At 67.3% G+C, this 110,495-nt stretch carries 114 protein-coding genes, 2 tRNA genes and 1 pseudogene; 59 read left to right on the forward strand and 58 right to left on the reverse strand.

What is annotated here, in order from left to right; all coding sequences use genetic code 11:
* On the reverse strand, positions 1–2,123 hold a 2,123-nt coding region (locus EKM57_RS07240), incomplete at its 3' end, for a pre-peptidase C-terminal domain-containing protein (RefSeq protein WP_206185337.1).
* A gap of 214 nt (positions 2,124–2,337) precedes the next feature.
* Here EKM57_RS07240 and EKM57_RS07245 point away from each other — a divergent pair.
* Entirely contained in the window at positions 2,338–2,586 is a 249-nt protein-coding gene (locus EKM57_RS07245) for a hypothetical protein (protein ID WP_129791837.1), read from the forward strand.
* Positions 2,587–2,646: 60 nt separating this feature from the next.
* On the opposite strand, the gene fdhD is transcribed toward EKM57_RS07245, so the two are convergent.
* Entirely contained in the window at positions 2,647–3,480 is an 834-nt protein-coding gene (fdhD, locus tag EKM57_RS07250; protein ID WP_243450933.1) for a formate dehydrogenase accessory sulfurtransferase FdhD, read from the reverse strand.
* A 20-nt stretch (positions 3,481–3,500) separates the two neighbouring features.
* On the opposite strand from fdhD, the gene EKM57_RS07255 reads away from it, so the two are divergent.
* A complete protein-coding gene (locus EKM57_RS07255; RefSeq protein WP_129791838.1) occupies positions 3,501–4,370 on the forward strand; it encodes a methylenetetrahydrofolate reductase in 870 nt (289 codons plus the stop codon).
* 253 nt (positions 4,371–4,623) lie between these two features.
* On the opposite strand, the gene EKM57_RS07260 is transcribed toward EKM57_RS07255, so the two are convergent.
* Positions 4,624–6,030 (reverse strand): aminomethyltransferase family protein, encoded by a 1,407-nt coding sequence (locus EKM57_RS07260; protein WP_129791839.1) that lies wholly within the window; start codon positions 6,028–6,030, stop codon positions 4,624–4,626.
* Between the two features lie 151 nt (positions 6,031–6,181).
* Between EKM57_RS07260 and purU the strand changes: the two genes are divergently transcribed.
* Positions 6,182–7,036: a formyltetrahydrofolate deformylase gene (gene purU, locus EKM57_RS07265; protein ID WP_129791840.1), complete on the forward strand. Its 855-nt coding sequence runs from the start codon at positions 6,182–6,184 to the stop codon at positions 7,034–7,036.
* Positions 7,037–7,092: 56 nt separating this feature from the next.
* Here the strand turns inward: purU and EKM57_RS07270 are convergent, their stop codons facing one another.
* Genes EKM57_RS07270 through ligK form a run of 3 tightly spaced genes read right to left on the reverse strand, consistent with a single transcriptional unit; the run spans position 7,093 to position 9,728 of the window.
* A complete protein-coding gene (locus tag EKM57_RS07270; protein ID WP_129791841.1) occupies positions 7,093–7,977 on the reverse strand; it encodes an amidohydrolase family protein in 885 nt (294 codons plus the stop codon).
* Positions 7,974–9,008, reverse strand: a complete 1,035-nt coding sequence (locus EKM57_RS07275; RefSeq protein ID WP_371414126.1) for a 4-oxalomesaconate tautomerase — start codon at positions 9,006–9,008, stop codon at positions 7,974–7,976. The genes EKM57_RS07270 and EKM57_RS07275 overlap by 4 nt, the downstream gene beginning before the upstream one ends.
* 45 nt (positions 9,009–9,053) lie before the next feature.
* Positions 9,054–9,728: a 4-carboxy-4-hydroxy-2-oxoadipate aldolase/oxaloacetate decarboxylase gene (gene ligK / locus EKM57_RS07280; protein WP_129791843.1), complete on the reverse strand. Its 675-nt coding sequence runs from the start codon at positions 9,726–9,728 to the stop codon at positions 9,054–9,056.
* A gap of 164 nt (positions 9,729–9,892) precedes the next feature.
* On the opposite strand from ligK, the gene EKM57_RS07285 reads away from it, so the two are divergent.
* From EKM57_RS07285 to EKM57_RS07325, 9 genes are all read left to right on the forward strand, one after another.
* Complete coding sequence (locus tag EKM57_RS07285; RefSeq protein WP_129791844.1) at positions 9,893–11,347, forward strand: aldehyde dehydrogenase family protein; 1,455 nt, start codon at positions 9,893–9,895, stop codon at positions 11,345–11,347.
* A 184-nt stretch (positions 11,348–11,531) separates the two neighbouring features.
* Positions 11,532–12,758, forward strand: coding sequence for a LysR family transcriptional regulator (locus tag EKM57_RS07290; protein ID WP_243450934.1), 1,227 nt, complete (start codon positions 11,532–11,534; stop codon positions 12,756–12,758).
* A 56-nt stretch (positions 12,759–12,814) separates the two neighbouring features.
* Complete coding sequence (locus EKM57_RS07295; RefSeq protein WP_129791845.1) at positions 12,815–13,702, forward strand: NAD(P)-dependent oxidoreductase; 888 nt, start codon at positions 12,815–12,817, stop codon at positions 13,700–13,702.
* Positions 13,699–14,718 carry an amidohydrolase family protein gene (locus EKM57_RS07300; protein ID WP_129791846.1) on the forward strand — a complete coding sequence of 340 codons (1,020 nt, stop codon included), beginning with the start codon at positions 13,699–13,701 and terminating at the stop codon, positions 14,716–14,718. The genes EKM57_RS07295 and EKM57_RS07300 overlap by 4 nt, the downstream gene beginning before the upstream one ends.
* Positions 14,718–15,122, forward strand: a complete 405-nt coding sequence (ligA, locus tag EKM57_RS07305; RefSeq protein ID WP_129791847.1) for a protocatechuate 4,5-dioxygenase subunit alpha — start codon at positions 14,718–14,720, stop codon at positions 15,120–15,122. The genes EKM57_RS07300 and ligA overlap by 1 nt, the downstream gene beginning before the upstream one ends.
* 1 nt (position 15,123) lies before the next feature.
* Positions 15,124–15,966, forward strand: a complete 843-nt coding sequence (locus EKM57_RS07310; RefSeq protein ID WP_129791848.1) for a class III extradiol dioxygenase subunit beta — start codon at positions 15,124–15,126, stop codon at positions 15,964–15,966.
* A 20-nt stretch (positions 15,967–15,986) separates the two neighbouring features.
* Positions 15,987–16,940, forward strand: coding sequence for a Gfo/Idh/MocA family oxidoreductase (locus tag EKM57_RS07315; RefSeq protein WP_129791849.1), 954 nt, complete (start codon positions 15,987–15,989; stop codon positions 16,938–16,940).
* A 93-nt stretch (positions 16,941–17,033) separates the two neighbouring features.
* On the forward strand, positions 17,034–18,341 hold the full coding sequence (locus EKM57_RS07320; RefSeq protein WP_243450935.1) for an MFS transporter: 1,308 nt from the start codon (positions 17,034–17,036) through the stop codon (positions 18,339–18,341).
* 100 nt (positions 18,342–18,441) lie between these two features.
* Complete coding sequence (locus EKM57_RS07325; RefSeq protein WP_129791850.1) at positions 18,442–19,551, forward strand: 5-methyltetrahydropteroyltriglutamate--homocysteine S-methyltransferase; 1,110 nt, start codon at positions 18,442–18,444, stop codon at positions 19,549–19,551.
* 66 nt (positions 19,552–19,617) lie between these two features.
* Here EKM57_RS07325 and EKM57_RS07330 read toward each other — a convergent pair whose 3' ends face one another.
* The 4 genes from EKM57_RS07330 to EKM57_RS07345 all read right to left on the reverse strand — a co-directional run bounded on the left by EKM57_RS07330 (position 19,618) and on the right by EKM57_RS07345 (position 23,743).
* Positions 19,618–20,082, reverse strand: coding sequence for a MarR family winged helix-turn-helix transcriptional regulator (locus EKM57_RS07330; protein ID WP_243450936.1), 465 nt, complete (start codon positions 20,080–20,082; stop codon positions 19,618–19,620).
* A 274-nt stretch (positions 20,083–20,356) separates the two neighbouring features.
* The gene (locus tag EKM57_RS07335) at positions 20,357–20,671 is read right to left on the reverse strand and encodes a DUF1244 domain-containing protein (protein ID WP_129791852.1); all 315 of its coding nucleotides are present in this window, start codon (positions 20,669–20,671) and stop codon (positions 20,357–20,359) included.
* The gene (locus tag EKM57_RS07340; RefSeq protein WP_129791853.1) at positions 20,668–22,293 is read right to left on the reverse strand and encodes an MFS transporter; all 1,626 of its coding nucleotides are present in this window, start codon (positions 22,291–22,293) and stop codon (positions 20,668–20,670) included. The genes EKM57_RS07335 and EKM57_RS07340 overlap by 4 nt, the downstream gene beginning before the upstream one ends.
* A gap of 4 nt (positions 22,294–22,297) precedes the next feature.
* Positions 22,298–23,743 (reverse strand): NAD-dependent succinate-semialdehyde dehydrogenase, encoded by a 1,446-nt coding sequence (locus tag EKM57_RS07345; protein WP_129791854.1) that lies wholly within the window; start codon positions 23,741–23,743, stop codon positions 22,298–22,300.
* Positions 23,744–23,903: 160 nt separating this feature from the next.
* Here EKM57_RS07345 and EKM57_RS07350 point away from each other — a divergent pair, with 160 nt between their 5' ends.
* On the forward strand, positions 23,904–24,821 hold the full coding sequence (locus tag EKM57_RS07350) for an SDR family NAD(P)-dependent oxidoreductase (RefSeq protein ID WP_129791855.1): 918 nt from the start codon (positions 23,904–23,906) through the stop codon (positions 24,819–24,821).
* A gap of 31 nt (positions 24,822–24,852) precedes the next feature.
* Here the strand turns inward: EKM57_RS07350 and EKM57_RS07355 are convergent, their stop codons facing one another.
* From EKM57_RS07355 to EKM57_RS07375, 5 genes are all read right to left on the reverse strand, one after another.
* Positions 24,853–25,617, reverse strand: coding sequence for a glutathione S-transferase family protein (locus EKM57_RS07355; RefSeq protein WP_129791856.1), 765 nt, complete (start codon positions 25,615–25,617; stop codon positions 24,853–24,855).
* Between the two features lie 7 nt (positions 25,618–25,624).
* Positions 25,625–26,458 (reverse strand): CmcJ/NvfI family oxidoreductase, encoded by an 834-nt coding sequence (locus EKM57_RS07360; RefSeq protein ID WP_129791857.1) that lies wholly within the window; start codon positions 26,456–26,458, stop codon positions 25,625–25,627.
* 128 nt (positions 26,459–26,586) lie between these two features.
* Complete coding sequence (locus EKM57_RS07365; RefSeq protein ID WP_129791858.1) at positions 26,587–27,339, reverse strand: SDR family NAD(P)-dependent oxidoreductase; 753 nt, start codon at positions 27,337–27,339, stop codon at positions 26,587–26,589.
* Positions 27,336–28,205, reverse strand: a complete 870-nt coding sequence (locus tag EKM57_RS07370; RefSeq protein WP_129791859.1) for an amidohydrolase family protein — start codon at positions 28,203–28,205, stop codon at positions 27,336–27,338. Before EKM57_RS07370 ends, EKM57_RS07365 begins: the two co-directional genes overlap by 4 nt.
* Positions 28,206–28,343: 138 nt before the next feature.
* On the reverse strand, positions 28,344–29,852 hold the full coding sequence (locus EKM57_RS07375; RefSeq protein WP_129791860.1) for an aldehyde dehydrogenase family protein: 1,509 nt from the start codon (positions 29,850–29,852) through the stop codon (positions 28,344–28,346).
* 120 nt (positions 29,853–29,972) lie between these two features.
* On the opposite strand from EKM57_RS07375, the gene EKM57_RS07380 reads away from it, so the two are divergent.
* Complete coding sequence (locus tag EKM57_RS07380; RefSeq protein WP_129791861.1) at positions 29,973–31,487, forward strand: AMP-binding protein; 1,515 nt, start codon at positions 29,973–29,975, stop codon at positions 31,485–31,487.
* Positions 31,480–32,496: an NAD(P)-dependent alcohol dehydrogenase gene (locus EKM57_RS07385; RefSeq protein ID WP_129791862.1), complete on the forward strand. Its 1,017-nt coding sequence runs from the start codon at positions 31,480–31,482 to the stop codon at positions 32,494–32,496. The genes EKM57_RS07380 and EKM57_RS07385 overlap by 8 nt, the downstream gene beginning before the upstream one ends.
* 138 nt (positions 32,497–32,634) lie before the next feature.
* On the opposite strand, the gene EKM57_RS07390 is transcribed toward EKM57_RS07385, so the two are convergent.
* From EKM57_RS07390 to EKM57_RS07405, 4 genes are all read right to left on the reverse strand, one after another.
* The gene (locus EKM57_RS07390; protein ID WP_129791863.1) at positions 32,635–33,300 is read right to left on the reverse strand and encodes an O-methyltransferase; all 666 of its coding nucleotides are present in this window, start codon (positions 33,298–33,300) and stop codon (positions 32,635–32,637) included.
* Between the two features lie 100 nt (positions 33,301–33,400).
* The gene (locus tag EKM57_RS07395) at positions 33,401–34,960 is read right to left on the reverse strand and encodes an AMP-binding protein (protein WP_129791864.1); all 1,560 of its coding nucleotides are present in this window, start codon (positions 34,958–34,960) and stop codon (positions 33,401–33,403) included.
* Positions 34,961–34,972: 12 nt separating this feature from the next.
* Entirely contained in the window at positions 34,973–35,743 is a 771-nt protein-coding gene (locus EKM57_RS07400; RefSeq protein ID WP_129791865.1) for a glutathione S-transferase family protein, read from the reverse strand.
* Positions 35,740–36,513 (reverse strand): glutathione S-transferase family protein, encoded by a 774-nt coding sequence (locus EKM57_RS07405; RefSeq protein WP_129791866.1) that lies wholly within the window; start codon positions 36,511–36,513, stop codon positions 35,740–35,742. Before EKM57_RS07405 ends, EKM57_RS07400 begins: the two co-directional genes overlap by 4 nt.
* Positions 36,514–36,694: 181 nt before the next feature.
* Here EKM57_RS07405 and EKM57_RS07410 point away from each other — a divergent pair, with 181 nt between their 5' ends.
* Positions 36,695–37,537: a p-hydroxycinnamoyl CoA hydratase/lyase gene (locus EKM57_RS07410; RefSeq protein ID WP_129791867.1), complete on the forward strand. Its 843-nt coding sequence runs from the start codon at positions 36,695–36,697 to the stop codon at positions 37,535–37,537.
* Positions 37,538–37,560: 23 nt separating this feature from the next.
* On the forward strand, positions 37,561–39,222 hold the full coding sequence (locus tag EKM57_RS07415) for a GMC family oxidoreductase (RefSeq protein WP_129791868.1): 1,662 nt from the start codon (positions 37,561–37,563) through the stop codon (positions 39,220–39,222).
* Positions 39,223–39,234: 12 nt separating this feature from the next.
* Here EKM57_RS07415 and EKM57_RS07420 read toward each other — a convergent pair whose 3' ends face one another.
* Positions 39,235–40,506: a multidrug effflux MFS transporter gene (locus EKM57_RS07420; protein WP_129791869.1), complete on the reverse strand. Its 1,272-nt coding sequence runs from the start codon at positions 40,504–40,506 to the stop codon at positions 39,235–39,237.
* Positions 40,507–40,561: 55 nt separating this feature from the next.
* A complete protein-coding gene (locus EKM57_RS07425) occupies positions 40,562–41,428 on the reverse strand; it encodes a bile acid:sodium symporter family protein (protein ID WP_206185338.1) in 867 nt (288 codons plus the stop codon).
* Positions 41,429–41,616: 188 nt separating this feature from the next.
* Here EKM57_RS07425 and EKM57_RS07430 point away from each other — a divergent pair, with 188 nt between their 5' ends.
* The 3 genes from EKM57_RS07430 (at position 41,617) to EKM57_RS07440 (ending at position 45,051) form a co-directional block, all read left to right on the forward strand.
* Positions 41,617–42,372 carry an NUDIX domain-containing protein gene (locus EKM57_RS07430; protein WP_129791871.1) on the forward strand — a complete coding sequence of 252 codons (756 nt, stop codon included), beginning with the start codon at positions 41,617–41,619 and terminating at the stop codon, positions 42,370–42,372.
* Between the two features lie 33 nt (positions 42,373–42,405).
* Positions 42,406–43,137: an extensin family protein gene (locus EKM57_RS07435; protein ID WP_129791872.1), complete on the forward strand. Its 732-nt coding sequence runs from the start codon at positions 42,406–42,408 to the stop codon at positions 43,135–43,137.
* 336 nt (positions 43,138–43,473) lie between these two features.
* Positions 43,474–45,051 carry a peptide chain release factor 3 gene (locus EKM57_RS07440; RefSeq protein ID WP_129792106.1) on the forward strand — a complete coding sequence of 526 codons (1,578 nt, stop codon included), beginning with the start codon at positions 43,474–43,476 and terminating at the stop codon, positions 45,049–45,051.
* A gap of 4 nt (positions 45,052–45,055) precedes the next feature.
* Here the strand turns inward: EKM57_RS07440 and EKM57_RS07445 are convergent, their stop codons facing one another.
* Positions 45,056–46,402: an MFS transporter gene (locus EKM57_RS07445; protein ID WP_129791873.1), complete on the reverse strand. Its 1,347-nt coding sequence runs from the start codon at positions 46,400–46,402 to the stop codon at positions 45,056–45,058.
* Positions 46,403–46,626: 224 nt separating this feature from the next.
* Between EKM57_RS07445 and EKM57_RS07450 the strand changes: the two genes are divergently transcribed.
* The 4 genes from EKM57_RS07450 (at position 46,627) to EKM57_RS07465 (ending at position 50,806) form a co-directional block, all read left to right on the forward strand.
* Positions 46,627–46,815 (forward strand): hypothetical protein, encoded by a 189-nt coding sequence (locus EKM57_RS07450; protein WP_129791874.1) that lies wholly within the window; start codon positions 46,627–46,629, stop codon positions 46,813–46,815.
* A 157-nt stretch (positions 46,816–46,972) separates the two neighbouring features.
* Positions 46,973–47,398, forward strand: a complete 426-nt coding sequence (locus EKM57_RS07455; RefSeq protein WP_129791875.1) for a hypothetical protein — start codon at positions 46,973–46,975, stop codon at positions 47,396–47,398.
* 61 nt (positions 47,399–47,459) lie between these two features.
* Positions 47,460–48,521 (forward strand): glycosyltransferase family 4 protein, encoded by a 1,062-nt coding sequence (locus EKM57_RS07460; RefSeq protein ID WP_129791876.1) that lies wholly within the window; start codon positions 47,460–47,462, stop codon positions 48,519–48,521.
* 149 nt (positions 48,522–48,670) lie between these two features.
* The gene (locus EKM57_RS07465; RefSeq protein ID WP_165357248.1) at positions 48,671–50,806 is read left to right on the forward strand and encodes an amylo-alpha-1,6-glucosidase; all 2,136 of its coding nucleotides are present in this window, start codon (positions 48,671–48,673) and stop codon (positions 50,804–50,806) included.
* Positions 50,807–50,860: 54 nt separating this feature from the next.
* Here the strand turns inward: EKM57_RS07465 and EKM57_RS07470 are convergent, their stop codons facing one another.
* Complete coding sequence (locus EKM57_RS07470) at positions 50,861–51,106, reverse strand: hypothetical protein (RefSeq protein ID WP_129791878.1); 246 nt, start codon at positions 51,104–51,106, stop codon at positions 50,861–50,863.
* Positions 51,103–51,486, reverse strand: a complete 384-nt coding sequence (locus EKM57_RS07475; RefSeq protein ID WP_129791879.1) for a hypothetical protein — start codon at positions 51,484–51,486, stop codon at positions 51,103–51,105. The genes EKM57_RS07470 and EKM57_RS07475 overlap by 4 nt, the downstream gene beginning before the upstream one ends.
* Positions 51,487–51,760: 274 nt before the next feature.
* Between EKM57_RS07475 and EKM57_RS07480 the strand changes: the two genes are divergently transcribed.
* The gene (locus EKM57_RS07480; protein WP_129791880.1) at positions 51,761–51,943 is read left to right on the forward strand and encodes a hypothetical protein; all 183 of its coding nucleotides are present in this window, start codon (positions 51,761–51,763) and stop codon (positions 51,941–51,943) included.
* Here the strand turns inward: EKM57_RS07480 and EKM57_RS07485 are convergent, their stop codons facing one another.
* The 7 genes from EKM57_RS07485 to recJ form a co-directional block, all read right to left on the reverse strand.
* Complete coding sequence (locus EKM57_RS07485) at positions 51,944–53,050, reverse strand: heavy metal-binding domain-containing protein (RefSeq protein ID WP_129791881.1); 1,107 nt, start codon at positions 53,048–53,050, stop codon at positions 51,944–51,946.
* Positions 53,047–54,021 (reverse strand): GlxA family transcriptional regulator, encoded by a 975-nt coding sequence (locus tag EKM57_RS07490; protein WP_129791882.1) that lies wholly within the window; start codon positions 54,019–54,021, stop codon positions 53,047–53,049. Before EKM57_RS07490 ends, EKM57_RS07485 begins: the two co-directional genes overlap by 4 nt.
* A 171-nt stretch (positions 54,022–54,192) precedes the next feature.
* Positions 54,193–54,987 carry a DUF899 domain-containing protein gene (locus EKM57_RS07495; protein WP_165357250.1) on the reverse strand — a complete coding sequence of 265 codons (795 nt, stop codon included), beginning with the start codon at positions 54,985–54,987 and terminating at the stop codon, positions 54,193–54,195.
* A gap of 270 nt (positions 54,988–55,257) precedes the next feature.
* A tRNA-Glu gene (locus tag EKM57_RS07500) sits at positions 55,258–55,333 on the reverse strand.
* A 47-nt stretch (positions 55,334–55,380) separates the two neighbouring features.
* A complete protein-coding gene (locus EKM57_RS07505; RefSeq protein ID WP_243450937.1) occupies positions 55,381–56,391 on the reverse strand; it encodes an SMP-30/gluconolactonase/LRE family protein in 1,011 nt (336 codons plus the stop codon).
* Complete coding sequence (locus EKM57_RS07510) at positions 56,388–58,679, reverse strand: glycoside hydrolase family 3 N-terminal domain-containing protein (RefSeq protein WP_129791883.1); 2,292 nt, start codon at positions 58,677–58,679, stop codon at positions 56,388–56,390. The genes EKM57_RS07505 and EKM57_RS07510 overlap by 4 nt, the downstream gene beginning before the upstream one ends.
* Before the next feature lie 288 nt (positions 58,680–58,967).
* Positions 58,968–60,737 (reverse strand): single-stranded-DNA-specific exonuclease RecJ, encoded by a 1,770-nt coding sequence (gene recJ / locus EKM57_RS07515; protein ID WP_129792109.1) that lies wholly within the window; start codon positions 60,735–60,737, stop codon positions 58,968–58,970.
* 137 nt (positions 60,738–60,874) lie between these two features.
* Here recJ and EKM57_RS07520 point away from each other — a divergent pair, with 137 nt between their 5' ends.
* A complete protein-coding gene (locus tag EKM57_RS07520; RefSeq protein WP_129791884.1) occupies positions 60,875–61,255 on the forward strand; it encodes a hypothetical protein in 381 nt (126 codons plus the stop codon).
* 7 nt (positions 61,256–61,262) lie between these two features.
* On the opposite strand, the gene glpX is transcribed toward EKM57_RS07520, so the two are convergent.
* Positions 61,263–62,252, reverse strand: a complete 990-nt coding sequence (gene glpX / locus EKM57_RS07525) for a class II fructose-bisphosphatase (protein ID WP_129791885.1) — start codon at positions 62,250–62,252, stop codon at positions 61,263–61,265.
* Positions 62,253–62,321: 69 nt separating this feature from the next.
* Between glpX and EKM57_RS07530 the strand changes: the two genes are divergently transcribed.
* The gene (locus EKM57_RS07530; RefSeq protein WP_206185339.1) at positions 62,322–62,702 is read left to right on the forward strand and encodes a hypothetical protein; all 381 of its coding nucleotides are present in this window, start codon (positions 62,322–62,324) and stop codon (positions 62,700–62,702) included.
* Here EKM57_RS07530 and EKM57_RS07535 read toward each other — a convergent pair.
* Positions 62,699–63,316: a winged helix-turn-helix transcriptional regulator gene (locus tag EKM57_RS07535; protein WP_371414127.1), complete on the reverse strand. Its 618-nt coding sequence runs from the start codon at positions 63,314–63,316 to the stop codon at positions 62,699–62,701. The two genes, EKM57_RS07530 and EKM57_RS07535, sit on opposite strands and share 4 nt — an antisense overlap.
* A gap of 148 nt (positions 63,317–63,464) precedes the next feature.
* Here EKM57_RS07535 and EKM57_RS07540 point away from each other — a divergent pair, with 148 nt between their 5' ends.
* The 8 genes and pseudogenes from EKM57_RS07540 to EKM57_RS07570 all read left to right on the forward strand — a co-directional run bounded on the left by EKM57_RS07540 (position 63,465) and on the right by EKM57_RS07570 (position 68,061).
* Positions 63,465–63,902 carry a VOC family protein gene (locus EKM57_RS07540; protein ID WP_129791888.1) on the forward strand — a complete coding sequence of 146 codons (438 nt, stop codon included), beginning with the start codon at positions 63,465–63,467 and terminating at the stop codon, positions 63,900–63,902.
* A 23-nt stretch (positions 63,903–63,925) separates the two neighbouring features.
* Positions 63,926–64,603 carry a glutathione S-transferase family protein gene (locus EKM57_RS07545; RefSeq protein ID WP_129791889.1) on the forward strand — a complete coding sequence of 226 codons (678 nt, stop codon included), beginning with the start codon at positions 63,926–63,928 and terminating at the stop codon, positions 64,601–64,603.
* 31 nt (positions 64,604–64,634) lie between these two features.
* A complete protein-coding gene (locus EKM57_RS07550; protein WP_129791890.1) occupies positions 64,635–65,069 on the forward strand; it encodes a DoxX family protein in 435 nt (144 codons plus the stop codon).
* Positions 65,070–65,122: 53 nt separating this feature from the next.
* Positions 65,123–65,419 (forward strand): annotated as a pseudogene (locus tag EKM57_RS22435) (DUF1428 domain-containing protein); the annotation flags it as partial.
* A gap of 69 nt (positions 65,420–65,488) precedes the next feature.
* Complete coding sequence (locus tag EKM57_RS22440; protein WP_243450956.1) at positions 65,489–65,884, forward strand: DUF1428 domain-containing protein; 396 nt, start codon at positions 65,489–65,491, stop codon at positions 65,882–65,884.
* Positions 65,885–65,950: 66 nt separating this feature from the next.
* Positions 65,951–66,790 (forward strand): VOC family protein, encoded by an 840-nt coding sequence (locus EKM57_RS07560; protein ID WP_129791892.1) that lies wholly within the window; start codon positions 65,951–65,953, stop codon positions 66,788–66,790.
* Between the two features lie 24 nt (positions 66,791–66,814).
* The gene (locus EKM57_RS07565) at positions 66,815–67,318 is read left to right on the forward strand and encodes a VOC family protein (RefSeq protein ID WP_129791893.1); all 504 of its coding nucleotides are present in this window, start codon (positions 66,815–66,817) and stop codon (positions 67,316–67,318) included.
* Between the two features lie 206 nt (positions 67,319–67,524).
* Entirely contained in the window at positions 67,525–68,061 is a 537-nt protein-coding gene (locus EKM57_RS07570; RefSeq protein WP_243450938.1) for a DUF4142 domain-containing protein, read from the forward strand.
* Positions 68,062–68,240: 179 nt separating this feature from the next.
* Here EKM57_RS07570 and EKM57_RS07575 read toward each other — a convergent pair whose 3' ends face one another.
* Together EKM57_RS07575 and EKM57_RS07580 are read right to left on the reverse strand one after the other, a co-directional pair.
* A complete protein-coding gene (locus EKM57_RS07575; RefSeq protein WP_129791894.1) occupies positions 68,241–68,807 on the reverse strand; it encodes a DUF2585 domain-containing protein in 567 nt (188 codons plus the stop codon).
* Positions 68,804–69,328, reverse strand: coding sequence for a DUF1697 domain-containing protein (locus EKM57_RS07580; protein WP_206185340.1), 525 nt, complete (start codon positions 69,326–69,328; stop codon positions 68,804–68,806). Before EKM57_RS07580 ends, EKM57_RS07575 begins: the two co-directional genes overlap by 4 nt.
* Before the next feature lie 259 nt (positions 69,329–69,587).
* Here EKM57_RS07580 and gmk point away from each other — a divergent pair, with 259 nt between their 5' ends.
* A complete protein-coding gene (gene gmk / locus EKM57_RS07585) occupies positions 69,588–70,220 on the forward strand; it encodes a guanylate kinase (protein ID WP_129791896.1) in 633 nt (210 codons plus the stop codon).
* Between the two features lie 118 nt (positions 70,221–70,338).
* Positions 70,339–70,920: a hypothetical protein gene (locus tag EKM57_RS07590; RefSeq protein WP_129791897.1), complete on the forward strand. Its 582-nt coding sequence runs from the start codon at positions 70,339–70,341 to the stop codon at positions 70,918–70,920.
* A 100-nt stretch (positions 70,921–71,020) separates the two neighbouring features.
* Here EKM57_RS07590 and EKM57_RS07595 read toward each other — a convergent pair whose 3' ends face one another.
* From EKM57_RS07595 to EKM57_RS07635, 9 genes are all read right to left on the reverse strand, one after another.
* Entirely contained in the window at positions 71,021–71,713 is a 693-nt protein-coding gene (locus EKM57_RS07595; protein ID WP_129791898.1) for an ATP12 family protein, read from the reverse strand.
* A complete protein-coding gene (locus tag EKM57_RS07600) occupies positions 71,710–71,940 on the reverse strand; it encodes a hypothetical protein (RefSeq protein ID WP_129791899.1) in 231 nt (76 codons plus the stop codon). Before EKM57_RS07600 ends, EKM57_RS07595 begins: the two co-directional genes overlap by 4 nt.
* The gene (locus EKM57_RS07605; RefSeq protein WP_129791900.1) at positions 71,937–72,596 is read right to left on the reverse strand and encodes an HAD-IA family hydrolase; all 660 of its coding nucleotides are present in this window, start codon (positions 72,594–72,596) and stop codon (positions 71,937–71,939) included. Before EKM57_RS07605 ends, EKM57_RS07600 begins: the two co-directional genes overlap by 4 nt.
* The gene (locus tag EKM57_RS07610; protein ID WP_129791901.1) at positions 72,593–73,210 is read right to left on the reverse strand and encodes an FMN-binding negative transcriptional regulator; all 618 of its coding nucleotides are present in this window, start codon (positions 73,208–73,210) and stop codon (positions 72,593–72,595) included. Before EKM57_RS07610 ends, EKM57_RS07605 begins: the two co-directional genes overlap by 4 nt.
* Positions 73,211–74,320, reverse strand: coding sequence for an RluA family pseudouridine synthase (locus EKM57_RS07615; RefSeq protein WP_129791902.1), 1,110 nt, complete (start codon positions 74,318–74,320; stop codon positions 73,211–73,213).
* Positions 74,317–74,694 (reverse strand): fluoride efflux transporter CrcB, encoded by a 378-nt coding sequence (gene crcB / locus EKM57_RS07620; protein WP_129791903.1) that lies wholly within the window; start codon positions 74,692–74,694, stop codon positions 74,317–74,319. Before crcB ends, EKM57_RS07615 begins: the two co-directional genes overlap by 4 nt.
* Before the next feature lie 74 nt (positions 74,695–74,768).
* A complete protein-coding gene (locus EKM57_RS07625) occupies positions 74,769–75,443 on the reverse strand; it encodes a hypothetical protein (protein WP_129791904.1) in 675 nt (224 codons plus the stop codon).
* A 63-nt stretch (positions 75,444–75,506) separates the two neighbouring features.
* Positions 75,507–75,896, reverse strand: coding sequence for a ribose-phosphate pyrophosphokinase (locus EKM57_RS07630; RefSeq protein WP_129791905.1), 390 nt, complete (start codon positions 75,894–75,896; stop codon positions 75,507–75,509).
* Positions 75,897–75,948: 52 nt separating this feature from the next.
* Complete coding sequence (locus tag EKM57_RS07635) at positions 75,949–76,470, reverse strand: hypothetical protein (RefSeq protein ID WP_129791906.1); 522 nt, start codon at positions 76,468–76,470, stop codon at positions 75,949–75,951.
* Positions 76,471–76,582: 112 nt separating this feature from the next.
* On the opposite strand from EKM57_RS07635, the gene rarD reads away from it, so the two are divergent.
* Together rarD and EKM57_RS07645 are read left to right on the forward strand one after the other, a co-directional pair.
* Entirely contained in the window at positions 76,583–77,494 is a 912-nt protein-coding gene (gene rarD / locus EKM57_RS07640) for an EamA family transporter RarD (protein WP_129791907.1), read from the forward strand.
* Between the two features lie 46 nt (positions 77,495–77,540).
* Entirely contained in the window at positions 77,541–78,137 is a 597-nt protein-coding gene (locus EKM57_RS07645; protein ID WP_129791908.1) for a YdeI family protein, read from the forward strand.
* Between the two features lie 61 nt (positions 78,138–78,198).
* Here EKM57_RS07645 and EKM57_RS07650 read toward each other — a convergent pair whose 3' ends face one another.
* From EKM57_RS07650 to EKM57_RS07660, 3 genes are all read right to left on the reverse strand, one after another.
* Positions 78,199–78,594 carry a hypothetical protein gene (locus tag EKM57_RS07650; protein WP_129791909.1) on the reverse strand — a complete coding sequence of 132 codons (396 nt, stop codon included), beginning with the start codon at positions 78,592–78,594 and terminating at the stop codon, positions 78,199–78,201.
* Position 78,595: 1 nt separating this feature from the next.
* Positions 78,596–78,982: a hypothetical protein gene (locus tag EKM57_RS07655; RefSeq protein WP_129791910.1), complete on the reverse strand. Its 387-nt coding sequence runs from the start codon at positions 78,980–78,982 to the stop codon at positions 78,596–78,598.
* Positions 78,983–79,049: 67 nt separating this feature from the next.
* Positions 79,050–80,723, reverse strand: a complete 1,674-nt coding sequence (locus EKM57_RS07660) for a class I adenylate-forming enzyme family protein (RefSeq protein ID WP_129791911.1) — start codon at positions 80,721–80,723, stop codon at positions 79,050–79,052.
* A 96-nt stretch (positions 80,724–80,819) separates the two neighbouring features.
* Between EKM57_RS07660 and lgt the strand changes: the two genes are divergently transcribed.
* The 6 genes from lgt (at position 80,820) to EKM57_RS07690 (ending at position 86,340) form a co-directional block, all read left to right on the forward strand.
* A complete protein-coding gene (gene lgt / locus EKM57_RS07665; RefSeq protein ID WP_129791912.1) occupies positions 80,820–81,677 on the forward strand; it encodes a prolipoprotein diacylglyceryl transferase in 858 nt (285 codons plus the stop codon).
* Positions 81,658–82,674, forward strand: a complete 1,017-nt coding sequence (locus EKM57_RS07670) for a class I SAM-dependent methyltransferase (RefSeq protein WP_243450939.1) — start codon at positions 81,658–81,660, stop codon at positions 82,672–82,674. The genes lgt and EKM57_RS07670 overlap by 20 nt, the downstream gene beginning before the upstream one ends.
* Positions 82,674–83,183, forward strand: a complete 510-nt coding sequence (locus EKM57_RS07675; protein WP_129791913.1) for a GNAT family N-acetyltransferase — start codon at positions 82,674–82,676, stop codon at positions 83,181–83,183. Before EKM57_RS07670 ends, EKM57_RS07675 begins: the two co-directional genes overlap by 1 nt.
* On the forward strand, positions 83,180–83,941 hold the full coding sequence (gene pgeF, locus EKM57_RS07680; protein ID WP_129791914.1) for a peptidoglycan editing factor PgeF: 762 nt from the start codon (positions 83,180–83,182) through the stop codon (positions 83,939–83,941). The genes EKM57_RS07675 and pgeF overlap by 4 nt, the downstream gene beginning before the upstream one ends.
* Positions 83,942–84,086: 145 nt before the next feature.
* On the forward strand, positions 84,087–85,388 hold the full coding sequence (locus tag EKM57_RS07685; protein ID WP_129791915.1) for a cystathionine gamma-synthase family protein: 1,302 nt from the start codon (positions 84,087–84,089) through the stop codon (positions 85,386–85,388).
* Between the two features lie 181 nt (positions 85,389–85,569).
* On the forward strand, positions 85,570–86,340 hold the full coding sequence (locus tag EKM57_RS07690) for a protein-L-isoaspartate(D-aspartate) O-methyltransferase (protein WP_129791916.1): 771 nt from the start codon (positions 85,570–85,572) through the stop codon (positions 86,338–86,340).
* A 94-nt stretch (positions 86,341–86,434) separates the two neighbouring features.
* On the opposite strand, the gene EKM57_RS07695 is transcribed toward EKM57_RS07690, so the two are convergent.
* Positions 86,435–87,835, reverse strand: a complete 1,401-nt coding sequence (locus EKM57_RS07695; RefSeq protein ID WP_129791917.1) for an APC family permease — start codon at positions 87,833–87,835, stop codon at positions 86,435–86,437.
* A gap of 79 nt (positions 87,836–87,914) precedes the next feature.
* Here EKM57_RS07695 and EKM57_RS07700 point away from each other — a divergent pair, with 79 nt between their 5' ends.
* Complete coding sequence (locus EKM57_RS07700) at positions 87,915–88,526, forward strand: cyclopropane-fatty-acyl-phospholipid synthase family protein (protein ID WP_243450940.1); 612 nt, start codon at positions 87,915–87,917, stop codon at positions 88,524–88,526.
* Between the two features lie 300 nt (positions 88,527–88,826).
* Here the strand turns inward: EKM57_RS07700 and EKM57_RS07705 are convergent, their stop codons facing one another.
* Entirely contained in the window at positions 88,827–89,141 is a 315-nt protein-coding gene (locus tag EKM57_RS07705; RefSeq protein ID WP_129791919.1) for a DUF1905 domain-containing protein, read from the reverse strand.
* A complete protein-coding gene (locus EKM57_RS07710) occupies positions 89,138–89,851 on the reverse strand; it encodes an HAD family phosphatase (protein WP_129791920.1) in 714 nt (237 codons plus the stop codon). Before EKM57_RS07710 ends, EKM57_RS07705 begins: the two co-directional genes overlap by 4 nt.
* A 285-nt stretch (positions 89,852–90,136) precedes the next feature.
* Here EKM57_RS07710 and EKM57_RS07715 point away from each other — a divergent pair, with 285 nt between their 5' ends.
* The 4 genes from EKM57_RS07715 to EKM57_RS07730 are packed head-to-tail and all read left to right on the forward strand — an operon-like array spanning position 90,137 to position 93,652.
* Positions 90,137–91,246, forward strand: a complete 1,110-nt coding sequence (locus tag EKM57_RS07715) for an ABC transporter permease (protein ID WP_129791921.1) — start codon at positions 90,137–90,139, stop codon at positions 91,244–91,246.
* Positions 91,243–92,040: an ABC transporter ATP-binding protein gene (locus EKM57_RS07720; protein ID WP_206185342.1), complete on the forward strand. Its 798-nt coding sequence runs from the start codon at positions 91,243–91,245 to the stop codon at positions 92,038–92,040. Before EKM57_RS07715 ends, EKM57_RS07720 begins: the two co-directional genes overlap by 4 nt.
* The gene (locus EKM57_RS07725) at positions 92,040–93,035 is read left to right on the forward strand and encodes an MlaD family protein (protein WP_129791922.1); all 996 of its coding nucleotides are present in this window, start codon (positions 92,040–92,042) and stop codon (positions 93,033–93,035) included. Before EKM57_RS07720 ends, EKM57_RS07725 begins: the two co-directional genes overlap by 1 nt.
* A gap of 2 nt (positions 93,036–93,037) precedes the next feature.
* Complete coding sequence (locus EKM57_RS07730) at positions 93,038–93,652, forward strand: ABC-type transport auxiliary lipoprotein family protein (RefSeq protein ID WP_129791923.1); 615 nt, start codon at positions 93,038–93,040, stop codon at positions 93,650–93,652.
* Positions 93,653–93,722: 70 nt separating this feature from the next.
* Here the strand turns inward: EKM57_RS07730 and pepN are convergent, their stop codons facing one another.
* On the reverse strand, positions 93,723–96,308 hold the full coding sequence (gene pepN, locus EKM57_RS07735) for an aminopeptidase N (protein WP_129791924.1): 2,586 nt from the start codon (positions 96,306–96,308) through the stop codon (positions 93,723–93,725).
* Positions 96,309–96,445: 137 nt separating this feature from the next.
* Here pepN and EKM57_RS07740 point away from each other — a divergent pair, with 137 nt between their 5' ends.
* Positions 96,446–96,916: a hypothetical protein gene (locus EKM57_RS07740; protein WP_129791925.1), complete on the forward strand. Its 471-nt coding sequence runs from the start codon at positions 96,446–96,448 to the stop codon at positions 96,914–96,916.
* Between the two features lie 118 nt (positions 96,917–97,034).
* Entirely contained in the window at positions 97,035–97,307 is a 273-nt protein-coding gene (locus tag EKM57_RS07745; RefSeq protein ID WP_129791926.1) for a GlsB/YeaQ/YmgE family stress response membrane protein, read from the forward strand.
* Between the two features lie 96 nt (positions 97,308–97,403).
* On the opposite strand, the gene EKM57_RS07750 is transcribed toward EKM57_RS07745, so the two are convergent.
* Together EKM57_RS07750 and EKM57_RS07755 are read right to left on the reverse strand one after the other, a co-directional pair.
* Positions 97,404–98,330: a DMT family transporter gene (locus EKM57_RS07750; RefSeq protein ID WP_129791927.1), complete on the reverse strand. Its 927-nt coding sequence runs from the start codon at positions 98,328–98,330 to the stop codon at positions 97,404–97,406.
* On the reverse strand, positions 98,327–99,331 hold the full coding sequence (locus EKM57_RS07755; protein WP_129791928.1) for a low specificity L-threonine aldolase: 1,005 nt from the start codon (positions 99,329–99,331) through the stop codon (positions 98,327–98,329). Before EKM57_RS07755 ends, EKM57_RS07750 begins: the two co-directional genes overlap by 4 nt.
* A gap of 123 nt (positions 99,332–99,454) precedes the next feature.
* On the opposite strand from EKM57_RS07755, the gene EKM57_RS07760 reads away from it, so the two are divergent.
* From EKM57_RS07760 to EKM57_RS21805, 3 genes are all read left to right on the forward strand, one after another.
* A complete protein-coding gene (locus EKM57_RS07760; RefSeq protein WP_129791929.1) occupies positions 99,455–99,886 on the forward strand; it encodes a PilZ domain-containing protein in 432 nt (143 codons plus the stop codon).
* Between the two features lie 8 nt (positions 99,887–99,894).
* A complete protein-coding gene (locus EKM57_RS07765; RefSeq protein WP_129791930.1) occupies positions 99,895–100,281 on the forward strand; it encodes a PilZ domain-containing protein in 387 nt (128 codons plus the stop codon).
* An 86-nt stretch (positions 100,282–100,367) separates the two neighbouring features.
* Complete coding sequence (locus tag EKM57_RS21805; RefSeq protein ID WP_165357260.1) at positions 100,368–100,535, forward strand: hypothetical protein; 168 nt, start codon at positions 100,368–100,370, stop codon at positions 100,533–100,535.
* 185 nt (positions 100,536–100,720) lie between these two features.
* On the opposite strand, the gene EKM57_RS07770 is transcribed toward EKM57_RS21805, so the two are convergent.
* Positions 100,721–100,795: transfer RNA gene (locus EKM57_RS07770), tRNA-Thr, on the reverse strand.
* Positions 100,796–100,920: 125 nt separating this feature from the next.
* On the opposite strand from EKM57_RS07770, the gene EKM57_RS21810 reads away from it, so the two are divergent.
* The gene (locus tag EKM57_RS21810) at positions 100,921–101,058 is read left to right on the forward strand and encodes a hypothetical protein (protein WP_165357262.1); all 138 of its coding nucleotides are present in this window, start codon (positions 100,921–100,923) and stop codon (positions 101,056–101,058) included.
* 19 nt (positions 101,059–101,077) lie between these two features.
* Here the strand turns inward: EKM57_RS21810 and EKM57_RS07775 are convergent, their stop codons facing one another.
* Complete coding sequence (locus EKM57_RS07775) at positions 101,078–102,871, reverse strand: aminopeptidase P family protein (protein WP_129791931.1); 1,794 nt, start codon at positions 102,869–102,871, stop codon at positions 101,078–101,080.
* 152 nt (positions 102,872–103,023) lie between these two features.
* On the opposite strand from EKM57_RS07775, the gene EKM57_RS07780 reads away from it, so the two are divergent.
* From EKM57_RS07780 to EKM57_RS07790, 3 genes are read left to right on the forward strand one after another with little or no spacing between them, the layout of a single operon-like run.
* Positions 103,024–105,123, forward strand: coding sequence for a S9 family peptidase (locus EKM57_RS07780; RefSeq protein ID WP_129792113.1), 2,100 nt, complete (start codon positions 103,024–103,026; stop codon positions 105,121–105,123).
* Positions 105,120–106,511 (forward strand): M1 family aminopeptidase, encoded by a 1,392-nt coding sequence (locus EKM57_RS07785; RefSeq protein ID WP_129791932.1) that lies wholly within the window; start codon positions 105,120–105,122, stop codon positions 106,509–106,511. Before EKM57_RS07780 ends, EKM57_RS07785 begins: the two co-directional genes overlap by 4 nt.
* Positions 106,508–106,912: a thioesterase family protein gene (locus tag EKM57_RS07790; protein ID WP_129791933.1), complete on the forward strand. Its 405-nt coding sequence runs from the start codon at positions 106,508–106,510 to the stop codon at positions 106,910–106,912. The genes EKM57_RS07785 and EKM57_RS07790 overlap by 4 nt, the downstream gene beginning before the upstream one ends.
* Positions 106,913–107,013: 101 nt before the next feature.
* Here the strand turns inward: EKM57_RS07790 and EKM57_RS07795 are convergent, their stop codons facing one another.
* The 3 genes from EKM57_RS07795 to EKM57_RS07805 form a co-directional block, all read right to left on the reverse strand.
* A complete protein-coding gene (locus EKM57_RS07795; RefSeq protein ID WP_243450941.1) occupies positions 107,014–107,742 on the reverse strand; it encodes an alpha/beta fold hydrolase in 729 nt (242 codons plus the stop codon).
* Complete coding sequence (gene serS / locus EKM57_RS07800) at positions 107,726–108,985, reverse strand: serine--tRNA ligase (RefSeq protein WP_129791934.1); 1,260 nt, start codon at positions 108,983–108,985, stop codon at positions 107,726–107,728. The genes EKM57_RS07795 and serS overlap by 17 nt, the downstream gene beginning before the upstream one ends.
* A gap of 65 nt (positions 108,986–109,050) precedes the next feature.
* A complete protein-coding gene (locus tag EKM57_RS07805; RefSeq protein WP_129791935.1) occupies positions 109,051–110,316 on the reverse strand; it encodes a hypothetical protein in 1,266 nt (421 codons plus the stop codon).
* Positions 110,317–110,495 lie beyond the last annotated feature (179 nt).

Here is a 110,495-nt window from a genome sequence, read left to right on the forward strand (position 1 = left end):
TCGTCGGCATTGCCGCCGTCGAGCGTATCGGCGAAGTTGCTGCCTTCCAGCTTCTCGATGCCGATATATTTGTCGCCGGCCGCATCGCCGACCGTTCCCTTCCTGCTGGCCAGCGAGGCATGGACCCCGGCGTCGGCGTCCATGTAGCTCGCCGTATCGAAGCCGGCGCCGCCGTTCAGCGTGTCGCCGCCTTCCCGGCCCATCAGCACGTCGTCGCCGCCATTGCCCGTGAGGACGTTGACGGTGCTGTTGCCGATGATGACGTCGTCGCCGCCGCCGCCGGTGGCATTCTCGATCACCACGTGCCGGGCGATCGTGTAGCCGCCGAAAACGTCTTCGACATAGGACATGACACCGCCGCCGGTCGGGCTGTAGTCGATGGTTGCGGCCAGCAGGTCGATCCGCGCGTTGCGGTTGCCCGAATAGCGAATCTCGTCGGTACCGCCGGTATCCCAGATCGTTTCGTAATAGACACCGGGATCGTTGGCATCGCCGAGCTCGTAGACGTCATTGCCCGTGGCGTGGGCATTGATGATCCCGTAGCGCTCCTGGAGCGCGGCGATGTCGAACGCGCTGAGCGTGCCCGACCAGCCGCTGTCGACGTTCGCCGCCGTGAGCGGCGTGGCGCCGTTGGGGCCCGTCGGCCAGGAGTCGTTGTAGGACATCACGGTGTAGACGCCCTGGTTGAGGTCGTAGACGCCGAAACTGGCCGAGCCGGTCACGCCCGCCAGAATCTCCGAGCCGCCACCCGTATCGTGCGGATGCGCCAGGCCGTGAGCATGGCCGAACTCGTGCAGGACGACTCCGAAATCGAAGCCGCCCTGGGTCAGGCCCTGCTGCTGGTCGAACAGCCATCCGCCATTGTCGACGTTGAACGCGCCGATGCCCTGCGCGTCGCCGTAGGTCGGATCCTGCGGATAGAAGTAGGCACCATATTGCTCGGACGTCGTGGTGATGAGACGGAAGTCGGCCTCGCTGGAGTCGGTCGTCTCTTCATAGGTGAAGCCGAGAATCTTGCTGTACTCGCTGAGCACGACCATGACCTGCTGCTTCTCCCAGGCATTCCAGCCGAAGGAAGGCAGTGGATCGACGCCATTGTCGGCGAGCTCGCCGAAGCTTTCTCCCTCGACGGCGAAATAGACATGAACGATTCCGTCGTCGCCCGGATCGATGTTCGCGGCATCGTCCCAGATGAGCGATTCCAGCGGGTCAAGCGTCGACAGGTCCATTTCCTGGGACGTGATCGAATAGCCGCCCGTATAAGGATAGTAAGACTGCACATCGAGATAATAGGTGCCGCTTTCTTCGGCGAAGAACGAGATGCGCGAGTTGATATCGGTCGGGAAGCCGATATCGTCATTCTGGGTGATCAGGCTGCCGTCGGAATTGTAGAGGAAGACCCAGGGGTCCAGCTCGCCCGGCGGAAGATCGGCATAATCCGACATATGGTCCGCGCCGCCCGCGACCTCGATCGTGTAGAACTTCCCGGCCTCGACCTCGAGCTTGTAGGTGTCGGTCTCGCCCGCGAAGAAGTAGACGAAGGGATCGGTGCCGTCGATGAAGCCGTAGGTGACACCGTTCAGGTTCAGGTCCACGGCCCCTTCGAACGTGTCGGGGACGATATCCTCTTCGGGCTGCGCCAGCAGATCGAGCGTATATTCCCCGGTGACGCCCAGGCCCGGAAAGGCCATGACCGCGGCATAATAGGTGCCGGTATATTCCGCCGTGAAGGTGAGGAGGGACATTCTGCCCGCGCCGCCGTCATCGTCTTCGGCAATCACCGAGAGCGTGTCGTCGGCGAGAAGGAGGAGCGTATCCTCGAGCGGCTCGCCGCCGCTGCCATAAGCCGACAGCATGTAGGTCTGCCCCTCGACCACCTCGAACGAATAGACGTCCTGCTCCTCGTCCGAACCGATATTCCCGGTGACGAGGATCTCCGGCGGGACGGAGACCGGCGACTGCGTCAGGCCGGCAAATTCCGCGCCGGCAAGAGAGCTGTCCAGATAACTTACCGGGGCGGCGAGCTTGGAACTGCTGCCCGAATGCATGTAAGCACAGTCGAAAATATCAAACTCTACCGCGACGATATTCTTTTCGGCGTTGATCAGATGAGCCGGTCTCATGATGATTGGAACTCCCCTGTTTGTATTGCCAGTGCCGGCAACAGATCATAGTTTGGGACGTTGGACAACTGCTTTGAAACCATCTTTCTTAACTCGTCGAAGTGCCGGACGGCCTGCACTTGCTGCGGCAGCGACGCTTGCCACACTTGCGGTTTCGGCTTGCTCCGCGGCCCCCGCGCAGCCCCAGCTTTCCAACCCTGCACAGGAGGCGCCGGTGGCCGGAGAACCAGGCGCAGACGGCGGCGAGACGGGAGTCGCCAACCTCCCTTATGCTCGCGGGCGCGTCTTTCATTCTCTCGACGAATATCTTGGGCATCTGGAGGCGAACGGCGCGATCGACCTTCCTTATTGGCGAGAGGTTCGGCCCGGCGTCTACGAATGGGTCGTCCGCATGACCGGAGCCGGCGAGCGCGAGACGGCCACGCGCCAGGAGCTGATGCGGCGCTACGGCTTCGGCCGCTGACGGCCCAAGCGCGGGCGGACCCCGTCAGTCTTGCGGCGGGAAGGCTGGCGCAGGCTTGCGTCAGGTGGCGAAAAGCCCGTGCGGATCGCTCATCGCCAGCAGCGAGTCGCTGCGCGCCAAGGCGGCCAGGGTAAGACCCGATTCGGCCGCGCGGGCGACCGCTAGGCTCGTTGGCGCGGAGATCGTGACCAGCATAGGGATCCCGGCAAGCGCCGCTTTCTCGACCAGTTCGTAGGAGCAGCGCGCGGTGAGCAGGGCGAAGCCAGCCGAGAGATCGCGCCCCTCACGCAGGCAATGCCCGATCAGCTTGTCGAAGGCATTGTGACGGCCGACATCCTCCCGCGCCGCAAGCACCGCACCGCCGGCATCGCACAAGGCGGCCGCGTGGACGGCGCCGGTGGCCTCGTTGAGCGGCTGATGCGCCCGAATGGCCTCCAGCGCGCGGAAGATGGCGGACGGCGCTACCCCGCGGTCGGGCGCAGGCACTTGCGGGAGCGGCCGGAGCGCCTGCTCGAGATTCTCGATCCCGCACAGTCCGCAGCTCGACTCGCCGACCCGGTGGCGGACCCGCTGCAGCACGCGCCCATGCCGTTCCGGCGCGAGCTCGATGCCGAGCAGCATTCCGTCGTCAGCCTCGCGCACATCGACTCCGACGACGTCCGCGGCGCTTTCGATCAGCCGCTCCGAACGGGCGAAACCATAAGCGAAATCCTCCAGATCGTGCGGTGTCGCCATCATCACCGCATAGCCGATGCCGAGAAAGCTCACCGCCACCGGAACCTCGGCGGGGACCTTGCGCTCCCCCACCGAGCGACTGCCGTCCGCACCGACCCGGCAGGCGCGGAGGGTGGTGACAAATTGTATGCGTTGCTGCATATTGTCCTTCATGATCATGAACGCATCGGCAGGATGAAATGGCGACAATAGCTCAGGATAGCGATGCCAAGGCGGCCTTGGCGAGGCTGCTCGACAATTATTCGGCGGAGATCACCACGCGGGATCACAAATCGCTCGACGCCGCCGGCGAGCTGCTCCGGCCGCAGACGCGAGTGTTCATCGCCTCCTTCCCGAAGGACACGGTCGAGGATTTCATCCGCGGCGCGGTGAAACTGCACCGCGCCGGCATGGTCGCCATTCCGCATATCGTCGCGCGCAACATTCCGAGCCGTGCCGTCCTCGACGACATGCTGGCCCGCCTCTCGGGGGAAGCCGGTGTCGACCGTGCCCATGTCGTCGGCGGCGACCGCGACAAGCCGGTGGGCGAATATGATGCGGCGCTTCAGCTGCTCGAGACCGGCTTGTTCGAGAAATACGGCATCAACCGCATTGCGCTCGCTTGCTATCCCGAAGGCCATCCGCGCATCCCCGACGACGTGCTCGAGAAGGCGCGCGCCGAGAAGATGGAGGTGGCCGCGCGAGCGGGGCTGTCGGTCTGGCTGGTCAGCCAGTTCGCCTTCGAGTCCGCGCCCATCGTCGCGCTGGCGCGCCGGATGCGCGGCCAGGGGATCGACGTCCCCTACCGGGTCGGGGTCGCAGGACCGGCCGATCGCTCGACCCTGCTCAAATATGCGATGCTGTGCGGCGTCGGCACGTCGCTTCGAGCGCTCAAGGAGCGTTCCGGCCTGGCCCGATCGATGGCGGCGGGAGAGACTCCCGAAGCCTTGCTCACCGACATCGCTTTGGCTCGCGAGGCAGAGCCCGCGCTCGGCATCGACGGCGTCCATTTCTTCACCTTCGGCTCGCTGATGAAGACGGCGAAATGGGTGGAGAGCATCCGCGGCTGAATCGCGCGAGCGGTCCGGGCGATCCGCTCTTCCGTGTCGCGCCGAAACGCCGACACGCAGAGGTGACCGGCGCGAGCAGAGCCATCGTCCAGGCCGGTCGGCTCACCCGGCACAAGGGGCCCGCTTTGCCCGCGCTGCGCCGCTTTGCGCCTTTGCAGGAAAGTCCCGCGCGCGTGATGCGCGCGGGACTTTCCTGGCCTTCGGCTCTGAGCGAATGGACGGCGGCGGGGGAGATCCCCGCCGCCTGCTCCGTTCAGGCGGTGCGCTCGGTGCGCCAGCCTTCTTGATAGGTTTCCCGGGCGACCTTGGAGTAAGGGACCGGGCTCACCACGGCACGCACCTCGATCTGCTTGTGCGGTTCGACCGTGGTCTTGCGCGTACCGCCATTTTCCTCGCCCCAGACGACCCGAAGCTCGGTGCCTTCCGGAATCTCATGGTCGATGGTCGCGAGGCTGAGCGCCGCCTTCTCGTTGTAGCTGTAGCCGGTGAACATCGACAGTCCGACGGTGGTGCCGCCGGCATCGACGACGCGATCGTAGTTGGACGAGGCGTAATTGGCGAGCGGCAGGTCGAAGAACTTGTAGTTTTCGCCGTCCGTGTCGAAGAGCGACGCGAAGATCTTCGCCATGTCCTCCGGATTCCAGGCCAGCGTCACCTTCCGGCGCTGGGCGGCGGGATCCAGCTGCTCGAGCGCCTCGCGTCCGTGGAAATCGTGGTCGAACTTCACGAACGGGCCGTAGCCCAGCTCCCACGGGTTCAGATAATAGTCCTCGATATTGTCGGAGACGAAGCTGCCGCCGATGGCCCCCGTCGCCTCGTAGCTGTCGGCGCCAAGCCATTGGCGATAGGATTGGAGCTTCTCGCCGGTATAGATTGCGGGCAGCGGCGAGGGAATCCAGCCGGATTCGAGGGTGTTGGACGGATAGGCACGGCTCCCGACCTGCACGAGGCCGAAATCCTTGCCGGCCTCGACGATCGCATTCCGGATCTCGTCCTGCTCCTCGTAGGGGCCCCAGATCTCGAGGCCGGGCGCGCCCGCCATGCCGTGACGCAGCGTGCGGACCTTGCGGCCGGCGATGTTCATCTCGCTCATGTTGAAGAATTTGAGCTGCTCGAGCGGCCCGCCGTGCAGCTTCTCGATGATCGACCAGGCGTTCGGCCCCTGGATCTGGAAGCGCCAGTGGGTGCGGTGGACCGGCTTGCCCATCGGCCGCGACGGCGAGCGGTCGTCCTTGATCACCTCGACATTGTAGCCACCGGTTTCGGCGTGGAACATCAGCCAGTTCGCGGCCGGCGCGCGGCCGACATAGAGCAGCCGCTCCTCGGCGAGGTAGAAGAGGATGCCGTCGCCGATCACGTGCCCATAAGGCGTCGTGGGCACATATTGCTTGGCCTTGTTGACGGTGAAGTTCTTGAAGGTGTTGATCGCGGTATCGGAGACCAGCTTCACCGCGTCGGGACCGTTGATGAACAGCTCGACCATGTGGTGCGACTGGTCGAACAGCACGGCGCTATGCTGCCAGGCCCATTGCTCCGAGCGCCAGTTGGAAAATTCGGGCGCGACAACGGGATAGACATAGGCACCGATCTGCGAATTTCGCAGCATGTGGACCGGATTTCCCGCGCCGTTGATCACTTCCTCCAGATTCTTCGCAGTCATGACGACTTCATCCTCTCACTTTCGAAATCGGTTGGCGATGAAGGGTTCCGGCGCCCCGCACCAGCCCTTCCAGGCCGATCGGCGGAATCGCGGAATCCCTTCGTAAAAAGCCTTCTGGCCCTCTTCGAAATAATATGCAACACAAACGAATATGACGACGAAAGCCTATATCCTCACCCTCTCGTGCGGCGACCGTTCCGGCCTGGTGGCGGCCGTCGCTGGCCTGCTGTTCGAAATGGGCGGCAACATCCTCGAAGCGCAGCAGTTCGACGATGTCGAAACGGGGCGATTCTTCATGCGCGTGCTGTTCGATCTGGACGGCGACGCGAGCGCCTTGCGCGACCGATTCGCGCCGCTGGCGGCCGAGCACGGAATGGAATGGCGGCTACGGCCGACGGACGAGCGCAAGAAGGTCATGATGCTCGTGTCGAAGTTCGATCACTGCCTCGGCGACCTGCTCTACCGGACCCGCATCGGGGAGATGAACATGGAGGTGGTCGGGATCATCTCGAACCACCCGCGCGAGGTGCTGCAGACCTCCATGATCGGCGACATCCCTTATCATCACCTGCCGATCACCAAGGAGACGAAGCCGCAGCAGGAAGCGCAGATCAAGGCGCTGATCGACGAAAGCGGCGCGGAGCTGGTCGTGCTCGCCCGCTACATGCAGATCCTGTCCGACGACCTTTCGGCCTTCCTGCACGGCCGCTGCGTGAACATCCATCACAGCTTCCTGCCGGGCTTCAAGGGCGCCAAGCCCTACCACCAGGCCCATGCGCGCGGCGTGAAGATGATCGGAGCGACCGCGCATTTCGTCACCGCCGACCTCGACGAGGGGCCGATCATCGCCCAGGACGTCGAGCATATCACCCATGCCGACACGCCCGACGACCTGGTCCGCAAGGGCCGCGACATCGAGCGCCGCGTCCTGGCGCGCGCGGTCCACTATCTTCTCGAGGACCGCGTGCTCCTCAACGGCGTGAAGACGGTGGTGTTCGCGGGCTGATCCTGCCCGGACGGCGCGAGTCGGAAGCCCAGCGTCTCCCGGGATGACGGCGGAAGTCAGGCCTCGTCCGGCCAGTAGAGCCGCATCGGATTGTCGACGAGGAGCTGGCGCTGCAGCGCCTCGCTCACCGCGATTCGCGGGATGACGTCGACCAGTCCGCCATCGTCAGGGATCCGGTGCTCCATGTTGGGGTGCGGCCAATCGGTGCCCCACAGCACGCGGTTCGGATAGTCCTCGACCAGCGGGCGCACCGCCACGACGAAATCGTCATAGGGCTCGCCCTGGGGCGAAAGGCGGTCGGGGCAGGTCGCCTTGAACCAGACGTCTTCGCGGCTGTCGAGGAGCCGGCGGAAGCCCTTCATGTCGGGCCCGTCGGGGCCCTGGCCGACGTCTGGGCGGCCCATATGGTCGATCACGACCGGGACGGGAATCGCCTCCAGGAAAGGGCGCAGCTCGTCGAGAATGTCCGCCTCGAAATAAACCACCACGTGCCAGCCGAGGCGACCGATCCGCCGCGCCACTTCGAGGAACCGGTCCTTGGGCGCGTCGTCCACGAGCCGCTTCAGGAAATTGAAGCGAACGCCGCGGATGCCGCCGGCGTGGAGCGAATCGAGCTCCGCGTCGGAGATTGCGGGATCGACCACGGCAATGCCCCGCGCTTTGCCTTGCGACCGCGCGATCGCGTTCAGCGTCGCGCGATTGTCGGTGCCGTGGCAGCTCGCCTGGACGATGACGTTGCGGCTGAAGCCGAGATGGTCGCGCAGGGCGAACAGCGTCTCCGGCCCTGCATCCTCCGGATGATATTTGGCCTTGGGGCTGAACGGGAACTCGGCCATCGGGCCGAAGACGTGGCAGTGGGCATCGACCGCTCCGGGCGGCGGCACATATCGCGGCTTGGAGGGGCGCTCCACCCAGCTGCGCACACGGGCCGCCTCGGTCATCCGAACACCCTTCCATCCATCAGCTTGCGCGCCGTCCGGAGCATTGCGGCGCTCTTCACCTGCCCCGATTCGTCGGTTTCGAGGACACAGGTCGTCTCTCCGGTCGGATGCTCGACCGACAGGATCTTGCGCCGCCCGTCCGGGACACGGGCGACCGCGGCGGCGGGCGATCCGGAAATCAGGCAGGCGGTCGCGACGCTGACAGCGCCGAGGACGCCGATCGAGGCATGGGCGCGGTGGGGGATGAAAGAGCGCACGGTGACCGCCCCGCCGGCCCTCGGCGGCGCCACAAGCATCATCTTGGGCACCGACTTCCCGGCCACGTCGCCAAGGTTCATCATCGGGCCGGCGGCGAGGCGAATCGCCTCGATCCGCGCCTTGAGCCGGTCGTCCGAGTCAAGCGTCTCGCGATCCTCATAGCCGGTCGCGCCGACATCCTCGGCGCGGAACACGACACAGGGCATGCCATTGTCGATCAGGGTGCAGGCGACGCCCTCTATCTCGTCGGCCGGGCGGCCGGTCGGAAGCAAGGCGCCGCAGGTCGACCCCGCCGTGTCGCGAAACTCGAGCGGCACCGGCGCGGCGGTGCCGGGCACGCCGTCGATCCGCGCCTCGCCCTCATAATCGACCCTGCCGCCGGGCGTCCTCACCGTCGCCACCGCGACCTGCCCTGTGTTGACCATATAGATGCCGACCCTCGTCTCGCCGTCCGCCGGCTCGACCAGCCCGCGCTCGATCGCGAACGGCCCGACACCGGCCAGGATGTTGCCGCAATTCTGCGCGTCGGTGACGATCGGCTGGTCGACGAAGACCTGGAGGAACAGATAGTCGACGTCGACGCCGTCGCGCTCGGACCGGGATACCACCGCCACCTTGGAGGTCAGCGGATCGGCGCCGCCCATGCCGTCGATCTGGCGCGGGTCGGGCGAACCCATCGCCCGGAGCAGGAACGAGTCGCGCTCCGCCTTGCCGGCGGGCAGGTCCTCCGCGAGGAAATAGCCGCCCTTCGACGTCCCGCCGCGCATCCACATGCAACGCACGCCTTCAGTCATGCCAGACCCCGGACATATTTGGCCTCACACATATTTGAGGCCGAGCGACTCCAGCTTGCCGCGCATGTCGTAAAGATCGAGCCCAAGCTCGCCCGCAGCGAGACGTCGGCGCTTCTCTTCCTCATTGGCCTCGCGGGCGCGAGCCTTCTCGAGCACGGCCTCGGCGTCGGCGCGGGGCACGATGCACACACCGTCATCGTCGGCGACGACCACATCGCCCGGATTGACGATCGCGCCGGCGCAGACGATCGGCACGTTGACCGATCCCAGGGTCGCCTTGATCGTGCCCTGGGCGGAGATCGCCTTCGACCAGACCGGGAAGCCCATCGCCTCGAGGTCGCGAACGTCGCGCACGCCGGCCTCGATCACCAGCCCGCGGCAGCCGCGCGCCATCGCCGAGGTCGCCAGCAGGTCTCCGAAATAGCCGTCGTCGCAGGGGCTGGTCGGTGCGAGCACCAGGACGTCGCCTTCCCGGAGCTGCTCGACGGCGACGTGGACCATCCAATTGTCGCCGGGAGGCGCCGAAATGGTGACCGCCGATCCGGCGATGCGGGCGCCGCCATATATGGGGCGCATATAGCTGCGCATGAGCCCGGTACGCCCCTGCGCTTCGTGCACCGTCGCGACGCCGCTGGCGCCCAGGCCGTCCACGACGTCGATGGGCGCACGCTCGATATTCTGGACTACGATCCCGGACATGCGTCCCTCCAATCCTTCGAGCCCCGCGCGGGCAAATTCGATCTGACCAGCGGCTATAAGGAGACGCTATTCGAGGTCGGCAGGTCTGGACTCGCAATGGCATCGCTTCCAGATGATGTTAGAGTCACTGACATCCTGGACCTCGGCTGGAGAGGAAGATCGGCATGAACGAGTATCTGAAGCATTATATCGACGGCCAGTGGACCGACAGCGAAGGCGACAGGCGACACGAAGTGATCAATCCGGCCACCGAGGAAGTCGCTTCGGTGGTCATGCTCGGCAGCCAGGCCGACGTCGACAAGGCCGTCGCGGCCGCGCGGCGCGCCTTCGAGACCTTCTCCCTGACCGGCAAGGCGGAACGGGCCGCCCTGCTCGCCCGGGTGATCGAGGAATATAAGAAGCGCATTCCGGACATCGCCCGGTCGATCTCCGAGGAGATGGGTGCGCCGATCTCGCTGTCGATGACCGCCCAGGCCGGATCTGGGCTGGGCCACCTGGCTTCGACCCTGGAGGCGCTCAACGTCTTCGCGTTCGAGGAATCGACGGGCAAGAACAAGGTCATCTACGAACCGATCGGCGTGGTCGCCCTGATCACGCCGTGGAACTGGCCGATGAACCAGATCGTGGCCAAGGTCGCCCCGGCGATCGCCGCCGGCAATACGGTGATCCTGAAGCCGTCCGAGCAGACGCCGGGTTCGGCGAAGGTCTTCGCCGAGGTGATGGACGCCGCCGGCGTTCCGCCGGGCGTGTTCAACCTCGTCCAGGGCGACGGCCCCGGCGTGGGCGAAGCGCTGGCCCGGCATCCCGAAATCGACATGATCAGCTTCACCGGCTCGACCCGCGCCGGTATCCTCGTCGCCAGGAACGCCGCGGAAACGGTGAAGCGAGTCCATCAGGAACTTGGCGGCAAGTCGCCCAACATCATCCTGCCGGGCACCCCGCTCGACGCGGCGCTCCCCGGCGGCGCCGGAGGCGTCCTCCTGAACTCCGGCCAGAGCTGCGTGGCCCCGACGCGCCTGCTCGTCCATCGCTCGCAATATGACGAGGCGCTGGAAAGGCTCGCCGAGATCTTCGGGTCCAAGGCGGTCGACGATCCAATGAAGGAAGGCAGCCATATCGGCCCGGTCGTCAACCAGAGCCAGTATGACAAGATCCAGGGGCTGATTCAGAAGGGCATCGACGAAGGCGCCCGGATCGTCGTCGGCGGCCTCGGCCGTCCCGAAGGCAAGGAGAAGGGCTATTATGTGAAGCCCACCGTGTTCGGCGACGTCTCCAACGACATGACCATCGCGCGCGAGGAGATTTTCGGTCCCGTGCTCGTCGTCATCCCCTACGACACGCTCGACGAGGCGGTGGAGATCGCCAACGACACGCCCTACGGGCTCGGCGCCTATATCGCCGGCGATCCCGCCATCGCGAAACAGATCGTTCGGAGAATCCGCGCAGGCAGCGTGTTCGTGAATTCCGGGGGGCTCGACTTCAACTCGCCGTTCGGCGGCTACAAGCAATCGGGCAATGGCCGCGAGTTCGGGAAGTTCGGGCTCGAGGAATTCTGCGAGATCAAGTCGGTCATCGGCGACGTCCCCGCCGACGCCCCTCCGGCAGAGGCTGCGGCCTAGGGCAGGCCAGGCCGGCCCCGCGCCGTTTCCCTGGGGCGTTTGCCGCGGTCCGCGGCATGGCGCCCCCAGCGTCCGTCATGTGCCGCGTCTCGGCGCCGGCTTCATTCGGCCGCGGCCGGCGGGTGGGACAGCGCCGCTCGGTCGCCGGCCGCGCGCCGGCATAAGTTTCTGCTATGGACGGGCCGTGACCCTGAGCCCCTACGACCTCAACCTGCGCCATCTTCGCGCCGCGGCGGCCATTCGCCGCTGCGGCAGCATCAGCAGAGCCGCGAACCAGGTGGCGCTGTCCCAGCCGGCATTGACTCAGGGCATTGCCAAGCTGGAGGCGCAGCTCGGCCTGAAGCTGTTCGACCGGGGTTCGGCCGGAATGATGCCGACCCCCGCCGGCACCCAGCTGGCCGACCGGATAGACATGACCGCAGCAGCGCTGAGCGCCGCCTTCGAGGCGATTCGGAGCGTCTCGCGAAGCGGATTTCGCGGCACGGAGAATCTGGTCACGATGAGCCAGGTGAGGGCTCTGCTCGCCCTCGCCGCCGCTGGCAGCTTCGTCGCGGCGGCGCAGGAAAGCGGGCTTACCCAGCCGTCGCTCCACCGGGCGGTTCGCGACGTCGAGAGGCTGAGCGGAGTCGTTCTCGTCGAACGCCGCGGCCGCGGGGTCCGGCTCACCGCCGCCGGGCAGCGCCTCGCCCGCGGCTTCAGCCTGGCCGTGAACGAGATACAGTCGGCGCTGGACGAGCTTCAGGCGCTCGCCGGCTTCGACACGGGCCGAGTCCGGATCGGCGCCATGCCGCTCGCTCGCGCGCGCACCGTTCCGCTCGCCATCGCCCGTTTCCTCCAGCGGCGCCCGTCGGTGCAGATCGAGGTGGTCGAAGGTCCGCATTCGGAGCTGATCGAGCGACTTCGCGACGGCAGGCTCGATTTCCTGATCGGCGCGCTTCGCCAGCCGGCGCCGGGGCCCGACGTCGAGCAGGAGCCATTGTTCGACGACCGGCTGGTGATCGTCGCCGGCCCCGATCACCCGCTGGCCACGACCGGCAAGCCGCCGATCGAGCGGATGATCGAATATCCCTGGGTGATTGCGCGGACCGGGACTCCCTTGCGGCTGCTCTGGCGCCGGCTGTTCGAGAGTCGCGGTCTTCCGCTGCCGCGGGCCCCGGTGGTGTGCGGCTCCGTGATCACGATCCGGGCGCTGCTCGGCGCGGGCGATTTCCTTACCTTGCTGTCGCCGCAGCAGATTCGCGAGGACCTCGCCGCCGGAACGCTCGTCGCGATGAGCGATTCGATCGAGGAGACGTGTCGGCCGATCGGCCTCACCACCCGTGCGGGATGGCGGCCCGCACCGGCCCAGGCGGAGTTCCTCGCCTTGCTGCGGGACATGACGGCCGAGTCGACACTTCGAGGAATCGAATAGCGGCTCTGCCATTCGGATTTGCCGCTCGGGCCGAGGGCCCTCTAGCCGTTCCGCTTATGCCGGACGGAGCCAAGAACCTCGCGCTGATCGGCTTCGGCGAGGCGGGAACGGCCTTCGCCGAAGCGCTCGACCGCGCGCTTCGCATCCGAGCCTTCGACATCAAGACGCTCGACCCGGCAGCGGCCGCGTCCAAGCGCGAGGCCTATCGGCGCCACGGCATCCTCGGCGCGGAAAGCCTCGCCGAAGCGCTGGCGGACGCGGAGATCGTCATCTCCGTCGTCACCGCCGATCAAGCGCTTGCGGCCGCCGCCGAGGCCGCGCGCACGATTCGGCCGGACGCCCTCTATTGCGATTTCAACAGCGTCGCGCCGGCCACCAAGCGCCGCGCTTCGGAGCTGATCGAGGCCGCGGGTGCGGTCTATGTGGATGTGGCGGTAATGGCTCCCGTCCTGCCCCGGCGCCTGGCCGTGCCCTTGCTCGTGAGCGCAACCGACGTGGAATCGGCGTGCGCCCGCCTCGCTAGCCTCGGCTTCGTGCCGCGCGGGGCGGGGGCCGAGATCGGCCGCGCCTCGACGATCAAGATGCTGAGGTCGGTGATGGTCAAGGGCCTGGAAGCTCTGACGGCCGAATGCTTCCTAGCCTGCGCCCGCGCCGGAGTCGTCAAGGAGGTCGCGGCCTCGCTCGACGGCAGCTGGAAGGAAGAGAGCTGGCTCGAGCGGGCCGACTATAATCTCGACCGGATGATGCTGCACGGCCTGCGCCGTGCCGCGGAGATGGAGGAGGTCGCGATCACCCTCGGCGATCTCGGACTTCCCGGCGAGATGGCCAAGGCGACCGCCGCGAGCCAGCGGCGCCTGGGCGCCGCGAATCTCGGCAGCGCTCCGGGATTCGATGCCAAGGCCGAGCGGATCCTCGGCGCGCTCGATCGCCAGGAGGCGGCATGATCATCGACTGTCACGGCCACTACACGACGGCGCCTAGCGCCCACAGCGACTGGCGCGAGGCACAGAAGGCGGCCTTCAAGGCCGGCGAAAGCCCGCCGCCTTATCCCGCTCTGTCCGACGACGAGATCAGGGAGACGCTGGAGAAGAACCAGATTCGGCTGCTGCGCGAGCGCGGCGCCGACATGACCATCTTCAGCCCGCGCGCTTCGGCGATGGCGCATCATGTCGGCGACGAGAAGGTTTCGGCCGCCTGGGCGCGGCACAATAACGACCTGATCAAGCGCTGCGTCGACCTCTATCCCGAGACGTTCATTGGGGTGTGCATGCTGCCCCAATCACCAGGCGTGCCGATCGAAAACAGCGTGGCCGAGCTCGAGCGCTGCGTCACCGAGCTGGGCTTCGTCGGCTGCAACCTCAATCCGGACCCGTCGGGCGGCCATTTCAGTGCTCCACCGCTGATCGACCGGTTCTGGTATCCCTTCTACGAGAAGATGGTCGAGCTGGACGTTCCGGCGATGATCCACGTTTCGGGCAGCTGCAATCCGGTCTTCCACGCCACCGGCGCCTATTACATCGCCGCCGACACGACCGCCTTCATGCAGTTCATCCAGGGGGATCTGTTCCGCGACTTTCCGGACCTCAGGTTCATCATCCCGCACGGCGGCGGCGCCGTCCCTTATCATTGGGGCCGCTATCGCGGGCTTGCCGACATGCTGAAGCAGCCGCCGCTGGACGGGCATGTCATGAAGAACGTCTATTTCGATACCTGCGTCTACCACCAGCCCGGCATCGACCTCCTCTTCGAAGTGATCGACCTCGACAATATACTGTTCGGGTCGGAGATGGTCGGCGCCGTCCGCGGCGTGGATCCGCAGACCGGGCACTATTTCGACGACACCAAGCGTTATGTCGACGCGCTCGACCTGACGCCGGAGCAACGCCATCAGGTGTACGAGGGCAACGCTCGACGCGTTTTCCCGCGCCTCGACGCCCAACTGAAGGAGAGGGGCCTGTGATGCCTCGCAACGTCCACGAATATCTCGCCGAGTTCGACGACATACCCGGCACCCGCGTCTTCACCGCCAAGCGCGCGCGCCAGGGCTATCACCTCAACCAGTTCGCGATGAGCCTGATGAAGGCCGAGAACCGGGAGCGGTTCAGGAAGGACGAGAAAGCCTATCTCGACGAATGGCCGATGACCGACGCCCAGAAGGAAGCCGTGCTGGCACGCGATTACAACCGGATGATCGACGAAGGCGGCAATATCTATTTCCTGTCCAAGCTGTTCTCGACCGACGGCAAGAGCTTCCAGTTCGCCGTCGGTTCGATGACCGGGATGTCCCAGGAGGATTATGCCGCGATGATGCTCGCCGGAGGCCGCTCGCCCGATGGGCTGAGGTCGATCAAGGAGGGCCGCTGAAATGGCGCGTATCACCGCGGGCGTCACCACCAGCCACATCCCGGCCGTCGGCGCCGCCATGGACCTGGGCAAGACGGACCAGGATTATTGGAAGCCGGTCTTCGCCGGTTATGAATGGACCCGCGAATGGGAGAAAGCCGAGAAGCCGGACGTCGTCGTCCTGGTCTATAACGACCATGCTTCCGCCTTCGACATGAAGATCATCCCGACCTTCGCGATCGGCGCCGCGGACGAGTTTCCGATCGCCGACGAAGGGTGGGGACCCCGGCCGGTGCCGGCGGTGAAGGGCCATCCGGACCTCGCCTGGCACATCGCCCAATGCTGCATCCTCGACGAATTCGACATGACCATCATCAACGAGATGGCGGTCGATCATGGGCTCAGCGTGCCGATGTCGCTGATGTTCGGCCAGGTCGAGCAATGGCCGGTCAAGGTCATCCCGCTGGCGGTCAACGTCGTCACCTATCCGCCGCCCACCGGCAATCGCTGCTGGATGCTGGGCGAGGCGATCGCCCGCGCCGTCGAGAGCTTCCCCGAGGACCTCAACGTGCAGATCTGGGGCACCGGCGGGATGAGCCACCAGCTGCAGGGACCGCGCGCCGGCCTGATCAACAAGTCGTTCGACACCGCGTTCCTGGACGACCTGACCGCCAATCCGGAGCGGCTGCGGAAGATGCCGCATATCGAATATCTGCGCGAGGCCGGCTCGGAAGGGATCGAGCTGGTGATGTGGCTGATCATGCGCGGCGCCCTAGGCGACAAGGTGAAGGAGCTTCACCGCCACTATCACGTGCCGGCCAGCAACACGGCCGTCGGCCATATCGTGCTCGAGCCGGCCACCTGACCAACTGCAAGGAGGATGGATTGAAGATCGCCCTAGCCGGCGCCGGAGCCTTCGGCGAAAAGCATCTCGACGGCCTGAAGAATATCGAGGGGGTCGAGGTCGTGTCCCTCGTCGGCCGAACGCTCGAGGCCACGCAGAAGGTCGCGGACAAGCACGGCATCGGCCACGCCACGACCGAGCTGGCCGACAGCCTCGCGCGCGACGACGTCGACGCCGTGATCCTGTGCACGCCGACCCAGATCCATGCCGAGCAGGCGATCCAGTGCCTCGAGGCCGGAAAGCATGTGCAGGTCGAGATCCCGCTGGCGGACAGCCTGGCCGACGCCGAGAAGGTGGTCGCCAAGCAGAAGGAGACCGGGCTGGTCGCGATGTGCGGCCACACGCGGAGATTCAATCCGTCGCACCAGTGGGTGCACAAGAAGATCCGCGCCGGCGAGCTCGCCATCCAGCAGATGGACGTGCAGACCTATTTCTTCCGGCGGAAGAACATTAACGCCAAGGGTGAGCCGCGCTCATGGACCGATCATCTGCTGTGGCACCATGCGGCGCATACCGTCGACCTGTTCCAGTACCAGGCCGGGGCGCCGATCGTGCAGGCCAATGCGATCGAGGGCCCGCACCATCCCGAGCTCGGAATCGCGATGGACATGTCGATCCAGCTCAAGGCCGCGAATGGCGCCATCTGCACCCTGTCGCTGAGCTTCAACAATGACGGGCCGCTCGGCACCTTCTTCCGCTATATCTGCGACAACGGCACCTATATCGCCCGCTACGACGATCTCGTCACGGGCAAGGAAGAACCGATCGACGTCAGCCAGGTCGACGTCTCGATGAACGGCATCGAGCTTCAGGACCGCGAGTTCATCGCCGCCATCCGGGAGGGGCGCGAGCCCAATGCGAGCGTCTCCCAGGTCCTGCCCTGCTACCAGGTGCTCGGGCGGCTCGAGGCGCAGCTGGAGGCGCAGCGCCGCTAGATCGCCACCCCGGCCTCGCGCGAGATTGCGGACAGACGGAGAAGCTCTATTGTCCGACGCGAACAGCACAGAACCGACCGGAGAACCCGCCTGATGGATCCGCGCGAAACGATCCTCGAACGGCCCATGGGCAGGTTGCAGATCGCCGCTGTCGGCGTGTGCATCGCCCTGAACGCGCTCGACGGCTTCGACGTCCTGTCGATCAGCTTCGCATCGCCGGGTATCGCGTCGGAATGGGGCATCGAGCGCGACGCGCTCGGCATCGTCCTGTCGATGGAGCTGATCGGAATGGCGGTCGGTTCCATCCTGCTCGGCAACGTCGCGGACCGGATCGGCCGGCGGCCGATGATCCTCGGCTGCCTGGTCGTGATGGCGGCGGGCATGGCGCTCGCCGCGACCGCCCAGAACGTCGTCATCCTGTCGGTTTACCGTCTCCTGACAGGGCTGGGCATCGGCGGCATGCTGGCCGCGATCAACGCGATGACGGCGGAATTTTCCAACCGCCGGCGACGCGCTCTGGCCGTGGCGATCATGGCGAGCGGCTATCCCATCGGGGCGGTGATCGGCGGATCGATCGCGTCGATGCTGCTCGCCTCCTTCGACTGGCGGTCGGTGTTCGTGTTCGGTGCGCTCGTCACCGCCTCCTTCATCCCGATCGTCTGGTTCCTGCTTCCGGAATCGATCGAGTTCCTGATCCACAAGCGGCCGGCCAACGCGCTCGCCACCGTCAACCGGACGATGGCCCGGATGGGGCATCCGCCGGTCGACCGCCTTCCGGATCCGGAGCCGCGCTCGACCAAGGCGTCGATGGCCAGGCTGTTCGCGCCCGGCCTCGCGCGACTGACCGTCCTGGTGTCGGTGGCTTACTTCCTGCACATCATGACCTTCTATTTCGTCCTGAAATGGATTCCGAAGATCGTCGTCGACATGGGCTTCGCACCGTCGGCGGCCGGCGGGGTCCTCGTCTGGGCGAATGTCGGCGGAGCTACGGGCGCCCTGCTTTTCGGCCTCCTCACCCAAAGGGTGGCGCTGCAGCCGCTGATCATCGCCTTCATGCTGATGTCGGCAGTCATGGTCACGATATTCGGGCATGTCGGCGCCGACCTCGGGCAGCTGGCGCTGGTCACCGGAATTGCCGGATTCTTCACCAATGCCGTCATCGTCGGCCTCTACGCCCTCTTCGCCCAGTCCTTCCCGACCGAACTGCGCGCCGGCGGCACCGGTTTCGCGGTTGGAACGGGCCGAGGCGGTTCGGTCGTGGGGCCGATCGTCGCCGGTTTCCTGTTCACCGCCAATTACGGCCTCCCGACCGTTGCAATGATCATGGCGCTCGGTTCGCTGTTTGCCGCGGTGGCGATTTTCGCCCTCCGGACGCCCCGACCGCAGCCCGCCGGATCGTAAGCGACGCATCGGAAAATTCTTGCCTCGCGCCGCCGGCAGGCTACCGGGTGGCGCAGCGCGCGGCCGCGCGCCAACCATCGCAGAACGGCAGGATTTACGAATGACCACGACACTCCCCTCGCGCGCCGATCATGTCGGCAGCTTCCTGCGTCCCGAGGCGCTTCTCGAGGCGCGCCGGCGCCGCAAGGCGGGAGAGATTGACGACGCCGCACTGCGCACGGTGGAAGACGAGGCGATTGCCGAAATCGTCCGCTTTCAGGAGGAGCTCGGCCTGAAGACGATCACCGACGGCGAATTTCGCCGGACCTACTTCCACACCGACTTCCTGCTCCAGCTCGACGGAATCGAGGAGAAAGGCGGCACCCAGGTCAAATTCCACCAACATGGCGGCAAGGAGCTGGATTATGCGCCCCCCGTCATGGCCGTGACCGGAAAGGTACGGCACGCCAGACCGATCCAGCTGGCGGACTTCGAGTATCTGAAATCCGTGGTGACGGAGACGCCCAAGGTCACCATCCCCTCGCCCACCATGCTCCATTTCCGCGCCGGTCGCGAAGGAATCAGCGAAGCAGTCTATCCCGACATGGCCGAATTCTTCGCCGATGTCGGCGCGGCCTATCGCGAGGAGGTCCGTCAGCTGGCCGATGCGGGCCTGCGCTACCTCCAGCTCGACGACACCAATCTCGCTTATCTGTGCGACGAGACGCAGCGGGAGAATGCCCGCAAGCGCGGCATGGATCCTGACGAGGCGCCCCGTCTCTATGCAGCCCTGATCAACAGCGCGATCGCCGACGCCCCCGAGGACATGATTACAGCGGTCCACCTGTGCCGCGGCAATTTCCGATCGAGCTGGGCCGCCGAAGGTGGGTACGAGCCCGTCGCCGAGGTGATGTTCAACGCGCTCGACGTCGATGCCTATCTGCTCGAATATGACGACCCCCGGTCAGGGGACTTCGCGCCGCTGCGCTTCGTCCCGAAGGGCAAGACGGTGGTGCTCGGCCTGGTCACCACGAAACTCGGGGAGCTCGAGTCCAAGGACGAAATCAAGCGGCGGATAGACGAGGCCGCACGGTTCATGCCCGTCGAGCAGATGGCGCTGAGCCCGCAATGCGGCTTCTCTTCGACCGTTCACGGCAACGACATCGCCGTCGAGCAGCAGGCGGCCAAGATGCGGCTGGTGATCGAGGTCGCGGAGGAAATCTGGGGCTGACCAACCGAGCGGCCGGCGGTGCGACGCCGCACCGCCGGCGGCGCAGCGGCGAGAGGCGCCTTCGACTCAGGTGTGGATGCGATCAAGCAGGGACATCAGCGTCTCCACTTCCTTCTTGGTGAAGCGGCTCTTCAACCAGCGCTCATGCTCCCAGATGCATCCGCGCGCGCGCAATAGCATCTTGTCTCCTTCGTCGGTCAGATAGAGCGTCTTGCGGCGCCGGTCCGGCGGCGACGGCCCGCGGCGCAGATAACCCCGCGCTTCCAGGCGGTTCACGATTCCCATCGTCGTCGCGCGATCCATGTGCAGGCGCTGTGCGAGGTCGGTCTGGGCAATGCCGGGATTGTCGCTCACCAGCCACAGGACGGACACCTGCTTCTGCGTCAGGTCGAGATCGGTGAAGGTCTCCATGAAGTGCCGGTACACGGCAACGTAGGCGAGGCGGATGTGGAACCCCAATATGTCCTTGATCTCGCCGACGTCGCTCAGGTCGACCGGTTCCACAGCGGGCTTCGCGCCGGATTGGATCAACGCAGTACCTCCCCCATTGTGACGCATCTCCCAGGTTCGAATTGTGCGTGTAGCGTAGCTTTCGCCGAAAGGAGAGATGCCTTCGCAGATTCCCCGAGGACGCGCGCTTTCGCCGGCCTGGATTGGCCGCCCCTGGTGGAGGCTGACCCCTTCGGCCTGGAAGTGGAAGGGAAATCCCGCCACATCTCGACGGCGCCTTTTACAGCGTGCCGCCCGATCCGCAATTCCCGCGACATGGCAAGGCGAGCGGGATCGCCCCGACGAGAGCGATGCTCTACGTGCCTTTGTTGCGGGCGACACTTTCCTCCATGAGCGCCAGCTGTTCGGGCGTCGCCGGCGGCTGGTTCGCCTTCCAGTCGGAATAGGGCATGCCGTAGACCATCTCGCGCGCCGTCTCGCGGTCGATCGGCTTGCCTTGTTCGGCGCTCGCCTCCGCAACCCAATCCGCGAGGCAGTTGCGACAAAAACCGGCGAGGCCCATCAGGTCGACATTCTGCGCATCCTTGCGGTGACGCAGGTGGGCGACAAGGCGGCGAAACGCCGCCGCTGCGACGCCATCGTCCATCTCGGGCAAGTCGTTGTTGGTCATAAAGGTTCTCCGGCGGCACGGGCCCGATCGATCAGGCGCGCCTCGTCTAGCGGCAGACGGCGAATCAGACCGATCAGCAGCACGATCAGGACCGGGCCCAGCCAATAAAGGCTGAGCATCGCCCAGGCCAGGTCGCCGCCGTTGAGGTCGCTCATCAGGCCGACCGCATAGGGGCCCAGACCGAGGCCGATAATGGTCACGGACAGGATGTAGAAGCTGATCACGATGCCGCGCATCCTCGGCAGCACCAGGTCCAGCAATGTGGCATAGATGGACGGCAGCCACATGGTGAGCGCGATCGCATAAGCGGCAAACCACAGATAGAAGCGGGTCAGATCGGGCGCGGTGAAGGTGAGGAAGGCGAAAACCGGCGAGACGACCAGCGACGCGAGAGTGACATAGATCCGTCCACCACGGATCCGCTTGTGGGCCCAGTCGGCCACAGGCCCGGCGATAAGCGGGCCGATGATTCCGATGACGGCGCTCATGACGCCGAAGACGAGGCCGACGCGGGTCGGGCTCTCGCCGAAATGCTGGATGAGATAGGCCGGAGTCCAGCCCATCACGCCATAATTGATGACCGTCTGCAGCGCGGCAATCGTGAGGGTGAGGAACGTCGCGGGCGATCGGGCGATCAGGACGAAGGCCGGGCGGTCGCCGAGCCGAAGCGACTGAAGCCAGTTCAGCATCACATAGGCGCCGAAGCCGACAATGAGCCATTGCAGCGCATTGCCGCCGATCGCGAAGCCGCCGAGCTGAAGCGGCTGGACCCCTGGCCGCAGGGAGTCGGTCCAGCGCGTCAGGCCGTACATGGCGGCGACGATGACGGCGAGGCCGCCGACGTTGAACGCATATTCCGCCGCGCTCGCGCGGCGCCGGGCGAAGGCCAGCCAGTTGGAGACGGGAAGGATGGCGGAGAGCGTGTTCCAGCTCGCGCGGAAGGGGTGCGGATCGACATGGGGCGCGAGGCCGTCGGCGGCGCCGCGGGGCGGCTCAGGAAGCCGCCACAAAAAGAAGCCGATCACCAACCCCGGCAGCGAGGCGGCGAGGAAGGCGGCCTGCCACCCCTTGATACCGAGCGGCGCGCCCTCTCCCTGCGGCCAGACCGCGTCCCAGGCATCGGCCGTCGTCCCGCCCAACACCAGCGCGCCGCCCAGGCCCAAAGCCACCGCAGCCGCGATCCACGAGGTGACCATGCCGCGCTTTTCCTTGGGGAAGGAATCGGCAAGGAGCGACATGCCGGCAGGTTGGACGCTCGCTTCGCCGACGCCGACGCCGAGGCGGGAAAGCGCAAGCACACCGAAGCTGTTGGCGAAACCGGCAAGCGCCGTCGCCGCCGACCAGCCGATGATCGAAAGGCTGAGCAACCGCGTGCGTATCCAGCCGTCGGCAAGGCGGCCCAGCGGCATCGAGAAGAGCGCATAGAAGAGGGCGAAAACGGTGCCGTAGAGCAGCCCCATCTCGGCATCGGCGATGCCGAGGTCGGCCTTGATGCGCGGCACCAGAATGGCGAGGATCTGGCGGTCGACCATGCTCATCGCCTGGGTGAGGGCGACCAGGATCAGGGCCGTCCAGGCAAGGCGACCACCCAACCTTGGCGCCCCGGCTTCCGGAATCGTCATTCCCTTATCCTTCGTGCACGGCCTTGAGCACGAGGCAGGCCATGAGACCCTCCGGCCCGTCCTCGTGCCCGTGGCCGGACCATTTGACACCGCCGAACGGCGAATCGGCACCGCCGATCATCACCGAATTGATCCCGACCATGCCCGATTCGATCTCGCGCGCGACGACCTTCTGGCGACGCGAATCCTTCGTCCAGGCATAAGCGGCGAGGCCGTAAGGAAGCCGGTTGGCTTCGGCGATCATCTCCTCCTCACTCCGAAAAGGATTCAGGATCGCGACCGGGCCGAACGGCTCTTCGTTCATGATCTCGGCGTCGGCCGGGACTTCGGAGAGGACCGAGGGGGCGTAGAAATAGCCCTGATTGCCGATCCGTTCGCCGCCTGCGTGGAGCTTGCCGCCTCTGGTCCTCGCATCTCCGATCAGCCGCTCCATCGCGTCGGGCCGGCGCGAATTGGCCATCGGGCCCATCTTCGTCTCGGGGTCCAGACCGTCGCCGACCTTCACCTTCTTCGCCCGCTCGGCGAAGCCGGAGACGAAGGCGTCGAAAACGTCCTCCTGCACGATGAAGCGTGTCGGCGAGACGCAGACCTGACCGGCATTGCGATATTTGGCCGCCACCATCACGTCGAGCACCCGGTCGACGTCCACGTCGTCGAACACCAGCACCGGGCCGTGGCCGCCCAGCTCCATCGTGGTGCGCTTCATGTCCTCGGATGCCAGCTTCATGAGATGCTTGCCGACGACCGTCGAGCCGGTGAAGCTCAGCTTGCGGATCACCGGCGAGCCGAGCAGATGGCGCGACACTTCGTCCGGCACGCCGAACACGGCCTGCGCCACCTCCTTGGGAAGGCCCGCATCGAGCAGCGCCTGGAGGACTCCGAGCGCGGAGGCCGGCGTCTCCTCGGCGGACTTGAGGATCACCGAACAGCCCGCGGCGATCGGAGCGCCGAGCTTGCGTCCGGGATTGCCGATCGGAAAATTCCACGGTGCGAAAGCGGCGACCGGCCCGACCGGCTCGTAGCTTACCGTCGAGCGCTGCCCGGCGGGTCGGACGAGCTGCCGCCCGTAGAGGCGCTGGCATTCGGCGGCGTAGAAATTGAACAGGCCGACATTCATCATCACCTCGACCCGCGCCTCGGCGAAGGTCTTGCCTTCCTCCATCGTGGCGATCCGAGCGAGATCGTCGGCGCGCTCGGCCATCAGGCGCGCCGCCCCCTGCAGCACGGCAGCGCGCTGCTGCGGCGTCGAATCCCGCCAGATCCTGAAACCCCGCGCGGCGGCATCGAGGGCCCGATCGAGATCCTCGGGCCCGGCGAGAGGAAGCTCGCCCAGCGAATCGCCGGTCGCCGGGTTGCGGACCGTGAAAGTGCGTCGGTCGCCGGCGGCGACGCGCTCGCCGTCGATGATCATGTACAGATTCGGATATTGGGTCGTCCCGGCCCCGGCCATACTCTACTCCTCTCACGCCGTTCGACACGGCCCTTGCTTCATGAAGCCAATTGTATTGAACGCTTACGAATAACAATGAGGGTTCGGCAACCGTCTTGGCGATTGCCGGCGTTTCCCGCCCCGTGAACCGGGAAACGGGCTGCTACAGGAGGGCGAGCGGATGCAGAATCTTCCCGGAAAGACGGCCTTCGTCACCGGCGGCGCCTCGGGCATCGGCCTGGGCATCGCCAAGGCGCTGAAGAAGGCCGGCATGAACGTCGTCATCGCCGACATACGCCAGGATCATCTCGACGGGGCCGTCGCCGAACTCGGCACGGACGCGGTGCTGGCGCTCCGGCTCGACGTCACCGACCGGGCGGCCTTCGCCGCGGCCGCCGACGCGGCCGAAGCGCGTTTCGGCAGGCTCCATCTGCTCGTCAACAACGCCGGCGTGGCGGTGGTGGGGCCGGTCGACCTGGCGAGCTTCGGCGACTGGGACTGGACGATGAGCGTCAATCTCGGCGGCGTCATCAACGGGATCGTGACGATCCTTCCGCGCATCCTCAGTCACCGCGACGGCGGGCATATCGTCAACACGGCGTCCATGTCCGGCCTGATGCCGCATCCCGGCGCCGTCATCTACACGACCAGCAAAGCGGCGGTGATCGGCCTGTCCGAATCGATGCGCGGGGAGCTGGAGCCCAGGGGCGTCATCGTCTCGGCCTTCTGTCCGGGGGCCGTCCAATCCAACATCGCCGAATCGGGCAAGACGAGGCCGCCCGAATATGCCGACACCGGCTATGCCGAGACGGACAGGAGGCGCCAGCAAGGCGGCGACTGGCTGCACCTGTTCATGACCAAGGAGGAAGTCGGCGAGCGGGTGCGCGAGGGCATCGAGAATGACGAGCTCTATATCCTCACCCATCACGAATTTTACGACGGCGTGAAGGACCGCGCCGAAGCGATGGTCGCCGCCGTGCCGGAGCGCGAAGAGAATCCGGAATATAAGGCGATGTTCGCCATGCTGTTCCGCAACCCGATCCACGCCCAGGAGCGGGACCGGCAGACCCTCAAGAAGGGGAAGAATGCCGAGCCGTGAAGGAGCTCGGCGGAAGGATGAACCCGTCCGTTCAGCGGGCGTGCCCCGACCAGGTGCGCAGCCCAGGCTCCGTATGGTCGGGCATGTTCAGCGCCTCCTGGACCGCCGGCCGCGCCGTGAGGCGTTCGCGCCAGTCGACCAGGCGGGGGCAGCGGCTGGCGATCTCCATCTCGGGGAACATCCGCTCCACCATCATCCCGCAATGGCTGTAGAAGTTGACGTCGGCGAGGGTGAACATGTCGCCGGCCAGCCACGCCGTCTCCCCGAGCTGCGCCTCGACCTTGTCGACAGCGACCTCGATCTTGCGGGTCGCGTTGGCGAGATCGGCCTCGCTGAAGCCGGAGCGGGCAGTCCGCCATTTCTCCCGCTGCTCGTGCAGCGGGATGCGCTCGAGCAACTTCTCGAACTCGCCCGATTCGATCTTGCGCGCGATGATTCCGATCAGGCGGTGCCAGCCATGCATCGAGACGAAGTTCATCACATGCTCGTCGACGAACTTGTTCCAGTAGCGCATCCGCGCGTTGCCGGCCGGCGTATTCGGCCGCAAGGGCGGCCGGTCGGGAAAGGCGTCTTCGAGATATTCGTTGATGACCGTCGTGTGGGTGACGATCGCCCCGTCATGATCGAGCACCGGCACCTGGCCCTCGGGATTGATCGCCAGGAACCAGGACTCGTGCTGCTCGAACTTGTGCAGGTTCACATAGACGCTCTCGAACTCGAGCCCTTTCTCGAACAGAGGGATCATCGACTTCAGCGAATTGGCGAGCGGCTCCGCGTGATAATATTTGAGGGCCATCGTGGGTCTATCTCCAGTAAGCGAAGGCGCGGATCTCGACAGAGGCACGCGGCACCGCGTCCTTGGGCGCGCCCGGATCGGCGAAGGCGACGTGCGGACAGCCGACGATTTCCGGATCGGCGGTATCGAATTGCTTGAAGATCAGCGCCTCGCCGGGCGTCATGTCGCGATAATAATACCAACGGTGGCGAGGGCTGGCGCGGAAGAGCGAGGATCCGAAGCGAAATTCCTCGATTCCCACTCCGTCGACCCGAGCCTCGCCGGTCACCCGCTCGGCTTCGGTGACCGACGGCGCCGCGCAGACGGCAAGCGGCATGTCCTGCGGTGGCGGCGTCAGCACGCGCCAGATATTGAGGCCGACATAGCGGCCGGCCAGCAAGGCACCGCGATCCGGATGGTCCGCCACGCTCCGGGCGGCGAAATCGTCGAAGCTCTCCCGCGACACGTCGACATGGACGAAGCCGGCGGGGAGCGAGTTGACGAAGGCCTCGCGCCGATCGTTCCTGACGAAGCGAAGGACGGTGCCGCGGGCGACGACATGGTCGGCGCCCGTGAGCTCACGGATCAGCACCTCGATCTCGCGCGGATAGATCGACTCCACCGTCGGGGTATCGGTGAAATCGCCGACCTCGCTACGGTGCGGCACGAGCGTGAAGCCCTCGCGCTCCAGGCTCGGCGCCGGATCGGCCTGGCGCGCATCCTCGATGCCGACGCAATGCTTCTCGAGCATGAGATTGTCTCGCGCGTGATCCTTCGCATAGAAATAGGGCATCGAATCCATCGGCCCGAGATAGTTGATCTCGGCCTCGACGGTTCGCGGCGGCCGCGCGATGTTCGCCATGATTCCTCTCCGAATCCGCCATAACTTGTATGTGGCACTTACGTGTCGCAACCTATCAGAATGGCAAGATCGGGCAAGACTTCGCTCGGGAGCGGCTAGCGGAGCCTGCCGTTCACCGGGGCCGGAATTCAGTCCAGCCGCAGTGTCCCGAGCATGCCGCCGTCCACCGCCCAGCTCTGCCCGGTGACGTGGCTCGCCGCATCCGAGAGGAGGAAGGCGGCGACTTCGGCGACCTCCTCGGCCGTGCCGACCCGCGCCTGCGGGACCCGTCCGGCAAGATGGCCCAGGGCGCCCGCCGCAAGCCCATCCAGCATGGGCGTTGCGATGAAGCCGGGGATGAGGCAGTTCACGCGGACATTGTAGGGCGCCGCCTCGATGGCTGCGGCACGGGCCAGGCCGAGCACCGCATGCTTGGACGCGACGTAAGCGGCGTTGTTGGCCATGCCGCGCTCGCTCGCCAGGCTGCCGGTGACGAGGATCGCGCCGCGGCGCCGCTCGATCATTCCGGGCAGGACTCGCTTGATCGCTCGAAACGGTCCGGTGAGGTTGACCGCGACCACCGACTCGAAATCCTCATCGGCATAATCGGCGATCGGTGAGAAGCGGCCGCCGTTGCCGGCATTGGCGAACAGCCCGTCGACCGGCCCGAAATCGGCCGCCGCCGAATCGAGCGCCGAAAGCAGGGCACCCTTGTCGGCCATGTCGGCCACCGCGAAGGCGGCGTGGCTTCCGATTTCCGCAACCGCCCGCCTCAGCTTTTCCTCGCTCCGGGGGATCAGGGTCACGCGCGCGCCGCGAGCGGCGAGCAGACCGGCCGTTGCGCGCCCGATCCCGGTCGAGCCGCCGGTGACGACGACGTGCCGACCGGAGAAGTCGGTCACACCCCGAGCTTCAGCAGCTTCGCCGCATTCTCCTTGAGGATCAGCGGCATCACCTCCTCGCGAAATCCGGCCTCGGCGGCATCGGCCAGCCATTTGTCCGGCGGGATCAACGGATAGTCCGACCCGAACAGCATCTTCTTGCGAAGCTGGGTGTTGGCATATTGCACCACCTGTTTCGGGAAATAGCGCGGCGACCAGCCCGACAGGTCGATGAAGACATTCTCCTTGTGGAGCGCCATCGACAGGCTCTCGTCGGTCCACGGCCAGCTTGGATGCGCCAGGATGATCTTCATGTCGGGGAAATCGACGGCGACATCGTCGACGAGCATCGGCTGGCCGTATTTGAGCCTTATCCCGCCCCCGCCCTTCATGCCGGTGCCCATGCCACTATGGCCGGTGTGGAAGATGGCCGGCAGACCATATTCCGCGATCACTTCGTAAAGCGGCCAGGCCATACGGTCGTAGGGGTGGAAATTCTGCATCGGCGGATGGAACTTGAAACCCTTGACGCCATGCTCTTCGACCAACCGCCGGGCCTCGAGCGCGCCCATCTTGCCCTTGTGCGGGTCGATGGATGCGAAGGCGATCATGATATCTTCATTCTCGCGCGCAGCCTCGGCAATCTCCTCGTTGGAGATGCGCTTGATGCCCGTGCCCGCTTCCATGTCGACGGTGAACATGACGAAGCCGATCTGGCGCTCGCGATAATGCGCGATCGTCTCGGCTATGGTGGGCCGCCGTCGCTCCGCCTTGAAATAGGTGCTCGCGGCGTCGAGGAACTTGCCCATGATAGGGTCCTCGGGATGATGGCAGGACACCTCGGCGTGGACGTGCACGTCGATCGCCTTGAGCTTCGATAGATCCATGAGGTCTCCCTATCAGTTCTCTCCCCAGAGAGAGAATGGGAAGAGGGGAGCGGCGTCCGCCGATCAGGCGATGCCCACTCCCCTTCTCCTTCGCCGCTTCGCGGCCCTTGCCTCGCCCCGAGGAGAGAGGAATTCCGCTTACAGCGCGATGATGACGCTCTTCAGCTCGGTATAGGCTTCGACGCCCTGCCGCGCCTGCTCACGGCCCAGGCCGGACTGCTTGAAGCCGCCGAACGGAAGCGCCGGATCGATCATCATGTGGCAATTGCCCCAGACGGTGCCAGCCTTCAGTTTGGCGCACAGGCGGTGCATCGCCGAGATGTCGCGGGTCCAGACGCTGGCGGCGAGACCGTAGCAGGTGTCGTTCGCCTCACGCGCCACCTCGTCCAGGTCGTCGAACCTCTGCGCGACCACGACGGGGCCGAAAATCTCCTCGCGCACGACGCTCATGTCCGGCTTCACGTCCACCATGATCGTCGGGTTGACGTAATAGCCCTGGTCGAACGGAACGTCGCCGCCGGTGACGATCGACGCGCCGGCCTGCTTGCCCTGGTCGATATAGTCGAGCACGCGGCGATGCTGTTCGTCCGAGACGAGCGGGCCCATCCGGCTTTCCGGGCTGAGCGAGGGGCCGACCGTCCAGCCCTTCGCCGCCTCGGCGACGCCTTCGATCAGCTTATCGAAGATGTCGCGATGGGCGTAGATGCGGGAGCCAGCCACGCAAACCTGGCCGGCGTTGAAGAAGATTGCGCCGGCGGCGCCGCCCGCGGTCGCCGCAACGTCGACGTCGGGGAGGACCACGACGGGCGATTTTCCGCCGAGCTCCAGCGTCACCCGCTTGAGCGAGTCGGTCGCATTCTTGTTGATGAGCTTGCCGATCTCCGTCGATCCCGTGAAGGCGACCTTGTCGACGTCGGGGTGGCGGACCAGCCGATCGCCGGCGGTATGGCCGTTGCCGGTAATGATGTTGACGACCCCGGCCGGGAAACCCGCTTCGTTGATCAAATCGGCGAGCCGCAGCGCCGTTACCGACGTCTGCTCGGCCGGCTTGAGGACCAGGGTGCAGCCTGCTGCGAGTGCGGGCGAGATCTTCAGCACCGCCATGAGCAACGGGAAGTTCCACGGCACGATCTGCGCGGCCACGCCGGCGGGCTCCCGCCGGACATAGGCATGGAAGGCACCGTTGGGCGCCGACATCGGCGCCATCGTCTCGCCGCCGAGCTTGGTGGTCCAGCCGGCCATGTAGCGCAGCATTCCGATGGCGGCCGGAATGTCGGCCTTCGCGGCGATGCTCTTCGGCTTGCCGTTGTCGATCGCCTCGAGTTCGGCGAATTCGTCGGCATGGCGCTCGATCAGGTCGGCAAGCTTGTGAATCATTCTCTCGCGGACGATCGGCGGCAGGTCCGTCCAGCGACCATCGTCGAACGCCTGGCGGGCGGCCGCCACGGCCCGGTCGACGTCGGCGTCGGACGCATCGACGAACCGGCCGACCTCCCGGCCCGTCGACGGATCGATGACGGGCAAGGTGGCGCCATGGGTCGATTCCACCCATTCACCGCCGATGAACAACCGGGGCTCGCGCGACAGCGCCTTGCGGGCCTCTTCGGAATAATTCTGATCGGAGCCGACGCGGGTCATCTCGTTCATATCACCTCTCCGGGAAGCTTGTCTGGATGCCGAATCCCTGTAGCACGGGCTTTGCGCAATACGAAGTGTTGCGTACAAATTCCGGCAGCGAATCGAACGGGTTCGCGCAAGGGGACGAGGATGATCGCGGCGACCATCGATCCGGTTTCGACCCACGCCCGCACGCAACCGGGCGCGCCGGCCTGCACCGACCTGGAGACCGGGCGATGCTGGACCTATAGCGAGCTCGACCGCGACGTCGGCCAGACCGCCGCCTGGCTCGCGCAGCGGCTCGGCCCGGCCAGCGGCGAGCGGGTCGCGACGATCGCGCGCAATTGCGCCGAGATGCTCATCCTGCAGCTCGCCTGCCTGCGTGCCGGCGCCATATTCGTACCGCTCAACTGGCGCCTGAGTCCTGCCGAACTCGGCCGGCTGGCCACCGATGCCGCCCCGGCCATGCTTTTCCACGATGCGGAGTTCGACCCGGTCGGGGCCGGAGAGCGCCACCCGATCTGCGCCCTTTCCGAACTGGTGCGCAGCGCCCCGCCGGCCCCGCCGCCGGACTCACGCCGCCCCTGGGAGGAGACGGCTACCCTGCTCTACACTTCGGGCACGAGCGGCCGGCCCAAGGGCGTGATCCTGACCGCGGCCAACGCCTTCTTCGGCTGCACGAACTTCATCCTGGGCAACGATGTCGGGCGGGGCAGCGTCTTCCTGTGCGACATGCCGCTCTTCCACGTCGCGGGCCTTTTCGCCGCCACCCTCACCCCGATCATGGCGGGCGGAAGCGTCCTCATCTCGCGCGGCTTCGATTCGTCGCGGACGCTCGCCCGCCTCGCGGACCGGACGCTCGGCGTGTCCCACTATTTCTGCGTGCCGCAAATGGCGCAGCGCCTCTGGCAGGAGCCGGGATTCGAGCCCGACATGCTGCGCGGCCTCTCACGCTTGGCCACTGGCGGCGCGCCCAACCCAGCGGCCCTGGTCGAGCGCTTCATCCTTTCGGGAATCGCCATGTCCAACGGCTTCGGCATGTCGGAGACCGGATCGAACTTCGGAGTCCCGGTCGACGATCCGGAGCTGCAAGTCGCCAAGGCGGGGACCTGCGGCCTGCCCTACATATCGGTCGAAGCACGGATCGTCGACGAGAAGGGCGACGACCTGACGCGAGGTGAGACCGGCGAGCTGTGGATTGCCGGCCCCAGCGTCACGCCCGGCTACTGGAACCGCCCCGAGGAGAATGAAAAGGCCTTTTGCGGGCGCTGGTTCCGGACCGGCGACGCCGCTTATCTCGACAAGGACGGTTATCTCTTCATTGTCGACCGGCGGAAGGACATGTTCATCTCCGGCGGCGAGAACGTCTATCCGGCCGAGATCGAGGCGGCGCTGGCGGAGATGGAGGCGATTGCCGAAGCGGCCGTCATCGGCGTACCGGACGAGCGCTGGGGCGAGGTCGGGCGCGCCTACGTCATTCCGCGCAACGGAGAGGCGCTCGAACCGGGCGCCGTCGCCGCTTACTGCCGCTCGCGGCTCGCGAAATACAAGGTGCCTGCCTCGATCGTCGTCACCGACAGCCTTCCGCGGACCGCCTCGGGCAAGGTGCAGAAGCACGTTCTGCGCGAGCGCGCGCTGGGCGAGATGGAAGGCCGACATGCGTAGCTACGTGCTTCGCGAAGGCAGCACCTCCCTCGAGGACCTGGCGATGGTCGAGCGCGACGTGCCGCGGCCCGCTCCGGCCGAGGTGCTGGTCCGAGTCCGCGCCTGCTCGCTGAACTTCCGCGACCAGTCGATCCTGGCCGGCAAATATTTCGGCGGTAAGGTCCCGCAGGATCAGGTGCCCCTGTCGGACGGGGCGGGCGAGGTGGTCGAGGTCGGCGAGGGAGTGACCCGCTTCGCTGCGGGCGACCGGGTCGCCTCGTCCTTCTTCCTCAACTGGACCGAAGGTCCGCCGCGGCCCGACGCCGGCCCGGCCCTCGGCGCACCGCCGGCGCCGGGAATGCTCGCCGAATATGTCGCCTTGCCCGAGCGCGCCGTCGTTCCGATCGCCGACAATCTGAGCTTCGAGGAGGCCGCCACCCTGCCCTGTGCCGGCGTGACGGCCTGGAATGGTCTCGTCCTCGGCGCGGCGCCGCTGCATCCCGGCCAGGACGTGCTGCTGCTCGGCACGGGCGGCGTGTCGATCCTGGCGCTGCAGATCGCCGTGGCGGGCGGCGCCAACATCGTCATCACCTCCTCCTCCGACGACAAGCTGGCGCGGGCCGAGCAACTCGGCGCGAAGCAGCTCGTCAACTATCGCCAGATCGAGGAATGGGGGAGGGAAGCCTATGGCCGGTTCGGCCGAGCCGGCGTCGGCAAGGTGATCGAGGTGGGCGGCTTCGGTACGCTGCCGCAATCGATGCAGGCGGTCGGCTGGGGCGGAGAGATCGCGATGATCGGCGTCATGACCCGCGGCGGCGACACCGCACCCCATCCGCTGATGGTCAAGGGCGCGAGCTTGCGCGGGATCATGGTCGGCAGTCGGGCGATGGCGATCGACCTCAATCGCGCGATCGAGGCGGCCGACATCCACCCTGTTATCGACAAGGTCTTCCCTTTCGAGGAAGCGGCCGAAGCCTATCGGTACCAGGCGTCGCCCCATCTGTTCGCCAAGGTGGTCATCGCGGTTTGAGGTGCTTCGATACGGCATTTCGCCAGGCTCAATGCCTACTCAGCATGAGCGGTTTACTCTCCGCTCATCCTGAGTAGCGCTGAGCCCTTCGACGCCGCCTGCGGCGACGCTCAGGGTCGAAGCCGCGTGTCGAGAGACCTACTCCACCACCGCGAACGCGAAGCCGTCCCAGCCCTTGGCGCCGACGGTCTGGATCGCGGTGGCGCTGAGCCGCGGCTCGCTCGCCAGCAGGTCGACGAAGCGGCGTATGCCCTGGACGCCGGGATTGACGCTGTCGCCGTCCACCACCTCGCCGTCGCGAACGACATTGTCGCCGATAATGGCCGTGCCGGGACGCGAAAGCCTCAGCGCCCAGGCGAGATAGACGTCCTGATTGGCCTTGTCGGCGTCGATGAAGACGAGGTCGAACGGCCCGTGGCCGCGGGCCTCCACCTTCGGCAGAAGGTCGAGCGCCGCGCCGGTCCGGACGTCCACCCGATCGTTCATTCCGAAGCGAACGAGATTGGATCGGGCGACCGCGGCATGGCGCGGCTCATATTCGAGCGTGACGACCCGCCCCTCGGGTCCCACCGCGCGCGCCAGCCATAGGGTCGAATAGCCGCCCAACGTGCCGATCTCGAGCACGCGGCGCGCCCCCATCGCCCGGGCGAGGAGATGGAGGAACTTGCCCTGGAGCGGCGACACGTCGATCTCGGGCAGGCCCGCCCGGGCATTGGCTTCGAGCAGCCGGTCATGATCGCCATCGCCGGCGAGCAGGCGCTCGGCGAACCAGGCGTCGACGCGGCTCCACTCTTCCGAATCCATGTATTGTCTCCTCCCGGCGAGTCCGCTTGAAATAGACGATCCTGTTGTCCTGCCGCCCCCAGTCGCGGGACCATCGTCGCCCGTTTAACGCTGCCGCCGATCAGTGCACCATCCGCTGCTGGTTGCCCCAATATTCCCTGCGCAGCGCCTTCTTGTCCATTTTCCCGGCGGCGGTGCGTGGAATCGAATCGGCGAACGAGACCGACTTGGGCGCCTTGACGCCGCCGAGCCGGGCCTTTGCATGGGCGATGATCGCCGGTTCGTCGATCCCATCGGCGACGACGACGGCATGGACCGCCTCGCCCCAATGCTCGTGCGGGACGCCGATCACCGCGCATTCGCGGACCGCGTCCAGCTCCATGATCGCCGCCTCGACCTCGGCCGAATAGACGTTGAAGCCGCCGGTCACGACCATGTCCTTCTTTCGGTCGACGATGAACAGATAGCCGTCCGCGCTGAAGCGGCCGACGTCGCCAGTATGGTGCCAGCCGAAGGTGCGGAACTCGGCGGTCGCCTCGGGAAGCTCGAAATAGCCCTTGCTGACCAGCGCGCCGCGGACGCAGATCTCGCCCGCCTCCCCCGGCGGCAGGATGTTGCCCTCGTCGTCCATCACGGCGACCCGGACCGAATAGCTCGGCTTGCCGCAGCTCGCGAGCAGCTCGGGCCGATCGCCCGCCGCGGCCTTCGCCACCGTCTCCGGCGGCAGCCAGCAGGTGATCATCGGCGATTCGACCTGACCATAGGCCTGGCACATGCACGGACCGAACGCCTCGACCGCCTGACGAAGCTTGTCCGGCGACACCGCCGATCCGACCAGGACGAAGATTTTCAGCGACGAAAGATCGAAGCGTTCGCGTCGGTCGTGGCCCAACAGGGCGTACAAGGCGGTCGGCGGCAGATACAGGTGGGTGACGCGGTGCCGCTCGATCGCCTCGAACACCGCCTGCGGATCGAAGCCGGGCAGGATGATCTGCGTGGCGCCGAACTGCATCGTGGCAAGCGCGACCGGTCCGGCGGCGTGGGTGAGCGGCGCGACGACGAGATTGACCGGGCGATCGGTACGACCGCCAATGGCGTTGCCGACCGTCTCGATCATCGTCCCCCAGCCGAGATTGGTGACCTCGACCCCCTTGGAAGGGCCGGTCGTGCCGCCGGTCGGGAAGATGCCGACGATCTCGTCCGGATTGCCGAAAGGATCGCTCGGGTCCTTCCAGCGCCCGCCGTCCACGCCGCCGATGAACGCTTCCATCGACGGATCGCCGTCATGCGCCTTGTCGAGGCAGACGAAGTGGCGAAGCGTCGGCACGCGCCGCTTCAGTTCGGCGACGTCGCCGGCAAGGCTGCTATGGTAGAACAGCCACTCGCAGCGGACGTAGGCGAGATAGGCGGCATTGGCATCGATGGCGTTGCGGGTGTTGAGCGGGATCCACTTGGCGTTGGCGCGCCACAGGCCGAGCAGGGCGAGCAGCACGTCGACATTGTTGGCCGAATAGAGCGCGACCGGCGCCTGGCCCGGAAAGCCGGCATCCTCCATCGCGACGGCGATCCGCTTCGTCAGCGCCTGCGCCTCTGCAAAGGTAAAAGCGCGAGCCGAATCCTGCATCGCGATCCGGGTCGGATCGACCGCGGCGCCGCGGTCGAAATAGTCGATGGCCCTCACTCCGGCACTCCCTCACCCCCAGCGGTTGATCTCCGGACCGGGCGCCCAGCTTTTCATCGGAACGCCGGTCGGTGACAAGGCCAGGGCCTGCCGCACCGAATCCCTGGCGGCGACTCGGCCTAGCCAGGCGCGGGTAATCGGCGCATCCGCGAACGCCTCGGGCACGAGATCGACCATGCCCGCCAGCCAGGCATAGGTTTCGAGATCCGCGATGGTGAAGGCGCCGAGGATCCAGTCGCCCTCGATCCTCTTCTCGAGCCGCTCGACCGCCAGCCGGATCTTGGCCCGGGAATCCTCGAGCTGCGCCTCGGGATATCGGCCTTCGCGCACGGCGCGCCAGCGTTCGGCCAGGTCGGCACTGGCGATGCGGCCGACCAGAGCCTCGAAGGCCTCGTCGCTCATCGCGCGAAGCTTTGGTGTCAGGTGCGCGCGGTTGCCGAGAAAGGCGGCCGCCGGCGCCACCCGCTCGATGATGAAGCGGCACCACATCTCCATTTCCCATCGGGCATGGGGGTCGGCAGGCTGGAGGCCGCCACCGCGCGATTCATCGAGATATTGGGCGAGGAAGACGGAATCGGCCATCGCCTCGCCCTCGACGACGAGGACCGGCCCCTCACCCTCGATGCTCATTTCGACCTCGCGGCCGACGACGGCGCGGCAATGCCGCTCTCCCTGCGTCAGATCCAGCGCAATGAGATCGGCCTCGGCGCCCGTCTCGAAAAGCGCGGCCAGCACGGTCAACGAAGGGCCGTTCGGTTCGCCGTGATACAATGCGGCGGTCATGGTTGTACCTCCCGCTCGAATATTTTCACCCGCTTCACCATCTCAGTGCGGCCGAGCGCCCAGGTCGCCTTCGTCGCCGGCCGTTCGTAGATCCGGCGCAGCCAGTCGATGATGCACGGCGTCGTCTCCTCGTTCGACAAATGCGGTTGCGACAAGGGCAGGGCGTAGGCGAGGTTGAAGCCGTTCACGTCGGCCAGCGAATATTGGTCGCTCGCCAGCCACTCGCGCCTGGACAAGGCTTCCTCGAGCATCGAGATTCCAACGCCGACGCGGCGCTGCGATTCGGCGATCTCCTCCTCGCAGAAGAGGTTGTAGATCGCCTTCCTCCATGCCGTCCGCCGCTCAGGCAGAGGGATCCGTTCGATCGCCGCCTCCAGCTCCTTCGGATCCCGATGGCGCACCGCGGGCCCGACGAAGACGCTCCACCCGATCATGCTGAAGGAAGGCGCGAGCCACTGGTCCATGAACTTCATCCACCAGCGCACCCGCCAGCGGTCGCGCGGGTCCGGCGGCATCAAGGCGGGCCCGTCGAACGCCGCGTCGACATATTCCATGATGGCCGTCGACTCGGTCAGCACCCTGTCGCCGTGCAGCATCGCCGGGATCGTGCCTTGCGGGTTGATCGCCAGATATTCCGGCTTGTGCTGATCGAAGTTCAGCATGTCGATGTAGCGGCTCTCAAAGGGCACGCCTTTCTCGGCGAGCGCCAGCATCGGCTTGCCGCTATTGGCATTGGGTTCCCAGTGGAACAGGGTGACTTTGTCGCTCATACCGGTGGCTGCGCCTCTCCCGATTTGCCGGGGTTCGATGCCGCGGCTTGTTATTCCCTTCGGCCGAACTAGGATGTAATACATACAAGTTTCGAGCTTGGGTCAATGCCGCGGCGGACCCGCCCGGAACGTGCGCAGGGCCCGTCCGAAATGGGCGGCCCGGACGGAGAGGGCCGGTGGCATGAGCGAAGGCGCGGACGTCGTCACCTGTCGGGTCGCGGAGCGGATCGCCTGGGTCAGCTTCAATCGGCCCGAGAAGCGCAACGCGATGAGCCCACAGCTCAACCGGCGAATGATGGACGCGCTCGAGGCGCTCGAATTTCGCGACGATGTCGGCGTGCTCGTGCTCAAGGGCGAAGGCGAGGCCTGGTCGGCGGGCATGGATCTCAAGGAATATTTCCGCGAGACCGAAGCCGAAGGCCTGGGGGCCATCCGCCGCTCGCAACGCGAATCCTACGGCTGGTTCCGGCGGCTTCGCTGGTACGAGAAGCCGACCATAGCGATGGTCAACGGCTGGTGTTTCGGCGGCGGGTTCGGGCCGCTCTTCGCCTGCGACCTCGCCATCGCCGCCGACGAGGCGAAATTCGGCCTGTCCGAGATCAATTGGGGCATTCTCCCGGGCGGCGGCGTCACCAAGGCGGTGGTCGATCTCCTGTCGATGCGGGACGCCATGTATCTCGCGCTCACCGGCACTCTGATCGACGGCAGGACTGCGGCGGCCTGGAAACTGGTCAACGAGAGCGTGCCGCTCCACCGGCTCGAATCGCGGGTGACCGAGCTCGCCCGGGTGCTGCTCGAGAAGAATCCGGTCACGGTCAAAACCGCCAAGGACGCCGTCCGGCGGGTCAAGGACATGACCTACGACAATGCCGAGGATTATCTGGTGCGCGCGCAGGAAGCGGCCAATTTCCTCGACGGAACCGAGGGCCGGAAGGAAGGCGTCCGCCAGTTCATCGACGAGAAGAGCTACAAGCCGGGACTGGCGGCCTACGACCCTGGAAAGCGAAATGGGGAGAAGAACTGATCCCCAGGGGACGGAGAGGATGAATGAGCCAGGAGATTGAAGCCGACTATATTGTCGTGGGCGCCGGCAGCGCGGGCTGCGTCCTCGCCAACCGGCTCTCGGCCGATCCGGCCAACCATGTGCTGCTGCTCGAAGCCGGCGGCGACGACCGGCCGCTGCACAATCTCAAGCAATTCTGGTCGAACCTGCTGATCCACACGCCGATCGGCTTCGGCAGGACGCTGAACGATCCCAAGGTCAACTGGATCTACGAGACCGAGCCCGATCCGGGCACCGGCGGGCGTCCGCACAAATGGCCGAAGGGCAAGGTGCTCGGCGGCTCCTCCTCGATCAACGGCATGCTCTACGTGCGGGGGCAGGCGGCGGACTATGACGGCTGGGCGCAGATGGGCTGCACCGGCTGGTCCTATGACGACGTGCTCCCCTATTTCCGGCGCGCGCAGAATCAGGAGCGCGGCGAGTGCGGCATCCACGGCGTCGGCGGCCCGCTCAACACCTGCGATTTCCCCGAGCAGAACGAGGTCAGCCAGGCGCTGCTCGACGCCTGCGTCGAGGCGGGCATCCCCTATGTGCCGGACGTCAATTCCGGCGACCAGGAAGGGGTGACCTGGTTCCAGCTCACCCAGCGCGGCGGCAAGCGCTGCTCGACCGCGGTCGGCTATCTCCACCCGGTCGAGGGGCGGGCGAATCTGCGCGTCGAGACCGAGGCGCAAACGACCCGGATCCTGTTCGAGGGCAAACGCGCGATCGGGATCGAATATGTCCAGGGCGGCGAGACCAGGGTCGCACGCGCCAATGCCGAGGTGATCCTCGCCGCCGGCGCGGTCGCCTCGCCGCAGCTCCTAGAAGTGTCGGGAATCGGCGGCGGGCCGGTCCTCCAGGCGATCGGCATCCCGGTCCTGCACGAGGTGCCGGGCGTCGGGGAGAATCTGCAGGACCATTATATGATCGGCTGCCAGTGGCAGGTGAAGCCCGAATATAAGACGGTCAACGAGCTGTCCCACGGACTCAACCTGGCGCGCGAGATCGTCAAATATGCGTTCGGCAGGAAAGGACTGCTCACCTATGCGGTCGCCCATGTCGTCGCGTTCACCCGGACCCGCGAAGGGCTCGAGCATCCCGACGTGCAGTTTCACCTGATGGCGGCCAGCATGGACCTGGAGGCGCTGGCGCGGACCCAGTCGCTGGTGCTCGAGAGAAGTCCGGGCGTCACCTGCACGCCCTGCCAGCTCAGGCCCGAATCCCGGGGCTCGATCCACGCGAAATCGGCCGATGCGCGCGTTTATCCGACGATCGTTCCCAACTATCTCGCCGACCCGCTCGACCAGGAATGCGCGATCGCACAGCTGAAGCTCGCGCGGCGGATCATCAACCAGCCGGCCATCGCGAAATATCTGGCCAGCACGGCCGACCATTTCGGCGACACGGACGAGTCGATGCTGGCTTATGCGCGCATGGCCGGCGGAACGCTCTACCACGCCGTCGGCACGTGCCGGATGGGCAGCGATCCGGCCGCGGTGGTGGATCCGGAACTGCGGGTGAAGGGGGTCGACGGGCTGCGCGTCGTCGACGCCTCGATCATGCCGAAGATCAGCTCGGGCAACACCAACGCGCCGACGATCATGATCGCCGAGAAGGCTTCGGACATGATCCTGGGCCGATCGTCGCTCAGGCAGGCGGCCTGAGCGCCGGGCGGGCTAGCCGCTTCCCGTCAAGCCGAGATGATCGTCGTCGACCGGTCGGCCGGCATAGGCCATCCGGACGGCGGCGAAGGCGAGGAGGAGGCAGAAGGTCATGACGGCGATGAGCGGCCGATCGCTGCCGTCGGCGAGCGCGCTGACGGCCGCGCTCGCAAGACCGCCCGCGGCATAGGCGGCCGTTCCCATCAGCGCGGACGCCGTTCCGGCGAGGCTGCCGTGCCGGTGGAGCGCAGTCACGGTCGCTGCGGGCATCATGATGCCGGTACCGACGAACATCAGGATCACCGCCGCAAGGAGCGGCACCGGTCCGCCCTGGCCGGCCGTGGTCGCCGTGAGCAATGCGAGTAGAGCAGCGGCATTGGCGGCCGCACCCCAGATGAGCAGGCGCCGCGCCCCGAACCGGTTCATCGCCATGGGCGCGAATTGGGCGGCGCCGGCCCAGAAGGCGGCGCTGGCCCCGAACAGCAGGCCATATTGCCAGCCTTCGAGCCCATAGAGACTCATGAACACGAAAGGCGAGCCGCCCAGATAGGCGAAGAAGGCGGCCTGGGAGAGAGCCAGCATCAGGACGAGGCCGAGAAAATGGCGGTCGCCCAGCAGCAGGCCGTAACCGAGCAGGATTCCGCGCGCGCCGCCTTGGCCCCGCCGGTGGGGCGGCCGCGTCTCCGGGAGGAGGGTGGCAAGCATCAGGATGCCGAGGGCGCCGGTCGTTGCCATGAACCAGAAGATGTAGCGCCACGAGAAGGCCGCGGTGAGGGCGCTGCCGGCCAGCGGCGCCAGCAACGGCGCGATCGACGTGACCAGCAGCATGAGCGCCATGATCCGCGCTGCCTCCGGACCGGTATGGAGATCGCGCACAATGGCGCGCGGGATGGCCATGGCGGCGCAGGCGCCCAGCCCCTGGACGAACCGCCAGGCGACAAGCGCCTCGAGCGTCGGAGCGAAGGCGACCGCGATCGAGGAGAGCACGAACAGCCCGAGTCCGAAATAGAGCGGCGGCTTGCGGCCGTAGCGGTCGGACAGCGGGCCGTAGATATTCTGCCCGACAGCCAGGGCGGCGAGCAGGCTCGTGAGGCTGAGCTGGATCGCGGCGGGATCGGTGCCGAGGTCGGCTGCCATTTCGGGAAATGCCGGCACGTACATGTTGAGCGCCAGCGGGCTCGACAGCGAGACCAGCCCGAGCACGAGCACCTGCCGCCCGAGCACGCGCCGCGACGCCGCGGCGGAAATGGCGTCCGCCGCCTCCTTCATGCCGTCCGTCTGCGCCATCGGCGCCGCTTTGGGTGATGGGCAACACCGAGGCAAGACCTGCTAACCGGATCCGCTAGGCGAGTGCCTCCTCCGCCTTCAGCCGGGCATTGAACCAGCGGATCAGGATCGTGCCGTTGATCAGCATGACGACGCCGTAGATGTTCTGCGACACGGCGAGCGGCAGGCTGCCGAGCACGGTCAGGGTGAGGAAGATCGCCAGCGAGGCATTCTGGACGCCCACCTCGATGGCGATGGTCATAGAATCCCGCCGGCTGGCGCCGATCGCGCGTCCGAGCAGCAGTCCGGCAATCGTCGCGACCACGTTGAGGGTCCAGAGGGCAGGGCCGGCGCCGACCAGTTGCGCGAGCACCAGATCGAGGCTGATCGCGACCGAGAAAGCGATCACGCCGACCATCACGATGAAGGAGGTCGGCCGAAGCCAGCGCTCCATCCGCGCCGCGAAGCCCGATGCGTAGCGTCGGACCACCATCCCGATCGAGACCGGAAGCACGGTGAGCAGGAAGAGCTGCGCGATGGTCTGGGGGACCGAGATGGTGGGAACGTCTCCGCCGCGCCCAAGAAAGAAAGGCAGCGCCCAGCTGAGCAGAAAGGGAATGCTGAACACGGTGACCAGGCTCGAAATGGCGGTGAGCACGACCGCCAAGGCGACATTTCCCCGGCCGACGAAGGTGAGCGCATTCGAGGTGGTTCCGGCCGGACAGATGGAGATGATGAACAGCCCGAGCGCGAGCTCCGGCGGGAGCTGGAAGAGGAAACCGATGGCGAGGCCGAGGACGGGGAGGAGCAGCAGCTGCCCGCCGAGGCCGGCGAAGACCTGCCGACCGCCGCGCAGGACCAATGCGAAATCCTGCAGCGCGAGGGTCAGGCCCATGCTGAACATGATCAGCATCAGCCCGCCCGGCACGAACTTCGTCTGCACGAAGGCAATTATTTCCGGCGACATGCAACTCCCCTCGACTCGGCGAACCCGGCCATGGACCCGGATCTCGCGTGCTGATCGGATGGCCCCGCCAAGCTGCCCGCCATCGCCCCCGCGGCGGTAGCATCCGGGGCGCCGGCGACAAACCGGGTTTCGCGCGCCCCGCCAAGGCCGTAGCGATCCAGACCATGCCCGACCTTCCCGAACCCATGCCGGCCGCCACGCTCGTGCTGATGCGCGAGGCAAGCGTCGGCCCTCCCGAGCTGCTGATGATGGAGCGGACCGGCCACATGGCGTTTGCCGCGGGCGCGCTGGTCTTTCCCGGCGGGCGCATCGATCCGGAGGACCATGACGCGGCGGGGCGGCTGCCCGGCTTCCCCGACGCCGCCGCGCGAATCGCCGCCGTGCGCGAAACGATCGAGGAGACCGGGATCGCCCCGGCGATCGTACCGGAGCCCGATCCCGCGCGCGTCCGGGCGCTTCGCGAAGGAATAAGGCGCGATCTTCCCCTCGATCGTCTCCTCGAGCAGCACGGACTGGCGCTGGAGCTCGGCGCACTGACGCCATTCGCGCGCTGGTGCCCGAATTTTCGCGAGACGCGCCGGTTCGACACCTATTTCTACCTGGCCGCGGCGCCGGCCGGCGCGCCCGAACCGAGCGCGAGCGCGCAGGAGGCGGTTCGGGTCTTCTGGGCAAGCGCGGCCGACATATTGCGGGAAATCGAAGCCGGGGCGGCGCATGCCATTTTCCCAACCCGGCGCAACCTCGAGCGGCTCGCCCGCTTCGGCTCGATCGACGAGGCGCGGGCCGACGCGGTGCGCCACCCCGTTCGTACGATCATCCCCTGGGTCGAGGAGCGGCACGGCCGGCCGCACGTCTGCATCCCCGAGGATGCGGGCTATCCCATCACCGCCGAGCCATTGGAGACGGCGAGGCGGAGCTAGGAGCCGTTTCGCCGCAATCAGCGTTGCGGCACCATGCGGCGATTCCGGCGGACCCTTTTCTATCTCCTCCTGACCGGCTTCCTCCTGCTCGGCGGCCTGCTCCTCTACGGCTATGCCCGCTCTCATCCCGAGGACCTGCCATGGACTCCGCTCGACCTGAGCCAGCCGGTCGGTAGCTTCACCGGCCGCAAGCTCGTCGGTCTCGTCGACGAGGGCGAACGCTGCCAAGCCTTGCTCGATCGCGCCGGAATCAACTTCCTCGCGCTGCCCGAGCGGCGCGGCGGCGCGCAATGCGGCTACAGCCACGCGGTTCGCTTCACCGGGGGCGGCGCGCAGCAGATCGACTATCATCCGGTCGGCCTGGGGACCAACTGCGCCGTCGCCGCCGCGCTCGCTTTGTGGGAATGGCACGTCGTCCAGCCCGCGGCGGCTGAGCATTTCGGACGCCCGGTCGAGACGATCGAGCATTTCGGAAGCTATAGCTGCCGCCGGCTCTACGGCCGCGACGAAGGGGACTGGAGCGAGCATGCGACCGCCAATGCGATCGACGTCGCCGGATTCACCCTGACGGACGGCACCCGGATCAGGGTCGCTGCGCACTGGGACGAAGGCGGGGCGCGCGGCGCGTTCCTGCGCGAAGTTCGCGGCGGCGCCTGCGACCTGTTCGCCACCGTCCTGTCGCCCGACTATAACCAGGCCCATCACGATCATCTGCATCTCGACCAGGCCGATCGCGGCCGGCTCGGCTGGCGGGCGTGCCGGTAATTGCCTCGCCGTTTCCCCTCGAGATCCGTGCGCGGGATCTGAACGAACCCGCGAGCCTGGCGCCGCGCTTCTCCGGCCCCTGTAAATCCGCGGCTTTCTTCCCTATGTGCAGCGCGAAGTTTCGAACTCGGCGCAGCATTGGCGGGCCGACGGTTCTCCCGAAATTCCCACGTCGTCGGCATCGCCTGGCGCTGCGGAATCCGGGCGTGCCACGGGACGAGACGAGCGACCGCGGCACAAGGGTGTCGGGCATTGGGAGGCAGCGTGACCGAAGCATTTCTTGGCGAACCGGCGGCCGCCGGCGGCGAAGCCGGCCCGTCGGGGCGGGACAGCGCCCTGCAGGACCTCGCGGCGCTCGAACGGCGCACCTTCGCCATCATCTCCCACCCCGACGCCGGCAAGACGACGCTCACCGAAAAATTGCTCTATTCGGCGGGCGCTATCCGCGAAGCCGGCGAGGTGCGGGCGCGCGGCGATCGCCGCCGGGCGCGCTCGGACTGGATGGCGATCGAGCAGCAGCGCGGAATTTCGGTGACCAGCTCCGTGATGACCTTCGAGCGCGGCGGCATCTTGTTCAACCTGCTCGACACGCCGGGCCACCAGGATTTCTCGGAGGACACCTATCGGACGCTGACCGCTGTCGATTCGGCCATCATGGTGATCGACGCCGCGAAGGGCATCGAGGCGCAGACCCGCAAGCTGTTCGAGGTCTGCCGCCTCAGGAACATTCCCATCCTCACCTTCGTCAACAAGGTGGACCGCGAGGGCCTGAGCCCCTTCGCCCTGCTCGACGAAATCGCCGAGACGCTGCAGCTCGACGTCAGTCCGCAGAACTGGCCGACCGGAATGGGCGGACTGTTCCACGGCCTCTATGATTTCGCCGCCGACCGGCTGCTCGCGCCGAACGGCGGCGAAGACGGAGCCGGCGAATGGATCGACTGCGACGGCCTCGACGATGCCAAGCTCGACGAATATCTTCCGGCCGACGCTGCGCAGTCGCTGCGGGACGAAGCGGGCCTGGCCCAGGCGGCTTATCCGGCGTTCGACCTTCAGGCCTTCCGCAACGGCGACCTGACGCCGGTCTATTTCGGCAGCGCGTTGCGCCGCTTCGGTGTCGAGCAGCTTCTCGACGGCCTCGCCGATCATGCGCCGCCACCGCAAGCCCAGCCGGCCCGGCCGGAGCCGGTGCGTCCCGACGAGCCGCGGGTCACCGGCTTCATCTTCAAGGTCCAGGCCAATATGGACCCTAACCACCGCGATCGCGTCGCCTTCATGCGACTCTGCTCGGGAACGCTCAAGCGGGGCATGAAGCTCAACGTGCCGCGGCTCGGCAAGCCGATCGCCATCCACAATCCGATCAGCTTCTTCGCCCGCGACCGCGAGCTCGCCACCCTCGCCCGCCCCGGCGACATTATCGGCATCCCGAACCATGGCACGCTGCGGGTCGGCGACACGCTCACCGAGAAAGGTGACGTCGCCTTCACCGGCCTTCCCGATTTCGCGCCGGAGATTTTACGCCGCGTGCGGCTCGACGACCCGCTCAAGGTCAAGCAGATGCGGCGCGGCCTGGCTGACCTGGCCGAGGAAGGCGTGATCCGGCTGTTCAAGCCGGCGATCGGATCGCAATGGATCGTCGGCGTCGTCGGCGCGCTCCAGCTCGACGTGCTCGCCACCCGGATCGAGCAGGAATATGGCGTGAAGCTCGGCTTCGAGGCGAGCCCGTTCGAGGTCGCGCGCTGGCCGGTCGCCAGCGACGCGGCCGATCTCAAGCGCCTGTCCGAGACCCATCGCGACCGGATGGCCGAGGATCAGGACCGCGCGCTCGTCCTCCTCATGCGCAATGACTGGGAACATGGCCGCTTCACGAAGGAGTGGCCGGGCATCACCTTCGCGGCGATCCGCGAGCGGCACTGATCGATCATTCCGCCTCGGGCCGTCCCGGCATCGGCATGAGCAGGCCGAACCCGGCGACGAGAAGCATCGCAGCGCCCGAGCCCGCCACGGCCGCCGCGATTCCGGCCGGCTCGGCGACATGTCCCCACAGCCAGCTCCCGAGCCCGATCCCGCCGAAGGTCACCGTGCTCACCGTCGCCGTGACCCGGCCGACGAGCGGCCGAGGCGCCCAGAGCTGGGCGGCGACGCTGAAGCCGGAAAGGGCCTGAACCCAGCCGGCGCCGCCGATCACCAGGACCACGAAGCTGACCGCCAGGCCCGGCGCCGCGGCGACGATCAAGCATGCCGCGCCGTAGACGAGCGCCGCGACGCGCACGAGCGTCTCGCCATTGAAACGGCGGCGCATCTCGTGGCTCACCGCGGCGCCGAGGACGGCGCCGAGGCCGAGCGCGCCGAGCAGCAGGCCGAACTGCTCCGGTCCGCCGCCGGCAAGGTCTCGAGCGATCAGCGGCATCAACGCCCAGGCGGCGCTTCCGGCGACGGTGAAGGTCAGCGCCCTGGCGACGATCGCCCGAAGCGGCGCGCTGTCCCGGACGCAGCGCAGACCCTCGGCAAGCGCGGCCGACAACGAAGCGCGCACCGGCGGATCGGGGCGGGGCGGACGCCAGCCGAGCAGGACCCCGACCGAGACGAGGCAGGCGGCGAGATTGCACAGGAAGGCAGCGGGAGCTCCGGCGGCGGCGACGATCGCGCCGCCGGCCGCGGGACCAAGCGTCCGCGCGACGTTGAAGCCCAGGATGCTGAGGCTTGCCGCCCCGGCCAATTCGGCGCGCGGGACCACAGTGCCGATGCTCGCCTGCGAAGCCGGTGTCGCGAAGGCCGTCGCGACGCCGAGCGCGAAGGTCCCGCCGATCAGGATCCAGGGCGTCGCCAACCCTTCGAAGGCGAGCCAGGCGAGCAAGGCCGAGACGGCCGCGGCGCTGCCATAGGCACCGAGCAGGAGGCGGCGGCGATCGATCAGATCAGCGAAGGCGCCGCCGACGAGCGACAGCAGCATCATCGGCAGCGCCATGGCGGTCCAGATCAGGGCCACCCGGTCGGCGCGGCCGTCGATGGCCGTCATCAGCCATTGCGTCCCGACCGCCAGCACCATGTTGCCGAAATTGGCGGCGAGACTCGCAATCCAGAGGGCTCGGAACAGCCCATGGGTGAGCGGGGAGAGGGTCGAGCCGGGGGAGCGCATCGGTGAGCGGCTAGGCCTGCGCCGCGGCGCAGATTGGCCGATTGCCGCGCCGGCCGAACCGCTCATCCCGCAGGCCCGCACCCCCAACGGCGGAACGCGGCTCGCCGACATGGCGGCCGGATCGGCCATTCAGCCGCCCGGCAACAGTCCCACCAAGATCCTTCGCCTGACGGCGTTCGACGCGATTCATGCGGCAGCTATAGAGACAAAGGCAGGGCGCGGCAGCGTGTCGTGGCCGGAAGCCTCGCGTCCGCCGGGCCGGAAGCGCTCCCGCATGAGTCCATCGCCTTCACACCTTTCGGGAACGCGCCTCCTCGTTCGCCGTTCGGAATCGCGGAACACAGGAGGAAGAGATGCGCATCACGTTCGTGGCGGCCCTCGCGGCCGGGCTTCTGGTCGGGGCCTGCGGCGGCGGCGGGCAGACGGAAGCGACCGAGGTGGAAGAGGCACTTGGCAATGAATTCCAGCCGGCGGCGCCCTCGCCCGGCGGCAACGCCGTGAACGGCGCGACTTCCGCGCCGGAGGGCGAGAACATTCTGTAACTCGCCTCGTCGGCGCGGCGCCGTCGCAGGACCATCGGGGCGTGGTAGTATATCCGCGCCGAGCACCCATATGAAAGTCATCACCTGGTCCTGACGCAAGCATCCTGTGACAGAGAGACGCTCGTCGTGCTCCCGCTTGCCAGACAGGTGATAGTCCATGATCCGTCGAACCGACTCCCACCCGCCGCGCGCCAGACGGCTCGTGCAGCGCAAGGACAGCGTTTCGGCGACGCGCGAATCGAAGCCTCCCGAGGCCGCCCGCCGGGCCGTCGTTGCCCCGCGAGCGCCCGGCCGCGCCACGCCGGAGCGGCCAATTTCGCCGCACTCCGACATGGCGGCTGAAGTTAGTGTTGCGGGCTGCAATGCCCGGGCCGCTGCCGATCGTTCCCGCGCGGCGACGATGGATACGGCCAACGGGCGACGGCGGCTCGAAGGCAGCGCCACCAGCTGGGCCGCGAGGGCAGGCCTTCTGCAGCGGGATGCGGACGGCTTCGAAGCCGTGAGGGCGATCGCCCGGGCCGAGTGGAAAGAGGGAGAGGAAGCCGCCCGACATGTCCGGCCGGACGACGATCTCGATCCCTGAGGTCCGATCCCGCCCGCAATCACCGACCTCAAGCTCAACGCCGCTCGAAGGAAACACATCCATGCGCATCGCCCAGATCGCCCCGCTCGCCGAAGCGGTGCCGCCGAAGCTCTACGGGGGGACCGAACGGGTCGTATGGTGGCTCACCGAGGCGCTGGTCGAGATGGGCCACGAGGTCACCCTTTTCGCGAGCGGCGACTCCGTCACGTCGGCGGATCTGGTCACCTGCTCGCCGGTCGGACTGCGGCTCTGCGGAGTGAACGACCACACTGCGTCAACCCTGGCCATGCTGGACAGGATATTCCGCGCAGCGGATCAGTTCGACATCATCCACTTCCACGTGGACCTGCTTCACTATCCGCTTTTCCGCGGGTTGGCCGGGAAGTGCCTGACGACGCTTCACGGCCGCCAGGACCTGCCCGACAATCTGCCTATCTTCGGTGCGTTTCCGGAAATGAAGCTGGTCTCCATTTCCGCCAACCAGCGCCTGCCCATCCCCCATGCGAATTTCGTCGGAACAGTCCATCACGGCCTTCCGCTTGACCTCATTCCCCAGTCCGACGGCGGCGACTATCTCGCGTTCATCGGGCGCATCTCACCGGAGAAGCGACCCGACCGGGCGATCGAGATAGCCCGTCGAGCCGGAATGAAGCTCAGGATCGCAGCGAAGATCGATCGAGTGGACGCGGCCTATTTCGCCGAGGTGATCGAGCCGCTCCTCGAAGATCCCCTCATCGAATTCATCGGCGAAGTGGGAGATGCGGACAAGGCCGAATTCCTCGGCGGCGCCCGCGCCTTGCTTTTTCCGATCGACTGGCCCGAGCCGTTCGGACTGGTAATGGTCGAGGCGATGGCGGCGGGAACGCCGGTCATCGCATGGCGGAACGGATCAACCACCGAAGTGGTCGAGCACGGGCGCAGCGGCTATCTGGTCGACAGCATCGAGGGGGCCGTGGCCGCCGTCCATGCCTCCGCGTCGCTGTCGCGCAGCGGGGTTCGAAAGGTCTTCGAGGAGCGGTTCACCGCCGCCCGCATGGCGGAGGATTATATGGAAATCTATCGTGGCCTCCAGTCCATGAAGGCGACACGCGCGTCGCCGCCGTTCGTGCTCGCAGCGGCCTGACCGTCATCGCCAGGATCACACCCGCCAAGCCCGAGGATCATCTTGCGCAGCTTCGAGTCCTTGAAGCCGACGCACGTCTCGCCGGCGTCCGTGCCTCCGGCGACCCGGACATCGGGAGCATCGCAGTCGCGAAGCCGGGCGATCACCACGTGGAAGCGACCAAGTCGCTGGTCGACCGAACGCTGCGGACGCTGAAGCATGGCGACCTTTTCGGGATCTTCGCCAAAGACGGCGATTGCCGAGGCGGAGAGGACGGTCCGGACGGCCTGTTCTTCAAGGATACGCGCTACCTCTCCAACCTCGAGCTGCGCATCGGTGGAAGCCCGCCGCTCCTGCTGAGCTCGGTCGTTCTCGATGACAATGCCGCACTGATCGTCGACCAGACCAATGCCGATCTCCATGACGCCGGAGGCGACCGATGGCTGGCGCGCGACAGTCTCTTCATCGGCCGGACGAAGTTCCTTCGTTCGACCACCGCCTACGAGCGGATCGTCGTCCGCCGGTTCGTTCCGTTGCCCCGGCCGGTACCGATCGAGATCATCTTCGCCGCCGACTTCGCCGACCTGTTCGAAGTCAGAGGTGAACCGCGCCCCCTCCGCGGCACGATGGAGGCAACGAAGATCGATGAGCGCAGCGTGCGCTTCGCCTATCGCGGGCTCGACGACGTTGCCCGCAGCACGACCCTTTATCTGGACCCCGCCCCGACCTTTCTGTCGGCCGAAATGGCCCGGTGGGAGGTGGACTTCGGCAACGCCGAGCGATGCACCATACTCATGAAGGCGGATTGCACGCTCGGCGAGGAGGGCGCGCCCGAACCGCCGCACCTGGTGACGGCGTACCGCCTGCTGCTCAAGGCAAACCGCAACCGCCCCGTTCGCCTGGACAGCGTGTCGACGTCGAACGAGCGCTTCAACGCCGTGCTCGACCGGTCGGCTTCGGATCTCCAGATGCTGCTGACCGACACCGCGACGGGCCTTTACCCCTATGCGGGCGTTCCCTGGTACAGCACGATCTTCGGACGTGACGGAATTATCACCGCGATGATGCTGCTCTGGATCGCGCCGGGCATCGCCAAAGGGGTCCTGCAGACGCTCGCATCAACTCAGGCCGCTTCGACCGACGAGGCCGCCGATGCGGAGCCCGGCAAGATCCTGCACGAGATGCGGAGCGGCGAGATGGCTCAGCTCGGGGAGGTGCCGTTCCTGCGCTACTATGGCACGATCGATGCCACACCCCTCTTCGTCATGCTGGCGGGTATGTATCTGCGCCAAACCGGGGATCTGGAAACGGTGCGCGCCATCTGGCCGAATATCGTCGCAGCGCTGGACTGGATCGACAGGCATGGCGATGGCGACGGCGACGGGTTCGTCGAATATCACCGGATGACCGAGCAGGGCCTGGCCAACCAGGGATGGAAGGACAGCTACGATTCGATTTTCCACGCCGACGGACGGTTGGCCGAAGGGCCCATCGCTTTGTGCGAGGTGCAGGCCTATGTCTTCGCGGCCAAGGTCGGCGCCGCCACCATGGCGCGCGCGATGGACGAACCGGAACATGCCTTGCGCCTCGAGCAGCAGGCGGAGGAACTGCGCCGCAAGTTTGAGGAGAGCTTCTGGGACGAGGCGCTGGGCAGCTACGTGCTGGCCCTGGACGGTGCGAAGCAGCCGTGCCGCGTTCTCGCTTCCAATGCCGGCCATGCCTTGTTCGGCGGCATCGCCGCCCCGGACCGCGCGGAGCGGGTGGCGAAGCTGCTGATGAGCCGCAGCTTCTACAATGGCTGGGGCATTCGCACGCTTGCCTCCGGCGAGGCGCGCTACAACCCGATGTCCTATCATAACGGCTCGGTCTGGCCGCACGACAATGCGCTGATCGCCATCGGCCTCGGCCGCTACGGGCACAAGGCAGCGGTCGCCCGGATATTCGAGGGCCTGACGAGCGCTGCCTTTTACGACGAGCTGCATCGTCTTCCCGAGCTCTTTTGCGGATTTTCGCGCCGGCCCAAGCGGGGCCCGACATCCTATCCCGTCGCCTGCTCTCCGCAAGCCTGGGCGGCGGCGGCGCCTTACGCGCTGGTGGCGGCGACGACCGGACTGCAGATCGATTTCGAGAGCGACCAGATCGCCGTGAGCGAGCCGATGCTGCCGGCCCTTCTCGACTCGCTTCATCTCAAGGACGTGGCCATGGCCGGCTTCACCGCCGACCTCCGCTTCACTCGGAAGGGCAACGGCGTCGCGACGAGCATCAAGCGGCGAGCCCGCCCGGCTGGGTTGGTTCGGGCACGCTAGAGCATCGAAAGCGAACTGGTCGAACCTGCCGCGGGTCCGACAGTTCGGCGATCGCTAGCGGCGGGCGTCCGCCGCTCGCCGCTGCTCCGAGTCCGCCATTCGCCGCATCGCCTCGTCCGCCCTGCCCGTGGCGCGCGCGTCAGCGGCCTCTACGGCGCGACTCTTCTCTTCGGCGTTCCTGAGTTCGATCCCGTTCGTGAAGCGCTCCACGGTGGCGGGCGACGGGTCCGGCTGCTCAGCCGGAGAGCAGGCGGCGAGCCCCAGTCCGCCGACGAGGACGATCTTCGAGGGCATCCTCATGAGGAAGTTGGCGCCGAGCCGCTCTTGAGGCGCCGGCCCGCCAAATTCTCGAGCATGTCGCCCCTCTGCGTCCAGGTGGCGGCACTATGCTCGAACTTGCGGCGGCCCTGCTCGGTATCGGTGCGGAGCGCTCGGGCAAGATCGCCTTCCGCCAGGAGCCGGCATCCGGCCACGGTGTTCTGCGTCTGCTTGTGCCCTGGCAGCGGCACCAGGCTAAGCTCGGACTTCGGCGGACCGGATCTCGGCCGAGCCGCTCCTCCCTCATTCTCCCACCGGTCTTCGGGCGAACGGCGAAGGGCGGGGGACGCGGTGGAGCCGGAACCCGGCAGGCGGACGCCCAGTCCGGGCGCCAGATCATGGATGGGAGGCTTTGTGGTCATGGGGTCGGCCTTTCCGGCAAGCAGGAGCGCTAGGCTCCCATCACGGGGGCGCTTGCGGAAACGAGCCGGGTGACCCTTTCCATATGGGGTGCCGGCGGGGATTTACGATGGGAGGGAGAGCGCAGTCCCCCCGACGCGGATGGGCGGTCCTCCCGGACAGCCCAGCACACCGTTTGCGGAGGAAGGATCGGGTCCGACAGGCCGCCCGAGGCGTTTTGTCTTGCAGGACTCGCCCGCAACGGTTGCGGGCCGGGGAAGAGGAGAGAAGTTCGAAATGGCTGAGAATCGTCGCAAGATCAGCACCGGCCCGAATGAGAGCCCGATCAACGAATCCATTGCGGGCACGGCGCCGGGCATCCCCGACGATGCACTGGCTCCCGGGGAGGAACTTCCCGAGCCGCCGAGTGACGAAGAAGTCGAACGGGCGAAAAAGGCGCTTGAGCGGAAGCGCGGCTGATCAGGCATAAAGAAGGCGCGCCGCGGCTCGCCCCATACCGACATGGTCGTGGGCGACGCCCGGGACCACTTCGAGCTCCCAGTTGAGCGCGTGTCCCAGGCGCTCCGCCTGCCGCCGCGCGACCTCGAAGAAGAACCGTCCGCGCGACAGGCGGTCGAGCCCCTGACTGTCGGCGAGCGGCGTGTGCAGGTGGATTCCGCCTCGCTCCGGATGATTGTCGAGCTCCCCGAGAAGGAGGGTGAGCTTGCGGGAGAAGGCGGCAGCGAGGGATGATTCGGTGAGGCCGGTGCCGGCGAGTCCGAACGGCTGCGGCACGCTGAAATCGGGCAGCGTGTAGAAGCCCGAATTGGCGGCGACGATCCGGTCGGCCCGCGAACTGGGCTGGAAGAGAGCGAAGCGATGGAGAATCTGGCCGCCGGCGGAATGGCCGAACAGATCGTAAAGCTGCCGGGATGAGCCCACCGCGCCGGCAAGGATGGCGAAGATCCGATCGAAGTCGTTGAACAGCCAGGTTTCGGGGCGGTCGTTGATGTCGAAACGGAAATCCTCGTCGCGCAGATGGATGTTCGTCGGCTGGCGACCGTCGGGACCGGTCGGCATGTTGCTGATCCGAAGGTTCTTGATGACGCCGCCCATATGGTAGGCCGCGAAATCATAGTCCGATTCCGAATAAGCCAAAGCGGCGACGAGGATGTTGTGCGCCTCGGCGGCCGCAATCCAGCTGTCCCGGTAATCGTCGCCGTTTCGCCCGGCGCCGGGGAGAACCAGCAATATCGGGGAATCGGGCGTAAGGGCGGCGGGCCGGTAATGATGGACGATGATGGCCTTGTCCTCACGTCCTCGCCCGCCCCGCACGCGAAAGGCGCCCGCGCCGGGGGCCAGGCTTTGCGGCTCGAACGGCAGGTCGTCCGGGTGCACGACGAGACGCATTCCGCAGGCCGGACAGGTTCCGGGGCCATCGAAGATCCGGCCGTCGGCGGCGCATCCGCAGGGCGGACAGACATATCGCGTCGAGGCGGGCGCCGCCAAGGCCCGGCCGCTTCCGGCGCAGGCGAAGACGGCGCCGCAGAGGCCGGCGTGGACGAAAGTCCGGCGGCTGATGCTCATGGTCTGTCTCCCGTGTAGCGGAATCGTTGCTGGTAATCGGTCGGGCACAGGCCGAAGCGCCGCTCGAACGCTCTTCGGAAGCCGTCGACGCTGCGAAACCCGTTGGCATGAGCGATCCGTTCCAACGCGCCGCCATGCTCGACAAGGGCCGCTCGCGCGGCATCGAGGCGGAGATTGCGGATGAACGTCGCCGGCGGGGTGCCGAACTCGCGCGAGAAGCGGCGGGTGAACTGGCGGACGCTGAGATTCGCACGTCCGGCCAGCGCCTCGACGGAAAGCCCCGCGCCGAGATTGCCCGCGGCCCAATGACACGCCTCGGCCAGGGCGCCGACGGCAGACGCCTGGAACTTCAGGGGATCGGAAAATTGAGCCTGCGAGCCGGTGCGCCTGAGGAAGACGACCAGCTGGCGCGCGGCTTCCATGGCGGCCCGAGCGCCGTGGTCGGCATGGATCAGGTCCAGCGCGAGATCGATCCCGGCAGTGACGCCCCCTGACGAATAGAAGCGCCCGTCCTTGAGGAAGAGGGACTCCGCGCTGATCGCGACATTGGGGTAGCGCCGCCTCAGGTCGGCGGCGTGCGCCCAATGGGTGGTCAGGCCACGCCCGTCGACCAGGCCCGATTGCGCGAGGACATAGGCCCCCGTGCAGACCGAGGCGATGCGTCCGAACCTCTGGTGATGCGCGCGGAGCCATTCGCCAAGCCGCGGTAGCGTGTCAGGATCGCGGACACCGGCACCGCCGGGAATGATGAGCAGGTCGGCGCCGTCGCATTCCGTCACATCGAGATCGACACCGAGCCGAAGGCCAGATTCGGCCCTGACCGCCTCCGTTCCGAGCGCGATGGTCGTAGGTCGGTAAAGCGACGCGCCATCCTCTCGGCGCACGGTCGAAAAAGCCTCGACCGGTCCTGCGACGTCGAGGGCGTTCACCCCTGGAAAGAGCAAGATGGCGATGGTCCTGATGCGGGTCATCTGCCTTACCTCCGGGCCGGAGCATAAAGGCATGCATCCATGACCTAAAGGACACGGAAACGACCGTTCAGGACATTGAACTCAACCGCCTTGCCAGCATCGAGACGATGCACAGCGGCTACCGCCCTCCCAATATGCCGCGTCGTTCGACTCGGTCGGATCGGCGCTGCCTCACAGGTTGGTGCTCGGTTGCCGGTTTCGGAAAGCCGCCTCTCCGGCGTCCGAGACTTCGACCCATTTCTCGTCGGGCGCCGCATCCGCCGCGTAGCTGTCGTGCCAGTTCCACCATTTGTAGGTCGGGGTCTGCGGATAGCCTTCGGGCGAGTCCTCCCAGACCTCCTGCCGGCCGAGCGGGGTGATATCGAGATAGTTCCAGGTGCCGCCCATCTGCTCGTCGCCCCTATTGTTGACGAAATAGGTGCGGAACACGCGGTCGCCGTCACGGTAGAATACGTTCGTGCCGTGCCATTCGCCCACGCCAAAGTCGGCGTCGAAGCGGTCGGTGAGCGTGAACCACGGAATTTTCCAGCCCATCCGCCTCTTGAGGCGCGCGATATCCTCCTGGGGCGCGCGTGAAACGAAGGCGAGACTGGTGTCGCGGGCATTCAGGTGCGCGACGTGAGCGACCTGATCGGCCACGATGGAGCAGCCGCGACAGGCATGGTCCGGCCAGCCGAACACGCCCGGCTCGAAGAAGGCGCGGTAGACGATGAGCTGGCGCCGCCCTTCGAAAAGGTCGAGCAGGCTGACCTTTCCCGCCGGACCTTCGAAGGCGTAGCCTGTGTCCACGGCCATCCACGGCATGCGCCGGCGCTCGGCGGCCAGAGCGTCGCGGGCGCGGGTCAGGGCCTTTTCCTTGACGAGCAACTGGGCGCGCGCCGCTTCCCATTCCTGAAGCGTCACCACCGGCGGCGTGCGCATCGCCGGCCGCTCGCCCATCCGCATGTTGTCCATTGATGTCGTCATAGCCTTGAATCCTCCTTGTCTGGACAAGATCCGGCGCCTCGAGGCCGAAGCGCGGGCTCGTCGCGGCTCATCCGTGTCGGCGACACGACCTTTGGCGCGGGAGATCGAAGGCCGAGAGTAACAAGTGTGGCGGGATTCGAATCGGACCGGGCGACCGCAGCCGCCCGCGGGTCCGGAGCCGGCGCGTCGCCACAGGCAGTGCGCTTGGGTGGATTGAGGTCGCTAGGCCACGGCCAAAGTCTCAACCTTGGATCGGGCGGCGCTCGACGATGGTGACCCCAACGGGACTCGAACCCGTGTTTTCGCCGTGAAAGGGCGACGTCCTAGACCGCTAGACGATGGGGCCGTGAAGCGAGGCCGCGACTTAAGGGCGAGGACCGGCGGGGTCAAGGATCACCAGCCGAACCCCCGGGTCCGGGTCGCCACCCGCGCGAGCATGTTGTCCGAGGCGAGAAACAGCGTACGGCCGTCCGCGTCACCGAACGTGCAATTGGCGACTGCCGTACCCGTGTCGATCCGTCCGAGCCGAGTGCCGTCCGGGGCGAAGACGATGACTCCGCCGGGGCCGGTGGCGAACAGATTGCCGTCGGCGTCGATCGCCATTCCGTCGGGAAGGCCGGGCCGCGCGTCGCCCACCTCCGCGGTCGCATCGGCGAAGATTCGGCGGCTCGCCGCATTACCCTGCGCGTCCAGCGTATAGGCGACCCAGATCGCCCGCTGCGGATCGGAATTGGCGACATAGAGGGTGTGCCCGTCGGGCGAAAGGAGAATACCGTTCGGGAAGGACAGGCTGTCGTCGATCAGCGTCACTCGGCCGTCGGGATCGAGGCGATAGACGCCGTTGTGCGGCTGCTCCTTCAGCGGCGACTGGTTCAGGCCTTCGAGACCGTAGGGCGGGTCGGTGAAGTAGACGGTGCCGTCTGCGGCGCGAACGAGGTCGTTGGGCGAGTTGAACCGCCGGCCCTGAAATCGCGTGGCGAGCATCCTTTTCTCGCGCGTCGCGAGATCAAGGCTGGCAATCGCCCTGTTGCCGTGATCGGCGAGCAGGATCGTGTCGCCCGGCCCGCGGATCAGGCCGTTGGCCCCGGGCTCGCGAAAGCCGCTCGTATCTCCGGCGAGGCCGGACGGCTCGAGGAAGATCGACACCCCATCTGCCGGAGACCAGCGGTGCATCCGGTTGCCGGGCACGTCGGTGAACAGCAGATAACCGCCAGCCTCCCCGATCCAGACCGGGCCCTCCGCCCAGATGAAACCTTCGGCGAGCTTCTCGATCGGCGCGTCGGGCGCGATCAGATCGTCGAGACGGGGCGACTCGCGGTGGACCGATCCGATCCGATCGGGCCCGGGCACGGCGCTCGCGCAGGACGCCAGCGTCATGGCCAGCATGAAGAGCATCGACCTCATCTTACCGTCTCCTCCCGAGTGACCGTCGCGAGGGCCGCAGCCGGGGCGTGCCCCTCGCCTTCCGCGGCGATCCGGAACGCACCGCGGGAACGTATGTCGGCGGACGACGAGCCCACCATCAGCTGAATCTCGCCGGGCTCGATCCGCCAGCGGCCGTCATCCCAGATCGCGAACTGTGCCGGCGTCAGGGTGAAGCTCACACGCTTTGCCTTGCCCGGCGCCAGCGCGATGCGGCGAAAGCCGCGCAGCTCCTGGACCGGCCGGGAAACGCTCGCGACGGGGTCGCGCGCGTAGAGCTGGACGACCTCGTCGCCCGCCACGCGTCCGGCGTTGCGTACCGTCACGCTTATCGTGACGCTCTCTCCCGGAGCGACGCTGGCGCGGTCGACGGCGAGCGAGCCATAGTCGAAACTTGTGTAGGAGAGGCCGTGTCCGAAGGGGAAGAGCGGCGTGACCGGCAGATCGTGGTACCGGACCGTATCGCGCGTGATGTCCGGATCGGCCGGGCGGCCGCTCGGCAGCCGGTTGTAGGTAAAGGGCAATGCGCCGCTGGCTCGGGGAAAGCTGACCGGCAGTCGCCCGCCGGGAGCGGCACGGCCGATCAGGACGTCCGCAATGGCGGGACCGGCCTCGACGCCGAGGAACCAGGTCTCGAGGATAGCCGGCGCCCGCGCCGCTAGCCGGTCGATGACCAGCGGCCGCCCGTTCATCAGCACGACCGCGACCGGCTTGCCGGTATCCAGCACCGCATCGGCCAGCGCCTGTTGCGCGCCGGGAAGCGACAGGTCGGAACGGCTGCGCGCCTCACCGCTCATGTCGAAATCCTCGCCCACGACGAGCAGGACGAGGTCGGCGCGGCGCGCCGCCTCTACCGCACGCGGGATGCCGGACCTGTCGTCGCTGTGCGGCGAGGCGCCGGGTTCATGGACCAGCTCGGCGCCCTCCGGCAGCCGCTCGCGAAGCGCCGCGAGCAGGGGCCGGACGTCCTCCTCGCGGCCGAGCGCCCGCCAGGAGCCGAGCTGCGAATCGGAATCGTCGGCGAGCGCCCCGATGACGGCGACGCGGCGCACCGTGCGGGCGATCGGCAGCACGCCGCCTTCATTCTTGAGCAGCACGATCGAGCGCAAGGCTGCCTCCCGCGCGGCGGCGCGATGTTCGGCGGACAGGGTCACGGCCGCCTCGCGAGCCGGATCAGCGCCGCGATAGGGATCATCGAACAAGCCGAGCCTTTCCTTGGCGGCGAGGACCCGGCGCACAGCGTGGTCGAGCAAGGGCAGCAGCGTCGGGTCTCGCTCGACCGCGGCGCGCAATTGCGTGAAGTAGAGCTCGCTGGACATGTCGATGTCGACGCCGGCAGCAAGCGCCAGCGCGGCCGCTTCTGCGCCATTGCCGGCGACCCCGTGGGGGATGAGCTCGGCAACGCCCATCCAGTCGCTGACGACGGGCCCCTGCCAGGTCCATTGGCCACGCAGGAGGCCGGTGAGCAACGGCCGGTTGGCATGCATCGGCAAGCCCGACACGGTATTGAAGGCAGCCATGAACGATCCCGCGCCGGCCGCGGCCGCTGCGTGGAAAGGCGGCAGATGGATTTCGTTCAACGTCCGCTCGCTGATTTCGGCACTGTCATAGTCGCGGCCACCGAGCGCCGCTCCATAAGCGGCGAAGTGCTTGGCGGTGGCCATGATAGTGCCCGGCATCGCCAGGTCGTCTCCCTGGTAGCCGCGCACCTGCGCGACGGCCATCGCGGAGCCGAGGTACGGATCCTCGCCCGAGCCCTCGACGATCCGGCCCCAGCGCGGATCGGGCGCTACGTCGACCATCGGCGAGAAGGTCCAGTGGACGCCGGCCGCCGAAGCCTCGACCGCGGCGACCCGGGCAGCGCGTTCGCTCACCGTCGGGTCGAAGGCCGCCGCCATGGCAAGCGGCACGGGGAAGATGGTGCGATAGCCGTGGATGATGTCGAGAGCGTAGAGCAGGGGAATGCCCAGCCGCGATTCCTCGACGGCGACACGCTGCAGCGCCCGTGTCGCATCGGCCCCGGCGACGTTGAGCAGCGAGCCGACCTGCCCGCGCCGGACGCGCTCGCGCAGCGCGTCGTCGATGCGCGAATTGACGGCTTTCTGCCGGCCGCCCGGAAGCTGGGTGAGCTGGCCGAGCTTTTCCTCGATCGTCATTCGCGCGAGGAGGCTTTCGATCCTGTGGGAGGCTGGGGGGTGCGGCTCCGCGGCAATCGAGGCCGCGGTGAGGCACAAGGCGATAGACAGCGCTGTCATCAGCTTGCCGACCATTCGTCCTCCCCTTCGCGATCCGACAGTCGAGAGATTCCGCCGCTCGGCGGCCGATCGATTCGCCCGCCCCTTGCGGAAGATCCGCCGGAGTTTCGTTTCGGTTCAGTATAATCACGCGCGAGACGCTGTCGACTGGCGGGAGAGTGGCCACGTCGACTGGCAAAAGATCGTCCGGATCACCGTCGAGGCAAGCAAGTCCGGAATGCGATCGGGAGCATTGCGGCCCTGTGTAGCTGGACCCCTCCGCCTTAGCCGGGAAACGGGGAGATCATCAGGGAAGCCACAATTCTAATCGGCCCAGGCGGCATCCTCCAGGTGGAGCTCGGCCGACGCGCGGCCGCCATATTCGTCGCGCTTCATCCGCCCTGCCAGCCACAGGCGGCGATGAGGCGGGGCGGCAAGCATGGCCTCCCCGAGTGCGCTTTCGGCCATTCGGAAGGCGATCGCCTTGACCCGCCGGCCGTCGTCGCCGGCGGCGACCAGCCGCAAGTGACCGTTGCCGACAATGTCGGCCTTCATGACGGCAAACGGACCCGCGGCGACGCGCGGCGCGGGCCATCCGGCACCATAGGGACCGCCGGCATCGAGCGCGTCGCACAGATCAGGGCAGACCCCGCCGGGCGCCAGGACCGCATCGAGGACCAAGGCGCGATCCTCGCGGCTGCGGGTCACGTCGGCGGCAAGGCGCTCCTCCAGAAAATCGGCGAGAGCCTCGATACCGCCTGCCGCGACCGTCAGGCCGGCCGCCATTGCATGGCCGCCGCCGGCAACGAGCAGTCCCCGATCCTTCGCCGCCAGCACGGCTGCGCCCAGATCGACCCCGCCGATCGAGCGCCCCGATCCCTTGCCGACTCCGTCGCCGTCGATCGCCACGACGATGGCCGGCTTGTGCCACTTCTCCTTCAGGCGGCTGGCGACGATGCCGATCACGCCGGGATGCCAGCCCGGAGCCGACACAAGCGTCACGGCGCGGTTAGCCTGTGCAGCGCCCAGGACCTCGGCGGCCTCGCACACCGCCAGCTCGATCGCCCGCCTTTCCTCGTTGAGCCGGTCGAGCTCCGCAGCGATCGACTCGGCCTGCACGGGATCGTCGGTCGTCAGCAGCCGAACGCCGAGATCGGACTTGCCGACCCGGCCGCCGGCATTGATCCGCGGCCCCAGCGCGAAGCCGAGGTCGGTCGCGGTCGGCGCCCGGCCGAGCCGCGCCGCGTCGGCCAGAGCGGCCAAGCCGGCATTGCCCCGTCGCGCCATCACCTTGAGACCCTGAGTAACGAATGCGCGATTGAGGCCCTTCAACTGCGCAACGTCGGCCACGGTGCCGAGCGCGACGAGGTCGAGCAGCTCGATGAGGCGCGGCTCCTCGCCCCCTCGGAAGAAGTTTCTGCCGCGAAGGGTGCGCAGCAGCGCGGCCCCGAGCAGGAAAGCCACGCCGACCGCGGCGAGATGGCCGTGCGCCGCCGCTTGCTCATCCTCGTCGAGGCGGTTCGGGTTGACGATGGCCAGGCCGGAGGGGAGGCGGCTCGAACATTTATGGTGGTCGACGACGATGACGTCGACGCCGGCGGCGCGCGCCATGTCGAGCGCTTCGAACGCTTGCGCGCCGCAATCGACCGTGACGATGAGTCGGGCGCCGCCGGCCGCGATCCGGACCAGAGCCTCGCCGGAGGGACCGTAGCCCTCCATCAACCGGTCCGGGATATAGGCCTGCGGAGCGCAGCCCAAGCCGCGCAGGAGCCGGATGAGCAGGGCGGCAGAGGTCGCACCGTCGACGTCATAATCGCCGAAGATCGTGACCGGCTCGCGCGCCTCCACGGCATCGGCAAGGCGCTCCGCCGCCTTGTCCATGTCGCGAAACAACGACGGGTCGGGCATGAAGGCGCGGAGGGTCGGCTGACGGTGCCGCTCCAGCTCGTCGCGCGAGACGCCGCGGCCGAGGAGCAGCTGGTCCACCAGGTCGTCGGGGGAGAATCCGAAATCGCCGTCCGCGGGCGCGGCCCGCCAGCGCCAGGGCTGGCCGAGGATCGAGCGCGACACGCCGCAGACGAAGGAGGGGCTCATCAGCATCGCGCCCACCCTAGGCGATAGGTGCGGCCGCGTGAATCCCCGACAGATCGGCGTTAACCAGCAGGCTTCGTTCTTCCTTCATCATCCTGCGTCAGAGGAAGGCTGCGGCACTTTGCCTCGGGAGATCCCCCATGCGACGGCTTGCCTCCTCGTTCCTTGCGACCCTCATTCTCGCGGCCGGGCCGCTGGCCGCCCAGCCGGCGCCGGAGCCCGCCCGGACCATCGCCTTCGAGCTTCGCGAAGGCGGCCGGCTGGTGGCGGCGCCGAGCATCACCGTCCAGATGGGTCGGCCTGCGGCGGTATCCGTGGGAGAATATTCGCTGCGGCTGCGGGTGACTCGCGCCACCGCAGGGCAAGGGCCCTACCTCGTGCGTTCGAGCCTTTACCGCTCCGACAGCGGCTGGACACTGGTCGCTACGCCTGCGGTCACCGTGCCGGAGGGCGAGCAGGCCCATCTGCGCTTTGCCGGAACCGACGGCAGCGACCTGTCGCTCGCAGTGCGGGTGCGCTGAACCCCGCTCAGTCGTGCAGGCCAGGCTCCCGGCGATGTTCGCCGCGCACCCAACGGACGGTGCCCGTCGCGGCGCGCATCACCACGCTTTCCGTCGTGATGGTGTTCTTCCTTCGCTTGACGCCTTCCAGCAGGGTGCCGTCGGTGACCCCCGTGGCGGCAAAGATGACGTCGCCCTGCGCGAGCTCCTCGAGCCGATAGATGCGGCCCAGGTCCGTCACGCCCCATTTCGCGGCCCGGGCGCGCTCGTCATCGTTGCGGAAGACGAGTCGGCCCTGGAACTGGCCGCCGACGCAGCGCAGGGCCGCCGCCGCCAGCACCCCCTCGGGCGCTCCGCCCTGCCCCATATAGACGTCGATCGTCGTGTCCGGATCGGTGACCGCGATCACGCCGGCGACATCGCCGTCGGGGATGAGATTGATGCCGCAGCCAAGGGCGCGCAGCTCCGAGATCAAGGCGGCGTGGCGCGGCCGATCGAGAACGCAGACGATGATCTCGGCGGGATCGACGCCCTTCGCCCGGGCGATCGCGCGAATATTGTCGGAGGGCGATCGATCCAGGTCGATGACATCCTCGGGATAGCCGGGGCCGATGGCGAGCTTCTCCATATAGACGTCGGGGGCATTCAACAGGCAGCCCTGCTCGGCGATGGCGAGAACCGCCATCGCATTGGCGCCGGCCTTGGCGGTGATCGTCGTGCCTTCGAGCGGATCGAGGGCGATGTCGATGCAGGGCGCGTCGGCCTGGCCACAGCGGGCGCCGACCTTCTCACCGATATAGAGCATCGGAGCCTCGTCCCGCTCGCCTTCGCCGATGACGATGGTGCCGTCGAGGTCGAGCTCATTCAGCGCGCTGCGCATCGCCTCGACGGCCGCCTGGTCGGCCGCCCGCTCGTCGCCGCGCCCGACCAGCTTGGATGCCGCGACCGCCGCGGCTTCCGTTACCCGCACCATTTCCAGCACGAGCAGTCGATCGAGGACGTGGCTTCCCTTCATCATGATTTCTGGCATCCTTTGCTTGGGCCGGTTACCGGGAGCGGATAAGCGAGCCGCATGACAAAGTCGAGAATGACGCCCTGGCTTGCTCTGCTCGTCCTCGCCTCTCCGGCAGGCGCGCAACCGGTCGACGTCGACGGTCTCGTCGCGGCCCAGCGGGAGACGCTCCGATCGGCTATGCGGCTCGATTGTCCCCCGGCCGGAGCGGACGAAGAGATTGTCGTGTGCGGTTCGCGTGACCCGGGCCGCGAACACCGGCTCCCGCTCCCCGTCGCACGCGAGCCACGCGCCGGCGACCGCGCCGCCGGAGAGCAGCGCGCCGCGCTCGACATCGACTCCAGCCGCTGCACGCCCGTGGGGCGGGCTCAGCAATGCAGTGGCGGGCTCGACGTCATCGGCATCGCCTTCACGATGGCCCGCGCCCTGGGACAGGCTCTCGCCGACGAGGATTAGCTCGCCGGCACCGGCGCCTTGGGGGGAAGCTCGAACAGATTCGCGAAGGCGGCCGCCACTTCGCGATCGCCGTCGACGGCCAGCGCTCCGTCCGCTTCGAGCGCTTCGAGAGGCACATCCCCGTAGACGAAGGCGGCGATCGCCGAAGCGGGACCGGTAAGGACCAGGTCCGAACCCTCCGGATCGCCGCGTGCGGTGTGGACCATTCCGCCGGCCACATCGGCAACGAACGTCTCGGCGCCGATGCGAAAGCCGACCCGCGCCGTCATCCCCTCGGCTTTGCCGGAATCGAACATGGTGCGGAAAGACAGCATCAGCGACGTCCCACTAAGCGGCAGTGTCGGATCGTGGGCGGGTGAGCGTGCCGCCCATTTTCCAAGCGCCTTGATGATCGGTTCGGCCTCATAGCCCCACTCGGTAAGTTCGTAGACTTGGGCGGAGGCAGGCGGAGGAAGCCGGCGACGGACGACGAGCCCGGAGGCCTCCAGCCCCTCGAGCCGCTGAGTGAGCACGTTTGCGCTCAAACCAGGCAGGTCGCTTCGAATGTCACCGAACCTCTTCGGACCAAGCATAAGCTCCCGCATCACCAGCAGGGCCCAGCGCTCGCCGACCAAATCGAGCGCATGGGCGGTCCCGCATGCGTCATCATACCGCCGGCGGGATGCAGGTCGAGGCGACTCAGTTATTTTTTGTAACTCCATAGTTGCATTTTATAACCGAACAGCGCATCAACGTCAAACCCCGATTCGCAAGGAGGACGAGATGTCCAAGATGATTTTCGTGAACCTGCCCGTTGCCGACCTCCCCGCCGCCAAGGCCTTCTACGAGGCAATCGGCGCGACGAACGAGCCGCGCTTCACCGACGAGACGGCGGCCTGCATGGTCTTTTCCGACACCATTTTCGTGATGCTTCTGACCCACGAGAAGTTCGCCCAGTTCACGCCCAAGACGATCGTCGACGCCCACCACAGCAGCGAAGTCCTGATCGCCATCTCCGCCGACAGCCGCGAAGGCGTGGACGAGATCACCGACAAGGCGCTCTCCGCCGGCGGCCGAGAGCCGCGCGACCGGCAAGATTATGGCTTCATGTACAGCCGCAGCTTCGAGGATCTCGACGGTCACATCTGGGAGCCGATGTGGATGGACGTCGAGGCGGCGATGGCCGAGGCGCCCCAGCCATCCGAGCCGGTCCAGGCCTGAGAACGAGCGGCAGGGAGAGAATCATGCCCGTCGATCCGAATGCGCCGGTGCGCATCAGCGCCTACAACTGGGTCCCGCCCTTCGCCCGCGGCCTCGTCCGCGACCTGCGCGTCCGCTGGGCGCTCGAGGAAGCCGGAATCCCCTATGCGGTCCGCAAGCTCGACGCGAGGGCCGAGCGACCGTCCGACTATTTCGCCGAGCAGCCGTTCGGCCAGGTGCCGAGCTATCGCGACGAGTCGATCAGCTTGTTCGAGTCGGGCGCCATCGTCATCCATATCGGCGAGACGTGCGACACCCTGCTGCCGTCCGATGCAAAGGGACGCGGCCGTGCCATTTCCTGGGCCATCGCCGCGCTCAACAGCATCGAACCGTCGGTGATGAACCTGGCGACCATCGACTTCTTCAATCCTGACGCAGCCTGGGCGCGTGAGAGCCGTCCCCGAGTGGCCGCAATGGTCGAAAGCCGCCTCGATCGGCTGGTCGACCATCTCGAAGACCGGGAGTGGCTGGAAGGCCGGTTCACGGCCGGCGACCTGTTGATGGTCACGGTCCTGCGTGCCCTCAAGCATACCGATCTGGTCGAGGCACGGCCGACGCTCGCCGCATACAAGAAGCGGGGCGAGGAGCGACCGGCCTTCGAGCGCGCGCTCGCCGCCCAACTCGCGGATTTCGAGGAAGGCGAAGCCGCGGCAGCGGCGTGACCGGCCCCAGCCTCTTTCAAGGAGACCTTCGATGAACACGGCCGCACTGGACTATCGGACAGGGACGGACGGGGCACGACCCTCGGTCGGCGGGGTTCGCGCAGGTTGGGCCTTGAGCGGGATCGTCATCCTGTTCCTCGCTCTCGACGGCGCGATGAAGCTGACGCAGCTTCCGATCGTCGCCGAGACGAGCGCGCAGCTTGGCTGGCCCAGCGACTCGCCTACCCTCTATCTGCTCGCTGGGCTGCTGCTCGGATCGACCCTGCTCTACGCGATTCCGCGAACGGCGATCCTCGGGGCCATCCTGCTGACCGCCTATCTCGGCGGTGCGGTCTCCACGCACGTCAGGATCGGCAATCCTCTCTTCAGCCACATTTTGTTCGGGGTGTATCTTGGCATCTTCGTCTGGGGCGGCCTGTGGCTCCGCGACGCCAAGGTGCGGGCCCTGTTGCCGCTGCGTGGATGAAGGCGGCCGAACCAGTCGATCGAAACAGGGAAGCCAAGGAAAGGAGAATGACCATGACCTATGTTGAAGGATTCGTCGCGGCAGTTCCGGCGAAGAACAAGGAAGCCTATCGCAAGCACGCCGCCGACGCGGCTACGCTGTTCAGGGAGTTCGGCGTGGTCCGGATGGTCGAGACCTGGGGCGACGACGTCCCCGACGGCAAGGTCACCGACTTCAAGGGCGCCGTCCAGGCGAAGGAAGACGAGGTCGTCGTCTTCTCCTGGTTCGAATATCCCTCGAAAGAAGCCCGCGACGCCGCCAATCAGAGGATCGCGAGCGACCCGCGCATGAAGGCAATGGGCGAGTCCATGCCGTTCGACGGGCAGCGCATGATCTATGGCGGCTTCGCCCCGATCGTGGAGGAGTCGACCGGCGGCCGAATGGGCTATGCCGACGGATATCTGCTCGCGGTGTCCGACTCCAACAAGGAGGCCTATCGGGAGATGGCACAGAAGGCCTCGGTCATATTCCTCGATCATGGCGCGACCCGGGTGATCGAGGCCTGGGGCAACGATGTCCCCGACGGCAAGGTCACCGACTTCAGGCGGGCCGTGAAGGCGGTGGACGGCGAGAGCATCGTCTTCTCCTGGGTCGAGTGGCCGTCGAAGGAGGCCCGCGCCAAGGGTTGGGAGAAGGTCATGGCGGACGAGCGGATGAAGTGCGATCCGAACAACATGCCGTTTGACGGTCAGCGCATGATCTATGGCGGCTTCGTGCCGATCGTCGACGAAGGCGCGCCCGTCCAGGCGAAAGCGGCCATGCCGCAGCCGGCCTGATCTCTCTCCCCCTGCCGGGGCCGCCACGAGGCGGCCCCGGTCCCTTCTCGACGAAAGGATTTGCGAATGTCCGACCTCACCAGCGCGCCTGCGGCGACGGCGACCCTTTCCGATACTCCCGCACCCGGCACAGGCAGATTCTTCTGGTACGAGCTGATGACCACGGATCAGGACGCGGCCGCGCGCTTCTATGGCGAGGTGGTCGGCTGGACCGCGGCCGACCAGGGTTCGGCCGATCCCAGCGGACAGCGCTATCTCGTCCTGTCCGCCGGCAAGCATGGGGTAGCCGGCCTTCTCCAGCTGAACCGGACGATGATCGAAGGCGGTGCGCGGCCGGGATGGATCGGCTACATCTACGTTCCCGACACCGACGAAGCGGCGAAGCGGATCCGGGAAGCAGGTGGCGCGGTCCACATGCCGCCGCAGGACATTCCAGGGATCGGCCGCTTCGCCATGGTGGCCGATCCGGGAGGCGCTCCCTTCTACGTGATGAAGCCCTTGCCTCGCGACGACGCGCCGCCACCCGCGGCGCCCAACACGCCCGGCCATGTGAGCTGGCACGAACTCTACGCCGCCGACGGCGAGGAAGCCGCCTTCAAATTCTATTCGGGCCAGTTCGGTTGGGAGACCGTGTCCGAGATGGATATGGGGCCGATGGGCAAATACCGGATCTTCGGCTTCGACGGCGTGCAGATGGGCGGCATGATGGACAAGCCCGAGCAGGTGCCGGTCCCGTCCTGGGCCTTCTATTTCGAGGTCGACGGCCTCGAGGCGGCGATTGCGCGGATCCAGGCGCAGGGCGGAAAGGTGACGATGGGCCCGCACCAGGTGCCCGGCGACAGCTGGATCGTCCAGGCCGTGGACCCGCAGGGGGCCAGCTTCGCGCTCGTCTCCGAACGGCGCTGAATACCCTCATCAGGAGAGAGCATCGTGCAGAAGATCACCCCTTGCCTCTGGTTCAACCACAATGCCGAGGAAGCCGCCAATTTCTACGTGACCCTGCTTCCCGACAGCCGCATCGACAAGATCGTCCACGCCCCCGCCGACACGCCGTCGGGCTCTGAAGGCTCGGTGCTCGTCGTCGAGTTCACCTTGTCAGGCCAGAATTATATCGGCCTCAACGGCGGCCCCAACTTCCCGTTCACGGAAGCCGTCTCTTTCATGATCCGCACCGAAGACCAGGCGGAGACGGACCGACTGTGGGAGGCGCACCTCGCCAATGGCGGCGAGGAGAGCGCCTGCGGCTGGCTCAAGGATCGCTGGGGCCTGTCCTGGCAGATCACGCCCAAGCGCCTGCTCGAACTGGTATCCGATCCCGACCCGGCCCGCGCCCGCCGGGCGACCCAGGCGATGATGAAGATGGTCAAGATCGACATCGCCGAAGTGGAGCGCGCCGCCGACGCAGCGGAGCCGGAGGCCGCGACCGGCTCCTGATTTGGCCCGCTTCCGCCGCCGTCTTCGGGCGCGGGCCGGACCGGCTCCGCGCCCGTCGCGGCTGCGCCCTGTCGTATGTGAGCGCGCCGGAGGCCGCCTGAAGAATCCCTCTAACTCACGTTAAATAAACGCTTCTTTCGCGCTCCGGGGCGGAACTCGGCGGTTCCGGGCCTGTTTCGCGGTCGTCGAAGAACAGGAGGGATCGAATGATGCGCAGCTACTTGATTGCACTCGCGGGGTCGGCGACCCTGATCGTCGGGTGCGCGCCAATGGACGATGGCGCAACCTCGGCCGCGGCCGCGGCCGCTGGAGACGCCACCCCCGAGGAGCGCACCGCTTATGTCGCCATGGCGGGTTCCAGTGATCTCTACGAGATCCAGTCGGGCCAGCTCGCCCAGCAAAAGGCCCAACGCGACGAACTGCGGCAGTTCGGACAGATGCTGGTACAGCATCACACCCAGACGACGCAGCAGGTGATGAGCGCAGCGCGAAGCGCCGGCATGAACCCGCCCCCGCCTTCGCTGACGCCGATGCACCGCCGAATGCTCGACGACCTCCAGCAGGCCTCGGGCGCCGCGTTCGACAACTTGTTCGTTCGTCAGCAGATCCAGGCCCACGAGATGGCTCTGGGCTTGCACCAGAATTACGCCCGCAATGGCGACGCTCCGCCGCTGCGGACGGCGGCGAATTCCGCAGTGCCCATAATCACGCAGCATCTCGAGCGTGCGAGGCAGCTCGACTGATGATGGACGACGACTCGCCCTCCGCCGAGGCCGAGCCGGGCACGCCCGGAACGGGAGAGAATCTCTGCCGCCATTGCAACGGCACCGGCAGGCTGGAGGGCGAGCCGTGCCCTCATTGCGGGGGCACCGGCAAAGTGACGGAAGGCATAGGGGGGGGCTAGGTCGTCGTTCCGAGTTCTTCAGCCGCCGGCCTGCCACGCAGCGACGGATTCGATCGGCGCCAGCAGCATCAGTACGTTGAGAGTCAGATTGTCGCGGATCACGATCAGCGCCAACAGCTCGAATCCGATCGCGAGCGCCACGGTAGCCCATAAGGGGAGTCGACGCGCGATGGCGAAGCCGACGATCATCCACAACATGTCGGCCAGGGAGTTGAGCACGCTGTCGCCGGTATAGCCCAGCGCCATCGTCGCCTCCCGGTACCGGTCGATCACCCGGTCGGTATTCTCCAATATCTCCCAGGCGGCCTCGATAGCCATTGCGGCGATCAGCCGGTCGCCGGGAGGATTGCGACGCAAGAACAGCCATCCAAGGCCGTAGAAGAGAAAGCCGTGAATGATGTGGCTTGGCGTGTACCAATCGATGAGATGCTGACTGTTGTGCGGTCCATGCACCTCCCCGACCCATAATCTTACCTCGCCGCAGGCGCAGATGAGCGGGCGGCCCATCCACAGCAGGATGGCGGCCGTGCCGCAGGCTATCGCGGCCGCGATGAACCAGTAGCGACGGGGAATGAGGGGCGTCATGCGCCCAGCATATCCAAGAGCTTCATCGCGGTGCGATAGTTTCGGGTGGTCGCCACGAACGGCTCGCCCGCGAAGGTCTTAGGCCAGACGAGCTTGGACGGGCCGATCCCGGCCGGGTAGTGGATCCACAATATGCCCGCCGCCCGGCGAACCCTTTCGCCCGCCGCGCCGGTCGCCTCCATCGCCCCCTCGATATTCTGGGGCGGCGCCGTCTTCCCCACCATGAGCAGCAGCCAGTTCGGCGCCTCGCGTGCCGCATCGGGGAAGGGATTGGCCGCGACGATACCCTGCCACTCGCCCGCGGTGCGGACGACCGTGGGAACCTTCATCGCGAACCGGCGCTCGATCGCAGCCTCGAGTTCGGCCGCTACCGCTTCGGGCCGCTCCCGGGCTGAGAAGACAATGTTGCCGCTCTGGATATAGGTGGCGATGTCGGCCAGCCCGAGCTCGGCGCAGAGCGCACGCAGATCGGCCATCGGCAGGCTACGGCCACCGACATTGATTCCCCGCAGCAGCGCCACCATCCGCTCCATCGCGCCTGTCTAGCAGGAAAGCGGCTCGCGTCTGCCCCGGACGCGCAGGCTTTCGCGGCCGTTTAAGGCGAAAGGCCGGCCGAGCCGCGCGCAATCCCTTGACGCCCGGCTTTCCGCTCCGCCACTAGGGCACTCCCCGTGGACGCGGGAGCCTGTTTGCGATCAGGGAGCGCGGCAAGAAATTGAAACCTGGACCGCTTTCCCACTGCCGTCGGGTTCCGCTCTTCCGGAACGTGGTCTAGCGCGCATGGAAGTCACAAGCGCCTTCAAACGGAGAGGCCTGCTCTTCGTCCTTTCCAGCCCGAGCGGTGCCGGCAAGTCGACCATCGCTCGCATGCTCCTCGCTACCGACGACGGCATCGCCATGTCGATCTCCGCCACCACCCGGCCGATTCGGCCCAGCGAGGAGGATGGACGCGACTATCATTTCGTCGACGACGCCACTTTCGACACGATGGTCGCAAAGGGGGACTTCCTGGAATGGGCCCACGTCTTCGGCCACCGCTACGGCACGCTGAAGAGCGAGGTGCTCAAGGTGATCGAATCGGGACGCGACGTCCTGCTCGACATAGACTGGCAGGGTACGCAGCAGCTCAAGCAGGTCGACCCCGACATCGTCAGAGTATTCATCCTGCCGCCATCCCTGGCAGAGCTGGAGCGCCGCCTGCGGGCCCGCGGAACCGACAGCGAGGAAGTGATCGGCCGCCGGATGGAACGCGCCGCCGCCGAGATGAGCCACTGGGCCGAATATGATTATGTGCTGATCAACAACAGTGCGGAAAAGTGCCGCGAGCTCGTCCACAACATTCTCAAGGCCGAGCGGCTCAAGGCGACCCGACGGGTGTTCCTCCACGACTTCGTCCGCGAGCTCATCGGCTGAAGCGCTTCGCCGCCGGAACAAAAGCGTTCCGTCTCGCTTAGGGCTCCCAGAAGGGGGTCGTGATCCGCTCCGGGCCGAGCCCGAGGCGGTCATGGTCTAGCGCAGAGGGAGGATCGACATGATACGGGTCATCTTCGGATCGGCGGTCGCTTCGGTCGCGATGTTCGTCATCAGTCTCATCTTCTTCGGCCCGCTTGGCCTCAGCAATCTCGGCACCCGCAACGTCGACGACGGGCAGGCCGCGGCAGTTCAGCAGGCGCTCGCCGCAAACCTGCCGCGCACCGGCACCTATTTCGTTCCGGAGCCCGGCGCATCGGCCGCCCAGACGGTCATGTACGGCCAAGGGCCGATTGCCACGATCCACTACAATACCGCCGGATTTCCGGCGACCGATCCGACGGCGCTGATCGGCGGGCTCGTCTTCAACTTCCTCGTCGCGCTGACGATCGGCGCCGCCCTGATCGGGATAGACCGCCGCGTTCCCGATTTCCCGTCACGGGCACGGGTGGCGGTCCTAATCGCCGTCGCCGCCGCGACCTTCACGCGACTTGGCGAGCCGATCTACAACCACCACGATTGGGGCCATTTCATCTACCTCTTCGTCGCCGACGCGCTCGCGCTCGGCGCCGCCGGCCTTATCCTCGCTTATTTCCTGCCGGTCTCCCGGGCTGGTCCGGAGGACGCGCCGACCGACGTCTGACGGCTGCCGAAATTGCACGCGCTCCATGGCCAGGCACGCCCGCCCGGCCTGAAGCCGCTCCAGGACCGGCTGAGCCGGAACGAAATGGCAGAGTCCCTTGCTATCCGTCCCGTCCCAGCAGGCAGAGGAAGCGGAAGCCCGCCTCGAAATCGTGCCGGCGGGCCGCAAGCGCCTTCGCCGCCTCGGCATCCTCGCCCCATTGCTCGGCCTGCCATTGCTCATCCAGAGTGGCGGCCGCCCAGGCGGTCTCTAGGTCGATTCCGCCTTCGGTAAGCGCCAGGGCCACGATGAGCGAGCCCGACACCGTCACCAAGGGGGAGAGGCCGGCCAGCTCGAATGCGTTCCGGGCCTGGACCGCCTGGGCCAGGCGATCGAGCGTTCCCGGCGGCTGCGGACGATGGATGATTCCCGTCGCGACTTCGAAATCTGCGTCGTACCGCCGCCGCGCCCAAGCCAGGATCGGGTCCCACTGCTCCGCCTGGCGCTCCGCCAGCCGCGGCGGAGCCTCCGCCCGATAGCAGAGCAAGTCGCTTTCGCCATAGACGGCGAGGCTGCGGGCGAATGCCGCCCGATCCAGGGCGATCCGGTCGATCGCGGCGTTGGCGAGGCCGGTCAGCGGCATGGAATGGGGATCGATCTTCTCGCCTTGGGCATTCCACTCGGCCGCCACCGCCTCGGCGAGCGCACCAGTCGGAAGCGCCAGCGCTTTTCGGCCCGGAGTCCGGATCGGCTTCCCGTCGAGCAGGACCGCACCGCCACGCTCGGTCTCGGCTTGCTTGTAAAAGCGCCTCACGGCGTCGGCGGCTCGCGCCAGCGGCGGGCCAGCCATTTCGGACCCCAGAAGCTGACCACCAGAAAGATCAAAGCGAGCGGGAATCCGACGATCGACCCCCCCTCGACGAAGATATCGCTTTGCCAGAGCACGAGCGACGCAAGGACGCCGACGGTGGCGCCGATCCGAAGCAGGTTCATCGCAATGAAGCGGTTGCGCCACATCGCCTCTTGATCTTGGGGAGTCATGCCATGGCCTTCATCAGTTCGAGTATCTCGAGGGGGTGCTCGGCAAGGTAGTGCGCGCCTGCCTCACGCAACGCCTCCGGGTCGTGATAGCCCCACGTGACGCCGATCGCCGTCACTCCGGCCGCCCGCGCCATCGCCATGTCGTAGCTCGTGTCGCCGATCATCAGGGTCGTCCCGGCCGACGCGCCGGCATCGGCGATCGCCTGTTCGATCATCGACGGATGCGGCTTGGAAGGGTGCCGGTCGGCAGTCTGGAGCGTGACGAAGCGACCAGCAAGCCCGTGATGATCGAGACACAAAGCAAGGCCCCGGTCGGACTTTCCGGTGGCGACGCCGAGCAGCCAACCCGCCGCCTCCAGCCGGGCGATCAACTCGTCGATCCCTTCATAGAGCGGCTCGTCGGCCAGGCCACGCGCGCGCATCCCCTGGAAGGCGAGCTTGTAGGCCTCGGCCAAAGCATGGTGGGATTCCGAGGCGGCGTCGGGCAGCATCGCCCGCATCGCCTCGACGAGGCTGAGCCCCACCACCGAGCGGGTCCGCTCGCGCGACGGTGCTTCGAGCCCGGCTGCGGCAAAGCACAGCTCCATTGCCATGCAGATATTGTGCTGGCTGTCGACTAGCGTCCCATCGCAGTCGAAGATGGCGAGGCGATTCATGCCCGGTCCCCGCCGCCGGGGGCCGGGATGGCTTTCTGAAGCATCAGCCGCGCCATTTCGGGGTCGAGCGCGGCAAGACCGTCGGCGGCCCCGAGCCGCTCCGCCTCGCTCTTGTTCTGGCCGAGCTTGAGGGTTCCGCGCAGATCCTCGATCTTCAACTCGAAGCCGATGATCGCCTTCAGCAGGCCCTCGAACCGGCCCGGCGACATCTTGGCGCGGGTCCAAGGCGGCTTTGGCGCGAGCCGCGCCTCTTGCTCGGCGCTGAGATCCTCAAGCTGCTGCGTCAGCTCCGCCTGGTCGAGCCGGCGTAGCGGACCTTCAGCTTCTACCGCGACATAGTTCCAGGTCGGGACCTGGTCCGCCGTCCCGTACCAGTCGGGGCTGATATAGGCTTCGGGCCCGACGCAGGAGGCGATCGCTCGCGCGCCGTCGAGTCGCGACGAGGCGCGATTCCCGCGCGCGACATGGAAGAGAATTCGGTCCGGCGAACGGACCACGACCGGCGCGTGGACAAGGATCGGACCATCGGCGCAGATCGTGCAAAAGGCGACCTCGCGCACGAGATCGAGCATCGAGTCCCGGTCCTTCCAGACAAAGGCGCGATTGGGATGCATTCAGTGTCCGCCCTCGTCGCGCCTCCGGCTTCGCCGCTCGCCGCGCCGCCCCTTGCGCCGAGCCTTCGCAGCGGCGCCGGCAGCGCGCCGCTTGCCCTCGGGCGTGTCCGAATATCTGACTTCGTCGAGCGGCAGGTCGCCGAGTGCCGGGTCGAAACCGAGCGAGGCCAGGCTCTCGCGGAAGTGGTCGGCGGGCTCCGCGGTGACGTCGATCCGGCCACCGTCGGGATGGTCGATCCTCAGCCGACGGGCGTGGAGGTGCATCTTGCGGCTGATGGATCCGGTCAGGAAGGCTTCCTGCCCGCCATATTTGCCGTCGCCGACGATCGGGTGGCCGATCGCGGCCATGTGGACGCGCAACTGGTGCGTGCGCCCGGTGTGCGGCTGCAACTCGATCCAGGCCGCGCGGTTGCCGGCGCGATCGATCACGCGGTACCGGGTTCGCGCGGGCTGGCCCGCTTCACCCTGGTCAACGTGCATCTTTTCGCCGCCGGTTCCCGGCTGCTTGGCAAGCGGAAGCTCGATCAGTCCGTCCTCGACCGATGGCACGCCGACCACCAAGGCCCAGTAGACCTTTCGGGCGGTGCGGCCGGAGAAGGCCTTGGAGAAGAAAGCGGCGGCGCGTGGCGTGCGGGCCACCAGCAGGACTCCCGAAGTGTCCTTGTCGAGCCGGTGGACGAGCTTGGGCCGCGGCCCTCCTTCCTCGGCGAGGCCATCGAGCAGCCGGTCGAGATGGAGCACGGTCTTCGTCCCGCCCTGGGTGGCGAGCCCCGGCGGCTTGTTCATGACGATGGCGGCCGGATCGCTATGGATCACCAGCGATCGCACGAAATCCACCTCGTCCGGGGTCAGCGTCTCCCGGACGGGGCGGCTGCGGCCCGTCTCGGCGGCCGGCTCGTCGATCGGCGGCACCCGGATCGTCTGGCCGGCTTCGATCCTGTCCCCGGGGGCGGCGCGACGGCCGTCCACCCGAAGCTGTCCGGTCCGGGCCCATCGGGCCACCATCCCGAAGCTCGCCTCCGGCAGGTTGCGGCGGAACCAGCGGTCGAGGCGGATCCCGTCATCCTCCTCTTCGACGGTGAAGGTACGGACCTGTTCCGAAGCGCTCATGCCGCCGCCCGGGCCAGCCAGAGGCCGGCAAAGAGCAAGGCCAGCGCGCCGGCGACAGAGACGAGGACGTAAGAGGCCGCCTGTCCGACGTCGCCCCGCTGGAGCATGTAAGCGGTCTCCGCGCTGAAGGCGGAGAAGGTGGTGAAGCCGCCGAGCAACCCGACGCCCAGGAATAGCCGCCACGGATCGGCCGTCCCGCCGCGATCGAGGAGAAAGCCGAGCAGCAACCCGGCGCACAGGCCGCCGGCCAGGTTCACCAGCAACGTACCCCACGGAAAGGCGGCCCCGAGCCGCCGCGCCGCGGCAAGCCCCACGCCGTAGCGCATGCCGGCACCGAGCGCGCCGCCCATCATGACGAGGAGGAGGTTGGGCATCGCCGCGGATGTAGCGAGCCGCACGGCGGGACGCCAGTGGCGCAGCCGGCCCCTTTCGTCAGAGGGGCCGCCGATCAGGCCCCTTTGTTGACGATCAGCGCAACGTCCGAACCGCGTTCGAGCGGAGTCACGATCAGGTAGAAGGCGCCGTCATTGCCGGCATCGACGCCGCCAAGGACGTGGTCGGCGCCGCGCACCTGATGCTCGGCCGAGAAGCCGGCCCGGGTGGCGAGGCCGCGATAATGATCGAGGACACGCGCATAAGGGTCGGACGTGCGGAAGGTGACGACGCGCATGTGGCAATTGCCCGAATCGCTACCGGCCGCCTCGGTCACGCGTCCGCCAGGATAAGGCGGGAAGGCCGCCGGCAGACGCTCGGCCCATTGCGGGCCATATTGGAACGGAACGCCGCAAGCGCTCGTCTCGACGCCCCCGGCCGATGCGGCGCGGGCGCGGTTGCCTCCGGCCATCGCACGACGCGCGCTTTCGGCCGCCGATCCTGCGGGATATTGCGCCTGGACCGGCCCCTCGGGCGGGCGGACCGTGTTGGGATGCGCCTGCTGCACCAGATTGGGGTCGACCAGGATCTGGTCCTCCAAGGCGCTGGTCAGCGCCGGATCGGCGCCGTTGGCGAGCAGGGCGTTGTCGAGCTCGGATAGGTTGTTGCCCTCGCCCCCGCCACAGGCGGCAAGCGCGAGCAGGCCGACCAGGGCGGCCGTGCGGGAAAGGCGGGAGAATCGGGTCTGCATGTCGCGGCTCCTCTTGGCCGCCTTCTAGCGCAAAAGCCCCCGCCGATGGGTGAGCAGACATGGTTAATCGGCGCCCGGCGGCGCCTGTGTGTCATAATCGGACTGCCAGAAGGCGAAGGTTTCCGCCTGCATCGCGGCGATGAAGCGGGCGGCTTCCGGCCCATCCCAGGGACCTTCATAACCGCGCTCACGGCCGCCTCCGGCGAGCCACCAGCCCTGGCCGGGCAGGCCGTCGCTCCGGCGCACGACCAGGACCGCCAGCTCCGGCTCGCCGCGTTCGGCGGCGACCCGGTCGATCTCGCCGAGAATGGCGCAGAGCTGGCGCATCTTCGGCCGCGAAAAGGCATAGCCGAGATGCTCGAGCAACTCGCCATAGCTCAGAGCCACGCCGGAACGGGCGGCGGCGACGAGATGCGCACGCACCTCATCGGGATCGGCGAGCGGTTCGGCCATGTCCCTCCCTCGCCGGCAGCGGATGCGCCTCGCCGCCGGAAGAAGGCTCGTATCAATTCGAACCGGAGAGGAGAAGTCGCCCTTCGGTGCCGCCGCCCGCGCCGGGCGCGATCCGGAGGGTGAAGCGATCGCCATCCTGGCGATCGGTGCCGGTGACGACGAAGCCGTTCCCTTCCGGCCGCGCCGTTTCGAGCGCGAATTCCTGCCCTCGCGCCGGATCGCGATACCAGCCGACGACCTGTCCAGGCGCGTCGCCCGTGGTGAAGCGCAGCTCGACCTCGCCGCCATCCTGGCCGCCCGGCCCTTCCCGTCCGCCCTGGACGTGCATGCCCGCGAAGGTGGATCCCGGATAGAGCAGGCTTCCTTCATCCATCTCGGCACGCGAACGGATGCCCTCGGGAATGCTGATCGACATGTTGAAGCCGGGCGCCTCCACGGTGAGTCGCCCCTCCTCGGCCCGCCCGGCCGCGCTGGCATTCTCCTCGACTGAGGGCGCGTCGTTGCCGATCCGCGCCTCGCAGGCGACCAGCAGGGTGGCGGCGGCCATGGCCGGAACCAGCTTCGAGAGGGTCATCCCTTGTCCTCCTCGCCTCGATCAGGAGGCAATGGTAACTGTATTATCTACGTAATACAATACGGGCCGGATCCGCTTGCCCGAGTCTATCGCCTCCCGTAGGGCGCGCGCCATGGCGCACGATTCAAGCCGCGAGCGCGCCGGGCTGCTGCTCGGTCTGGGCGCCTATCTTTCGTGGGGCGTGCTGCCGCTTTACTTCAAGGCGCTCGCCCACATTCCCGCCACCGAGATCATCGCCCACCGGATCATCTGGTCGGTGGTGCTCCTTGCCGTGATCGTCACCCTGTGGCGGCGATGGTCCGCCATCGCCGCTGCCTTCTCCGCGGGCCGGGTGGTGATCACCCTCATCGTCACGTCCCTGCTGATCGCGATTAACTGGCTGACCTATATCTACGCCGTGGTGAGCGGCCATCTGCTCGAGGGCAGCCTGGGCTATTATCTCAATCCGCTGGTGAACGTGCTGCTCGGCGTGGTGCTGCTCAAGGAGAAGCTCAGCCGCCCCCGCATCGCCGCCACCCTGCTCGCCGGCGCCGGAGTCGCGGTGCTTGCCATCGGAGCCGGATCGGGGCTGTGGATCAGCCTGACCCTAGCCGTCTCGTTCGGCCTCTACGGCTTCGTCCGAAAGGTGGCGCCGGTCGATTCCCTCGAGGGACTGTCGATCGAAACCGCGCTCCTGGCGCCGATCGCCCTGGGCTGGGTCCTATGGCTGCAGCAGGCCGGCAGCGGCGGCCTCGGCCAGTTCGGCTGGGGTACGGACGTCCTGCTCGCGCTCGGCGGCGCGGTCACCGCCATCCCGCTGCTGCTGTTCACCGGCGCGGCGCGGCGCCTGCCCTATTCAACCCTCGGCTTTCTCCAATATATCGCGCCGTCGCTCCAGTTCCTCCTTGCCGTCCTGGCGTTCGGAGAGCCGCTGACGACGGCGCACATGATCTGCTTCGGCGCAATCTGGACCGCGCTCGTCATCTTCACCCTCGACGGCTTGTGGTCGGCACGGTCGCGGGCCGGGCCGACAGCGCCGGCTTGAGGCCAGCCGCATACGGAGTCATGCTGCCGCCCTGGTGAGGTGCCGCATGAAGAGTGACCCGCGCGTCGACGCCTATATCGCCCGGCAGGCCGACTTCGCCCGCCCCATCCTCGAACATCTTCGCGAAGCGGTGCACGCGGCCTGCCCCGACTGCGAGGAGACACTGAAATGGGGGGCTCCCCATTTCACCTATCGCGGCGAGATGCTGGCTGGGATGGCTGCCTTCAAGCAGCATGCCACCTTCGGCTTCTGGCGCGGCGGGCTCGTGGTCGGCCAGGAAAAGGTGCAGATGAGCGGCATGGGGCAGTTCGGCAAGCTGACGGCGATCGCCGACCTGCCGGTCCGGTCCGAGCTCGAGGCCCTCGTCAGTAAGGCGATGAAGCTGAGCGACGAAGGCGTGAAGGCGCCCCGCCGCAAGCATGATAAGCCGCCGCTGACGATGCCGCCGGACATGCGCGCCGCGCTCGACGCCAATCCGGCCGCGGCCGCCACGTTCGACGGATTCCCGGCCGGCGCCCAGCGCGAATATGTCGAGTGGATCACCGAGGCCAAGCGCGACGAGACCCGGACCAAGCGACTAGCGCAGGCGGTCGAATGGTTGGCCGAGGGCAAGCGCCGGCACTGGAAGTACCAGAATTGCTGAGGGCTCAGCCTGACCGTTATCCCGGCGACAGCTGGATCCGAGCCGATTCGCGGCGGAGCCTTCAGCTTCCTTCGTTCGCGGCTGTGCCCGTCCCGTCGGCCGGGCGGCACTGAGGCAGGCCGAGCTCGCGCATCTCGCTGCACTGGCGGACCTGGGTGTCGCCGTTGGGCGCGATGAACAAGGCCCAGTGGCGGCCGTCGTTGCAAAGCGCCACCCACAAGGCCATGTTGCGATAATCTTCCTGGTAGCGCGTCGCCTCGACCCGCTGGCAACGCATGCCATTGTCCCGGATCGCCCGCATCACGCCGAGCCGCTGCATGTCCGGGTTCAGGGCCATCAGCTGGTCATGATGGGGATTGGCGATCTTGATGGCCGGTGCCTGTTCGGGCGGAGGCCCTTCGTCGCAGGCCGCCGCCGTCAAGACCAGCAAAGCGGCCGCCGCGCCCCGGAATCGCATCCTATTCGCCCTGCGCATTCTGCGCGGCGGAATCGTTGGTCTCGACCAGCCGTGCCTCGGCCGGATTGAGGACCGAAGCGGTGCCGTCATTGCCGATCACGATCGTCCATTCGACGCCGCCGAGGCAGCGGGCGGTCCAGACCGGAAAGCCCTGATGCTCGCCGGCGCGCGACGAGCTCTCGACATGCTGGCAGTCCTGCCCGGAATCGCGGATCGCCCGGACGAAGACGGCGTTCCGCGCCGCTTCGGGCATCTCCTCGAGCCGGTTCTGGACCGCCTCGGGGCCAGGCACCTCGACCTGCTGGTTCGCCGGCTGGGGAGCGCCGCCGTCGCATCCTGCCACCGCGGCCGCCACGGCGGCCGCCGTTCCGATCATGAGCTTGCGCATGTCTCGCTCCCTTGTTGGTTCGGCTGAACAATGACCGAGCGCGCCCTGAGTTGCAGGGCAGGCCGTTCTAGGCCGCGTCGGCGATCTTGCGATAGCGGTCCCTGAGCTCGACCTTGTCGATCTTGCCGGTACCGAGCTTGGGCAGCGGCTCCTCCCGGATCCAGACATAAGCGGGCAGCTTGAACTGGGCGAGTTGCCCGGCCAGGAACTCCAGCAGCGCGTCGCGGGTGAGCCCGCCCGTTTCGGCATAGACCACCGCCGCCGGCACCTCACCGAGCCGCTCGTCGGGAACGCCGAAGACGGCAGCCTCGGATACCGCCGGATGCGTGTAGATCGCCGCCTCGACCTCCTGGGCGCTGATATTCTCGCCGCCCCGAATGACGATGTCCTTCTTGCGATCGACGATGAACAGATAGCCGTCTTCGTCGAGATAGCCGACGTCGCCGGTGCGGACATAGCCGTCTGCGGTGAAGGCCGCGCGGGTCGCCTCCTCGTCGCGCCAGTAGCCGCGTATGTTCGCGGCCGACCGAATCGCGACCTCGCCCCGTTCGCCCGGCGGCAGGTGGACATCGCCCTCACCGAGGATCGCCAATTCGACGAGCGGCCGCTGCGCGCGCCCGGTCGAAGCGGGCTTGTCGTGATAATTTGCCCAGAAATTGCCGCAGCCGACGGCATTGGTCTCGGTCAAGCCGTAGCCGAGAGCAGGCTGGGCACCCCGAAACGTCTCCTCCAGCCGTTCGACGTGGGCGACCGGGCGCGGCGCGCCGCCCGCGGCGATGTCCGTCAGGGTCGAAAGGTCATATTTGTCGCGGTCGGGATGCGTCATCATCTCGAGGCTCATCGTCGGCACGCCGACGAAATAGGTGACCTTCTCCGCCTCGATCAGCCGCATCGCCTCACCGGCGTCCCATTTGGGCATAAGCACCATCGTGCGGCCGATAACCAAGCTGTTGAGCAGGACCGGCACCTCGCCGGTCACGTGGAACAGGGGCACGTTGACCAGGGTCTTGGGCGGGTTGACGGGCGGCTGGCCCTCGCTCTCCTTGATGCCGAGCAAGGTGAGCAGGCCGATCGCGTAGGCGTAGACGCCGGTCGTTACCGCGCGATGGGTGGAGACGGCGCCCTTGGCGACGCCGGTCGATCCGGACGTGAACAGGATGGTCGCATCGTCCTCCGGCGCGACCGACGGCAGATCGGCATCGGGGCCGCCGAGCAAGGGCCCCATCGCTTCCTCGACCTTGCGCTCGACCGGCAGGACGGCGGTCGCGATTCCGAGCCCGGTCGCGTCGATGCGCGGCGCACGCGACGCGTCGGCGATCACAAGCTTCGGCTCGGTCAGCGACAGAGCGTGGCGCATCTCGTCGGCCTGCCACCAGCCGTTGATCAGGGTGGCGACCCCACCTGCTTTCAGCACGGCCATCCAGGCGACGATCCAGGTCGGGCAGTTGCGCATCGCGATTCCGACGCGGTCTCCCTTGACGATCCCGGAGCCGGCGAGGGCCCGGGCCAAACGCGTGGCGTGCTGGTTGAGCTCGGCGAAGGTCAGCCGCTCGTCTCCCGCGACGACGCCCTCGACCTCGCCATGAAGCATGCAGAAGACGTCGAACAGCGACGGCAGCGTCGGCGGCAGGTTGGTGACGATGGCCCGCCCGTCGGGGTCCCGGCCGATCTGGACACGGCCGCCTTCGCCGAGGACCTTCTCCAGGACGGCATCATATTTCCGGTCGAGCGCGCTCGGCATCCTCGGCTATCTCCCGTGCTTTGCCTTTCCTTCTCCCCCCACTATGAAGGCGCGAGCCCGAAGGGGGAAGCCTTGATCGACGCCTTACTGACATCGATGACAGCGACGGCGAACGCCATACGCTGGGAGAATCTCGGGCTCGATCCGGTGATCGTCGACCTCGGCTTCTTCCAGCTCAGATGGTACAGCCTTGCCTATCTCGCCGGGATCGTCATCGGCTGGTGGTACCTGCTGAAGCTGCTCGCCCAGCCGGGGGCACCGATGGCGCGGCGCCACGCCGACGACATGGTCTTCTACGCGACGCTGGGGATCATCCTCGGCGGCCGGCTCGGCTACGTCCTGTTCTATCGTCCCTTATACTATCTGGAAAATCCGCTTGAGATCCCGATGGTGATGGAAGGCGGCATGTCCTTCCATGGCGGGGTCATCGGCGTGTCGCTCGGCATCCTCTGGATGGCGCGCCGCCACGGCCTCGACTGGCTTCGGATCCACGATTATGTCGCCTGCTGCATTCCCTTCGGCCTGTTCCTCGGGCGGCTCGCCAATTTCGTGAACGCCGAGCTGTGGGGCCGGGCGACCGACGTGCCCTGGGCGGTGATCTTCCCCACCGGCGGCGAGATAGCCCGCCATCCGAGCCAGCTCTACGAAGCCTTTCTGGAAGGCTTCGTCCTGTTCCTGGTGCTCGCTTTCATGTTCTGGCGGACCCAGGCGCGCTACAAGCCGGGCATGCTGGTCGGCACCTTCGTGCTCGGCTACGGGCTCAGCCGCTTCTTCGTCGAATTCTTCCGGGAGGCCGACGAGCATCTCATGGAGTTCGCCCGCATCACCCATCTCCATATGGGCCAATGGCTGTCGCTGCCGATGATCCTGATCGGCCTCTACCTCATCCTCACCGCGACCCGCCGCACCGCGCGGGTTCGCCCGGTCCCGGCCGATGGCGCTGCCGCTTCCTGACGATGCGCCGGTAAAGGACGAGACGGTCGCCGACCGGCTCGCCCGCCGGATCGCGCGCGAGGGCTCGATCGGGGTCGCCGATTACATGGCCGAGGCGAATGCGCATTATTACGCCACGCGCGACCCGCTCGGCCGGAGCGGCGACTTCATCACCGCCCCCGAGATCAGCCAGATGTTCGGCGAGCTGATCGGCGTGTGGCTGGCCGACCTGTGGCTGCGCGCCGGGAAGCCGGAGGGCACGCGCTATGTCGAGCTCGGCCCCGGTCGCGGCACGTTGGCTCAGGACGCGCTGCGGGCGCTCCGCGGCACGGGACTGGAGCCGCCGCTCGACCTGGTCGAAATCAGCCCGACGCTGCGCAGAGCTCAGGCCGAGCGCCTGCCACCGGCGCGCTGGCACGAGACGATGGCGACGGTTCCCGGCAACGGCCCGCTGCTCGTCGTCGCCAACGAATTTTTCGACGCGCTGCCCGTCCGCCAGCATGCGCTGGGCGGCGGCGAACTTCGTGTCCGGCTCGAAGAGGGACGCTTCAGGCGCGATGCGGCCGAAGCGCTCGTCGAGGATTCGCCCGCCTCGATCGAGGCCGTCGGCGCGCTCGCCCGCCGGCTCGTCGCGCAGGGCGGAGCGGCATTGATCGCAGATTACGGACACGACCGACCGGGAGTAGGCGAGACGCTCCAGGCCGTCGCGGGCCACCGTTACGCCGATCCGTGGGAAGCGCCGGGAACCCGCGACCTCACCGCGCATGTCGACTTCTCCGCGCTTGCCGAGGCTGCAAGGTCCGCCGGGGCGCGCGTGTTCGGACCGGTCGGCCAGGGCGACTGGCTGGAAGCGATGGGAATACAGCTGCGCGCCGCCTCGCTCGCCAAGGCGGCGCCCGAGCGGACCGAGGAGATCGCCGCCGCCCGCGACCGCCTCACCGGGCCGGCGCAGATGGGCCGGCTGTTCAAGGTAGTGGCCCTGGTCGCGCCCGGCTGGCCGCAGCCGGCAGGCTTCTGATGACGGTCCAGTGGCGCAAGGCGGGCCCGGAGGATGCGGCGATCATGGCGGCGATCGGCCGCGAGACCTTCGTCGAGACGTTCGGTAATCTCTACACGCCGGAGGATCTCGCCGCCTTCCTCGTCAACCACAGCGAGGAGAAATGGCGCGCCGACCTGGCGGATCCGGAATATTCGATCCGGCTGGGCGAATCCGATGGCCGCGCCGCGGCTTATGCGAAGATCGGCCCGCCCTCGCTGCCGCTCGAGGCGAAAGGGCCGACGATCGAGCTTCGCCAATTCTACATCCGCAAGCCCTGGCAGGGTGCCGGCCTCGCGCCGCCGTTGATGGAATGGGTGCTCGCCGAAGCCCGCGCCCGGGGCGCCGTCGCGGTCCAGCTCTCGGTATTCACCGAAAATGTGCGCGCGCGCCGCTTCTACGAGCGCTATGGCTTCGAATATGCCGGCGAAAATAAGTTCATGGTCGGCAACCAAGCCGACGATGACCTGATCATGCGATTGAACCTTTGACCGTCGAGGCAATATGCTCCGCCCTCATCCAGGCGCCGCACGGCTTTCTCGGCCGGCGCGGCGGGGTGTCCGAGGGTATCTGCCAAGGGCTCAACGTGGGGCTCGGTTCGGGCGACGACCGCGCCGCCATCGCGGAGAATCGCCGCCGCGCCGTCGAGGCGGTTGCCCCTGGGGCGACGCTCGTGACGGTCCACCAGGTCCACTCGGCGGTGGCGGTGGTGGCGACGGGGCCCTGGCCCGACGAGGCGCGGCCGCACGCGGACGCGATCGTCACCGATCGGCCCGGTCTCGCCTTGGGCATCCTCACCGCCGATTGCGCGCCGATATTGTTCGCCGACGCCGCCGCGGGCGTGATCGGCGCTGCCCATGCCGGCTGGAAGGGCGCGTTCGGCGGCGTCGTCGAGGCGACGGTGACGGCGATGGAGTCGCTCGGCGCGGACCGCGCCCGGATCGCCGCAGCGATCGGCCCGGCGATCGCGCGGAGAAGCTATGAAGTCGACGAGGGGTTCCTGCGCCGCTTCACCGAGGCCGATCCCGAGCATGAGCGATTCTTCACGCCCGGCCGCGACGGCCACCATCAATTCGATCTCGAGGGCTTCGTCGCCGCACGCGTGGGTGGTGCCGGCGTGCGGCGGGTCGAGGCGCTGGGGCTCGACACCTATTCGGATCCCGACCGGTTCTTCAGCTACCGACGCGCGACCCATCGCGGCGAGCCCGATTACGGGCGGCAGATCTCGCTGATCGCACTGGCTGGATAAGGGGGTACCCGATCGGGTAGAGAGCCGGCGGGCGACGGACCTCACCCCCCGGGGCCGCACTGGCGTGCGGCCGGTGAACCTATCCGAAAGTGACAGGTTCGGTCTCCAGCGCATCAGATGCGAGTGGCTCAAGGGAGACATATCCATGCCAGACGAAGCCGACCTTACCGGCGCGACTCCGCGCCGCCGCCCCAAGCCCGACGTGCTCGAGATCGGCGGGCGCCGCCTGAAGCCATCGACCCTGATGATGGGGCACGGCTACGACCCTGCCCTTTCCGAAGGCGCGCTGAAGCCGCCCATCTTCCTGACCTCGACGTTCGTGTTCGAAAGCGCCGAGGCCGGTAAGCGCCACTTCGAGGGCGTGACAGGCAAGCGCGCCGGCGGCGCCGAGGGCCTCGTCTACTCGCGGTTCAACGGGCCCAACCAGGAGATATTGGAGGACCGGCTCGGCGTCTGGGAGGATGCCGAGGACGCGCTCAGCTTCTCCTCGGGCATGTCCGCGATCACCACCCTCCTGCTCACCTTCGTCCAGCCGGGCGACGTGGTCGTCCATTCCGGCCCGCTATACGCCGCGACCGAGACGCTGATCGGCCGGATCCTGGGCCGGTTCGGCGTACAATGGCTCGATTTCCCCGCCGGCGCGACCGAGGAGGAGATAGCCGAGGTGATGGAGCGGGCGAAGGGGATGGGCCGCGTGCCGCTCGTCTACCTCGAAAGCCCGGCCAACCCGACCAACCAGCTGGTCGACGTCCAGGCGGTGCGGCGGGTCCGCGACTCGCTGTTCCCCGACGATCCGCCGCCGATCGCGATCGACAACACCTTCCTGGGGCCGCTGTGGCATCATCCGTTGCGCCACGGCGCCGATCTGTCGGTCTATTCGCTCACCAAATATGCCGGCGGCCACAGCGATCTGGTCGCGGGCGGAGTCGTCGGCGCCGAGGCGCTGATCACGCCGATTCGGATGATGCGCAACACGATGGGCACGATCACCGATCCGAACACGGCCTGGATGCTGCTGCGCAGCCTGGAGACGCTGGAACTTCGAATGACCCGCGCCGGCGAGAATGCCGCCCGGGTCTGCGAATTCCTGCGCGAGCATTCGAAGGTGGAGAGCGTCGGCTATCTCGGCTTCCTCAGCGAAGGGCGGCAGGCCGACATCTACCGGCGCCACTGCACCGGCGCCGGCTCGACCTTCTCGCTCTACCTCAAGGGCGGAGAGCGGGAAGCCTTCGCCTTCCTCGACAGCCTGAAGATCGCCCATCTTGCGGTGAGCCTGGGCGGAACCGAAACGCTGGCGAGCCATCCGGCCGGAATGACCCATTTGTCGGTGCCCGACGCGCGCAAGCAGGCGCTGGGGATCACCGACAATCTCGTCCGCATTTCGATCGGGGTGGAGGATGCGGACGATTTGATCGCCGATTTCGACCAGGCGCTGCAGGCGGTTTAGCCGGCTTCCTTTCCCTGGCGAGGCCCCCTCAGCCGCGATCGGGACAAGCCCCAAGATCCAGTCGCAGCCGCCCAATTTCCCGTTCCGCGCCATCTGCGCCTGTGGCATCCTGCGTTCGTCGGGCGTTGAGGTCGGCATGGACGACTCGAGAACGGGCCCGCGCGGGTGGAAACGGACTGCGATGTCGCGGAGCGTGTGGAGCAAGTTTGCCGTCTTTTCGGTCGCGGCCTTGCTGCTGGCCGGGGCGGCGCCGGATTGCTCCTCCCAGGAGCGCTCTTCCGAAGCGCGCTTCGCCGCCGAGCGCGAGCGCATGGTCGAGAGCGTCGCCAGCATGGCCGCCGGCGCGGGGGTGAGGGACGCGCGCCAGATCGACCGCGCGGTGCTAGACGCGATGCGCTCGGTTCCGCGCCACCGCCTGGTGCCGGCGGGGAGCGAGGCCGAAGCCTATGACAACCGCCCGCTGCCGATCGGGCAGGGCCAGACAATCTCGCAGCCGTTCATCGTCGCCCTGATGACCCATCTGCTCGCGCCGCGGCCGGATCATGTGGTGCTCGAGGTCGGCACCGGATCGGGCTATCAGGCGGCCATCCTGTCGCGGCTCGTCGGCCGGGTCTATTCGATCGAGATCGTACCTGAGCTCGCCGAGCGCGCCGCCGAGCGGCTGGACGCGCTCGGCTATGACAATATCGTCGTGCGTCAGGGCGACGGCTATGCCGGCTGGCCCGAGCATGCGCCATTCGACGGAATCATCGTCACCGCCGGAGCCGAGCGGATTCCCGAGCCTCTGATCGCACAGCTGAAGCCGGGCGGGCGGATGGTCATCCCGCTCGGGCCGTCGCACGACCAGCAGCTGGTGCTGGTGACCAAGAGCGAGGCGGGCCGGATCCAGCGGGAGGCGGTGCTGCCGGTGCGGTTCGTGCCCTTCACTCGGGAGGGTGACGGGCGGGAGTGAGGCGGCTTGCGCCGGGATCGGGTCCTTCGGAGGGACTGGGCCCCGGCCTTCGCCGGGGTGACGATTCCGACCGAGCAGGACGGCGTCTGGTCGGTCAGGGAGCCCTGGTGTCGGCTCCCCGGCTGCGGCGCTCGACGGCGAGCAGCGGCACCGCTCCAGCGACGAGTACAATGATGCCGAACAAGGCTCCCACGCCGGTGTAGGCGATGCTGGAGTAGAGCAGATAGAATGTGGTGGCGCAGAAGATCAGCGGCAGGAGCGGATACAAGGGTACCCGGAAGGGCCGCGGCGCGGCGGGATCGCGCCGCCTGAGCACGAACAGCGACACGCCGACCAGCAGGAAGAAGAACCAGAAGACCGGCGCGGTGAAGGCGACGGCGGTCTCGAACCCGTCGCGGGTGAGGCTGCCGATCGCGACCAGCAGCAAGGCGGCCGCGCCCTGCACCAGCACCGCGGTGCCGGGTGTCCCGGTGCGTGAATTCCACCGCCCGAGCCAGGCGAGCGGCCGGTGCGCCTCCCCGAGCGCATAGGCGCTCCGCGCCCCGGTGATCATCGTCGCGTTGGCCGAGGTCAGGGTGGCGATCGCCACCAGGGCGCTCATCAGCAGCAGGCCCGGAGCGCCGAATGCGCGATCGAGCAGGTCGGCGGCGACCGTCTCGGACGCGGCCAGCCCGCCGAGCCCGAGCACGCGCAGATAGGCAAGATTGGCGAGCAGATAGAGCAAGGTGACGAGCATCAGGCTGCCGACCATCACCGGTGCGATGCGCCGCGCGACGTCGCGCAGCTCGGCCGAGATATAGGCCGCCTCGCTCCAGCCGCCGAAGGTGAGCAGCACGAAGACCATGACCAGGCCGATATTGGTCTGCACCGGCGCCGGGTGCGCGACCGGCTCGGCCGGTGCGATGAGGAGACCGGCCACGATCACCAGGACGAGGCCGAGCAGCTCGACCGCGGTCAGCCAGTTCTGCGTTCCGGCGGCCTTGCGGATGCCCGCCCAGTTGATCGCGGTGAGCAGGGCCACCGCCAGCGCGGCAAGGAAAGGCGAAGCGGACGGACCGAGGCCCGCAAGCCGCGCGGCATAATCGCCGAAGACGAAGGCGAGCAAGGCGATCGAGCCGGTCTGGATCACCGCCAGCCGGGCCCAGGCGTAAAGAAAGGCAAGCCGGGGTCCGAAGGCACGGCCGAGAAAATGATAGTCGCCGCCGGCATGGGGATAAGCGGCGGCGAGCTCGGCATAGCAGAGCGCGCCGACGATCGAGAGCAGCCCGCCGGCGGCCCAGGCGGCGAGCATGGCCGCCTCGCTTCCCGCCGCGCCGGCGATCACCGACGGCGTGCGGAAGATGCCCGCGCCGATGACGATGCCGACGGTGATCGCGACCGCGTCGCGCGCGCGCAGGGTAAGACGGGGCCGGCCCGCGCCGGACTCTCCGTCCGGAGGGGTCGCGCCCGGCCGCGCCGAGCCTCTCCCAGATTCGCCAAGTTCGTGAGGCTCCATGACAGGACGGCTTGGCACAGATCGGGACGAAGCGCATAGCCGGGGCTGGTCCGTGCCCCTTGCGAGAGGAGATCGAGGCTTGCGCTGCGAAACCCACTCTCCCCGGCGTGCCGTCGCAGCACTCGCGCTGCTCGCGGCCCTGGCGCTCCTGCCGGCCTGCACCGAGCCGGCGCCGGTCCGCGAAGCGGGACCGACCGCGACGGCGGCGAGGCCGCTGCGGGAACCGGACGTGCGCTATGAGCCGACCCCCCAGCCGGTCGTGCGGGAAATGCTTCGGCTCGCCCGAGTCGGCCCGACCGACCTCGTCTACGACCTCGGTTCGGGAGACGGCCGAATCCCGATCACCGCCGCGCGCGAGTTCGGGGCGCGCGGCATCGGCATCGACATCGATCCCCAGCGCATCCGGGAGGCGGAGGCGAATGCGCGCGCCGCCGGCGTCACCGATCGGGTGCGCTTCCGCAACGAGGATCTGTTCGAAGCCGATTTCCGGGACGCGACCGTCGTGACGCTGTTTCTCTACCCGGACGTCAATTTGAGACTGCGGCCGCGCCTGCTGCGCGAGCTGGCGCCGGGAACCCGGGTGGTGAGCTACTGGCACGACATGGGGGACTGGAGGCCGCTGCGCACCGTGCGGATGCCACGGTCGAACATCTATCTGTGGGTGATCCCGCCTGCCGCGGCGCCGGAATAACGGGTGGCGGCCGGACGTTGCGATCGCGGCTTCCCGCACCTGCCGGTTCCACGGCGAGCGTCGCCAAGGCGCTTCGAAACGATCCTCATCCTTCCATGGCCCTCGCCGTCACGATCCTGATCGAACACCCAGCGGCTACTGGCGAAACCGCGCTCACGCACGAGTCTCGAGGCCCTTCGGGCTTCCGCCGGTCCGCGAGACCGAGCGGGGGCAGACGGCAGCCTGGACGGATGCCGGAACATGCCGGGGACAGGATTCCGCGATCGGCATGAAATCAGGCCGCTCCGCACGCCTGGGGGGTCAGCGACCGGTGATTCGCATCACGACATGAATATTATCGCCCAGCCCGACGCCCGCCGCCTTCTGCACGGCCGCCTTGACGGGCAGCAGGTAGGTTTCGCCCTTCGGAAAGAGCGACGTGGTGAAATCGGCCGTTCCGATCCTCGCTTCGACCGGCACGACGCCCCACCCATAGCTTGCCGATCGCGCGGCATATCTGATCTCGGCGACATGATGTTCCGGGACGGGCGCGAAGAGATAGGGTGCCGGCCCGCGCCAGTGGATGACCTCCGCATCGAATTCGACGCACAGCAGAGGTTCGCCGCGGCTGTTCATACACCTGCCTTGTCGATCGACCTTGAACCGGAGCGCTTGCGGTCGCGCCAGTCGAGCACCTCCCAGCCTTCCGCGGTGGCGAGGCGGATCAGCCGGTCGTCGGCATTGGTCGCGAAGGCCTCGTCCGACCAGCGATGCACCGGCGCATCGGAGATGTGGTCGGAATAGAAGCGGATGTGGACGGCGCCGCGCTCCAGCCCCTCGCGCTGGAGCCAGGCTTCGATCATGTCGAGCTTGGCAAGGCCGTAGCAATTGCGGCCGTCGATCCGGGCGACGATCCGGCCGCGTTCGTCAGGAAGCGTGTCGGTGGCGATGACGTCGTCGAAGCCGAGCCTGGCGGCGATCGCCGCCGCGTAGAGGCGATAGGAAGCGGTCGCCAGCACCAGTCGGCGGCCGGCGGCCTTGTCCTCGGCGATACGGGCGCGGGCACCGGCCATGATGTTGGTGGCGAGCTGTCGGTCGGCGAAGCTCTGCACCACCGGCTCGAGCCGCTCCGAAGGGACCCGGCCGACGAGAAGGCGATAGTTCAGCTCCTTGAGCCGGCCGCGGTCGATCAGCCGCAGCCCATAGAGAAGGCCGGTCACCAGCAAGGCCGGAGCGAGCGCCATCCGCCACGGCGCGAGCCGGAGAACGGCATGGACCAGGAACAGGCCGTAGGTCGGCCTCCGGGTCACGGTCTTGTCCATGTCGTAGATGGCGAGCGTGGGCATGGGACGCCTTCATAGCGCGTTATGGTCATGGCCGAGATGGAAATTCGGACACCGGCGCTTCCCGGGCGAAGGCTGAATCCTGGACGGACTCTGCACCGCGATCCCGAGTCTCCCCGGGAACACCGAAAAGCATCAGACTTCGGGCATCAACGAGGACCGGTGTCGGTATGGGGACCTGCCCCGGCGAATTCGGCCGATTCGCGGCGATATCCGCCCATCCGTTTCACCCGAACCGCGCCTCTTCGCTTGCCGCCTCACGGGATTTGACGCACTAATCCCCCTCACATGACCGCAACAGCCGACTTCGACCAAAAATATGAGGATGGGCGCCGGGTGCTGCGGTTCAGCGGCAACCTCACCCTGTTGCGCGTTCGCAAGCTGAACGAGCAGCTCGAGGCGATCGAGGGCGACAAGCTCGTCGTCGATCTTTCGCAGGTCGACCGGATGGACACGGTCGGCGCCTGGCTCATGCACAAGCTCCAGCGCGACCGCGGCGCAGAGATCGTCGGCGCCAACGAGGATCACCAGACGCTGATCGACCATGTCGCGCGCGCCGACCAGCCGATGAAGGTACGGCGCGAGGCCGAGCCGAGGCTGCGCCAGCTTGCCGGTGAAGTCGGGCTCGCGACGCAGACCGCCCTCCATACGATGGTCGGCCTGCTCGGATTCTTCGGCGCCCTGCTCATCTCGATCGGGAACATCATCCGCCATCCGCGCCGGTTCCGGTTCAACGCGGTCGTCACCCGATTCGACGTCGTCGGCGTGCGGGCGCTCGGCATCATCGGCCTGATGAGTTTCCTCGTCGGGATCGTCATCGCCCAGCAAGGCGCGGTCCAGCTTCGCCAGTTCGGTGCCGAAGTATTCACCGTCAACCTCATCGCCCGCAGCGCGATGAAGGAGCTCGGCGTGCTGATGACCGCGATCATGGTCGCGGGGCGGTCGGGATCGGCTTTCGCCGCCCAGCTGGGATCGATGAAGCTGAACGAGGAAGTGGATGCGATGCGGACCATCGGCGTGTCGCCGATGGAAGCCCTGGTGTTTCCGCGCGTCCTGGCGACCGTGCTGATGATGCCGCTGCTCGGCTTCTATTCGGCGATGATCGCGATCGTCGGCGGCGGCCTGTTCTCCTGGGTCGCGCTGGACATGCCGCCGATCACCTTCGTCCAGCGCGTCCGCGAGATCATTCCGATGACCGACATCTACCAGACGCTGATCAAGGCGCCGGTGTTCGGGCTGATCATCGCCATGGCCGGTTGCTATCAAGGCCTGCAGGTCGAGGGAAATGCCGAGGAGGTCGGCCTGCGGACGACCACCGCGGTGGTCCAGGGCATTTTCCTGGTGATCGTCCTCGACGCCATTTTCGCGGTGTTCTTCACCGAGATCGGCTGGCCGTGATTCAGCCGAACGTATCCGTCATCGAGGTCACGGGCCTGGAGAACCGCTTCGGCGAGCAGGTGGTTCACGATGGGCTCGACCTCAGCGTCCGCAAGGGCGAGATACTCGGCGTGGTCGGCGGGTCGGGCACCGGCAAGTCGGTGCTGATGCGATCGATCATCGGCCTCAAGACGCCCGATGCGGGCGAGGTCACCGTGTTCGGCGAATCGATGGTCGGCCGCGACGAGGAAGAGGCGAAGCATGTCCGCCGCCGATGGGGCGTGCTGTTCCAGGGCGGTGCCCTGTTCTCGACCCTTACCGTCGCCGAGAACATCCAGGTGCCGATCCGCGAATTCTATCCCGGAATCAGCCAGGACCTGCTCGACGAGATCGCCGCCTACAAGACGGCGATGAGCGGGCTGGCGCAGGACGCCGGGGCCAAGTTTCCGGCAGAGCTGTCCGGCGGCATGCGAAAGCGCGCCGGGATCGCTCGCGCGCTGGCGCTTGATCCGGAACTGCTCTTCCTCGACGAGCCGACGGCGGGACTGGACCCGATAGGCGCGGCCGCATTCGACGAGCTGATCTGCGAACTGAGGGAGGCGCTCGGCCTGACCGTCTTCCTGATCACTCATGATCTCGACACGCTGTACGCGATCTGCGACCGGGTGGCGGTGCTGGCCGACCGGAAGGTCGTCGCGATCGGGACGATCCCGGAACTGCTGGCTCTGGATCATCAGTGGATCCAGGAATATTTCCGGGGGCCGCGCGGGCGCGCCGCCTCGAAGATCGACGCAGCTGAGAAGGCCGAAGCCTGATGGAAACCCGCTCGAACCAGATCCTCGTCGGCAGCATCGTGCTCGGTCTGCTCGCCGCCTTGGCGGTCTTCATCGTCTGGCTCAGCCAGCTCGGCGAAGGCGGGGAGAAGACCTACGACGTCTTCTTCCAGCAGTCTGTCGAGGGGCTCGCCAAGGGTTCCGCGGTCACCTTCCGGGGCGTGCCGGTCGGACAGATACGATCCATCAATCTCGAGCCCGCCAGTCCCCAGTTCATCCGCGTGCGCATCACCGTCGCCGAGCAGACTCCGGTCCTGCGCGGCACCACGGCGACGATCCGAGGCGTCGGCTTCACCGGCGTCTCGCAGATCCAGCTCGACCCGCCCGAGGCGGTTCCTGGCCGGCCGGCGCCGCCGCGCGAGCAGATCGTCTGCCCGGAGCAGAATCGCGAGGCCGAATGCCCGTACGGCTATCCGGTCATTCCGACCCGGCCCGGCGCCCTCGGCCAGTTGCTCAACACCGCGCCGGAGCTGCTCGAGCGGGTCTCGACACTGACCGAGCGGCTGACCGCCTTGCTGTCCGACCGCAACCAGGAGTCGATCGCCGGAATCCTGGACAATCTCGAGGTAGTGAGCCGAAGCCTGGCCGAACGATCACCCGAAATCGCGGCGTCGCTGGCCGAGGCCCGGGTGGCGATCGCCCAGGCGGGCGCCGCGGCCGAGCAGCTCGGAAAGCTCGCCGGCACCACCGAGGCCCTGCTGGACGAGGACGGCCGGCCGCTGATCAACGATCTGAGGCGGACGGTCCAGGCAGCCGAGCAGAGCATGCAGAATCTCGACTCGGTCCTCGGCGACGCACGCCCCGGCGTGCAGGCTTTCTCGACACAGACGCTTCCGGAGATCGGGCAGCTGGTCCGCGATCTTCGCGCCACGACCGATTCTCTGCGGGACATCAGCGGCCGGCTGAACCAGCAAGGCGTGAGCGGCGTGATCGGCGGGCAGCGCCTTCCCGACTACCAGCCCGGACGGAGGAATTGACGATGCGTGCAGCAGGCTTTCGCGCTATCGGGCGCCCCGGGCCCGGACGGACTATCGCCGCCGGCCTTGCCGTTCTGCTCCTCGGCGCCTGCCTCGGCGGCCCGGACGTCCCCGACCAGCTGCTGACCCTGAGCGCGTCCTCGAGCCGGGCGGCGGCGGCGCAGACCTCCGCGCCGGGGCAGACGATCAGCATCGCCGAGCCGAGCGTGCCGCAGGCGCTGCGCACGCCCCGGGTTCCGGTCTATGTCAGCGAGACCGCGATCCAGTATCTCCAGGATGCCCAGTGGATCGAATATCCGGGCGCCCTGTTCGGGCGGCTGATGAGCGAAGTCATATCCGCCCGCACCGGCCGGGTGGTGCTGCACCCCGACCAGTTCGTCCAGGACCCCGGCCTTAGAGTGACCGGACAGCTCCATCGGTTCGGGATCGACTCGACGACGATGGAGGCCGTCATGGTCTATGACGCCGCCGTCCTGCGGGGCGACTCCGGCATCACGACCAACCGCTTCGAGGCGCGCGTCCCGGTCGCCGGAGTGACGCCGGAGGCGGTCGCGCCAGCGCTCAACCAGGCCGCGAACCAGGTGGCGGAGCAAGTCGCGGCCTGGGTGGCGCAGTAGCACACCGCCGTCACCTCAACTCACCGCGAAGCCGCGCAGGCTCCTCCGCTCCGCGGGGGAAGCAAGAAGCCTAGCCCAGGCTCTTGCTGGCCTGCTCGAACACATCCTTGGAAAGGCCCGCCGTCGCGACGATCCGCTCGAGCTCGGCGCGCATGAGTGCGGCGCGCTGTTCGTCGAAGCGGCGCCAGCGGCCCAGCGGGGGAACCAGTCGGGCCGCAGTCTGCGGGTTGAGCTTGTCCTCGGCCAGGATCATGTCGGCCAGGAAGCGGTAGCCGCGCCCCGACACATCGTGAAACGCGCGCTGGTTGGCGGCGAAGGCGCCGACGAGCGAGCGCAGCCGGTTCGGGTTGGACAATGTGAAATCCGGGTGCCGGGCAAGCGCCTCCACCTGGGCCGGCGTGTCGGCGCGCGTCGACAAGGCCTGCACGCTGAACCATTTGTCGAGCACCAGCGCATTGTCCCGGTAGCGGTCGTAAAAGGCGGAGAGGGCCGCCTGCCGCTCCGCCGAATCGCCATTGGCGAGGACGACCAGCGCGCCCTGCCGGTCCGTCATGTTGTCGGCGCCGTCGAACTGGGCCTGGGCGAGCACGGGCGCATCCGCCGCGCCGGCCGCCATGATGTAGCCGAGCGCGACCGAACGCAGCCGTCGGGCACCCTTGGCGGACGAACTATATTCGTAGCGATTGGCGGCGTGAGTCGAATAAGCCTGCCGCCACAGCGCCTCCAGCTCGCGGCCGAGCTCGGCGCGCAGCGCCTCGCGGCTCCGGTGGATCGCATCGGGATCGACCGTGTCCATCCGGTCGCCGATGAAGGTCTCGCTCGGCAGGAGCACCGTTTCGGCGACGAAGGCGGGATCGAGCGCCCGATCGGCGAGCGCGTGGCGCACGGCCTCGACGACCGCATGATGATCGGCCGCGCCGCCCGAGACGGACCGGATCAAGGTGTCGAGCATCAACTGCTGCATCGCCTCGTAGCGGGCGAAGGGATCGTCGTCATGCGCGGACAGGAAAGCGAGGTCGGCCGCCGTGCGGTCGGTCTCGACGATGATGGGTGCCGAGAAGTCGCGGTTGATCGACAGGACCGGCCGTTCGGGCGCGCGCTCGAGCACGACTTCGGCCTTCGCCTCGTCGAGGAGGACGAGACGCTCGTCGGCCGCCACGCCGGTGGCCTCGTCGAGCAAGGCGATCCTGAGCGGGATCGGCATCGGCTGCTTGGCGGGCTGCCCCGGGGTCGGCGGCACCTCCTGCTCGAGCAGCAATCTCGGGCTGCCCGGACCCCGCACCAGGCTCGCCCTGACCCGGGGGGTGCCCGCCTGGGAATACCACAAGCGGAAGCGCGACAGATCGGCCCCGCTGGCATCCTCCATCGCCCGGACGAAATCCTCGCACGTCACCGCCTGGCCGTCATGCCGGTCGAAATAGAGGTCGCATCCGGCGCGGAACTTCTCCGGGCCCAGGATAGTGCGGATCATCCGGATGAGCTCGGCGCCCTTGTTGTAGACGGTCGCCGTGTAGAAGTTGGAGATCTCGATATATGAATCGGGCCGCACCGGATGCGCGAGCGGCCCGCCGTCCTCCGGAAACTGGGCCGCGCGGAGCATCCGGACGTCCTCGATCCGCTTCACCGCGGGCGAGCCCATGTCGGCGCTGAACTGCTGGTCGCGGAAGACCGTGAAACCCTCCTTCAGCGACAGCTGGAACCAGTCGCGGCAGGTGACCCTGTTCCCCGACCAGTTATGGAAATATTCGTGCGCGACGACGCCGGCGATCGCGTCATAGTCCGCATCCGTCGCCGTATCCGGGTCGGCGAGGATGTAGCGCGAGTTGAAGATGTTGAGGCCCTTATTCTCCATCGCGCCGAAATTGAAGTCGGCGACCGCGACGATGTTGAACATCTCCAGGTCATATTCGCGGCCGAACACCTCCTCGTCCCACTTCATGGCCGCCTTCAGCGAGGTCATGGCATGCTCGGTCTTCGGCAGGTCGCCCTCGCGAACCCAGATGGCCAGCTGCACGGTCTTGCCGGAGCGGGTGACGAAGCTGTCGCGATTGGCGACGAGGCTGCCGGCGACCAGCGCGAAGAGATAGCAGGGCTTGGGAAAGGGATCGTGCCATTCCGCCCAATGCCGGCCGCCGTCGAGCTCGCCCTGCGCGACCGGATCGCCATTGGCGAGCAGCACCGGATAGGCCCCGCGGTCGGCGACCATCCTGACCCGATATCGGCTGAGCACGTCCGGACGGTCCGGAAACGGCGTGATCCGGCGAAAGCCTTCGGCTTCGCACTGCGTGCACAGCATGCCGCCGGATTCGTACAGTCCCATGAGCTGGGTGTTGGCGCGCGGCGCGATCTCGACCTCGGTCTCGACGGTGGCACGGTCGCCTTCGATCGGGATTCTCAGGACGTCATTCTCGAAACGATAATTGACCGCCTGGCCGTCGACCGCGACGCGGCGCACCACGAGATTCTTGGCGTCGAGGCGCAGCGGCAGCCGGTGCCGGCCTTCGCGCTCTATCTCGAGAGTCGAGCGCACCACCGTGCGCGCGCCGTCGAGATCGAGTTCCAGCGAGATCTGTGGAACGCGCCATTCCGGCGGCTGGTAGTCCTCGCGCCGAACGATCGGCGGAGGGGCGGTGTGAGCGGGACGGGCATCGGCCATGTCCAAGGTGTAGGACCGAGCAGGAACCGGCGCAATGGAAGGCGAACGGTTGCTGTGCCGTAACACGCGCCGCAAATCGCACGTCTCGTCGAATTTTTCAGGCTTCCTCAATGTTTTCCTGCTGATAGGGTCGCGCCATGAACCGCATAGACGACCTGCTGATCGACAAAGTCACCTCCCCGCTCGCCGGATGGCTCCAGCACCGCCTGGACATGCCTCCGTGGCGCGCCTCATTCGAATGCCTGAACGGCAGCGTCGTCTTCTACGTCGCCGCGGTCGCGCTCCAGATCGCCGGCACGGGACCCTATGACGGGGTGTTCGCGATCATGCTGAGGGCCCTGGTCTGGCTGCTCGTCCTCGAAGCGGTGCGCAAGCATGCCTATCGCCAGGCGGCCTCGTCGGTCGGCACCCGGACGGCGCGCGTGCGCGAATGGATGTTCCGGATCGTCTTCGCGGCCATGCTGCCGATCAGCCTCTGCTATGCCGACGGGATCGACAATCTTCTCTATTCGACCTCGTTGCTGCTGCTTGTCGGGCATCTCTACTTCAAGGCCTCGGACACTCCGCCGCCTCAGCCGAAAGGCCGTCTCGCCCTCGGCCGCGCCTGAGCGAAGCGGCAAGCGCGCCCACCGGATTCGGTCCGGCGGCGGAACCAAGCCCAAGGGTCAAGCGTCTTGTTGGCGATCCGCAGTTTCGGCTGACGGAGCACGGACGGGAGTATCCACCATGGGTCTTATTCTGGCGCTTATCATCGGAGGCATCATCGGGTGGCTGGCCAGCATCGTCATGCGCACCGATGCCCAGCAGGGGATCATACTCAACATCGTCGTCGGCATCGTCGGCTCGCTGCTCGGCAGCTTCCTGCTTGGCGGTTTCTTCGGTGCTGATGGCAATATCATCAACAGCCCGCTCGACGTCGGCACCCTGATCGCCGCCTTCCTTGGCGCGGTCATCCTGCTGGCGATCGTCAACCTGTTCCGCAGGGGCGCGGTCCGCTAACCGAGGTTTCGGTCTCCGGCAAGCCCGCTTTCGTCCCCCGGCGCGGGCTTGCCCATCCAGGGCAGCAGGCGATCCCATCGCCTGCTGTCCTAGTTTTCACGTCCTGGTGGGCGCCTGCCTCGCTCGCAGCGCAATCGCCATTCCAGCCAGCGCCAAGATGCCCCCCGCGACGGCGAGCGCCGACCAGCGATAGCCTTCCGCGACGGTCGAGATCGCCATGGCGAGAATCGGAATGAGCAGACTCGAATAGGCCGCGCGGCCAGGCCCCACTGCCCGGACCACGGCGAAATACAGCGGGAAGGCGAGCGCCGAGGCGACCAGGCCGAGGTAGAGAAGCCCGAGCCAATAGCCCGGCCGCGAATCGGCGACCGGCGCGCCTGACAGCAACCAGGCAATGAGGGCGTTGGCGACGCAGGCATAAACCATTGCCCAGGCGACGAGACTCGCCATCGGCCAGGCTGTTACGCGGCGGGTGGCCTGGATGACGTTGGCGGCCGACGCCGAGAGGACGCCGAGCAGGCTGAAGCCGATCCCGAGTCCGATCTCCCGGGGCGGGAGCGGGCTCGCCCGCAATTCTTGCACGAACAGAAGGGCGACCCCCGTCGCCGCGAGCGCGGATCCGCCGACGAAGCCGATGGTCAGCCGCTGCTTGAGGAACAGCCAGGCAAGCACGCTGTTGGGTACCATCAACAGGGCGAAGACGGTCGCGACCAGACCGGACGTGACGTGATGCTCCGCCGCGTAGACGAAGTTGAAGTTCAGGGAGAATTGCAGGAGCCCGAGCGGGACGGCGAGGAGATGGCCGGCCCGGCCGATGCGCAGCGAGGCGCCGACGGCGGCGGCGTAAACGAGCATCGCAACGGCGGCGATGGCGAATCTGTAGGTCACGGACCATGAGGCGGGTACCGGGAACGGTCCGCCGATCTGATCCTTGATGACGATCCAGGTCGAACTCCAGATCAGCGTGATGAGAAGAAAGGGGATCAGGACCTTCGGGTCGCGGAGCCCGCGAGCGTCGCTCACAGCGCCCGGATTGCCGCCGCGAGCGCATCGACCGCGGCCGGGTCGCTGTCCCAGCTCGTCACCAGCCGCGCCTCACCAGGCCCCCAGTCGTAAAAGTCGAAGCCCTGAGCGCGCAATGTCGCCGCTTCCTCGAACGTCACCCGCACGAACACCTCGTTAGCCTGCACCGGCAGGACCAGACGATCCGCTCCGGCCGCTTCGGCGAGCCGCGCTGCCGCCGCATTGGCGGCGCGGGCGTTGCGCAGCCACACGTCGCCCTCCAACATGGCGAGGATCTGAGCGGCAAGGTAGCGCCCCTTGGACAGGAGATGGCCCGCGCGCTTGCGGCGGTAGCGGGTGGCCATCGCCAGCTCCGGGCGGAAGAAGACGAGGAGCTCGGCGGACAGGCCGCCATTCTTGACGAATCCGAAGCTCAGCGCATCGACGCCGGCCTTCCAGCTGAGGTCGGCCGGGGTGCAGCCGAGGCTCGCCACCGCATTGGCGAAACGGGCGCCGTCGAGATGGAAACCGAGGCCCCGATCACGGCAGAGCGATCCGAGCGCCGCGGTCTCCTCGGGCGTGTAGACGAGACCATATTCGGTCGCGTTGGTGATCGACAGCGCCGCCGGCTGGACCTGATGCACGTCGTCACGGACCGTGTCGATCAAGGCCTTCACCGCCGCGGGAGTCAGCTTCGCGCCTTCGCCCTCGGCGAGCAGCAGCTTCGCGCCATGGGTGAAGAATTCGGGCGCGCCGCATTCATCGTTCTGGATATGAGCGTCGCGATGGCAGACGATGGCGCCGTGCGGCGGGCAAAGCGCGGCCAGAGCAAGGCTGTTCGCGGCCGTGCCGGTCGAGACCCAGAGCGCCGCCACCTCGGTTCCGAACAGGCCGGACAGCGCCTCGTCGAGACGTCGGCTCCAGGCATCGCCGTCATAGGCCGTGTCCATGCGATTGGCCTCGGCGATCGCCGAGATCGCCTCGGGGCAGGCCGCGGCGGCATTGTCGGAAAAGAAGCGCATGCGGCGGCATTAGAGCCGGCACGGGCCCGGTCAATCCTGCGGATCATCCGCGAAAAGAAGGCGTGCGTTTACGAAATCTTGGCCCTTGGCCGCTAGTCCGGAATTCGAACCGAGGGAAAAGGAATGGGCGCCGACAATTTCGTGAACGCCGAGGTAGGCGGAAAGCGCGCGGCGAAGCGGGCGCGGGTCCTGATCGCGGCGAAGCTGAAGACGCCCCTCGGCGAGGTCGACGTACGTCTCAGGGACCTGTCGCGAAAGGGGGCCCTCGTCGAATGCGTCCAGCAGCCGGAGGTCGGCAGCGAGGTGGTCTTCATACGCGGCTCGACGCAGGTTCCGGCGCGCGTCGCCTGGGCCGCGGGTGGGCGGATCGGGCTCGAATTCCTGTTCATGATCGACGAACAGGAGGTGCTCGTCCAGCTCAAGCGCCGCGAGAGGTCTTCGGGGGACCGCTACCGGCGCCCCGGCCTCAACGAGGTCATGTCCGACCAGGAGCGCAAGCTCGCCGTCGCCTGGGGCGTGACCGTCGGGCTCAACCTCCCCGGAAGCGACAGCTGAGACCGGCCGTGACCGCTTTTTCCGGCCACTGGTCACCTTCGTTCAGCGCCCCGCTGACGCTCAGCGGCGAAATCTCCACCCACGTCGAATTCGATGCGCCGACACGGAAGAGCCGACGCTCCGAGCGGGTCCCGGTCGCGCTCGGCGCGGGCCTGCGCCAGCGCGGCGCATCGGGCGTCTCCGTCCAGATCACGGACCTTTCCACCGACGGCTTCCGCGTCGCCACGCACCTCGAACTGCAGGTCGGCACCGACGTGTGGCTGCGCCTTCCCGGCCTGGAGGCGAGCCACGCCCGCGTCGTCTGGGCGGAAGGTCAATCGATCGGCTGCGCCTTTATTCGCCCCCTACACCCGGCCGTCCTCGAAATGATCGTTGCGAAGTCCCAGCGACGCTGAGCCGGCCCGGGGCGACCAGCCGCCGGACGGATTCGGAATTTGTCCGATCTTGTGTTAAGCGGGCGGGGTCGAGGGGAGGCGACAATATGGAATCAGACTATCGCTATTATTCGCGTCGAGCCGCGGAAGAGACGCGGCGTGCGGCACGCGCCATTACACCCGAAGCCCGCGAGCGCCATCGTGAGCTTGCCAACCTGTTCGAGACCAAGGCCGAAGAGCGTCATCACGGCCAGGAACGACGATATGCCCGTTAGGGCCTGACTTCCTCGCGATGGGATAGCAATAGGCACCCTGGCCGTGAGATATTCACGGCCGCCGCGGCTTTATTGGTGCGCCGCCTTGAGCATCTGTCCCGAAACATGGACCAAGATCGACCGGGTCGCCCGATCGCGCCTGTGCGGCGGATCGAAGCCTGGAAGCCCAGGCCATTGGCCGCGAATGGTGCTGCCGGTGAGGATTGAACTCACGACCTCAGCCTTACCAAGGATGCGCTCTACCACTGAGCTACGGCAGCACGTCGTTCGCGGAAGGCGGCGCTATGGCCGCTGGGGCGATATAGTGTCAAGGCGGCTCGCCGCAACCGCGCCCGTCGCCCGCCGCCGGATTGAGTTTGGCGCCGGTCGGGCATAACCCGGCGCCATGGCTGGAAAGGACCAAGAGCGCGCACAAAGGCTCGCCGCGGCGCTGCGCGAGAATCTGCGCCGCCGCAAGGCGCAGGCGCGTGCGAAGGACCATGCGCCGGCCGACGACAAGAAGGAACCGGACTCCGGCGCCTGACCGGCTCCGGCCGATCGCATCAGAGCGGGGCGCACTGCGCCTCGAGCCAGGCGCGTACCTCCCCTTCGAGCTGCGGCCCCACGACCTCGAGCACCTTGGCGTGATAGCGGTCGATCCAGTTGCGCTCCCCGGGCGAGAGCATTCCGGTTTCGATGAGGGCGCGATCGATCGGCGCGAAGGTGAGTGTCTCGAAGCCGAGCATCTTCCTTTCCGCGCCCTCGATCTCGCGGGCCACGACGAGGACGAGATTCTCGACCCGAATGCCGTAGGCGCCGGTCTTGTAATAGCCGGGCTCGTTCGAGAGGATCATTCCGGCGCGCAGCGGCTCGTCTCCTCCGGGCTGGCCGCTGCCGGCCGGCGAGATACGCTGCGGCCCCTCATGGACGGAGAGAAAGCTTCCGACTCCGTGACCGGTGCCGTGGGCATAATCGAGCCCCGCCTGCCAGAGATATTGCCGGGCAAGGCTGTCGAGCTGGCTGCCCCGCGTGCCGTCGGGGAAGATTGCCCGCGCGACGCCAACATGGCCCTTGAGGACGCGAGTGAAGCGGTCGCGCATCTCCGCGCTCGGCGTGCCGATCGCGACGGTGCGGGTAACGTCGGTGGTTCCGTCCGGATACTGGCCGCCGCTATCGACGAGGTAGAGGGAATCGCGCTCGAGCGGCCGGTTCGTCTCTTCGGTCACGCGATAGTGGACGATCGCGCCGTTCGGGCCCGCGCCCGAGATGGTGTCGAAGCTCAGATCGCGAAGGTCGCCGCAGGCCTGCCGCAACGCATGCAGCTTCGCCGCGGCGCCGAGTTCGTCCACCCCGCCCTTGGGCGCCTCGACCGAGAGCCAGTGGAGGAAGCGGGACAGAGCCGCGCCGTCGCGCGCCTGGGCGGCGCGATGGCCCGCTATCTCGACTTCATTCTTGATCGCCTTCGGTAGAACGGAGGGGTCGCGTCGGGCGATCACCTTGGCACCCGCCTTGTCGAGCGCCCCGAAAATCGCCGCTACCGAGCGTTCCGGATCGACCGCGACCACCTTGCCGCCCTGCCCCGCCAGCCAGGGTTCGAATGCGTGGCGCTCGTGCAGCCGTACGCCGTTGCCGAGATGCTGCCGCACGTCCGGTCCGACCTTCTCCGAATCGACGAACAGATCGGCGGTGCCGTCCGCGTGGACGACGGCGAACGACAGAGCGACGGGAGTATGCTCGACATCCTGGCCGCGCACGTTGAGGGTCCAGGCAATGGAATCGAGGGCCGCGAGCACTGCCGAGTCCGCCTTCTGGGATTTCAGCCAGTCGGCCATCTCCTGTCGCTTGGCGGCCGACGAGCGGCCGGCAAGGCTGTCGGAGTGGACGATGAGGCGCGCCCGCGAGGGCTCCGGCTTGTCGGCCCAGACGGCATCCACCGGGTTGCGTCGCACCGGCACCAGTTCGGCCCCCTTGTCGGCAAGCGCTTCCCGGGCCTTTTCGACCCAATCCCTCGTATGAAGCCAAGGATCATAGCCGATCCGCGCCCCTTGTGGCGCGTTCGCCTTCAGCCAGTCGGCGATGCTGGTCTCCGGGACCGACTGATAGCTCCAATGCTCGCCATCGACCTGGGCCCGCACCTGCAGCGTGTAGCGGCCATCGACGAAGATCGCCGCCTGTTCGGGCAGCACCACGGCGGATCCGGCCGAGCCCTGGAACCCGGTCAACCAGGCCAGGCGCTGGGCGTAGCTGCCGACATATTCGCTCATATGCTCGTCGGTGAGCGGCACGACGAAGCCGTCGAGTCGGTCGGACTTCAGTTGCTCGCGAAGCGCGGCGAGGCGGGCGGCATAGGTGGACATTTGCATTTTCCCGATTGGCGTCTATCGCCCGAGATAATCGCGCCGGGCACGCCGCGCTAGCGGGGGTGGGAACCATCATGCGAATTCTGACCATGTGCCTGCTGATGATCGCGGCTCCGCTCGCGGCCCAGGACCAACCACAAAGGGAATCGATGACCCCCTCGACCTCGTCCGGCTCAGGCCGCACCGCCGATCTGCCCGCACCGCCGCGCGCCGAGCAGCGCCCGCATTCCTTCGAGCATCACGGAATCCGAGTCGACGATCCGTGGCACTGGCTGAAGGACCCGTCCTACCCGAATGTCGACGACGAGGACGTGCTCGCCTATCTGCGCGCCGAGAACGCCTATTTCGAGGCGGCCATGGCGCCGCACCAGCCGCTGATCGACACCTTGTTCCACGAGATGCGCGGACGCATCCAGGAAGACGACAGCTCCGTGCCGGTGCGCGAAGGCAACTGGCTCTATTGGTGGGCATTCCAGCCGGGGGCGCAATATCGCACCTGGTATCGCCGGCCGGTGGCCGGCGGAGAGTCGCAGGTGATCTTCGACGAGCCGGCCGAGGCGGCCGAGAAGCAGTATTTCCAGCTGGGCGCGCTCGAGGTGAGCCCGGACGGCCGCTTTGCCGCGATCATGGTCGACGATGACGGGTCCGAGCGGTACCAGCTGCGGATCCGCGATCTCGAAAGCGGCCGCGACGTCGAGACGGTGACCGACGTCGGAATCGGCGCGCCGGTGTGGACCGCGGACAGCCGCGGCGTCCTGTTCACCGAAGTGAACGAGAATTGGCGCAGCTATCGGGCCCGGTTCCACCGGCTCGGCGAGCCGGTCGAAAACGACCGCACCGTCTATGAGGAGACGGAGAACGTCGCCTTCACGGTGAGCGTGGGTCATAGCCAGGACCGCCGCTACATCCTGATCAACAGCGGCGAGAACGTCTCGAACGAGATCCGGCTGGTGCCCGCAGACGATCCCGACGCGGAGCCATTGCTGGTGGCGAGGCGGCGGCCGAACATCCAATATTCGGTCGATGCGAGCCACGGCCGGCTGTGGATCCTCACCAACGACAATCACGTCAATTTCCGCCTTGCCGAGGCGTCGCCGGAGGCTCCCGGCGAGTGGCGCGAGGTGATCGCCGGATCGGACTCGGTCTATCTGCGCGGCATTGCCGCCTTTCGCGACCATCTGGTCGTTACCGAGCGGGTCGACGGCCTCGATCAGATCCGGCTGCGCGGCTATGACGGCAGCGAGCGGCGCATTCCCTTCCAGGAGGCGAGCTACACCGTCTCGCTCGGCAGCAATCCCGAATATGCGCCCGACGCCTACCGGCTGAACTACGCATCGATGGTGACGCCGCCGACGGTGTACGATTATCATCCCGCCGAGGACCGGCTGGAAACCCGCAAGGTCCAGCAGATCCCGTCCGGCTACGATCCCGCCCGGTATGTCACCGAGCGAATCACCGTCCCGACCCGCGACGGGCGCCAGCTGCCGGTGTCGATCGTGTACAGGAAGGGCTTCGAGCGAAACGGGCAGGGCCGCCTGTTCCTCTACGCCTACGGCGCCTACGGCTTTGCCTTTCCACCCGGCTTCAGCACCAACCGGCTGAGTCTGCTCGACCGGGGCTATGCCTTCGCCATTGCCCATATCCGCGGCGGGGACGATCTCGGCTATCAATGGTATCTCGACGGCAAGCTCGACCGGCGGACCAACACATTCAGCGACTTCGTCGACGCCGCCCGCGGCCTCATCGAGCGGAACTATACGCGCGCCGGAAATATCGCGATCCAGGGCGGATCGGCGGGCGGCGAGCTGATGGGGGCCGTGGTCAATTCGGACCCGGACCTGTGGGGCGCAGTGGTCGCCGACGTGCCCTTCGTCGACGTGCTCAACACGATGCTGGACGAGAGCCTTCCGCTGACCCCGGGCGAGTGGAACGAATGGGGCAATCCGATCACCGACCGCGCCGCGTTCGAATATATCCGCTCCTATTCGCCCTACGACAACGTCCGCCCGCAAGCCTATCCGCCGATGCTGATCACCGGCGGCCTCAACGATCCGCGGGTCACCTACTGGGAGCCGGCCAAATGGGCGGCGCGGCTGCGTGCGACCAAGACGGACGACAATCTGCTGCTGCTCAAAACCAATATGGGCGCCGGCCATGGCGGTCAGTCGGGCCGCTGGACGCGGCTGCGCGAGGTGGCCGAGGCCTATGCCTTCATCCTGACCCAGATGGGTGCCGAAGAGGCGCGATGACCAAGTTCGTGGCCGCGATTCTCCTGCTCGCCTTCGCGGCAAGTCCCTCTTCCTCCGCCAGCCCGATCGAAGTGGCGGTCAGCCGCAGCGGAGCCGAGTGGACGGCGGACTTCCACTTTCCCCGGCGGGCCGCCGCCTGGGCCTTTGTCCGATCTTCCGTCACCCGGAACGGCGCGCGCCCGTGGCGGCCGATGAGCTGGACGGTCGAGACGCCGGGCGTCCGGATCGAGCGGCGAGGTCATTATGACGTCCTCGCCGCCGAGAACGGCCGGCCGTTGCCCGAACGGATAAGGATCAAGTTCGCGCCCTTTACCGGCGACCTCATCGCCGATTACGATCCGGCCCTCTCGTTCACCGACGGATCCGTGGCGCTGTACAGCGAGCAGTTCGATGCCTTCCCGCTCCGGTCGGCGCAGCGGGCGGAGCGGCTGCCGATCGATCTGGGCGACAGCGAGGTGGCGATCGATCCGACCCGCGTGACGTTTCGCGACACGGCCGGCGAGGTCCTTCATCGGGGCCGGCGGGTCGCGGCCGTCAGCCTCGACGACGATGACGGGACCTACGTGCTGTTCGGCCCGGCCGAGCCGGTGGCCACCGAGGCGCTGGCGGCGATCATCGATCCGGCCTTGCCCGGCTGGATCCGACGCAGCCTGCTCGGAGACACGCCGCGAATCCTGGCCGGCTATGCCGCGGCGCTCGGGCCGGCGCCGGGGCCCAAGCCGACCCTGATGGTGAGCTGGGCCGGTGCGACGCCGCGCCTCACCAGCATGGGCGGAAGCGTCCTGCCGGGGCTGATCGCCATGACCTATGAAGGTGCCGGTGTCGTCGAGGAAAGCGAGGCAGTACGGCGCGAAGGGCTGTGGTTCATCGCCCACGAAGGCGCCCATTTCTGGCTCGGCCAGGCGGTCACCTACCAATATTCGCGGGATGCCTGGATCACGGAAGGCGGCGCCGACCTGCTGGCCATCCGGGCGGTTCCCGCGGTCGATCCGGCCTACGACGCGCGCGGCGCGTTGCAGGCGGCGGTCGACGATTGCGCCGCTTTGACCGCCGGCCGCGGCATCGCCGCCGCCGAGCAGCGCAACGAGCACCGTGCATATTATGCCTGCGGCGCCGTATTCGGCCTGGTGGCCGAGGCCGCGTCGGGACGCCCGTTCGCAGACTTCGTCCGCAAGCTGATCGACGCCAATCGCCGGGACAAGGTGGTCACTCGCGAGGAATGGCTGGCGGCGCTCGATCGCGCCTCGGGAGACCCGATGCTGTCCGACTCGATCGGCCGGCTGATCGACCGCGGCGCGGACGATCCGAAGGCGGCGCTGACCGCCCTCTTCACCCGAGCGGGCATAGCCTTCACCGTCGGGCAGGACGGCACGCCGAGGCTGCAATGACGCCCTTCGAGCGGAAGATTACCGCCCGGCCGGCGGACATCGATGAACTCGGGCACGTCAACAATGCCGCCTGGGTTCGCTGGATCCAGGACATGGCGACGGCGCACTGGCATGCTGTCGCGCCGCGGGCCCATGTCGACGCTTTTGTCTGGGTCGTGACGCGGCACGAGATCGACTATCTGCGCGCGGTCGGCCCGGGCGAGACGGTGACGGGGCGGACCTGGGTCGGCGAATCGCCTAAGGGGGCGCGCTTCGACCGCCACGTCGAGTTCGTCGGAGAGGACGGGAAGGTGCGGGTGCGGGCGAAGACGACGTGGGCGATCATCGACAGAGCCAGCGGCCGGCCGATCCGCGTGCCACCGGAGGTTGCGGCGCCCTTCCTCGAGCGCGGCGGCTCATAGCAGGCGGATCAGCAGACGAAGCGGGCATGCCTGCCGGCCTGGAGACGCAACAACTCGAGGCTTTACAGCGATCGAACCGACTCGAACCGCTCGGTCCTGCTCTAGGCGGCGCGCTCTTCCTCATGCGACGAGGGCGGTGCAAAGCTGCGGATCGCCTCGACGATGCCGGGAAAGGCGCGGGCGCTGACGGCGAAACCCATGTGACTGCAGTCCAGCTCGACATGATGGTCACGCTCGCCGGCTTCCCCCCGTGCGCAGTCGACCGCGACGATCCCGTCCTGGCGCGACCATAGAGCCAGAGTCGGAACCGGCGGCTTCTCTTCGAGCACGGTGGCGATGGGCGGATCGTCGACCGGATGGCCGGCGACCAGCTCATAGAGTCGCCAGACATTGTTGGCGCGCCGGTTGCCCGAGAAAGGCGAGCCCATCGTCACCACTTTGGCGACGAGATCCGGCCGTGTCTTGGCCACCTCGCGCGCGTAGATCCCGCCCAGACTCCAGCCGACGAGGATCACCGGCTCGCCGGCGCCGAAGCGCTCGAGCCGTTCGACGATCCGCTCGATCGTGTCGGCACGGGCGCCGGAGTTGAGGTCGAGGCCCCATCCCGTCACGCGATAGCCGGCCTCGGCGAGGGCGCGCTGAAGGCCGAGCGTGGTCCGATCGGTGGCGAGGAAGCCGGGGATCACCATCAGCTTGGGCCCATCGGCGGGGCCACGCTCGCCCATAGCGCCAAAGGCCCGGTAGAATCGCGCCATCAGCGCCGCGCACTCACGCAGCAGCATCCAGGCCGGCGGCGGCCTGGTGTCGCGCGGCTCAGAGATATTCGCCATCCATCAGCTCGTGCAAGGCCGCGGGCAGCCGCACCCGCCCGTCGGCGGTCTGGTGGTTCTCGAGCAGTGGAACGAGGATCCGCGGCGTCGCCAGCGCGGTATTGTTCAGGGTGTGGACGAAGCGGACCTTGCGCTCCTCGTCGCGCCACCTCAGGTTCGCGCGGCGAGCCTGCCAGTCGTGCAGCGTCGAGCAGCTATGGGTTTCGCGATATTTTCCGAGCGAGGGCACCCAGCTTTCGATGTCGTTCATTCGATACTTGCCGGTGCCCATGTCGCCGGTCGAAGCCTCGATCACCTGATAGGGAATTTCGAGATCCTTCAGCAGGCCTTCGGCATTGGCGAGGAGGCGCTGGTGCCAGCGCGCGCTCTCCTCCGGATCGTCGCGGCAGATCACATATTGCTCGAGCTTGTAGAATTGGTGGACGCGCAGCAGCCCGCGCACGTCCCGACCGGCGCTGCCCGCCTCGCGGCGGAAGCAGGGCGAATAGCCCGCATAGAGGATGGGCAGACGGTCCGGCTCGATGATCTCGCCCGAATGGAGGCTGGTCAGCGCAATCTCGCCGGTGCCGGCGAGATAGAGCTCGTCGGCGGGGATATGATAGGCTTCCTCCTCGTGACCGGGAAAGTGCCCGGTGGCCACGAAGGCATGCGGCCGCGCCAAAGCAGGCACGGTCATGAGCGTGAAGCCGTCCGCGGCCAGACGCCGCTGCGCCCACAGCAGCAGCGCCTGCTCCAGCAACGCCAGCCGCCCCTTGAGACAGTAAGTGCGGGAACCGGCCACCTGGGTGATGCGGGCGAGATCGGCCCAGTCGTTCTTCTCGATCAGGGCGACATGGTCGAGCGGCTCGAAATCGAATTCCGGGATGCGGCCTTCATGGCGGACGACGACATTGGCGCTTTCGTCGGGGCCGACCGGAGCGCCTTCCCAGGGAATGTTCGGCACCCGCAGCAGCAAGGCGTCCAATCGCGACTGCTTCTCGCCCAGCTCCCCCTCGAGCGCCGAAATCTCCGCGCCGACCGCCTTCGCCTTTTGACCGAGCGTCGGACGTTCCTCGGGCGGGGCGCTCTTGAAGCCGTCGCTGATCGCATTGCGCTGGCGCCTCAGCTCGTCGGCGCGGGTCTTCACCTCGCGCACCTCGGCGTCGAGGGCGAGCAAGGTGTCGAGATCCAGCCCGACGCCCTTCTGCGCGATGGCCGTGCGGACGGCGTCGACATTCTCTCGGATGAAGGGGAGGCTCAACATGGCGGCCACACCTGCGGGCGGGCCGGACAAAAATCAAGGTCGTGAGGAGCGGACAAGCCCCCGGTTCACGGCGTCGCCGCCCCGGTCCCACCGACGGACTGCCAGCTTTGCTCCAGCTCCGCGTCGATGGTCCGGACGATCGACCGGAAGCGGGGATCCTGCTCCGACCCGAAGCGGGCGGCGAAATCGCGCTCGGCCAGGCCCTCCGGAAGTGCCCGCAGCGGGGTGGGGAGCAGCGTCGCTTCGGTCGCGGAGGCGAGGAAGGCTGCGGCCGAGGCGGCGGTCCGCGGCTGGCGCGCCCGCCGGGCGGCGAGCAAGCCCGAACGATCCGCCGCGAGGTCGACGAACGAGAAGCCGGACCCGCCTGAGCCGCTATCCGCCTTTTCCTTCCAGATCCCCGCCAGCCGTGCAGCACCGTCGCCGAACAACGCGGCCAAGGCGGCGGAGAGCGCCCAGTGCTTTGCCAGGTCGGCGCGGCGGGCGAGCCGGATCTCGGGTCCGCCGGCCGCGCAATCGGCAACCGCATCGGGCGCAAGGCCTGCGAGCCCGCCCACTTCGGGATCGACGGTCATCATCGCCAAGGCGACGAACGCTGCCCTGCTGTCCGCGACGGCCTCTCCGTCCGCGCCACGGAAGGCGCGTCTCACCTGTACCGCGAGCGAGGATTGGGGATCGCGGCGTTGAAGCTCGCCGAGCCGGCAATAGGCGCCCCGCACGCCCCCGGTGTCGATCGATCCCGACCGGAGGCCGGCGAGCGCGCGGGCCATTCCGCCGCTGCCGGTCGGAAGCCGGAGGTCGGCCGCGACCCGTCCTTCGTCTATCGACAGGCTGCGGACGATATGCTCGACCGGCGGGCCATCGGCCGGGTCGATGCCGAGCGCCCACCGTGCGGCGCGCATTGCCGCGGGAGTCGCCCTGGCGGGGAGGGTGAGGCGACCGACCGAGAGGCGTATCGGCGGCGGATCGGCGCCCGCCGGAAAGGCAGACAGCCTGCCGTTAGCCCAGAATCCCGCTCCCAGCTCGTGGCTCGCCTCGATGGCGACACGGTCGGGATGGAGCGCGAAGCGCAGACGCTCCACGCCGGTCGTACGGCTGGTGATCGCTGCCAGGCCGCGCAAGCCCGCCTGTCCGACCTCGACTTCGCCCCGGCCGGTCAGGCGCGCGGCCTTGAGCGCGACCAGCGCCCGCCCACCGGCCGCGAGCTCCTGCGGGGAAGGCGTCGGTGTCATCGGGACTGCCGGAGCACGGCTCAACGCCAGCGCACCCAGGATGAGGAGGAGCACCGCCAGCAGCATTCCGACGGCGAGGGAGAAGCGCAGGAATGCTCTCAAGAGCCTCGCTCCCCTTCCATGCCACGCGTCATTGCCAATCTCTGCTTTCGATCCCTCGCGGACATCCAAGGCAGTGCGGTCACAGCCGTTCCCGGGCGGAAGGGATTGTTGCGGCGGTCGGGAAGCGTTCTGGAGGCGCAGCGCGCAGGAAATCTCGTCGGCAGGCTAGCTAGTCTCCC

Origin of the sequence: Sphingosinicella sp. CPCC 101087 (assembly GCF_004151485.1) — a bacterium.
GTDB lineage: Bacteria > Pseudomonadota > Alphaproteobacteria > Sphingomonadales > Sphingomonadaceae > Allosphingosinicella.

Coding starts and splice junctions, on each gene's coding strand:
- fdhD (WP_243450933.1), bottom strand. CDS start 3,480: ATGATCATGAAGGACAATATGCAGCAACGCATACAATTTGTCACCACC.
- EKM57_RS07255 (WP_129791838.1), top strand. CDS start 3,501: ATGGCGACAATAGCTCAGGATAGCGATGCCAAGGCGGCCTTGGCGAGG.
- EKM57_RS07260 (WP_129791839.1), bottom strand. CDS start 6,030: ATGACTGCGAAGAATCTGGAGGAAGTGATCAACGGCGCGGGAAATCCG.
- purU (WP_129791840.1), top strand. CDS start 6,182: ATGACGACGAAAGCCTATATCCTCACCCTCTCGTGCGGCGACCGTTCC.
- EKM57_RS07270 (WP_129791841.1), bottom strand. CDS start 7,977: ATGACCGAGGCGGCCCGTGTGCGCAGCTGGGTGGAGCGCCCCTCCAAG.
- EKM57_RS07275 (WP_371414126.1), bottom strand. CDS start 9,008: ATGTGGATGCGCGGCGGGACGTCGAAGGGCGGCTATTTCCTCGCGGAG.
- ligK (WP_129791843.1), bottom strand. CDS start 9,728: ATGTCCGGGATCGTAGTCCAGAATATCGAGCGTGCGCCCATCGACGTC.
- EKM57_RS07285 (WP_129791844.1), top strand. CDS start 9,893: ATGAACGAGTATCTGAAGCATTATATCGACGGCCAGTGGACCGACAGC.
- EKM57_RS07295 (WP_129791845.1), top strand. CDS start 12,815: ATGCCGGACGGAGCCAAGAACCTCGCGCTGATCGGCTTCGGCGAGGCG.
- EKM57_RS07300 (WP_129791846.1), top strand. CDS start 13,699: ATGATCATCGACTGTCACGGCCACTACACGACGGCGCCTAGCGCCCAC.
- ligA (WP_129791847.1), top strand. CDS start 14,718: ATGCCTCGCAACGTCCACGAATATCTCGCCGAGTTCGACGACATACCC.
- EKM57_RS07310 (WP_129791848.1), top strand. CDS start 15,124: ATGGCGCGTATCACCGCGGGCGTCACCACCAGCCACATCCCGGCCGTC.
- EKM57_RS07320 (WP_243450935.1), top strand. CDS start 17,034: ATGGATCCGCGCGAAACGATCCTCGAACGGCCCATGGGCAGGTTGCAG.
- EKM57_RS07325 (WP_129791850.1), top strand. CDS start 18,442: ATGACCACGACACTCCCCTCGCGCGCCGATCATGTCGGCAGCTTCCTG.
- EKM57_RS07335 (WP_129791852.1), bottom strand. CDS start 20,671: ATGACCAACAACGACTTGCCCGAGATGGACGATGGCGTCGCAGCGGCG.
- EKM57_RS07340 (WP_129791853.1), bottom strand. CDS start 22,293: ATGACGATTCCGGAAGCCGGGGCGCCAAGGTTGGGTGGTCGCCTTGCC.
- EKM57_RS07345 (WP_129791854.1), bottom strand. CDS start 23,743: ATGGCCGGGGCCGGGACGACCCAATATCCGAATCTGTACATGATCATC.
- EKM57_RS07350 (WP_129791855.1), top strand. CDS start 23,904: ATGCAGAATCTTCCCGGAAAGACGGCCTTCGTCACCGGCGGCGCCTCG.
- EKM57_RS07355 (WP_129791856.1), bottom strand. CDS start 25,617: ATGGCCCTCAAATATTATCACGCGGAGCCGCTCGCCAATTCGCTGAAG.
- EKM57_RS07360 (WP_129791857.1), bottom strand. CDS start 26,458: ATGGCGAACATCGCGCGGCCGCCGCGAACCGTCGAGGCCGAGATCAAC.
- EKM57_RS07370 (WP_129791859.1), bottom strand. CDS start 28,205: ATGGATCTATCGAAGCTCAAGGCGATCGACGTGCACGTCCACGCCGAG.
- EKM57_RS07375 (WP_129791860.1), bottom strand. CDS start 29,852: ATGAACGAGATGACCCGCGTCGGCTCCGATCAGAATTATTCCGAAGAG.
- EKM57_RS07380 (WP_129791861.1), top strand. CDS start 29,973: ATGATCGCGGCGACCATCGATCCGGTTTCGACCCACGCCCGCACGCAA.
- EKM57_RS07385 (WP_129791862.1), top strand. CDS start 31,480: ATGCGTAGCTACGTGCTTCGCGAAGGCAGCACCTCCCTCGAGGACCTG.
- EKM57_RS07390 (WP_129791863.1), bottom strand. CDS start 33,300: ATGGATTCGGAAGAGTGGAGCCGCGTCGACGCCTGGTTCGCCGAGCGC.
- EKM57_RS07400 (WP_129791865.1), bottom strand. CDS start 35,743: ATGACCGCCGCATTGTATCACGGCGAACCGAACGGCCCTTCGTTGACC.
- EKM57_RS07405 (WP_129791866.1), bottom strand. CDS start 36,513: ATGAGCGACAAAGTCACCCTGTTCCACTGGGAACCCAATGCCAATAGC.
- EKM57_RS07410 (WP_129791867.1), top strand. CDS start 36,695: ATGAGCGAAGGCGCGGACGTCGTCACCTGTCGGGTCGCGGAGCGGATC.
- EKM57_RS07415 (WP_129791868.1), top strand. CDS start 37,561: ATGAGCCAGGAGATTGAAGCCGACTATATTGTCGTGGGCGCCGGCAGC.
- EKM57_RS07420 (WP_129791869.1), bottom strand. CDS start 40,506: ATGGCGCAGACGGACGGCATGAAGGAGGCGGCGGACGCCATTTCCGCC.
- EKM57_RS07430 (WP_129791871.1), top strand. CDS start 41,617: ATGCCCGACCTTCCCGAACCCATGCCGGCCGCCACGCTCGTGCTGATG.
- EKM57_RS07435 (WP_129791872.1), top strand. CDS start 42,406: ATGCGGCGATTCCGGCGGACCCTTTTCTATCTCCTCCTGACCGGCTTC.
- EKM57_RS07445 (WP_129791873.1), bottom strand. CDS start 46,402: ATGGCCGATCCGGCCGCCATGTCGGCGAGCCGCGTTCCGCCGTTGGGG.
- EKM57_RS07450 (WP_129791874.1), top strand. CDS start 46,627: ATGCGCATCACGTTCGTGGCGGCCCTCGCGGCCGGGCTTCTGGTCGGG.
- EKM57_RS07455 (WP_129791875.1), top strand. CDS start 46,973: ATGATCCGTCGAACCGACTCCCACCCGCCGCGCGCCAGACGGCTCGTG.
- EKM57_RS07460 (WP_129791876.1), top strand. CDS start 47,460: ATGCGCATCGCCCAGATCGCCCCGCTCGCCGAAGCGGTGCCGCCGAAG.
- EKM57_RS07470 (WP_129791878.1), bottom strand. CDS start 51,106: ATGAGGATGCCCTCGAAGATCGTCCTCGTCGGCGGACTGGGGCTCGCC.
- EKM57_RS07475 (WP_129791879.1), bottom strand. CDS start 51,486: ATGACCACAAAGCCTCCCATCCATGATCTGGCGCCCGGACTGGGCGTC.
- EKM57_RS07480 (WP_129791880.1), top strand. CDS start 51,761: ATGGCTGAGAATCGTCGCAAGATCAGCACCGGCCCGAATGAGAGCCCG.
- EKM57_RS07485 (WP_129791881.1), bottom strand. CDS start 53,050: ATGAGCATCAGCCGCCGGACTTTCGTCCACGCCGGCCTCTGCGGCGCC.
- EKM57_RS07490 (WP_129791882.1), bottom strand. CDS start 54,021: ATGACCCGCATCAGGACCATCGCCATCTTGCTCTTTCCAGGGGTGAAC.
- EKM57_RS07495 (WP_165357250.1), bottom strand. CDS start 54,987: ATGACGACATCAATGGACAACATGCGGATGGGCGAGCGGCCGGCGATG.
- EKM57_RS07505 (WP_243450937.1), bottom strand. CDS start 56,391: ATGAGGTCGATGCTCTTCATGCTGGCCATGACGCTGGCGTCCTGCGCG.
- EKM57_RS07510 (WP_129791883.1), bottom strand. CDS start 58,679: ATGGTCGGCAAGCTGATGACAGCGCTGTCTATCGCCTTGTGCCTCACC.
- recJ (WP_129792109.1), bottom strand. CDS start 60,737: ATGAGCCCCTCCTTCGTCTGCGGCGTGTCGCGCTCGATCCTCGGCCAG.
- EKM57_RS07520 (WP_129791884.1), top strand. CDS start 60,875: ATGCGACGGCTTGCCTCCTCGTTCCTTGCGACCCTCATTCTCGCGGCC.
- glpX (WP_129791885.1), bottom strand. CDS start 62,252: ATGATGAAGGGAAGCCACGTCCTCGATCGACTGCTCGTGCTGGAAATG.
- EKM57_RS07530 (WP_206185339.1), top strand. CDS start 62,322: ATGACGCCCTGGCTTGCTCTGCTCGTCCTCGCCTCTCCGGCAGGCGCG.
- EKM57_RS07540 (WP_129791888.1), top strand. CDS start 63,465: ATGTCCAAGATGATTTTCGTGAACCTGCCCGTTGCCGACCTCCCCGCC.
- EKM57_RS07545 (WP_129791889.1), top strand. CDS start 63,926: ATGCCCGTCGATCCGAATGCGCCGGTGCGCATCAGCGCCTACAACTGG.
- EKM57_RS07550 (WP_129791890.1), top strand. CDS start 64,635: ATGAACACGGCCGCACTGGACTATCGGACAGGGACGGACGGGGCACGA.
- EKM57_RS22440 (WP_243450956.1), top strand. CDS start 65,489: ATGGGCTATGCCGACGGATATCTGCTCGCGGTGTCCGACTCCAACAAG.
- EKM57_RS07560 (WP_129791892.1), top strand. CDS start 65,951: ATGTCCGACCTCACCAGCGCGCCTGCGGCGACGGCGACCCTTTCCGAT.
- EKM57_RS07570 (WP_243450938.1), top strand. CDS start 67,525: ATGATGCGCAGCTACTTGATTGCACTCGCGGGGTCGGCGACCCTGATC.
- EKM57_RS07575 (WP_129791894.1), bottom strand. CDS start 68,807: ATGACGCCCCTCATTCCCCGTCGCTACTGGTTCATCGCGGCCGCGATA.
- gmk (WP_129791896.1), top strand. CDS start 69,588: ATGGAAGTCACAAGCGCCTTCAAACGGAGAGGCCTGCTCTTCGTCCTT.
- EKM57_RS07590 (WP_129791897.1), top strand. CDS start 70,339: ATGATACGGGTCATCTTCGGATCGGCGGTCGCTTCGGTCGCGATGTTC.
- EKM57_RS07600 (WP_129791899.1), bottom strand. CDS start 71,940: ATGACTCCCCAAGATCAAGAGGCGATGTGGCGCAACCGCTTCATTGCG.
- EKM57_RS07605 (WP_129791900.1), bottom strand. CDS start 72,596: ATGAATCGCCTCGCCATCTTCGACTGCGATGGGACGCTAGTCGACAGC.
- EKM57_RS07610 (WP_129791901.1), bottom strand. CDS start 73,210: ATGCATCCCAATCGCGCCTTTGTCTGGAAGGACCGGGACTCGATGCTC.
- EKM57_RS07615 (WP_129791902.1), bottom strand. CDS start 74,320: ATGAGCGCTTCGGAACAGGTCCGTACCTTCACCGTCGAAGAGGAGGAT.
- crcB (WP_129791903.1), bottom strand. CDS start 74,694: ATGCCCAACCTCCTCCTCGTCATGATGGGCGGCGCGCTCGGTGCCGGC.
- EKM57_RS07625 (WP_129791904.1), bottom strand. CDS start 75,443: ATGCAGACCCGATTCTCCCGCCTTTCCCGCACGGCCGCCCTGGTCGGC.
- EKM57_RS07630 (WP_129791905.1), bottom strand. CDS start 75,896: ATGGCCGAACCGCTCGCCGATCCCGATGAGGTGCGTGCGCATCTCGTC.
- EKM57_RS07635 (WP_129791906.1), bottom strand. CDS start 76,470: ATGACCCTCTCGAAGCTGGTTCCGGCCATGGCCGCCGCCACCCTGCTG.
- rarD (WP_129791907.1), top strand. CDS start 76,583: ATGGCGCACGATTCAAGCCGCGAGCGCGCCGGGCTGCTGCTCGGTCTG.
- EKM57_RS07645 (WP_129791908.1), top strand. CDS start 77,541: ATGAAGAGTGACCCGCGCGTCGACGCCTATATCGCCCGGCAGGCCGAC.
- EKM57_RS07650 (WP_129791909.1), bottom strand. CDS start 78,594: ATGCGATTCCGGGGCGCGGCGGCCGCTTTGCTGGTCTTGACGGCGGCG.
- EKM57_RS07655 (WP_129791910.1), bottom strand. CDS start 78,982: ATGCGCAAGCTCATGATCGGAACGGCGGCCGCCGTGGCGGCCGCGGTG.
- EKM57_RS07660 (WP_129791911.1), bottom strand. CDS start 80,723: ATGCCGAGCGCGCTCGACCGGAAATATGATGCCGTCCTGGAGAAGGTC.
- lgt (WP_129791912.1), top strand. CDS start 80,820: ATGACAGCGACGGCGAACGCCATACGCTGGGAGAATCTCGGGCTCGAT.
- EKM57_RS07670 (WP_243450939.1), top strand. CDS start 81,658: ATGGCGCTGCCGCTTCCTGACGATGCGCCGGTAAAGGACGAGACGGTC.
- EKM57_RS07675 (WP_129791913.1), top strand. CDS start 82,674: ATGACGGTCCAGTGGCGCAAGGCGGGCCCGGAGGATGCGGCGATCATG.
- EKM57_RS07685 (WP_129791915.1), top strand. CDS start 84,087: ATGCCAGACGAAGCCGACCTTACCGGCGCGACTCCGCGCCGCCGCCCC.
- EKM57_RS07690 (WP_129791916.1), top strand. CDS start 85,570: ATGTCGCGGAGCGTGTGGAGCAAGTTTGCCGTCTTTTCGGTCGCGGCC.
- EKM57_RS07695 (WP_129791917.1), bottom strand. CDS start 87,835: ATGGAGCCTCACGAACTTGGCGAATCTGGGAGAGGCTCGGCGCGGCCG.
- EKM57_RS07705 (WP_129791919.1), bottom strand. CDS start 89,141: ATGAACAGCCGCGGCGAACCTCTGCTGTGCGTCGAATTCGATGCGGAG.
- EKM57_RS07710 (WP_129791920.1), bottom strand. CDS start 89,851: ATGCCCACGCTCGCCATCTACGACATGGACAAGACCGTGACCCGGAGG.
- EKM57_RS07715 (WP_129791921.1), top strand. CDS start 90,137: ATGACCGCAACAGCCGACTTCGACCAAAAATATGAGGATGGGCGCCGG.
- EKM57_RS07725 (WP_129791922.1), top strand. CDS start 92,040: ATGGAAACCCGCTCGAACCAGATCCTCGTCGGCAGCATCGTGCTCGGT.
- EKM57_RS07730 (WP_129791923.1), top strand. CDS start 93,038: ATGCGTGCAGCAGGCTTTCGCGCTATCGGGCGCCCCGGGCCCGGACGG.
- pepN (WP_129791924.1), bottom strand. CDS start 96,308: ATGGCCGATGCCCGTCCCGCTCACACCGCCCCTCCGCCGATCGTTCGG.
- EKM57_RS07740 (WP_129791925.1), top strand. CDS start 96,446: ATGAACCGCATAGACGACCTGCTGATCGACAAAGTCACCTCCCCGCTC.
- EKM57_RS07745 (WP_129791926.1), top strand. CDS start 97,035: ATGGGTCTTATTCTGGCGCTTATCATCGGAGGCATCATCGGGTGGCTG.
- EKM57_RS07755 (WP_129791928.1), bottom strand. CDS start 99,331: ATGCGCTTCTTTTCCGACAATGCCGCCGCGGCCTGCCCCGAGGCGATC.
- EKM57_RS07760 (WP_129791929.1), top strand. CDS start 99,455: ATGGGCGCCGACAATTTCGTGAACGCCGAGGTAGGCGGAAAGCGCGCG.
- EKM57_RS21805 (WP_165357260.1), top strand. CDS start 100,368: ATGGAATCAGACTATCGCTATTATTCGCGTCGAGCCGCGGAAGAGACG.
- EKM57_RS21810 (WP_165357262.1), top strand. CDS start 100,921: ATGGCTGGAAAGGACCAAGAGCGCGCACAAAGGCTCGCCGCGGCGCTG.
- EKM57_RS07775 (WP_129791931.1), bottom strand. CDS start 102,871: ATGTCCACCTATGCCGCCCGCCTCGCCGCGCTTCGCGAGCAACTGAAG.
- EKM57_RS07780 (WP_129792113.1), top strand. CDS start 103,024: ATGACCCCCTCGACCTCGTCCGGCTCAGGCCGCACCGCCGATCTGCCC.
- EKM57_RS07785 (WP_129791932.1), top strand. CDS start 105,120: ATGACCAAGTTCGTGGCCGCGATTCTCCTGCTCGCCTTCGCGGCAAGT.
- EKM57_RS07790 (WP_129791933.1), top strand. CDS start 106,508: ATGACGCCCTTCGAGCGGAAGATTACCGCCCGGCCGGCGGACATCGAT.
- EKM57_RS07795 (WP_243450941.1), bottom strand. CDS start 107,742: ATGGCGAATATCTCTGAGCCGCGCGACACCAGGCCGCCGCCGGCCTGG.
- serS (WP_129791934.1), bottom strand. CDS start 108,985: ATGTTGAGCCTCCCCTTCATCCGAGAGAATGTCGACGCCGTCCGCACG.